The organism is Xanthomonas sp. NCPPB 1067, from assembly GCF_020783795.1.
In the GTDB taxonomy this organism is placed as follows: domain Bacteria; phylum Pseudomonadota; class Gammaproteobacteria; order Xanthomonadales; family Xanthomonadaceae; genus Xanthomonas; species Xanthomonas melonis.
Genome location: NZ_JAJGQG010000003.1, coordinates 115,343 through 230,685, shown reverse-complemented (window position 1 = coordinate 230,685; position 115,343 = coordinate 115,343). Strand labels below are relative to the sequence as shown.

The 115,343-nt window shown below is 66.8% G+C and carries 91 protein-coding genes, 1 other RNA gene and 1 pseudogene (2 of these 93 running past the window's edge); 38 read left to right on the top strand and 55 right to left on the bottom strand.

Annotation, left to right across the window (positions count from 1 at the left end; all coding sequences use genetic code 11):
• Together LL962_RS04200 and LL962_RS04195 are read right to left on the bottom strand one after the other, a co-directional pair.
• Positions 1–796 carry the 5' end (the start) of a TonB-dependent receptor gene (locus LL962_RS04200; RefSeq protein WP_228316016.1) on the bottom strand. It extends 2,141 nt beyond the left edge of the window, so only the first 796 of its 2,937 coding nucleotides appear in the window; its start codon is at positions 794–796; the stop codon falls past the left edge of the window.
• 138 nt (positions 797–934) lie between these two features.
• Positions 935–4,405 (bottom strand): glycosyl hydrolase 2 galactose-binding domain-containing protein, encoded by a 3,471-nt coding sequence (locus LL962_RS04195; RefSeq protein WP_228316015.1) that lies wholly within the window; start codon positions 4,403–4,405, stop codon positions 935–937.
• 217 nt (positions 4,406–4,622) lie between these two features.
• Here LL962_RS04195 and LL962_RS04190 point away from each other — a divergent pair, with 217 nt between their 5' ends.
• Together LL962_RS04190 and LL962_RS04185 are read left to right on the top strand one after the other, a co-directional pair.
• Positions 4,623–6,587 (top strand): glycoside hydrolase family 97 protein, encoded by a 1,965-nt coding sequence (locus LL962_RS04190; RefSeq protein ID WP_228316014.1) that lies wholly within the window; start codon positions 4,623–4,625, stop codon positions 6,585–6,587.
• A gap of 801 nt (positions 6,588–7,388) precedes the next feature.
• The gene (locus LL962_RS04185) at positions 7,389–8,810 is read left to right on the top strand and encodes a neprosin family prolyl endopeptidase (RefSeq protein WP_228316013.1); all 1,422 of its coding nucleotides are present in this window, start codon (positions 7,389–7,391) and stop codon (positions 8,808–8,810) included.
• Positions 8,811–9,087: 277 nt separating this feature from the next.
• Here the strand turns inward: LL962_RS04185 and LL962_RS04180 are convergent, their stop codons facing one another.
• From LL962_RS04180 to cysD, 7 genes are all read right to left on the bottom strand, one after another.
• A complete protein-coding gene (locus LL962_RS04180; protein WP_441004849.1) occupies positions 9,088–10,599 on the bottom strand; it encodes a carboxylesterase/lipase family protein in 1,512 nt (503 codons plus the stop codon).
• On the bottom strand, positions 10,599–11,507 hold the full coding sequence (locus LL962_RS04175; protein ID WP_228316012.1) for a TrmH family RNA methyltransferase: 909 nt from the start codon (positions 11,505–11,507) through the stop codon (positions 10,599–10,601). Before LL962_RS04175 ends, LL962_RS04180 begins: the two co-directional genes overlap by 1 nt.
• A gap of 319 nt (positions 11,508–11,826) precedes the next feature.
• Positions 11,827–14,502, bottom strand: coding sequence for a M1 family metallopeptidase (locus LL962_RS04170; protein ID WP_228316011.1), 2,676 nt, complete (start codon positions 14,500–14,502; stop codon positions 11,827–11,829).
• Between the two features lie 238 nt (positions 14,503–14,740).
• Positions 14,741–17,866, bottom strand: coding sequence for an efflux RND transporter permease subunit (locus LL962_RS04165; RefSeq protein WP_228316010.1), 3,126 nt, complete (start codon positions 17,864–17,866; stop codon positions 14,741–14,743).
• Entirely contained in the window at positions 17,863–18,930 is a 1,068-nt protein-coding gene (locus LL962_RS04160) for an efflux RND transporter periplasmic adaptor subunit (RefSeq protein ID WP_228316009.1), read from the bottom strand. The genes LL962_RS04165 and LL962_RS04160 overlap by 4 nt, the downstream gene beginning before the upstream one ends.
• 243 nt (positions 18,931–19,173) lie before the next feature.
• Complete coding sequence (gene cysN, locus LL962_RS04155) at positions 19,174–21,180, bottom strand: sulfate adenylyltransferase subunit CysN (protein ID WP_228316008.1); 2,007 nt, start codon at positions 21,178–21,180, stop codon at positions 19,174–19,176.
• Entirely contained in the window at positions 21,180–22,088 is a 909-nt protein-coding gene (gene cysD, locus LL962_RS04150) for a sulfate adenylyltransferase subunit CysD (protein WP_228316007.1), read from the bottom strand. The genes cysN and cysD overlap by 1 nt, the downstream gene beginning before the upstream one ends.
• Before the next feature lie 178 nt (positions 22,089–22,266).
• Between cysD and LL962_RS04145 the strand changes: the two genes are divergently transcribed.
• From LL962_RS04145 to LL962_RS04135, 3 genes are all read left to right on the top strand, one after another.
• Entirely contained in the window at positions 22,267–24,114 is a 1,848-nt protein-coding gene (locus tag LL962_RS04145) for an assimilatory sulfite reductase (NADPH) flavoprotein subunit (protein ID WP_228316006.1), read from the top strand.
• Between the two features lie 144 nt (positions 24,115–24,258).
• Positions 24,259–25,965 (top strand): assimilatory sulfite reductase (NADPH) hemoprotein subunit, encoded by a 1,707-nt coding sequence (gene cysI, locus LL962_RS04140; protein WP_228316005.1) that lies wholly within the window; start codon positions 24,259–24,261, stop codon positions 25,963–25,965.
• Positions 25,962–26,687: a phosphoadenylyl-sulfate reductase gene (locus LL962_RS04135; RefSeq protein WP_228316004.1), complete on the top strand. Its 726-nt coding sequence runs from the start codon at positions 25,962–25,964 to the stop codon at positions 26,685–26,687. The genes cysI and LL962_RS04135 overlap by 4 nt, the downstream gene beginning before the upstream one ends.
• A gap of 129 nt (positions 26,688–26,816) precedes the next feature.
• Here the strand turns inward: LL962_RS04135 and LL962_RS04130 are convergent, their stop codons facing one another.
• The 3 genes from LL962_RS04130 to LL962_RS04120 all read right to left on the bottom strand — a co-directional run bounded on the left by LL962_RS04130 (position 26,817) and on the right by LL962_RS04120 (position 31,039).
• Positions 26,817–28,391: a PepSY-associated TM helix domain-containing protein gene (locus LL962_RS04130; RefSeq protein WP_228316003.1), complete on the bottom strand. Its 1,575-nt coding sequence runs from the start codon at positions 28,389–28,391 to the stop codon at positions 26,817–26,819.
• Positions 28,391–30,394, bottom strand: coding sequence for a TonB-dependent receptor (locus LL962_RS04125; protein ID WP_228316033.1), 2,004 nt, complete (start codon positions 30,392–30,394; stop codon positions 28,391–28,393). Before LL962_RS04125 ends, LL962_RS04130 begins: the two co-directional genes overlap by 1 nt.
• Before the next feature lie 192 nt (positions 30,395–30,586).
• Positions 30,587–31,039, bottom strand: coding sequence for a DUF2946 family protein (locus LL962_RS04120; RefSeq protein ID WP_228316002.1), 453 nt, complete (start codon positions 31,037–31,039; stop codon positions 30,587–30,589).
• 576 nt (positions 31,040–31,615) lie between these two features.
• Between LL962_RS04120 and LL962_RS04115 the strand changes: the two genes are divergently transcribed.
• The gene (locus LL962_RS04115) at positions 31,616–32,812 is read left to right on the top strand and encodes a sensor histidine kinase (RefSeq protein WP_104586695.1); all 1,197 of its coding nucleotides are present in this window, start codon (positions 31,616–31,618) and stop codon (positions 32,810–32,812) included.
• A 606-nt stretch (positions 32,813–33,418) separates the two neighbouring features.
• Here LL962_RS04115 and LL962_RS04110 read toward each other — a convergent pair.
• The gene (locus LL962_RS04110) at positions 33,419–33,688 is read right to left on the bottom strand and encodes a hypothetical protein (RefSeq protein WP_228316001.1); all 270 of its coding nucleotides are present in this window, start codon (positions 33,686–33,688) and stop codon (positions 33,419–33,421) included.
• An 8-nt stretch (positions 33,689–33,696) separates the two neighbouring features.
• On the bottom strand, positions 33,697–34,680 hold the full coding sequence (locus LL962_RS04105) for a LysR family transcriptional regulator (protein ID WP_228316000.1): 984 nt from the start codon (positions 34,678–34,680) through the stop codon (positions 33,697–33,699).
• A 164-nt stretch (positions 34,681–34,844) separates the two neighbouring features.
• Here LL962_RS04105 and cobA point away from each other — a divergent pair, with 164 nt between their 5' ends.
• From cobA to LL962_RS04085, 4 genes are all read left to right on the top strand, one after another.
• Positions 34,845–36,050 carry a uroporphyrinogen-III C-methyltransferase gene (gene cobA, locus LL962_RS04100; RefSeq protein ID WP_228315999.1) on the top strand — a complete coding sequence of 402 codons (1,206 nt, stop codon included), beginning with the start codon at positions 34,845–34,847 and terminating at the stop codon, positions 36,048–36,050.
• Between the two features lie 17 nt (positions 36,051–36,067).
• Positions 36,068–37,027: a cysteine synthase A gene (gene cysK / locus LL962_RS04095; protein WP_228315998.1), complete on the top strand. Its 960-nt coding sequence runs from the start codon at positions 36,068–36,070 to the stop codon at positions 37,025–37,027.
• 311 nt (positions 37,028–37,338) lie between these two features.
• Positions 37,339–37,845 (top strand): methyltransferase family protein, encoded by a 507-nt coding sequence (locus LL962_RS04090; RefSeq protein WP_228315997.1) that lies wholly within the window; start codon positions 37,339–37,341, stop codon positions 37,843–37,845.
• Between the two features lie 183 nt (positions 37,846–38,028).
• Complete coding sequence (locus LL962_RS04085) at positions 38,029–38,568, top strand: O-acetyl-ADP-ribose deacetylase (RefSeq protein ID WP_228315996.1); 540 nt, start codon at positions 38,029–38,031, stop codon at positions 38,566–38,568.
• 285 nt (positions 38,569–38,853) lie between these two features.
• Here LL962_RS04085 and LL962_RS04080 read toward each other — a convergent pair whose 3' ends face one another.
• From LL962_RS04080 to gap, 6 genes are all read right to left on the bottom strand, one after another.
• Complete coding sequence (locus LL962_RS04080) at positions 38,854–39,858, bottom strand: class I fructose-bisphosphate aldolase (protein ID WP_104586702.1); 1,005 nt, start codon at positions 39,856–39,858, stop codon at positions 38,854–38,856.
• A 338-nt stretch (positions 39,859–40,196) separates the two neighbouring features.
• Entirely contained in the window at positions 40,197–41,663 is a 1,467-nt protein-coding gene (pyk, locus tag LL962_RS04075) for a pyruvate kinase (RefSeq protein WP_104586703.1), read from the bottom strand.
• A 250-nt stretch (positions 41,664–41,913) separates the two neighbouring features.
• The gene (locus LL962_RS04070) at positions 41,914–42,561 is read right to left on the bottom strand and encodes an HAD family hydrolase (protein ID WP_228315995.1); all 648 of its coding nucleotides are present in this window, start codon (positions 42,559–42,561) and stop codon (positions 41,914–41,916) included.
• The gene (locus LL962_RS04065) at positions 42,558–43,733 is read right to left on the bottom strand and encodes a phosphoglycerate kinase (RefSeq protein WP_228315994.1); all 1,176 of its coding nucleotides are present in this window, start codon (positions 43,731–43,733) and stop codon (positions 42,558–42,560) included. Before LL962_RS04065 ends, LL962_RS04070 begins: the two co-directional genes overlap by 4 nt.
• 338 nt (positions 43,734–44,071) lie before the next feature.
• Positions 44,072–44,500 (bottom strand): hypothetical protein, encoded by a 429-nt coding sequence (locus tag LL962_RS04060; RefSeq protein ID WP_228316032.1) that lies wholly within the window; start codon positions 44,498–44,500, stop codon positions 44,072–44,074.
• Positions 44,501–44,961: 461 nt separating this feature from the next.
• Positions 44,962–45,963, bottom strand: coding sequence for a type I glyceraldehyde-3-phosphate dehydrogenase (gap, locus tag LL962_RS04055; protein ID WP_228315993.1), 1,002 nt, complete (start codon positions 45,961–45,963; stop codon positions 44,962–44,964).
• A gap of 425 nt (positions 45,964–46,388) precedes the next feature.
• Here gap and LL962_RS04050 point away from each other — a divergent pair, with 425 nt between their 5' ends.
• From LL962_RS04050 to modC, 8 genes are all read left to right on the top strand, one after another.
• On the top strand, positions 46,389–46,901 hold the full coding sequence (locus LL962_RS04050; RefSeq protein ID WP_104586708.1) for an SgcJ/EcaC family oxidoreductase: 513 nt from the start codon (positions 46,389–46,391) through the stop codon (positions 46,899–46,901).
• A 301-nt stretch (positions 46,902–47,202) separates the two neighbouring features.
• Positions 47,203–47,826: an OmpW/AlkL family protein gene (locus tag LL962_RS04045; protein WP_104586709.1), complete on the top strand. Its 624-nt coding sequence runs from the start codon at positions 47,203–47,205 to the stop codon at positions 47,824–47,826.
• Between the two features lie 117 nt (positions 47,827–47,943).
• Entirely contained in the window at positions 47,944–48,558 is a 615-nt protein-coding gene (locus tag LL962_RS04040) for an OmpW/AlkL family protein (protein ID WP_104586710.1), read from the top strand.
• 82 nt (positions 48,559–48,640) lie between these two features.
• Complete coding sequence (locus LL962_RS04035; protein ID WP_228315992.1) at positions 48,641–49,456, top strand: S1/P1 nuclease; 816 nt, start codon at positions 48,641–48,643, stop codon at positions 49,454–49,456.
• Between the two features lie 13 nt (positions 49,457–49,469).
• Positions 49,470–50,294: an MBL fold metallo-hydrolase gene (locus LL962_RS04030; RefSeq protein WP_228315991.1), complete on the top strand. Its 825-nt coding sequence runs from the start codon at positions 49,470–49,472 to the stop codon at positions 50,292–50,294.
• A 75-nt stretch (positions 50,295–50,369) separates the two neighbouring features.
• Positions 50,370–51,146 carry a molybdate ABC transporter substrate-binding protein gene (modA, locus tag LL962_RS04025; protein ID WP_228315990.1) on the top strand — a complete coding sequence of 259 codons (777 nt, stop codon included), beginning with the start codon at positions 50,370–50,372 and terminating at the stop codon, positions 51,144–51,146.
• Between the two features lie 16 nt (positions 51,147–51,162).
• Entirely contained in the window at positions 51,163–51,849 is a 687-nt protein-coding gene (modB, locus tag LL962_RS04020; RefSeq protein WP_228316031.1) for a molybdate ABC transporter permease subunit, read from the top strand.
• The gene (gene modC, locus LL962_RS04015) at positions 51,849–52,463 is read left to right on the top strand and encodes a molybdenum ABC transporter ATP-binding protein (RefSeq protein ID WP_228315989.1); all 615 of its coding nucleotides are present in this window, start codon (positions 51,849–51,851) and stop codon (positions 52,461–52,463) included. The genes modB and modC overlap by 1 nt, the downstream gene beginning before the upstream one ends.
• A 255-nt stretch (positions 52,464–52,718) precedes the next feature.
• On the opposite strand, the gene LL962_RS04010 is transcribed toward modC, so the two are convergent.
• The 3 genes from LL962_RS04010 to LL962_RS04000 are packed head-to-tail and all read right to left on the bottom strand — an operon-like array spanning position 52,719 to position 54,941.
• Positions 52,719–53,306 (bottom strand): hypothetical protein, encoded by a 588-nt coding sequence (locus LL962_RS04010; RefSeq protein ID WP_228315988.1) that lies wholly within the window; start codon positions 53,304–53,306, stop codon positions 52,719–52,721.
• On the bottom strand, positions 53,306–54,586 hold the full coding sequence (locus LL962_RS04005; protein WP_228315987.1) for a TonB family protein: 1,281 nt from the start codon (positions 54,584–54,586) through the stop codon (positions 53,306–53,308). Before LL962_RS04005 ends, LL962_RS04010 begins: the two co-directional genes overlap by 1 nt.
• Positions 54,576–54,941: a BlaI/MecI/CopY family transcriptional regulator gene (locus LL962_RS04000; RefSeq protein ID WP_228315986.1), complete on the bottom strand. Its 366-nt coding sequence runs from the start codon at positions 54,939–54,941 to the stop codon at positions 54,576–54,578. Before LL962_RS04000 ends, LL962_RS04005 begins: the two co-directional genes overlap by 11 nt.
• A gap of 137 nt (positions 54,942–55,078) precedes the next feature.
• On the opposite strand from LL962_RS04000, the gene LL962_RS03995 reads away from it, so the two are divergent.
• The 4 genes from LL962_RS03995 to LL962_RS03980 all read left to right on the top strand — a co-directional run bounded on the left by LL962_RS03995 (position 55,079) and on the right by LL962_RS03980 (position 60,198).
• Complete coding sequence (locus tag LL962_RS03995) at positions 55,079–57,037, top strand: acetyl-CoA hydrolase/transferase C-terminal domain-containing protein (protein WP_228316030.1); 1,959 nt, start codon at positions 55,079–55,081, stop codon at positions 57,035–57,037.
• 323 nt (positions 57,038–57,360) lie between these two features.
• Positions 57,361–58,344: a L,D-transpeptidase family protein gene (locus LL962_RS03990; RefSeq protein ID WP_228315985.1), complete on the top strand. Its 984-nt coding sequence runs from the start codon at positions 57,361–57,363 to the stop codon at positions 58,342–58,344.
• Between the two features lie 2 nt (positions 58,345–58,346).
• On the top strand, positions 58,347–59,054 hold the full coding sequence (locus tag LL962_RS03985) for a M23 family metallopeptidase (protein ID WP_228315984.1): 708 nt from the start codon (positions 58,347–58,349) through the stop codon (positions 59,052–59,054).
• A gap of 232 nt (positions 59,055–59,286) precedes the next feature.
• Positions 59,287–60,198 carry a LysR family transcriptional regulator gene (locus LL962_RS03980; RefSeq protein ID WP_228315983.1) on the top strand — a complete coding sequence of 304 codons (912 nt, stop codon included), beginning with the start codon at positions 59,287–59,289 and terminating at the stop codon, positions 60,196–60,198.
• Between the two features lie 235 nt (positions 60,199–60,433).
• Here the strand turns inward: LL962_RS03980 and fhuE are convergent, their stop codons facing one another.
• The 14 genes from fhuE to LL962_RS03910 all read right to left on the bottom strand — a co-directional run bounded on the left by fhuE (position 60,434) and on the right by LL962_RS03910 (position 79,317).
• Complete coding sequence (gene fhuE, locus LL962_RS03975) at positions 60,434–62,620, bottom strand: ferric-rhodotorulic acid/ferric-coprogen receptor FhuE (protein ID WP_228315982.1); 2,187 nt, start codon at positions 62,618–62,620, stop codon at positions 60,434–60,436.
• Positions 62,621–62,968: 348 nt separating this feature from the next.
• Positions 62,969–64,969 (bottom strand): transketolase, encoded by a 2,001-nt coding sequence (gene tkt / locus LL962_RS03970; RefSeq protein WP_104586720.1) that lies wholly within the window; start codon positions 64,967–64,969, stop codon positions 62,969–62,971.
• 180 nt (positions 64,970–65,149) lie between these two features.
• Complete coding sequence (locus LL962_RS03965) at positions 65,150–66,478, bottom strand: dicarboxylate/amino acid:cation symporter (protein ID WP_228315981.1); 1,329 nt, start codon at positions 66,476–66,478, stop codon at positions 65,150–65,152.
• 568 nt (positions 66,479–67,046) lie between these two features.
• Complete coding sequence (locus LL962_RS03960; protein WP_228315980.1) at positions 67,047–68,795, bottom strand: BatD family protein; 1,749 nt, start codon at positions 68,793–68,795, stop codon at positions 67,047–67,049.
• Positions 68,792–70,606, bottom strand: coding sequence for a tetratricopeptide repeat protein (locus LL962_RS03955; RefSeq protein ID WP_228315979.1), 1,815 nt, complete (start codon positions 70,604–70,606; stop codon positions 68,792–68,794). The genes LL962_RS03960 and LL962_RS03955 overlap by 4 nt, the downstream gene beginning before the upstream one ends.
• The gene (locus LL962_RS03950; protein ID WP_228315978.1) at positions 70,603–71,610 is read right to left on the bottom strand and encodes a vWA domain-containing protein; all 1,008 of its coding nucleotides are present in this window, start codon (positions 71,608–71,610) and stop codon (positions 70,603–70,605) included. The genes LL962_RS03955 and LL962_RS03950 overlap by 4 nt, the downstream gene beginning before the upstream one ends.
• Positions 71,607–72,068 carry a DUF4381 domain-containing protein gene (locus LL962_RS03945; protein ID WP_228315977.1) on the bottom strand — a complete coding sequence of 154 codons (462 nt, stop codon included), beginning with the start codon at positions 72,066–72,068 and terminating at the stop codon, positions 71,607–71,609. The genes LL962_RS03950 and LL962_RS03945 overlap by 4 nt, the downstream gene beginning before the upstream one ends.
• 2 nt (positions 72,069–72,070) lie before the next feature.
• The gene (locus LL962_RS03940; protein ID WP_228315976.1) at positions 72,071–73,030 is read right to left on the bottom strand and encodes a DUF58 domain-containing protein; all 960 of its coding nucleotides are present in this window, start codon (positions 73,028–73,030) and stop codon (positions 72,071–72,073) included.
• A gap of 22 nt (positions 73,031–73,052) precedes the next feature.
• The gene (locus tag LL962_RS03935) at positions 73,053–74,072 is read right to left on the bottom strand and encodes an AAA family ATPase (RefSeq protein WP_228315975.1); all 1,020 of its coding nucleotides are present in this window, start codon (positions 74,070–74,072) and stop codon (positions 73,053–73,055) included.
• 270 nt (positions 74,073–74,342) lie between these two features.
• Positions 74,343–76,304, bottom strand: a complete 1,962-nt coding sequence (locus LL962_RS03930) for a type IV pilus secretin PilQ (RefSeq protein ID WP_228315974.1) — start codon at positions 76,302–76,304, stop codon at positions 74,343–74,345.
• 19 nt (positions 76,305–76,323) lie between these two features.
• The gene (locus LL962_RS03925; protein WP_104586728.1) at positions 76,324–76,857 is read right to left on the bottom strand and encodes a pilus assembly protein PilP; all 534 of its coding nucleotides are present in this window, start codon (positions 76,855–76,857) and stop codon (positions 76,324–76,326) included.
• On the bottom strand, positions 76,854–77,519 hold the full coding sequence (locus LL962_RS03920; RefSeq protein WP_029220527.1) for a type 4a pilus biogenesis protein PilO: 666 nt from the start codon (positions 77,517–77,519) through the stop codon (positions 76,854–76,856). The genes LL962_RS03925 and LL962_RS03920 overlap by 4 nt, the downstream gene beginning before the upstream one ends.
• Positions 77,516–78,259, bottom strand: coding sequence for a PilN domain-containing protein (locus tag LL962_RS03915; protein ID WP_228315973.1), 744 nt, complete (start codon positions 78,257–78,259; stop codon positions 77,516–77,518). The genes LL962_RS03920 and LL962_RS03915 overlap by 4 nt, the downstream gene beginning before the upstream one ends.
• Complete coding sequence (locus LL962_RS03910) at positions 78,259–79,317, bottom strand: pilus assembly protein PilM (RefSeq protein WP_104586730.1); 1,059 nt, start codon at positions 79,315–79,317, stop codon at positions 78,259–78,261. The genes LL962_RS03915 and LL962_RS03910 overlap by 1 nt, the downstream gene beginning before the upstream one ends.
• 212 nt (positions 79,318–79,529) lie before the next feature.
• On the opposite strand from LL962_RS03910, the gene LL962_RS03905 reads away from it, so the two are divergent.
• Both LL962_RS03905 and LL962_RS03900 read left to right on the top strand, forming a co-directional pair.
• Positions 79,530–81,956: a penicillin-binding protein 1A gene (locus tag LL962_RS03905; RefSeq protein ID WP_228315972.1), complete on the top strand. Its 2,427-nt coding sequence runs from the start codon at positions 79,530–79,532 to the stop codon at positions 81,954–81,956.
• Positions 81,957–82,255: 299 nt separating this feature from the next.
• Complete coding sequence (locus tag LL962_RS03900; RefSeq protein ID WP_228315971.1) at positions 82,256–82,906, top strand: hypothetical protein; 651 nt, start codon at positions 82,256–82,258, stop codon at positions 82,904–82,906.
• A gap of 116 nt (positions 82,907–83,022) precedes the next feature.
• On the opposite strand, the gene LL962_RS03895 is transcribed toward LL962_RS03900, so the two are convergent.
• The 12 genes and pseudogenes from LL962_RS03895 to kdgD form a co-directional block, all read right to left on the bottom strand.
• On the bottom strand, positions 83,023–84,312 hold the full coding sequence (locus LL962_RS03895) for a citrate synthase (protein WP_104586733.1): 1,290 nt from the start codon (positions 84,310–84,312) through the stop codon (positions 83,023–83,025).
• Between the two features lie 225 nt (positions 84,313–84,537).
• Positions 84,538–84,780 carry a type B 50S ribosomal protein L31 gene (locus LL962_RS03890; RefSeq protein WP_104586734.1) on the bottom strand — a complete coding sequence of 81 codons (243 nt, stop codon included), beginning with the start codon at positions 84,778–84,780 and terminating at the stop codon, positions 84,538–84,540.
• Positions 84,781–84,851: 71 nt separating this feature from the next.
• A complete protein-coding gene (locus LL962_RS03885; RefSeq protein ID WP_228315970.1) occupies positions 84,852–85,790 on the bottom strand; it encodes a nucleoside hydrolase in 939 nt (312 codons plus the stop codon).
• A gap of 129 nt (positions 85,791–85,919) precedes the next feature.
• Entirely contained in the window at positions 85,920–88,061 is a 2,142-nt protein-coding gene (recG, locus tag LL962_RS03880) for an ATP-dependent DNA helicase RecG (protein ID WP_228315969.1), read from the bottom strand.
• Between the two features lie 30 nt (positions 88,062–88,091).
• On the bottom strand, positions 88,092–88,472 hold the full coding sequence (locus LL962_RS03875) for a RidA family protein (protein WP_228315968.1): 381 nt from the start codon (positions 88,470–88,472) through the stop codon (positions 88,092–88,094).
• Between the two features lie 105 nt (positions 88,473–88,577).
• A pseudogene (locus LL962_RS03870) lies at positions 88,578–88,703 on the bottom strand (IS481 family transposase); the annotation flags it as partial.
• 215 nt (positions 88,704–88,918) lie between these two features.
• The gene (gene garD, locus LL962_RS03865) at positions 88,919–90,460 is read right to left on the bottom strand and encodes a galactarate dehydratase (protein ID WP_228315967.1); all 1,542 of its coding nucleotides are present in this window, start codon (positions 90,458–90,460) and stop codon (positions 88,919–88,921) included.
• Between the two features lie 36 nt (positions 90,461–90,496).
• A complete protein-coding gene (locus tag LL962_RS03860) occupies positions 90,497–91,768 on the bottom strand; it encodes an OprD family porin (RefSeq protein WP_104586738.1) in 1,272 nt (423 codons plus the stop codon).
• A gap of 76 nt (positions 91,769–91,844) precedes the next feature.
• Positions 91,845–93,200 (bottom strand): glucarate dehydratase, encoded by a 1,356-nt coding sequence (gudD, locus tag LL962_RS03855; protein WP_228315966.1) that lies wholly within the window; start codon positions 93,198–93,200, stop codon positions 91,845–91,847.
• A gap of 19 nt (positions 93,201–93,219) precedes the next feature.
• Positions 93,220–94,620, bottom strand: a complete 1,401-nt coding sequence (locus tag LL962_RS03850; RefSeq protein WP_304956880.1) for an MFS transporter — start codon at positions 94,618–94,620, stop codon at positions 93,220–93,222.
• Positions 94,621–94,735: 115 nt separating this feature from the next.
• Positions 94,736–96,316, bottom strand: a complete 1,581-nt coding sequence (locus tag LL962_RS03845; protein WP_228315965.1) for an aldehyde dehydrogenase (NADP(+)) — start codon at positions 96,314–96,316, stop codon at positions 94,736–94,738.
• Entirely contained in the window at positions 96,316–97,233 is a 918-nt protein-coding gene (kdgD, locus tag LL962_RS03840) for a 5-dehydro-4-deoxyglucarate dehydratase (protein WP_228315964.1), read from the bottom strand. Before kdgD ends, LL962_RS03845 begins: the two co-directional genes overlap by 1 nt.
• Before the next feature lie 294 nt (positions 97,234–97,527).
• Between kdgD and LL962_RS03835 the strand changes: the two genes are divergently transcribed.
• Entirely contained in the window at positions 97,528–98,397 is an 870-nt protein-coding gene (locus tag LL962_RS03835) for a LysR family transcriptional regulator (protein WP_228315963.1), read from the top strand.
• A gap of 204 nt (positions 98,398–98,601) precedes the next feature.
• Here LL962_RS03835 and LL962_RS03830 read toward each other — a convergent pair whose 3' ends face one another.
• The 4 genes from LL962_RS03830 to LL962_RS03815 all read right to left on the bottom strand — a co-directional run bounded on the left by LL962_RS03830 (position 98,602) and on the right by LL962_RS03815 (position 103,115).
• Positions 98,602–100,773, bottom strand: a complete 2,172-nt coding sequence (locus tag LL962_RS03830; RefSeq protein ID WP_104586742.1) for a RelA/SpoT family protein — start codon at positions 100,771–100,773, stop codon at positions 98,602–98,604.
• Between the two features lie 125 nt (positions 100,774–100,898).
• Positions 100,899–101,198 carry a DNA-directed RNA polymerase subunit omega gene (gene rpoZ, locus LL962_RS03825; RefSeq protein ID WP_002812428.1) on the bottom strand — a complete coding sequence of 100 codons (300 nt, stop codon included), beginning with the start codon at positions 101,196–101,198 and terminating at the stop codon, positions 100,899–100,901.
• A 286-nt stretch (positions 101,199–101,484) separates the two neighbouring features.
• Positions 101,485–102,096 carry a guanylate kinase gene (gmk, locus tag LL962_RS03820; protein ID WP_104586743.1) on the bottom strand — a complete coding sequence of 204 codons (612 nt, stop codon included), beginning with the start codon at positions 102,094–102,096 and terminating at the stop codon, positions 101,485–101,487.
• 158 nt (positions 102,097–102,254) lie between these two features.
• On the bottom strand, positions 102,255–103,115 hold the full coding sequence (locus LL962_RS03815; protein WP_104586744.1) for a YicC/YloC family endoribonuclease: 861 nt from the start codon (positions 103,113–103,115) through the stop codon (positions 102,255–102,257).
• Between the two features lie 106 nt (positions 103,116–103,221).
• On the opposite strand from LL962_RS03815, the gene rph reads away from it, so the two are divergent.
• The 8 genes from rph (at position 103,222) to LL962_RS03775 (ending at position 110,998) form a co-directional block, all read left to right on the top strand.
• Positions 103,222–103,947 (top strand): ribonuclease PH, encoded by a 726-nt coding sequence (gene rph, locus LL962_RS03810; protein WP_228315962.1) that lies wholly within the window; start codon positions 103,222–103,224, stop codon positions 103,945–103,947.
• A complete protein-coding gene (locus LL962_RS03805) occupies positions 103,944–104,336 on the top strand; it encodes a VOC family protein (RefSeq protein WP_104586746.1) in 393 nt (130 codons plus the stop codon). The genes rph and LL962_RS03805 overlap by 4 nt, the downstream gene beginning before the upstream one ends.
• Positions 104,333–104,932, top strand: coding sequence for an RdgB/HAM1 family non-canonical purine NTP pyrophosphatase (gene rdgB, locus LL962_RS03800; RefSeq protein WP_228315961.1), 600 nt, complete (start codon positions 104,333–104,335; stop codon positions 104,930–104,932). The genes LL962_RS03805 and rdgB overlap by 4 nt, the downstream gene beginning before the upstream one ends.
• A 15-nt stretch (positions 104,933–104,947) precedes the next feature.
• Positions 104,948–106,105, top strand: a complete 1,158-nt coding sequence (gene hemW / locus LL962_RS03795; protein WP_228315960.1) for a radical SAM family heme chaperone HemW — start codon at positions 104,948–104,950, stop codon at positions 106,103–106,105.
• Between the two features lie 326 nt (positions 106,106–106,431).
• On the top strand, positions 106,432–108,840 hold the full coding sequence (locus LL962_RS03790) for a DUF1631 domain-containing protein (protein ID WP_228315959.1): 2,409 nt from the start codon (positions 106,432–106,434) through the stop codon (positions 108,838–108,840).
• Complete coding sequence (locus LL962_RS03785; protein ID WP_104586750.1) at positions 108,837–109,184, top strand: PilZ domain-containing protein; 348 nt, start codon at positions 108,837–108,839, stop codon at positions 109,182–109,184. The genes LL962_RS03790 and LL962_RS03785 overlap by 4 nt, the downstream gene beginning before the upstream one ends.
• Before the next feature lie 61 nt (positions 109,185–109,245).
• Positions 109,246–110,571: a Xaa-Pro dipeptidase gene (gene pepQ, locus LL962_RS03780; RefSeq protein WP_228315958.1), complete on the top strand. Its 1,326-nt coding sequence runs from the start codon at positions 109,246–109,248 to the stop codon at positions 110,569–110,571.
• A 28-nt stretch (positions 110,572–110,599) separates the two neighbouring features.
• The gene (locus LL962_RS03775; protein ID WP_104586752.1) at positions 110,600–110,998 is read left to right on the top strand and encodes an XVIPCD domain-containing protein; all 399 of its coding nucleotides are present in this window, start codon (positions 110,600–110,602) and stop codon (positions 110,996–110,998) included.
• A 299-nt stretch (positions 110,999–111,297) separates the two neighbouring features.
• Here the strand turns inward: LL962_RS03775 and LL962_RS03770 are convergent, their stop codons facing one another.
• Both LL962_RS03770 and LL962_RS03765 read right to left on the bottom strand, forming a co-directional pair.
• Entirely contained in the window at positions 111,298–112,635 is a 1,338-nt protein-coding gene (locus LL962_RS03770) for an aminopeptidase P N-terminal domain-containing protein (protein WP_228315957.1), read from the bottom strand.
• A gap of 13 nt (positions 112,636–112,648) precedes the next feature.
• Positions 112,649–113,191, bottom strand: coding sequence for a YecA/YgfB family protein (locus LL962_RS03765; RefSeq protein WP_104586754.1), 543 nt, complete (start codon positions 113,189–113,191; stop codon positions 112,649–112,651).
• Between the two features lie 234 nt (positions 113,192–113,425).
• Between LL962_RS03765 and LL962_RS03760 the strand changes: the two genes are divergently transcribed.
• The 5 genes from LL962_RS03760 to LL962_RS03740 all read left to right on the top strand — a co-directional run.
• On the top strand, positions 113,426–113,647 hold the full coding sequence (locus LL962_RS03760; RefSeq protein WP_104586856.1) for a TIGR02449 family protein: 222 nt from the start codon (positions 113,426–113,428) through the stop codon (positions 113,645–113,647).
• Positions 113,644–113,943 (top strand): cell division protein ZapA, encoded by a 300-nt coding sequence (locus tag LL962_RS03755; protein WP_228315956.1) that lies wholly within the window; start codon positions 113,644–113,646, stop codon positions 113,941–113,943. Before LL962_RS03760 ends, LL962_RS03755 begins: the two co-directional genes overlap by 4 nt.
• Before the next feature lie 96 nt (positions 113,944–114,039).
• Positions 114,040–114,222, top strand: a non-coding RNA gene (gene ssrS / locus LL962_RS03750) — 6S RNA.
• A gap of 252 nt (positions 114,223–114,474) precedes the next feature.
• Positions 114,475–115,065, top strand: coding sequence for a 5-formyltetrahydrofolate cyclo-ligase (locus tag LL962_RS03745; protein ID WP_228315955.1), 591 nt, complete (start codon positions 114,475–114,477; stop codon positions 115,063–115,065).
• Positions 115,062–115,343: the 5' portion of an EVE domain-containing protein gene (locus tag LL962_RS03740; protein WP_228315954.1), read on the top strand. The gene runs 195 nt beyond the window's last position; 282 of the gene's 477 nt are visible here — the first part of the coding sequence; its start codon is at positions 115,062–115,064; its stop codon lies beyond the right edge, outside the window. Before LL962_RS03745 ends, LL962_RS03740 begins: the two co-directional genes overlap by 4 nt.

The following is a 115,343-nucleotide window of genomic DNA, read 5'->3' as shown; positions in this document are numbered from 1 at the left end:
TGCTGCCGATGCGCCCGTCGCCGTTGAAATCGAAACCCACGTTCTGTTCGGTAGATTTCTGCGCACCGTTGGAATACACGCTGGGATGCTTGTTCTCCAGCGTGGCATCGGAATAGGACACCGCCAGCAGCGCGCCCCAGCGTTCGGTGCGGAAGCTGGCCAGGCCCGAATAGAGCTCGTTGAGCTCCTGCACGCGATCGCCATAGGAGCCTTCGGCCTGGCCGCTGAAGGTCCAGCCTTCGGGCAACTCGAACGGGCGGCGGGTCTTCAACGACACGGTGCCGCTGATACCGCCGTCCAGATCGGCGGCGGTCGGCGACTTGATCACATCCACGCCACTGAACAGCGTCGGCGGGATGTCGACGAAGTCCGGCTGCGCGCGACCGATGTTGGGCTGGCCGTACTGATCGCCGCCGCCGGCGCTCAGATACATTTCGCCGTTCATGGTGGTCTGTACCTGCGGCATGCCGCGGATGTTGAGTTGCGAGCCCTCGCCGGCCGAGCGCCGGATCTGCACGCCGGGCACGCGTTGCAGCGAATCGGTGATGGTGACGTCGGGCAGCTTGCCGATGTCTTCGGCCGAGATCGAGTCGATGATCTGCGCGGCGGTGCGTTTGTTCTCGATGGCCTCGGCCTGGGCGCCGCGTACGCCCTTGACCAGAATCTTGTCCAGATCGGTGACGCCAGCGGCGTTGCCAGCGTCCTGCGCGGCGGCGTGCGCGGCCGCCAGGGTGAGTGCGGCCGCCAGCGCGGCGGCCAACGGAGTGTGACGCGTACTAAGATGCAGCTTGTTCATGGTCCCCTCCCAGGGATGACGACAATCCACGACCGTTTCGAATGGCAGCGCCAGAGCACTGCGGTATTGGCTGACACGCCGACCGGCGCGTCAGTGCGAACGCCGTGGATGCCACGGCGCGTCGGTTCGCAAACGCGGTTACGGAGGTCCGTTGCCCGCGTCTGTCGAAGATGCGATGTTCCAGCCACGCACCTGCAGCCTGGCACTGCGCAAGACTGCGGCCGCGGGGCCGCGGATCTCGATCTCGCGCTGTTCGCCGGACACCAGACTCAGATAGTTGTCGCTGTAGTAGGCCGGCAGGATGCGCTGACCTTGCGCATCGACCAGGGTCAACTTGGCATTGAGTGCCACCTGTTGCGACGGATTGCGCACGCTGGCACGCAGCACCGGTTCGGCGGCGTCTTCGAGCCGTGTGGCGATCTGCACCGGCACCGCGGCCAGCGCAGTCAGGCCGCGCATGGCCGCCGCATCGCGCGCCACCCAATAGAAGTTGCGTGACCGCACCAACCCGTCGCGATCGAGCAACTGCAGGCGCACGAAGCCCAGCCCGTCGGTGGCCTCCAGTGCCGGCGCCAGCTGCAGCAGCGGCGCCGAGACCGCCACCGCCGCTGCGTCCAGCCGCTGCTCGCGCCGTTGCAACAGCGCGCCCCCGATCGAATAGATCTCCGCCTGCACACGCAGCCCGCGCACCGGCGTGGTGGCATTGTTGACCACGACCACCTCGTGCCCCGGCAGGTTCATCTGCACATGCAGCATTTCGGCCGCGTTACGCACCCCGTAGTACGCCGCATGGGTGTCGTAATCGTGGCTGTAGATCTGCCACATGTTGCTGGGCCAGGCCGGGTGGCTCATCCACAACAGGCGCCCGCTGTTGCGGCTCCATAGCTGCGCATTGAATCCTTCGAAGATGGCGCGATGGGTCTCGTAGTTGAGCAGTTGCGCCTTGCGCTCGAAGTCGTCCAGGTCGGTCGGCGCACCCAGCTTGTCGGTCAGCGCACGCATGAAGCTGGCAGTGTCGCCGTTACCGGACTGGTGCCAGTCGTGGTAGGCCCAGGCATCGCCGATGGGCCACTGATCCTGCGCTGCCGGAACCGATGCCTTGAACGACTCCAGGGTGGAGAACGATGGCGTGCCCACCTCCACCGAAAAGCCTTGTGCCAGGGCATCGAAGTAGGCCACCGGCTCACGGTAGTTGTAAGGCCCGCTCCCCTGCAGGTTGACCTGATTGGAGCTGCCGGTATACCAACGCGTGCCATCGAGCTCGGCGACCAGCTTGTCCAGGCCTTCGTTGAGAATGGGTGCGGGAACGCCTTCGTTGCGTCCGAACCACAGCACGATGGACGGATGATTGCGGAAGCGTTTGATCACTTCGGCGGCGTTGTCCAGGAACAACGCCGCATCGGCGGGCTCCATGTTGTAGTTCTGGGTGGATTGCCAGAAGTCGTTGAACACCAGCATGCCGTATTCGTCGGCCAGCTCGTAGAAACTGGCTTGGGTGTTCTGTCCCACCCAGTTGCGCACCACGTTGAAATGCGCGTCGCGTTGCAGGCGAAAATAGGGCTCCAGCCGTTCGCGCGAGACGCGCTTGCGCCAATCGTCCATGCCCCAATTGCCACCCTTGACGGCAATGCGCACACCATTGATGCGGATGGCCAGGTAAGGCGTCAGCGCGTCGTCGCTCAGCGGCGTTACCGCTGGCGAGACCTGCGCACCCGGGTAGAACGACTGCGCATCGCCGCCGGGCACGGGGCGAATTGCGCTGTGACGCGCATCGACGATGCGTTCACCACGCAGCCGTGCCTTGTTGAAATCCACCAGCACGCGGCGCAGCGCGCCGTCCTGGTCGAACAACGACAGCTCGTAGCTGACTTCACGGATGCCAAAGCGCAGCTGCTGCGTGTCCGAGCGGGTGCCGGCCACATCCACGCCTACCTGCAAGGTGTAGAGCGCCGGTTCGCCATAGCCGTTGGGCCACCACAGACGGGGATTGGCGATGACCAGCTCCGGCGTATCGGCCGCGGTGAGCTTGAGCGTGGTGCCACCGGACGGCACGTCGACCTGGCGCTGGATGCGCACATCGCCCATGGTCAGTTGCAGGGTGCCCTGCACCGCCGTGGTGCTGTCGTTGCGCAGCGGCACATTGATTTCAAGCTCGGCACGCCGGTGATCCGCGGCCAGCCGGGTCGTGACGACCTGGGTGTCTCCAAGCGCCACCGGCCCTGTAGCGTGCAGCTGCACGTCCTGCCACAAGCCGGCGTTGCGATCGCGTACCGCCGGAATCCAGTCCCAGCCCTCGCTGGCGATGAAGGTTGGCCCATCCAGCGTCTGCACGCCGCCATTCTCGCCCACGCCTGCGGTCATCGATTGCTCGTGCGCAATGCCCGGATGCGGCGGCGGAGAAACGCGCACCGCAATGACATTGCGGCCGGCCTTGAGCTGCGTGCTGACATCGAAGCGCCCACGTGCGAAGGCACCGCGCGTACGCCCCACCTGCGTGCCATTGACCCAGACCTCACCGGCATAGTTGATGCCGTTGAACAGCAGTTCCAGCCGCTTGCCCTGCGCTGCCGCGGGCAGATCGAAACTGCTGCGGTACCACCAGTCCTGCCGGCTCAACGATTCGGGAATGGCCATGTTGTTGAGACCAATATCCGGATCCGGATACACGCCGCGATCGACCAGTGTGGTGAGCACCGTGCCCGGCACGGTGGCCACGCGCCAGGCTGTAGCATCGCCTGCAGCATCGCCGCGCGACAGGCTGGCGCCAGTGGCCTGTGCGAGATCCGGTGCGGCAGCCAGCTGCCACGCCCCCACCCGCCACGCCGCTGCATCCAGCGGCTGCAACGCGGGCGTCTGTGATACGGGCTTGGCCACGGGTGCAGAAAAGGCCGCCGCACTGCGCGGCAGCGTCGCCGGCGCCTGCGGTGCAATCTGGCCGGCCATCTGCTTGACCTGCACCTGCCAGGCCGGCGATGCGTCTTCGAAACGCTGCAAGGCCGCGTCAGGCGCTTTGGCCGCACGCTGCGCGACGGCTGCAGCATCCAGAGCGCCGGCCTGCGCGACGAAGCCGGAAATCTCACCGCCGAAGTGCTGCGTATATGCGGGAGGTTGTTCGCGTGGGCCGAACATCAGCACCGGCGCGACCACGCTCTGGCGTAGCGCGCCGCTGGCAACCCGACGCCCGTTGGCATACAGCGTCAACTGCCCGCCTTGCGCCACCGCCGCGACCTGCGTCCAGGTTCCGGCACGCAGTGGCTGCGTGCTGCGCAACACAGTGTCGGCGCCCTGCACGAAGCCGAGCCTGCCGTTGTCGATCGTGAAATAGCGGCCTGCAGCTTGCGGCTCGCCGATACCGGCAATCAATGCCGGGCCGGCAGTCACACGGGAGGGACGCACCCAGCCCGACACGCTCCAGTCTGCGTCGGCGGCCAACAACGGTGCATCGGCAGCAAGCTTCTTTGCCAACCCCATCCCACCCGCCAACACGCGGACATCGTACGGGCCGGGCGAAGGCACGTCGGCAGGCGCAGCCTCTACTGCAGCCCAGGCCATGCAACCACACAACCACCACAGCGCTCCACGGCGGAACGCCTTGCGAACCATCAGCATTAGAGGCCTCTCCCAAGCTCTACTGCCAAGCAACGGTGCACACCACCAACATGCAATCTGCAACCGTCGATAGACGTGTTTGCGCGTTGCGTTCGGTCGTGCCGCCCGTGGCTGCCGCCCCTGTTTCAGCGGCCATGGTGCGAGGTAACGTTACCCCAAGGCGATATCGACGACAACCGTTCTGCGTTAGGGTGGTCGCTCCCAGGAGGAGGGAACCATGCAGAACCTGATCCAGCCCGTACTATCCGTGACGTGCGCCTTGCTGTGTCTTGCCGCTCTACCCGCGTCGGCGCAGCGCTTGAGCGTGCAATCGCCAGATGCACGTACCCAGGTGGAATTCACTCTGGCCGAGGGCGGCGTGCCGAGCTATCGCGTGCTGTACCGCAACACGATCGTGCTCGACGACGCGCCACTCGGACTGGATCTTGGCAAGGCCGGCAAGCTCGGTCGCGGCATGATCGTGCAGGGCAGTACGACCGACACGCACGACAGTCACTTTGCATTGCCGGTCGGAAAGACCCGGCAGGCGCGCGACCATTACCGCGCGTTGCGCGTGCAGCTCTCCGACCCGCAACAGCGACGCCTGGACGTCGAGCTACGCGCCTACGACGAGGGCGTGGCGCTGCGTTACGTATTGCCGGATGCAGGCGATGTCCGCATTCGCGATGAGCTCACCAGCTTCGCCTTCCCGCGTGATTACGCGTGCTGGACATTGAACCTGGGCCGTTTCGGCACCAGCCACGAGGGCGAATACGACGCCATCGCCGCGTCGAAGTTGCGTCCGCACAATCTGCTCGAGTTGCCGCTGGTCTGCCAGACCGATGCCAAGGGCACCACACTGGCGATCGGCGAGGCGAACCTGCGCGATTACGCCGGCCTGTATCTCACCGGACGCGCCGAAGGCGGGCTGGGTGTGTCGGCAAGACTGTCGCCGCGCCTGGACGACCCCAGGCTGGCGGTCAGCTTCGATGCGAAGGGGCGCGATTTCGCTACACCCTGGCGCGTGATCATGCTGGGCGACACCCCGGCGAGCCTGATCGAATCCAATCTGATTTCCGCATTGAATCCGCCGCCGGCATTCGATACGCGCTGGGTGCGGCCAGGTAAATCGGCCTGGGATTGGTGGTCCGGCAGCCTGGCCAGCGGCGTGGCCGATCCGGGCATGAACACCGCCACCATCCGGCGTTACATCGACCACGCGCAGCAACTGAAACTGCAATACATGCTGATCGACGACGGCTGGTACTACGGCAGCACCGGTGATGGCCAATACAACGCCGATGCGGATATCCGCCGCCCGGTGGCGCAGCTGGATCTGCCGGGCCTGGTGGCGTACGCGCGCGAACGCAACGTCGGCCTGTGGCTCTGGGCGCACTGGCGCGCGCTCGATGCGCACATGGACGAGGCACTGGCGTGGTATCAACAACTCGGCATCAAGGGCATCAAGGTCGACTTCATGGACCGCGACGACCAGCAGATGGTGGACTTCTACCATCGCCTGCTGGGCAAGGCCGCCGAGCACAAACTGCTGGTGAATCTGCATGGGGCCTATCACCCCACCGGCCTGACCCGCACCTACCCCAACTATCTCACTCAGGAAGGCGTGCTGGGCGCCGAGTACAACAAGTGGACAGCGCGCATCACCGCCACGCACAACCTCACGCTACCGTTCACGCGCATGCTGCTCGGGCCGATGGATTACACGCCAGGCGGCTTCCGCAACGTGCGCCCGGCCGAGTTCAAGTGGCAGCACATCGCACCGCAGGTGATGACCACGCGGGCACAGCAATTGGCGATGTATGTGGTGTACGAAAGTCCGTTCGCGGTGGTGGCCGACAGCCCGGAGCAGTACGAGAACGTGCCGGCGGCGCAGTTCCTGCGCGATGTGCCGGCAAGCTGGGATGAGACGCGCGCGCTCGATGGCGCCATCGGCGAACACATCGCACTGGCGCGGCGTCGCGGCAAGGACTGGTACGTAGGCGCGATGACCAACGAGCAGGCCCGCACGCTCGACTTGCCGTTGTCGTTCCTCGGCAAGGGCCGCTGGACCGCCACGATCTATGCCGACGGACAGGCGCCGACCGAGGTGCGGATCGACACCCGCAAGCTCACCTGCGACGACAGCCTGCAACTGGTACTGGCCGCGAACGGCGGGGCAGCGGTGCGACTGCGGAGGGACTGAAGATGAGGTGCGAGTGGCCCGGTTGCGCGACTCGCACCTCCGATCGTCTGCGCGGGCGCTTACTCTATCCTCAGGCAGCACGGCCGCAGCATTGCCTTGCAGCTCGATTCCCGCCTGCCCCACCGATCGGCAGCCGGCTGCCTCGCTCCACCTGATGGACATCGCCATGCCTTGCCACTCGGCAAGCCATGAGCCAATCGCCGACGATCAGTTGCCTGATCGAAACAGACATCAACGCATCGACTGGTCGCACTCGGAAGGCCGGAGACCATTGGCGGAAAGTGGCTGCACGATGCAGCACTTTCGTGCAGCTCCAGTGCGATCGACCACAGGAGTCGCACGCATTCACTGTCGCAAGCATCAACGCGCTTGCAGTGGTCGGCGCTGGTCGCTGCGGACCGCCATCTGGCTGCGTCGGCGCTACACCGTGAATCCACAACCACCGCGTTGCGCGCCGCACGTGACCGCGCGCACCCTTGCGCAAGCAGACTCGCATCTGCCTTGCCAACGGCCAAGGGCGCAGCGGCATTCGCTTAGCCGATTGCGCTTGGCGTGTGTCTGATGTCACGCATTACGCTTTCAGTGAACATTTCAGATGAAGAGAACCTAGTATGCGCACGCCTTCATCGTAGAGACGTGCAATCGAGCGCATCTGCAGACGCCACTACGCGCTGACGGCACGGCCCTGCACGGTTGGCCGCGTGCCGGCCGCCTTGCTCCGGCCACAGGAAACGCTTCATGCCCCCTCGTTCGATTCGATCGCTGCCCTTGCGCAGCGGCATTGCCGCGCTCGTCCTTTGCATGGCGGCTGCCGCCCATGCGGCTCCCCTGCTGCAGATCTCCGTCTCCCCCGCCAGCGACCAGTACGTCGACCAGTTGATGCCGCCACTGCTGCAGGTGCCGGCCACCGCACGCACGACTGCAATACAAACGGCAGGCGCCGGTCTGGACAGCGCGGTATCGCGCGCGCATCCGCAGGTGACAGCGGACTTCCGGCGATTCCTGCAGGCAGAAGCGCAGGCCAGCTACGCCAACCGCGACGCCACGGCGAAGGTTGCCGGCCCTGCGGCGTTCGCGCAGATGCAGCGCTATCTGTTCAATCGCTACAACGGCCTGAGCGTACTGCGCAGCGTGCGACAGGGCAGCAAGGTGTTCGACTGCATTCCGCGTGCGCAGCAGCCGGCGTTACGCGATGGGAGCGCGCCCGCGCTGCCACCTCCCGTTGCGCCCGGTATCAGCACGGGTGCTGGCCTGGACGCGGCGCAACGCTGCGATGCCGGCAGTGTGCCGCTACAGCGCGTCGGCCTGGCCGAGCTGGCCCGCCACGCGACACTGCAGGCCTATCTGCGCGGCACCACGCCGCGTGTCACCGAGCCGACCCCGACACCCCGGCTCGGCGTCGCGCAGGATGCCGCATCGGTCGTGCATTACTACTCCACCATCTATCTGGACACCGCCGGCTCGCCGGTGACCGGCGCCGGTGCAGATCTCAACACCTGGGTGCCGGCCGTGCGTGCGAACGATGCGCAGTCGATCAGCCAGATCTGGCTGGGCGGCTACACGCCTCAAGGCCAGATCCAGACACTGGAAGCCGGCTGGCAGACCCAGCCCGGTGCAGGCTGGGGAACCACCCCCATCCTGTTCATCTACTCCACCCAGGACGGCTACATCACCACCGGCTGCCATAACCTGGATTGCGCCGACTTCGTGCAGACCAGTACCGCGAACGTGCTCGGCGCCGCACCGCCGGGCGGCTTCAGCACCGCTGGCGGCAAGCAGGCACTGCTGCATGTGGAATTCCAGCGCAACGCCGAGGGTTACTGGTGGTTCGGCTTGAACGGCGAATGGATCGGCTACTACAAGGCCGAGCTCTACGCAGGCGATATCGCGGAGGGAAGTACCGACATCTTCATTTCCGCCGGTGGCGAAATCTCGACGTGGGACGGTCGCCCCAGCGCACCAATGGGCAGCGGACGGTTCGCTTCGGCCGGCTATCGGCAGGCAGCGTTCCAGGCCAACCATTTCTACCGCGACGCGAACATGGCCACCCGGCCCGCACAGCGCCTGTCATCGATGAGCGTGGAGCGGCCCGCCTGCTACACACTGGCGATCGCCGGCTACGGGTATCCGTACGCCCTGGGCACCGGCGTTTCGCGCACCACGTTGTCGCCGGAGATGCGCAACGGCGGCATCTACTTCGGTGGCCCGGGCTGCGCACGCTGAGCCGCAGCACCTGCGCGCAGTGCTGCAGTGCGCGTTGCGGCACAGGTAACGGCAACGCCGCAGGCGAGTCGCGCAGGGAGTGCGGCTGGCGACAGCGTGCATGTCGCCGGTTGCACGCCATGGGAGACGTGCTGCATCGACAGTGCAGCGCGTGGTCGGGCGTGCCAGCGTGTCGCGTGCGACATGCTGGGAACAAGCACCACGCCCCGGCGGCACCATGCACGCGAACGCCTTGTCTATCGAACGGCATCCCATCGCTTCGGCAATGGGGTGCACCTTATGGCAGGTCCAGGCCCGCGCACACCGCCGGGCGGGCATCCTTGATCTGCTGCACGCCACCCGCATCGAACTGCAACGCCGCATGCCCCGGCGCAAACGCCGGCCACGCAGGCAGGCCCCTGGCATTGGGATTTCCGCGCTGCACGAACGCGGCCCAATAGCGCTGCAGGCTCACCGCTGGCTTGCCGATCGGCAGGTTCTTGAACAGGAACGGCAGCTCGGCGCTGTGGGTCACCTGCGCGCCCGGCGCGGCGGTGTCGAACACGTAATGCCACACCGGCACGCCTACTGCCGCCTGGCGCTGGGCGACCGTGACGGCAGGGCAGCGGAAGGTGAGATCGGTGGACAGCTGCATGGACGCATTGCCCTGGCGCGCCGCACGCTGCTCGGCATGTGCACGCTGTGCCTGCAGCACGCGATCGGCACGATCGGGATAGTCGCGGCGCAGACGCGCCTGCGCACCCTGCTCGCCGCCATAGGTGAGCTCCTGCACCACATAACCGATCAGCAGCGGCACCTTGGCTTGCGCACCGCTGGCCAACAGCTCGGCCGGCGCGCGCGGCAGCACGCGCCCATCCACGACCGCCTGCAACCAGATGTAGCCGTCGTCGTCCAGCGCCGGCACGTCAACGCCCTGCCCGGCCTTGAGCAGTTGCTCCACCGGCAGCGTACGCAACTGCGCCAGGCGCGTGGCTGGATCGTCGATGCCGGCGCGCTGGGCGATGCTCACGCCCACCGCGCGGTTCTCTTCCAGGCTGCGCGCCGGCAGCCCGAACCCGGCGGTGCCGCTCTGCTCGATCGCCGCCGAAAACAGGCCACGCGCCAACGGGCTGAGCATCAGCAGGCCCACGTCCTGGCCGCCGGCCGACTGCCCGGCGATGGTGACGCGCGCAGGGTCGCCACCGAACGTCGCGATGTTGTCGCGCACCCAGCGCAAGGCCGCGATCTGATCGAGCAGGGCGTAGTTGCCGGCCGCTTCGTTCTCGCCATCGCGCAGTTCCGGCAGCGACAGGAACCCCAGTGCGCCCAGCCGATACTGCAGCGTCACCACCAGCATGTTCTGCGCGACCAGGTTGGTGGGCAGATGCCCGTCCGCACCGCCGGCCACATTGGCGCCGCCATGGATCCACACGAATACCGGCAGGGGCTTGGCCGGATGCAACGTGGGCGTCTGCACTTCCACGTACAGGCAGTCTTCGCTACCGCGGCTGGCCATCGCGTTGTTCCAGCCCAGCGCAGGCTGCACGCACGGGGTGGCGGCCTGGGTGGCGTCGCGCACCTGCGTCCACGCGGCCACCGGTTGCGGCGGCCGCCAGCGCAGCGCGCCAAGCGGCGGCGCGGCGAACGGAATCTTGCGGAACACCGCGCTGCCGTCGTCCTGCCACTGCCCACGTACCGCACCGTGGTCGGTCATGACTTCCGGTGGCGCGGCGGGCGCGGATGGCGTGGCAGCAACGGCACTGCCGGTGAGAACACACAGGGCAGCAAGCGCCCAGGCAGATACACGCATCAGAGATCTCCGGTGATCACACGGGCTCGCCATGCGGCCTGGAAAACGGCGGTGGCCGAGGCCACATTGAGGCTTTCGACCTTGCCGCTGCCGCCGATGGACAGCTGCAGATCGCAGCTGCGCGCGAACTGCCGATCCATGCCTTCGCTTTCTGCACCCATGACATAGACCAGACGGTGCGGCAGCCGGGCAGCGAACACGTCCTGGCCGCCTTCCACCAACGTGGCGGCCACTGCAAACCCGGCCTGGCGCAAGTGCGCCAAAGCCTGCGCGGTGTCCGGCAGCTGCACCAGCGGCACCGCCTCGGCGCCGCCTTCGGCCACGCGAGCCGCGGCGCCGGACAGCCCCAGCGTGGAGCCAGCCGGCAGCAACAGCCCGGCCACATCGAAGTGCGCCGACGAGCGCAGGATCGCGCCGAAGTTATGCGGGTTGCCCACGCCATCCAGCCACAGCGCCAGCACCGGGCCTGGCGGCAGCGCAGCCAGCCATTCCTGTAACGGTTGCGGCGATACCCGCAGCACGTCGGCCACCACGCCCTCGTGATGCGCGCTGGCGGCGAGCTTGTTGAGATCGGCCTCTTCGACCACGCGGTAGCCGATGCGCTGAGCCACGCACCAGGCCAGCAGCGCCTTGAACTGCGGAATGCGCGCCTGGCTCAGATACAGCTTGCGCAGCGCCTGCGGGCGCGCCTGGAACACGGCCTGCACTGCTTTGATACCGTACAGGCGCAGTTCGCGCGCGTTGCCGGGCGGCGGCGCTGCGGAGGGGCCGGCGTCGGGCGCGCGGTGCGCAGGCGGGTTGTGCGCGGCGGTGCGCGGCGCAGCGCGGCCCCAGGGGTTGTGCTGGCTGCCTGATGGCCTGCCGCCATCGCGTGGCGGCCGTGGGCCGCGTCCATCGTGCTGTGTCATCGTTGTATCCAGAAGTTCGCGTGCAGTGCGGTGCAACCTGGGCCGTGGCGCCATTACGGGCGCTCCGCGTGCCCGCGTCGCAGCGCCGGCCGAAGCCGCCGCCGCGAGCGCAGTGGCCGATGGTAAGCCAGTGCGCTGCGCCGCGCGTTGCCGATCCCTGCATGCGAGTGCAACGTCGCAACGCGTCCGGGCGCTCGCCTCGCCTCGCCTCTCCGATAGCCAATAGCCGATGCGAGGCGACGGACTGCAGCTGACGCGGCGCGCCACCGTCCTGCTTGCCATGCACGTACCCGGGCCGGCCAGGCCGCGTCGGCCGCAATCAGCGCTTGGCGGTTTGTGCCTGCTTGAGCGCGGCGCACAGGCGGATGGCTTCGCCGGTCTGGGCCATTCCGCGATCGGCACCGCTGAGGCTGGCCAGACGCGGCTTGAAGAACGCCTCCATGCGGTCGGCCTCCGCGCTGCTGCAGCCGCCGCTCGCCCCCAGCGCCGGCAAGCCGCCGCCATCGAACGAACCGCTACGCTGCACGATGCGATCGAAGTTGGCGGTGAACCACGGCCACATCGAGTCGTGCGAAGCCGGCTCGGCGTGTCCCTGCCGCAGCAGGCTCTTCATCTCGCCGACCTTGATCGCATCGGTGAGGGCGAAGTCGCGCACACGCGTCAGCAGGGCAGGATCCTGCACCGATCCCAGCGCCGCGATCATCGCGTTGCGCTGCGCCGGGTCGGCATGCGTGCGCAGCGCCCCGATCAGCGCATCCACGGCGGGTGCGCCACGCTCCTGCGCGGTGACCGCCAGCGTGGTGTCGAGCAGATCGGGGTTGGCGGCGGAAAAATCCAGCGCACCCGCGCCGCCGGCCAGCACCGTATCGCCCTGGGCCAGCAGCGCCTTGCGCACCTCCGGGTGTTGCAGGCGCAGCGCGAACAGGCTGACCAGCGAGCTTCTTAGCGCGGTGTCGTCGATCGATTCGCCGCTGCGCCGTGCGTAGCCCAACTGGCGCAGACGCGGCAGATACGCCTGTTCGGCGACCTTGCGCAAGGCGTTGCGCTGCGCATCGGTGCCGGCCTGATGACGCCAGATCCAGCCAAACCGGCCGACCAACGCGGTCGAGACATCTGCCGATGCGGAGGGCGCCAGCTGCTTGATCGCCGCCAGCACCGCATCGTTGCCGGCATCGCCGCGCCGGTAGGCTGCATCGATGGCATCGGCATAGGCCAGTTGCTCGCTGTCGTCGAGCTGGGCAACCTGTTTGCCCAGGGCGGCCAATTGCTTGCTCGGCAAACTGAAACGGTAGTAACCGGCGCCCTGCGCGTTCGGGAACACCCAGGTGTTCTTGCCGCCCCCCTCCAGCACGATGCTGCCGCTGGCGCTGTCCAGGAGCTGGCAGGCCGTGCCGACCTGATTCTTGCCCTTGCCGTACTTCACGCACACCGGCACGCCCCACTGCTGCGCAGCAGAGCCGGTGGAGCCCAGTGGCAGGTAGCGTTGCTGCTGCAGCTTGACCACGGTCTTGCCGCCTTCGCGGGTGAGCTGGGTCTGCAGGTATGGCACGCCCGGCTGGTCGAGGAAGCTGCGGAAGGCCGCCTTGAACGCATCGTTCTTGCCGGCGGCGCTGGCGATCGCATCGACCAGATCGTCGGCGGTGGCGTTGGCGAACTTGTGCTCGGCGATGTAGGCGCGCATGCCCTGGCGGAACACCTCTTCGCCGACGAACGCCTCGAACATGCCCAGCACCGCCGCACCCTTCTGGTAGGTGATGCCGTCGAACGCGGTTTCGATGTCGCCATTGCCGGTGATCGGCTGGCGGATCTTGCGTGCGCTCACCAGGCTGTCGTTGTCCATCGCGCGTTGCGCACCGCCGATGCGGTCCAGATTGGCGCGGTATTCCGGATGCAGCTGCATGGTGATCTTCTGCTGCATCCAGGTGGCGAACGCCTCGTTCAACCACAGGTCGTCCCACCATTCCATGGTCACGGTGTCGCCGGTCCACTGGTGCGCCAGTTCATGCGCGTTGACGTTGAAGGAGCGCTGCAGGTTCTCGGCTGGCGAATTCTTGTCCAGCAGCAACAGCCAGTCGCGGAAGGTGACGAAGCCGGGGTTTTCCATCGCGCCGGCGCTGAAATCCGGCGCCGCCACCAGATCGAGCTTGTCGAAGGGATAGCCGAAGGCGTAATAGTCCTCCAGCGCGGCGATGATGGCCGGGGTCTGGTCCAGCGCGGGCGTGATGCGCGGGCCCTGCCCCTTGGCCGCGATGCCGCGCAACGGGGTGGCCGTGGGCCGCTGGGGCGTGGCCGGCATCGCCGGCACGTCCACCACGTCCCACGGACCGGCCGCGTAGGCGACCAGATACGTGGGCAACGGCACAGTCGGGGCGAAGGTCACCGTCTTCCAGCCCTTGCCGGCCGGCTTGGTCGAGGTGGCGATGGTATTGGCCAGCGCCTGGTCGTCCTTGGGCACGGTCAGGCTGATGTCGAACGGCGTCTTGAACGCCGGCTCATCGAAGCCGGGAAACGCGTAGCGCGCGCTGATCGGCTCCATCTGCGTCATCGCGTACGCATTGCCCTGGAACTTCACCTGATACAGGCCCTGCAGTTGCTGGTTGAGCGGCGCGCTGTAGCTGATGTCCACGCTCAGCGTCTGCGGCTTGAGCGTGCGGCCGAATTCCAGCCGCACCACACCGGCCTGCGCATCGGCCTGCACGTAACGTGCAGTGAGCGGCTTGCCCTTGGCCGGCTTCACGGTGGCCTTGCTCACCTTCAGCTCCTTGCCGTGCAGCCACAGGTGATCGGAGGCCTGCTTGAGCTGCACCCGGATGGTGGTGCGGCCGCTGAATTGCGCCTGCTCGGGGTCGATCTTCAGCGCCAGGCTGTAGCGCTCGGGCACCGCCCAGGTCGGCAGCCTGCCATTGGGCACCGGCTCGCCGGCGGATTGGGCCAGCGCGGTGCCGCAGCACAGTGCGAGGACGGAAGGAGCGAGCAAGCAGGCAAGACGACGCATTCGAGACTCCGGTCAGGGCAACCGCGCAAGTCGACCACAGACCGGCACGGCTGTCATGTGGCCTGGCTTTTCGCAGGCCGCGCCGGCGGATGGGCAGCGCCTTGCCGGGGCCCTCGTTCGGCGTGCGCAGCGCACGCCACCGCGCGCTGATCATCGCCTCCCGGCACCTCAGCAATCATCACGCGGCCTTCTCCGCAGGCAGGCGACCGCCACGACCGCGGCCGTGCACGCTACCGGCTTACGCATGCCCGCCCACCGAAGGGGTCTGCGCCTCCAGCGTTTCCAGCTCGCGCGCCAGCGCCTCGGGCGACTTGGTGTAGGGCGCGATCAGGCTGTAGAACGCCGGCACCACGTACAGCGATAGCAAGGTGGACAGCGAGACGCCGAAGATCACCACCACGCCGATGGTGGCGCGGCTGGCCGAGCCAGGCCCACCGGCCACCACCAGCGGGATCGCACCGACCACCGTCGCAATCGACGTCATCAGGATCGGGCGCAAACGCACCGATGCCGATTCGACGATGGCCGCATGCACGCTGCGGCCTTCGTCGCGCAACTGATTGGCGAATTCCACGATCAGGATGCCGTTCTTGGCCGCCAGGCCCACCAGCATCACGATGCCGATCTGGCTGAAGAGGTTGAGCGTGCCGCCGGTGAGCCACAGGCCGACCAGTGCACCCAGCACCGCCAAAGGCACGGTAAGCATGATCACCAGCGGATGGGCGAAGCTTTCGAACTGCGCTGCCAGTACCAGGTACACCACCAGCAGGGCCATGCCGAAGGTCAGCAAGACAGCGCTGCCGGATTGCTGGTATTCGCGCGATTCGCCCTTCCAGTCCACCTGCGCGTAGTCGGGCAGCTCTTCGCGCGCGGTCTGCTGGGCCCAGGCAATGGCCTCGCCCAGCGGGTAGCCCGGTGCCAGGCCCGCCGTGATCGTGATCGCGCGCAGGCGATTGAAGCGGTTCAAGGTACCGGCTTCGGCCACTTCGCTGAGCGTGACCAGATTGGAGAGCGGGATCAGCTCGCCGCGGGTGGAGCGCACACGGATGGCGGTGAGGTCTTCCGGCGCCATGCGGCCTTCGCGCCCGGCCTGCAGCATCACGTCGTACTCCTCGCCGTTGTCGACGAAGGTGGTGACGCGGCGCGAGCCCATCATCGCTTCCAGCGCGCCACCGATCGCGGTCACCGGCACGCCCAGGTCGGCCGCGCGCAAACGGTCGATGTTGACGCGCATCTGCGGGCGGGTTTCCTTGTAATCCGAGTCCGGGCCGACCAGGCCGGGATTGGCTTCCATGCGCTGCAGGATGCGATCGCGCCACTGCGCGATCTCGGCGTAGTCCGGCCCGCCCAGCACCAGCTGGAACGGCTGGCCGCGACTACGCACCAGGCCGCCGCTGACCTGCGTACGTGCGCGCACGCCACTGAGCGCGTTGAGCTTCTGCTGCAGTTCGTCGGCCACTTCGGTGGTGGGGCGGGTGCGCTTTTCCCAATCCTGCAGGAACACGCTGACGCGGCCGGTGTGCATCTCCTCGCTGCTGCCGAAGCCGCCGGGCACGCGCGGATTGGCGCGCACGATGGGTTTGTCCGGGCCCACGTAGGGGCGCAGGATGTCTTCGACCTGGTGCATCTGCCCCACGGTGTAATCGAAGCCCGCACCTTCCGGGCCGTCGATCATGATCTGGAAATTGCCACGGTCCTCGGCCGGCGCCAGCTCGGAAGGGATACGGCCCATCAGCCAGGCGCTGGCGCCCAGCGCCAGCAGCATCAGCAGCGCGAAGATCCAGGTGCGCTGCACATGGCGCTCCAGCGAGCGGCCGTACGCAGCGGACACCGCCTGCATGCGTCCGTCGAACCACTGGTGGAAACGATTGGGCTTGGCCTGCCCGTGCGAGCGCAGCAACTTTGACGACATCATCGGCGTCAGCGTCAGCGCCACGAAGGCCGAGATCGCCACCGCCGCCGCCAGCGCCACTGCCAGCTCACGGAACAGCCGCCCGGTGTTGCCTTCCAGAAAGCCCACCGGCAGGAACACCGCCACCAGCACCGCCGTGGTGGCGATCACCGCGAAGGCGACCTGACCGGTACCGCGCTTGGCGGCCACCAACGGCGGCTCGCCCAGATCGATGCGGCGCTGGATGTTCTCCACCACCACGATGGCGTCGTCCACCACCAGGCCGATGCACAACACCAGTGCCAGCAAGGTGAGCAGGTTGATCGAGAAATCGAAGGCATACAGTGCGATGAACGCAGCGATCAGGCACACCGGCACCGTTACCGCCGGAATCAACGCGGCGCGTGCGCTGCCCAGAAACACCCAGATCACCACCAGCACCAGCACCACCGCTTCGACCAGCGTGTGGTAGACGCGCTCCACCGCCGCATCGATGAAGGTGGTGGTATCGAAGGCGACGAAGATGTCGGTGCCCTTGGGCAAGGTCTTCTGGATCTCTTCGGCACGCGCCCGCGCCTCGCGCGCCACATCCAGCGCATTGGCGGTGGAATTGCGCACGATGCCCAGGCCCACGTTGGGCACGCCATTGCTCTGGAAATACGCGCGTCGCTCGGCCGAGGTGAGTTCCACCTTGGCCACGTCGCCCAGCCGCACCACGTAGCCGTCCTCGCCCTTGCTCAGCGGCAGCTTGGCGAAGTCCTCCGGCTTGAGATAGCTGCGCTCCACGCGCAGGGTGAAGTCGCGCTGCGCCGATTCGATGCTACCGGCCGGCAGTTCCACGTTCTCGTTCTGCAGCGCCGCTTCCACATCGGCCACGGTGAGCGCGCGTGCGGCCAGTTGGTCGCGATCCAGCCAGATGCGCATGGCGTAGCGCTGGCGCCCGCCGATGCGCACCTGCGCCACGCCGTCCAGGCTGGAGAAACGGTCCACCACGTAGCGTTCGGCGTAGTCGGACAGCTGCAGCGTGTCCATCGTGCTGGAGCTCATGTTGAGCCACAGGATGGGGTCGGCATCGGCTTCGACCTTGGAGATTTCCGGCGGCCGCGCCTGGTCGGGCATGCGGTCGGACACCCGGCTGACCGCATCGCGCACGTCGTTGGCGGCCGCTTCCACATCGCGCGATTGCACGAACTCGATGCTGATGTCCGAGGACCCGTTGCGGCTGCGCGCTTCGATGGTCTCGATGCCCTCGATGCCGGCCAGCGCGTCTTCCAGTACCTGGGTGATGCGGCTTTCCACCACCGCCGCCGAAGCGCCGGTGTATTCCACGTCCACCGAGACGATGGGCGGGTCGATCGCCGGCAATTCGCGCAGGGTGAGCCGGGTGAACGACATCACCCCCAGCACGATCAGCAACAGGCTCATCACCACCGCCATCACCGGGCGGGTAATGGACAGGTCGGAGAGTTTCATCGCGCGGCCTGCGCAGGGGCTGGCGCAGGCGCGGGCTGGTCGGCGACCTTCAGGCCGGGCCGCAGCTTGCCGGTACCATCCACGACGATGCGCTCACCGGCCTCGAGGCCGTCGAGGATTTCCACCTTGCCATCGCGCCGCTCGCCCAGGCGCACATCGGCGCGCTCGACGCTGGAATCGGGTTTGACCCGGAACACGTAGGACTCGCGCCCCACCTGCACCACCGCAATTTCAGGAATCACCACCGCCTGCCGGGCCGGCTGGAACAACCGCACATCCAGCAACATGCCCGGGCGCAACCGACGATCGTCATTGGGGAAGTCTGCACGCACCGTCACCGAGCGCGTGGTCTCGTCGATCCGCGAATCGATCGCCGCCACCTCGCCTTCGAACCGTGCCCCCGGATACGCTGCCGCAGTGCCGTTGACCGCGTTGCCCAGCTGCACCAGGCCGAACTGCGATTCGGGCACCTGAAAATCCACGTACATGCGTGCCACATCGTCCAGGGTGGCGATCACCGTGCTGGAGGTGATCAACGAACCGGGACTGATCTGGCGGATGCCCAACACGCCGGCAAACGGCGCACGCACCTCGCGATCGATGATCTCCGCCCGCATCTGCTGCACGCGCGCCTGCGCGGCATCGCGCAGCGCACGCTGGGTGTCGACCGTGGACTTGGCCACCAGCTGCTGGCCGACCAGGCTCAACTGGCGACGGTACAGCTGATCGGTTTCCTCGAAGGTGGCCTGCGCCGCAGTCAGCGCCGCCTGCTGGGAGTTGCCGCGCAGACGCAACAACAACTGCCCGGCCTTGACCTCGTCGCCGCTGTCGAAATAGACCTGTTCGACCACATCGCTGACCGCGGCAGTGAGCGCCACCGACTCGCGCGCCCGCACCGTGGCGATCGACTGCACGGTGGAGTTCCACGGCTGCACCGCCACCGGCTGCACCACCACCGGGATGGGTTTGGCGGCCGCGGGCGCACTGGCCTGGCGGGCACAAGCGCACAGCCACACGGCCAACAGGAGCGCGACGCAGACGCGCGCGCTGGGCAGAACAAGCATCAGAACATCCTGGCGGGGTACATCGAAAGTGTAGAGCCTTGCCGCCCTGCAAAAGGCAGAAAGGGCGCGCTTTTCACCATGACCAACGACCCTTGCCGGGACCGCCACGATGCGATGCAAAGATTGACGCCCGTCGCGTGACGCGCGCAGGAAAACGGACCCGACCGGCCCGCCCGGGCCTCTCCTGGCGGGCGCGCGACGGCTGCAGCCTTCAGATCGGAACGGCCAGCGGGCGTTTCCCGCTCAGCGCTCCAGCCCGAGGTATCCCAGCACCTGGCGTGCCAGCGCCTCCACATTCTCGCCATCGGCACGAAGATGGATCTCCGGCGCCTGCGGCGCCTCGTACGGCGAGTCGATGCCGGTGAAGTTGGGAATCTGCCCGGCGCGCGCCTTGCGGTACAGCCCCTTCACATCGCGCGCCTCGGCCACCGCCAGCGGCACATCGACGAAGACCTCGACGAACTCGCCTGCCTCGAAGCGTTCGCGCGCCAGTTGCCGCTCGGCGCGGAATGGCGAGATGAAGCTGACCAGCACGATCAGCCCGGCATCGGCCATCAACCGCGCCACCTCGGCCACCCGGCGAATGTTTTCCACGCGATCCTCGTCGGTGAAGCCCAGATCGCGATTGAGCCCGTGGCGCACGTTGTCGCCGTCCAGGATGAAGGTGTGATAGCCCAGCGCGTGCAGGCGCTTGTCCACCAGATTGGCCACGGTGGACTTGCCTGCGCCGGACAGACCGGTGAACCACAGCACGCGCGGCGCCTGCCCCTTGATGCGCGCGCGCGCGCTGCGGTCCACATCCAGGTGCTGCCAGTGCACGTTGCCGGCGCGGCGCAGCGCGAACTCCAGCGTGCCGGCCGCCACCGTGGCGTTGGTCTGCCGGTCGATCAGGATGAAGCCGCCGAGCACGCGGTTGCGCGCATACGGCGCGAACGCAATCGGCTCGTCCAGCGACAGGTTGCAGTAGCCCACCTCGTTGAGCTCCAGCCGCTTGGCGGCCAGCCGCTCCTGGGTGTTCACCTCGACCTTGTGCTTGATCTCGCTGATGCTCGCGGTGACCGAGCGCGCACCGATCTTCAGCCAGTACGGGCGACCGGGCAGCAACGCCGCATCGTCCATCCACAGCAGATGCGCAGCGAACTGGTCGGCCACCTCGGGCGGGTCGTCGATACCGGCGATGATGTCGCCACGACTGATGTCGATTTCGTCACGCAGGGTCAGCGTCACCGCCTGACCGGCCCGTGCGCTGTCCACCTCGCCATTGGCATCGAGCACGCTGGCCACCTGGGTACGGCGCCCGGAGGGCACCACCACCACCGCATCGCCCACACGCACCTGGCCGGCGGCAATGGTTCCCGCATAGCCACGGAACTGCGCATTCGGCCGGTTGACCCATTGCACCGGCAGGCGCAGGCCGCTGCCGGACTCCGGCGCCGTCACCTGCACGGTTTCCAGATGTTCCAGCAGCGACGGCCCCTGGTACCACGGCATGCGGGTGGACGGGCTGGACAGGTTCTCGCCCGCCAGCGCCGACAGCGGAATGCACTGCACGGCGGCGATGCCCAGCTGCGCGGCAAGCGCCCGGTAGCCTTCGGCGATCGCGGCGAACACCTGCGCGTCGTAGTCCACCAGATCCATCTTGTTGACCGCCAGCACCACGTGGCCGATACCCAGCAGCGACACGATGTAGCTGTGCCGGCGTGTCTGGGTCAGCAGCCCCTTGCGCGCATCCACCAGCACCACCGCCACATCGGCGGTGGACGCGCCGGTGGCCATGTTGCGGGTGTACTGCTCGTGCCCGGGGCAATCGGCCACGATAAACTTGCGCCGGTCGGTATCGAAGTAGCGGTAGGCGACATCGATGGTGATGCCCTGCTCGCGCTCGGCTGCCAACCCATCCATCAGCAGGGCGTAATCGATCCCCTCGCCCTGCGTGCCATGCCGGCGGCTATCGCTTTCCAGTGCCGCCAGCTGGTCGTCGAACAGGCGCTTGCTGTCGTACAGCAACCGCCCGATCAGGGTGCTCTTGCCGTCGTCCACGCTGCCGCAGGTGATCAGGCGCAGCAACGGCTTGGATTCGTGCTGTTGGAGGTAGGCAGCGATGGTGCCGCTTTGTCGGGACCGGGGACCCGGGACCCGGGACCCGGAAAAATCAACAGCAGAAGCGTTACCGCTGTCAGCATCGCGCTTTTCCCCGGTCCCCGGTCCCCGGTCCCCGGTCCCGGCCTGCTCCCACGCCTCACTGCCCATCAGAAATACCCCTCCAGCTTCTTCTGTTCCATCGATGCGCCGGGGGCGTGGTCGATCATCCGGCCCTGACGTTCGGAGCTGGTGCTGACCAGCATTTCGGCGATCACCGCTTCCAGGGTGTCGGCCGTGGAGTCGATCGCGCCGGTGAGCGGATAGCAACCCAGCGTGCGGAAGCGCACCGAGCGCAGCTGCGGGGTTTCGCCCGGATGCAGGGGCAGGCGCGCGTCATCGACCATGATCAGGGCACCATCGCGTTCGACCACCGGGCGCGGGGCGGCGAAATACAGCGGCACCACCGGAATCTGCTCGCGATAGATGTACAGCCAGATGTCCAGTTCGGTCCAGTTGGACAGCGGGAACACGCGCACGCTTTCGCCAGGGCTGGTGCGTGCGTTGTACAGATTCCACAGCTCCGGTCGCTGGTTCTTCGGGTCCCAGCGATGGCGCGCATTGCGGAAGGAAAACACGCGCTCCTTGGCGCGCGATTTCTCTTCGTCACGGCGTGCACCGCCGATCGCCGCATCGAACCGGCCATGCTCCAGCGCCTGCTTCAGACCCTGGGTCTTCATGATGTCGGTATGCACGGCAGCGCCGTGGCTGATCGGGCCGACGTTCTGCGCGATGCCGTCGGGATTGATGTGCACGCGCAGGTCCACGCCGGTTTCGGCCGCGCGGCGATCGCGGAAGGCGATCATCTCGCGGAACTTCCAGCGCGTGTCCACGTGCAGCAGCGGAATCGGCGGTGGCGACGGCGCGAACGCCTTGAGCAACAGGTGCAGCAGCACCGAACTGTCCTTGCCGACCGAATACAGCATCACCGGCGCGCGGAATTCTGCGGCGACCTCGCGCAGGATGTGGATGCTTTCGGCTTCGAGCCGGTCGAGATGGGATAGCGGGAGTTGGGTCATCGGACTGTGATCGGCCTCGGCAGGCGGCCAACCGATGGTAGGGCAAGGCGCAGCAGTGTGTCCTGCCGCGAAGCCGGCCCGAAATAAGCGGCCGGCATAACGCGATAACGGCTGTTCCTTTCTGCTGGCGGCAACGGCTCCCTAACATCCTCGGTCTCATCCACGCCCCTGGAACCGAATGACTGCCGCCAGCTCCACGCTACCGCCCAGCCCCTTGCCCGACGAGCGCAAGGCGCTGCTGGAGCGGCTGGTCGAGGGCCTGGATACCGCTTCGCTGTGGTGGCTGTCCGGCTACACCGCCGGGCTGGCCCAAGGCCAGCCGCCGCGTTCGCTGGCGGTGCTGCCGGGTGGGCAAGCGCAGGCGGCAGCGCAGGACAGCCAGCGCCTGACCGTGCTCTACGGCAGCCAGACCGGCAACGCCCGTCGGCAGGCCGAGCAACTGGCCGCCGACGCCGAAGCGGCGGGCCTGAGCGTGCGGCTGCTGCGCGCCGATGCCTACCCCACCCGCGAGCTGGCCAGCGAACGCCTGCTGTACGTAGTGATCAGCACCCAGGGCGAAGGCGACCCGCCGGACGATGCGATCGGCCTGGTGGAGTTCCTCGCCGGCCGCCGCGCGCCCAGGCTGCCCGAGCTCAAGTACGCGGTACTGGGCCTGGGCGATTCGAGTTATGCGGACTTCTGCGGCATCGCACGGCGTATCGACGAGCGGCTGGCCGAGCTCGGTGCCAGCCGCGTGCAACCACGCGGCGAGGCCGACCTGGACATCGACGGTGTCGCCATTCCGTGGCGCACGCAGGCGCTCAAGCACGCGCGCGAGCAGCTGCGGAGCGTCCCGCACTCGGCCACCGTCACTCCCCTGCGTAGCTCCCCTGCCGCGCCCGCCTGGTCGCACCAGCACCCGTTCGGTGCAGAGCTGCTGGCCAACCAGATCATCAGCGGGCGCGACTTCAAGGGCCCGGGATTCCGGGTCTACGCGCAACCGGGCAAGCGCGTACGGCACCTGGAATTCTCGCTGGAAGGCAGCGGCCTGAGCTACGAACCGGGCGATGCGCTGGGCATCGTGCATCGCAATCCACCGGCCCTGGTGGAGCCGCTGCTGCAGGCCGTGCGGCTGGATGGCGATGCCGCGGTCACTGTCGGCGAGGACACCCTGGCGCTGCGCGAGTGGCTGAGCACCCGGCGCGAACTGACCAAACTCTCGCGCCCGTTCCTCACCGCCCATGCCGAGCGTGCCGGCGCAGACGAACTGCAGGCGCTGCTCGCCCCGACCCAGACCGCCGGCCTGGCGGCGCTGCTCGCCGATCATCAGGTGATCGACGTGCTGCGCCGCTGGCCGGCGGATTGGGACCATGCCGGCCTGCTGGCCAGCCTGCGTCCGCTCACCCCACGGCTGTACTCGATCGCCTCCAGCCGCAAGCGCGTGGGCGAGGAAGTGCACCTGGCGGTGGACGAGCTCCATTACCAGGCACACGGGCATACACACCTGGGCTCGGCAAGCGGCTTTCTGGCCGGGCTCGCCGAAGGCGACACCGCGCCGGTCTACATCGAGCCCAACCAACGTTTCCGCGTGCCCGCCGATGCCGACCGCGACATCCTGATGATCGGCCCCGGCACCGGCGTGGCGCCGTTCCGCGGCTTCGTGCAGGAGCGCGCCGAAACCGGCGCCCGTGGACGCAACTGGCTGTTCTTCGGCGCCCAGCATTTCAACACCGACTTCCTGTACCAGGCCGAATGGCAGCAGGCCCTGCAACGCGGCGAGCTGCACGCCCTGGAGCTGGCGTTCTCGCGCGATCACAGCGAAAAGATCTATGTGCAGCACCGCCTGCGCGAACGCGGTGCCGAGGTCTACGCCTGGCTGCAGGGCGGCGCGCATGTGTATGTGTGCGGCGCCATCGGCATGGGCAAGGACGTGCACGCCGCATTGCTGGACATCGTCGCCACCCACGGCGCACGCAGCCCGGAGGACGCCGCCGCCTACCTCACGCAACTGCAGGTGGAGGGGCGGTATGCGCGTGATGTCTATTGAGATGCCGGGACTCGGGACCGGGGACCCGGGACCCGGGAGCAGCAAGAAACACAGCAACTGCAGTGCACGCTCTTGCTATCCCGGGTCCCGGGTCCCGGGTCCCCGGTCCCGCTCCCACAACCCGCCCCTCCCCAGCAGCCACCAATGAGCCACTCCGTCGAAGACATCAAATCCCACAGCCGTCGCCTGCGTGGGTCGCTCGAGCAGAGCCTGGCCGATGCGGTGACCGGGGCGTTGCGCGAAGACGATCAGACCCTGATCAAATACCACGGCAGCTACCAGCAGGACGACCGCGATATCCGCGACGAGCGGCGCCGGCAGAAGCTCGAACCGGCGTATCAGTTCATGATCCGCACGCGCACACCGGGCGGAGTGATTTCGCCCAGCCAGTGGCTGGCACTGGACGGCATCGCCACCCGCTATGCCAATCATTCGCTGCGCATCACCACCCGCCAGGCGTTCCAGTTCCATGGCGTGATCAAGCGCGAGCTCAAGGCCACCATGCAGGCGATCAATGCGACCCTGATCGATACGCTGGCGGCCTGCGGCGACGTCAATCGCAACGTCCAGGTGGCGGCCAACCCGCTACTGTCGCAGGCGCACGCCGCGCTGTATGCGGATGCGGCGCGCGTGTCCGAACATCTGCTGCCCAACACCCGTGCGTACTACGAAATCTGGCTGGACGAGCAACGCGTCTCCGGTTCCGGTAGCGAGGACGAGCCGATCTATGGCGAGCGCTATCTGCCACGCAAGTTCAAGATCGGATTCGCCGCCCCGCCGCTCAACGACGTGGACGTGTTTGCCAACGATCTTGGTTTTATCGCGATCCTGCGCAACGGCGAGCTGCTCGGTTACAACGTCAGTATCGGCGGCGGCATGGGTGCCACCCACGGCGACACCGAGACCTGGCCGCGCGTGGCCAATGTGATCGGCTTCGTCAGCCGTGAGCAGTTGCTGGACATCGCCACCGCGGTGGTCACCACCCAGCGCGACCTGGGCAACCGCGCGGTGCGCAAGCGCGCGCGCTTCAAGTACACCATCGACGATCACGGCCTGGATACCATCGTGGCCGAGATCGAACGTCGTGCCGGCTTCGCCCTGCAACCGGCACGGCACTTCGCGTTCGAGCACAACGGCGACCGCTATGGATGGGTGGAGGGCGAAGACGGCCTGTGGCACCTGACCCTGTCGCTGCCGGCTGGCCGCATCGCCGATACCGACACCGCCGCGCATCTGAGCGGCCTGCGTGCGATCGCACAGCTGCAGGTGGGCGAATTTCGCATGACGCCCAACCAGAACCTGGTCATCGCCGGCGTACCCGCTGGCGAACGGGCACGTATCGATGCCCTGGTGGCGCAGTACGCGCTGGATGCCGGCAATCGCGCCACCACCGCGCTGGCGCGGGGCGCGATGGCCTGCGTAGCGCTGCCCACCTGCGGCCTGGCCATGGCCGAAGCCGAACGCTATCTGCCGGACTTCAGCGCCGCCCTGCAACCGCTGCTGGCGCGCCATGGCCTGACCGACACCCCCATCGTGCTGCGCCTGTCCGGCTGTCCGAATGGCTGCTCGCGGCCGTACCTGGCCGAGATCGCCCTGGTCGGCAAGGCGCCCGGCCGTTACAACCTGATGCTGGGCGGCGACCGCCGAGGTCAGCGGCTCAACACCCTGTACCGCGAGAACATCGCCGAGGCGGACATCCTCGCTGCACTGGATCCGCTGCTGGCCCGCTATGCGGCCGAACGCGACCGGGACGGCGATGAAGGCTTCGGCGACTTCCTGCACCGCAGCGGCCTGATCGCGCTGCCGCCCTACCCCACGCACCGTCACCTCGACCTGGAACTGCTCGCATGACCGCGCTGCCCGCTGCATCGAACACCGCTTCGGCACTGGATGACCTGGACGCGCTCAACGCGCAGCTGGAAAACCTGCGCGCCGACGAGCGCGTGGCCTGGGCCTTGCAGCACGGGCCGCAGGAAGCGGCGCTGTCGTCCAGCTTCGGTGCGCAGTCGGCCGTCACGCTGCATCTGTTGTCCCAGCAACGCCCGGACATTCCGGTGATCCTGATCGACACCGGCTATCTGTTCCCGGAGACCTACAGATTCGCCGACGCGTTGACCGACCGGCTCAAGCTCAACCTCAAGGTCTACCGCCCGCTGGTCAGCCGTGCCTGGATGGAGGCCCGGCACGGCCGCCTGTGGGAACAGGGCATGGTGGGCATCGATCAGTACAACAACCTGCGCAAGGTCGAGCCGATGCGGCGCGCACTGGACGAGCTCAACGTGGGTACCTGGTTCACCGGCCTGCGCCGCAGCCAGTCCGGCGGCCGCGCGCAGACGCCGATCGTGCAGAAGCGCGGCGACCGCTACAAGGTCAGCCCCATCGCCGACTGGACAGACCGCGACGTCTGGCAATATCTGCAGGCCCACGACCTGCCGTATCACCCGCTGTGGGAACAGGGCTATGTCTCGATCGGCGATTTCCACACCACCCGCCGTTGGGAGCCGGGCATGCGCGAGGAAGACACGCGTTTCTTCGGGCTCAAGCGCGAGTGCGGCATCCACGAAGACATCTGAGCGCGGCGCAGTACGCGCTTGTTACCAAGCCTGCATGCACCACGACGCGTCGAATTTGCCGGTGGGCACACCGCCGAGCGCACTCCTGACTCGGCAGGTCTGCAGCGCATCGAGGTGACGCGCTCGTGCTCATGGCATGAGAACGCGTGCCTGACTGCGCAGCATCCAGTAGCGGTCGAACAGCCACATCAGCAATAGCGACACCCCGACCAGCGGGAAGATCAGCCCGCAGATCACCAACAGCACCAGCACACCGCGCAGCGTGCGCGGATCGGCCGGCAACGGCGGCACGCCCAGGTCGCCGACCGGACGACGTTTCCACCACATCACCGCCGCGCTCACGCAAAGCAGTCCGATCGCCGCGCACGCCAGCAACAGGATCAGCTGGTTCGCCGTTCCGTATTGCTGACCCAGGTGCACGTTGATGCCCCATTCCAGCGCACGCGCCACTGGCCCGTAATCGTGATAGCGCATGTCCAGCAGCACCGCACCGCTGTACTGATCCAGATGGATCACGCGTTGGCCGTGCAGGTCGGCCGGATAGACCGAGGCGGTATACACCCCGGTGGCGCCACGCGGTGGCGAGACGCTGTAGCCCGGCACGATGCCGAGCGCATCGAACCGCGCCATCGCCGAATCCAGACCGATTGCGCCGTGACCTGGCGCAGCGACACCGCCGGTGCCGCCGTGGGCGGCATGTTGAGACTGGACCGCATGTTCTGACGGGCTTGGCTGTTCCGAGTGTTCCGAGTGTTCCGAGTGTTCCGAGTGTTCCGAGTGTTCCGAGTGTTCCGAGTGTTCCGCATCCGCCAGCGTCACACTTACCCGCCCGTCACGCAGACCCTCGTCCACCACCGCGGCCCCACGCCCAGGCAGCACAGACTCCGGCACACGCGCCTGCCGCAACGACCACGCCGGATCGGTCGTCTCGGACAAACGCTGCTGCGACATCGGCTGCTGCACGCGCAGCCCCGCGGGATAGCCGAAATCATGCCCATTGGCCCAGCGGTTGACCTGTGCGCCCCACAGCCAGGACCACGGCATGCCGGTCAGCGCCAGGAACAGCAGCACCGCGCCCACGCCGGCACCGGTCACCGCATGCAGGTCGCGCCAGAACAGCCGCTGCGCCGGCTTGCCGCGCACCTTGATCACGCCGCCGCGGCGCCCGCGCGGCCACCACAGGTAGAAGCCGGTGAGCACCAGCACGATTGCCCAACCCGCTGCCATTTCGATCAGCCCCTGCGCGAATGGCCCGAGCAGCTCCAGACTGTGCAGCCGCCGGATGGTCCAGGCCAGGGTGCCATGCTCGGGCAGGCTGCCCAACACGCGCGCGCGATACGGGTCCACATACACCACCCGCCGCGCGCCCTGCGCATCCACCAGACCGATCTCGGCGCTGGCATCGGCCTGTTTCGGCGTGGTGTAGCGGAACATACGACCGACGTGATGCCGCCTGGCCGCATCCACCAGCTGCTGCGCAGACGCGCGCGACGTTCCCACCGGCACCACCTTCAGCGCGTGATGCGCGCTGCGGTCGATCGCTTCCTGATACAGGAACGCCGCACCGGTCAACGCCAGCCACACAATGAACGGCAGCACCAGCAGGCCGGCGTAGAAATGCCAGCGCCATACCGCGCGGTAGAACCGCCAGCGGCCATCCTGCGACGCTGCACTGGCTCGGCCATCGTTGAAGAGTGCGTGCATCAGAAGCTCCAGTCCCACGACAGCGACAGCGCGCGGCCATCGCCCGGCGAATAGCCGGAACTGCCGCTGTCGTACCATGCATAGACATAGGCGCGATCGGTCGCATTGCGCAGCTGCAGGCTCAGTGCAGTGCGTGCACTCACGCTCCAGCGCGCCCCCAGGTTGAGCAGCGCATAGCCGCCCGTGCGGCCCAGCGTGTTGCTGCGCTCCAGGAAGTAGTCGCCCTGCGCATTGCCCCAGGCGCTGAGCTGCAAGGCCGTGGTGAGCTGCCACTCCAGCCCGGCGGTTGCCAACCAGCGCGGCACGTTTTCGATCTCCTTGCCGCGCGTAGCCGGTGCGCTCGGGTCCGGTGTGGCGATGCTGGCCTTCTGCCGCGAATATGCGATCCACGCGCGCCAGTGTTCGGCCGGCTGCAGATTCACCTGCGCATCCCAGCCACGCCGCAGCGTGCGCCCCACATTGGCCACCTCGCCGACGCCGGGAACGCCGTTGACGCCAAGCACGGTCGCCACCTCGCCGGACGCGCGTTGCTCCCAGTACGCCAGGCGCCCGTCCAGCAGCACCGACGGCGCGAATTTGAAACCGGCTTCCCAGCCATCGTTGATCGATGGCCCCAGATCTGCGGACTGCCGACGATAGGCTCCGTCACCGCTACCGATCTGAAAGCTGCGCCCCCAGTTGGCGTACACGCTGTCGTGCTCGCCCACCCGATAGCTGGCGCTGAACTTGGGTTGCCTGATGGCGCCGTAGCGGTAGATGGGGGCGTACACGCCAGCCAACACATCGTGCAATTGGCCATCGACACGATCGACCCGGTAACCCGGCACCAGCTGCAGACGCCCGGTAGGTTCGAGCACCGCCTGCACATAGGCGCCGTGCGTGCGCAGGCCGTAGTCCCACGCGCGCAGTCGCGCCGTGCGCACACGCGCCACGGTGCGGTAGCGCCGCGACTGGTTGGACTGCCATTGCGCATCCACGCCGGCGTCCAGGCTGAGATCCATCGCCTCCCAGTCCGGCCGCCAGCTGCCGCGCAACAACATGCCGCGATGGGTTTCGTCGGTATCGCGCTCCTGTTGCAGGCCTGCGGCCGAAAAACGCACCCAACGCTGGTTGCGGTAATCGTTCTGATAGGCCTTGGCGCTCCACTGCGCATTCGCCCCCAACGCACCGTCGGCATGCACTGCGGTCTGCCGCACGCGGCGTTGGCTGCGATCGTCCTGCGCATACGCCGGTGAACTGCGCGGCGCCGCACGGGCGGTGGCCGCATCCAGATAGCCCGCCTCCAGTGCATGGTTGTCGTAATGGCGCGTGGTCAGCCCGGCGCGGAAGGCGCCATCCGGATCGGTGTAGAACCATTTGCCGGCCGCGCTGCGTTTGCGGGCGTCGGCATGTTCGCGATAGCCATCGGAGTCGCGCCAGGCCAGCACGTAGTTCTGGCTCCACGCACCGCGTTCGACACCCTTGCCCAGTTGCAGCTCGCGTGCACCGAAACTGCCCCCGGTCACGCTCAGCCGGCCATCGTTGCCGCCGCTGCGGGTCAGCACATCCACGCTGCCGGCGATGGCGTTCAACCCATAGCGCGCATCGTTGGTGCCGCGCACGATCTCGATGGCGCTGATGTCCTGCGGGAACACCGCGTCCAGGTACGGCATGCCGCCAGCGTTGTCGTTGCTGGGAATGCCGTCGATCAGCAGCTTCACCGCATTGATCCGCCCCTCGCCATTGAAACCGCGGAACGAGAACCGCCCTGCATCGGTGCCCATGCGGAACGGGGTGACCTGCACGCCGGGCGCGCGCATCAGCAGTTCCCAGCTGTAATCCACATGTTGATCGTGCAGCAGTTCGCCGCCGATCACATCCACCGAGCTGAGGACCTGCGCAGCACCTGGAAAGCGCGGGGCCTGTGCACCGACCTCCACCTTGCCCAGCATCAATGCCACCTCCTGCGCCTGCAGGGTACCGGCGGCCCCATACACCAGCGCCAACGACGGCGCGTACCACAACGCTTGCAACAACCCCCAACGCATTGACCAATCCCTTGCCGTCACAAGACGGCACGACAGCCGCGCACCACCCAGACGGCGGGCGCCAGCGTGATTCAAGGAAACGGGCGGTTCATCCAGCCATGCGCGCACCGGCCGACGCACTGGCGGCGGCGCAGCTGCGATGCAACGAACGCCCGCGACGGGCGAGGTTCACGCCTGCCGTGGCGGCCCGCGCGCGCCGAGCGCTGCCCAGCGCAGTGCCGCCCGGTGCGGTGCGGCAGAAGCTGCGGATATCGGCGATGGCCGCAACTGCAGTAGACATAGCACGGCCACGATCAGCCACGGCAACAGCCGCGCCGCCAATACGCAGTAATCGCAGGCTTCGCCATGCGATGCGGCGGCGTGGTCACCGGCGTGTGGTGTGGTCGCGGCCGCGTGCCCGGCGTGATGCGATGCGTGCTGGTGGGATGCATGCTGGTGCGATGCGAACTGACCGCGCGCCAGCAAGGCGGTGTCGATGCTCGCCGACACCCCACTGGTGCACATCGGCTCCTGCGCCGGCATCTGGCTCCAGCGACTGATCAACGGCGCCACCAGCATCAGCAGGACGGCCAGGCAGGCAAGCCGATGCAGCAGGCGGTGGTGGCGGAACGAACCCAGCATCCGGGCAGTGTAAGCGGCACGGCGCTGCCGCCGCGATGCCCGCAGTCCCTGCGCGACCGGATGTCGCACCCTGCGGCTTGGGTTCGGCGTCGCGTTGGCTGACCTGTCCGTCGATCCTGCCGAACAGCTTGCGTTCGCCCCTGCACCAGCTGAGCACCTGCCAAGGTCACCTCGAGCGAGCCAGCGGTCAGCCCCTGCAGCATCCTGCGCCGTCGACAACGGGGCGTGGCCAGGCGTCGGCAGAGACGGCTTGCCGCGGTCGACGCCAGGCGCTGCGAGCTGGCAAAGCGCTGCCAGGACACCACCGCGCCCCGCCGCAGTCAGGCCAGGCCAGCACCTGCACCCGTAGCGCGCAACGCCTCCCGGTGACGGCTCGGCGACCAGCCTCTCCGCAACCCACTGTCGCCCAACGCCGGCAGGCATCGGCCTCTGGAGCGGGCGGATGCCCACCACAACGACGCCAGTGCGAAGCTGTCCAGGCCGGCAGTCACAGTTCCCGGCCGGCACCCGGCGCCGCATACCTGCTGCGCACGGCCATGCCCTATGCTTGCGGCTCATCCCATTCATACCGCGCGCATGAGCACCGTCCTGTCCGATCCAGCGGCCGAGCCACTTCCCTGCGCCCCCAAACCGCCTAGCGAAGCCTTGCGCCTGCAAGCCCTGCGTGGCTACGGCATTCTCGATACCCCGCGCGAGGCGGCGTTCGAAGACATCACCCGGCTCGCGTCGATCATCTGCCAGACCCCGATCGCATTGATCAGCCTGGTCGATGCCGACCGCCAGTGGTTCAAGAGCGAACTCGGCATGGGCGAGCGGGAAACCCCGTTGTTCAAGTCGATGTGCGCGCACGCGCTGCTCGACAACGACGTACTGGTGGTACCGGACACCCGCGAAGACGTGCGCTTCTCGCGCAATCCGCTGGTCACCGGCGAGGCGCCGCTGTACTTCTATGCCGGCGCTCTGCTGAAGACCCCAGACGGCCTGCCCCTGGGCACGGTCTGCGTGCTGGACAGGAAACCGCGCCAGCTCACCGACGAGCAGGTCGAAGCGCTGCGCGCGCTCGCACGCCAGACCATGGCGCAGCTGGAACTGCGCCGTGCACTGCTGATCGCAGAAGAGTCCGATCGCTACCGCAGCCGGCTGATGGCCATCGCCGGTCACGATCTCAAGACGCCACTACGCACGGCCGCCTACGCCATCGACAAGATGCGCAGGCATGCCAACGTCGATTCGATTCCCACCCTGGTGACCGCACGCGATGCGATCGGCCAGGTCGCGCGCGAGCTGGACGAACTGGCGACGCTGGCCGCGGCGGGCAAGTCCGCGATGCCCGACCTGCAGCCGCTGCAGCTGGAGGACGTGCTGCACGCGGTGCTGGGCGTCTGGCGCCAGCCGGCCATCGACAAGTGCCTGGCGCTGCGCCATGTGCCGACCTCGCTGCGCGTCCGCAGCCACCCCACCTTGTTGACCACGCTGATCGGCAACCTGGTCGGCAATGCGGTCAAGTACACCGAGCGCGGACGCGTGCTGGTCGGTGCGCGTCGCCGCCCCGGCCATGCCGTGGTGGAAATCATCGACAGCGGCATCGGTCTGAATCTGGAACAACCCGAACAGGTCTTCCAGGCCTTCCGCCAGGCCGACCCACGCAGCGACGGCCTGGGTATCGGCCTGTGGATCGTGCACCGCACTGCCGAGACGCTGGGCTGCGAGGTCAGCGTGCGCTCCCGCCCGGAAGGCGGCACCTGCTTCTCCGTACGGATTCCGCTTGCCTGAGGCTTGTTGATCGATTCGCCTGGCAGTGGGCTCGCGTGGACGGCCGGCGTCTGGCGAGTTGCCCGCGGGCGGCGCTGCGCGCGGCATCCGGCTCGCCCCTGTACAGCTGCGTGGCCTTGCATAAAAAAGGCGGACCCGGGCTCCCGACCCGGGTCCGCCGCCAAGCACGCCAGGCCTCTCCCCAGGGACCCGGGTGCGCCAGCCGCTCGGTGCGCAGCCTCGCGCAGCAGTGATGCGACAGCGCTAGCAACCCTCCACGACACCCCACTGACCAGACCGGCAAGGCGATAGCGGCATCGCCGGTCCTGCGTCGTCCACCCCTAGACGTCCGAAGGTAGTCGTCTCATGGCTGCTATAAGGATTTACGACAGGGCGCAGCGCAACTTGAAGGACGCTGGCGACACCGGCACAGGCGGCCCTGACAGAGGTAGGGGGAATCACCGACAGCGCGCGTTCGCGTACGCCACAAGGGCCAACTAAATCATTGGTTTGAAACTACTTTTTCGTGCATGGCCGACTGTGCAATGCAGCATGCAGCGGAAGGCGGAAGGCCTGTCCCGACCACATCGCCGGGAGATCGCAGCGCTCCGCCACTGACGACTCCCGCTAGTCCGACGCCTGCCGCGCGAACCAGTTCGCCGAATGCACCTCTTCACTGGCGACCTCGAGCAGCTGCCGCAGCGTTGCCAGTGGAACCTGCACCGCTGCATCGCCGGACGGCAGGGTGACCCATAAGGTGTCGTCCTGCGGGTCGGCGGACACGGTCACCAGCGCCTGCTCGCTTCCGTCGACGCAGGCCGACAGCTGCAGCGACAGCCCGCCGTCCGGTTCGGACAACCACAACCGGCTCAATGCGGGACGCATGGGCGCGCTCATCGCATCGCTCAGCTGGTAATGGTCTGGGTGAGCGATTCCCAGGTCGGCGGCAGCGGCCAGTCCGGTGCCTGGTTGCCGTCCAGGACGCGGCGCAGGTCGCGTTTGTCGATCTGCGGGGCCAGCACATGCACCAGATCCAGCGCATAGTCGCGCAGCACACGGTCGCGCGGCAGCACCGCCCAGGCGATGCACTCGGCGATGGGAGCCGGGGCCGGCCAGGCCCGCAGGTCTTCGTCGTACGCGCTGATCGCCATCTCCGCCACCAACCCCACGCCGAGCCCGGCGCGGACGTAGGTCTTGATCAGATCGGCATCCAGCGCGGTCAGCGCGATGCTCGGCACCAGCCCCACCTGTGCAAACGCCCGCTGCAGCGAGGAGCCCGGCCGGGTGGACGATTCGTAGCTGATCAAGGGGTGCTCGGACAGCGCCTGCATGTCCGGCGTCACCCTCGGAGTGTCCAGCGCATGACCGCGTGGCACCACCACCAGCCGCCGCCAGCGGTACAGCGGCACCGCGATCCCGGCACCAGGCTCGCCGCCGGCGGTACTCACCACGGCGATATCGGCATCGCCCTGGCTGAGCAGATCCAGCGCTGCACTTTCGGCGGCCTGCTGCAGGTGCACGCTCACCTGCGGGTAGGAATGCTTGATCTGCGCCACCGCCGGCGGCAGCACGAAACGCGCCTGGGTATGGGTGGTGGTCAGGGTCAGCTGCCCCTGACTCTCGCGGCGCTGATTGGCCGCGTAGGTACGGATGTTGTTGGCCTCGGCCAGCACCGCGCGGGCGCGCTCGATCACCTCCACCCCGGCCGGCGTCACCGTGTCCAGGCTGCGCCCCTTGCGCACGAACAACAGAAAGCCCAGCTCGTCCTCCAGTTGCTTGAGCTGCTTGGACAGGCCGGGCTGGGTGGCGTGCACCCGCGCGGCGGCCAGCGTAATGTTCAGCTCGGCATCGGCGATGGCCACCAGATAACGAAGTTGGGTCAGCGTCATGGGCTTATGTCCAAAAAAGCGCGAGGCGCCACAAGGCCTTCGACTGTAGTGGAGTTCCGGGGGCCAGCTTATAACCGAACGCTATTTTTAGGGTGTATGAAGTCATTTCCGACCGCTATATGCCGGCGGTACGGTCTGGCCCTTCCTTTCGATACCCCCGGACCGTGACCGCTGCGTTCCCGCTCCTTGCCGACCTGTGTGGCCGCGCCGTCCTGGTGGTCGGCGGCGGCGTCGCCGCCGAACGTGCAACGGCCAGCCTGCTGCAGGCTGGCGCGCAGCCATTGGTCGGCGCCCCGGCACTGACCGGGCAACTCCAGCAGTGGGTGCAGGCCGGCCAGGTGCGTTGGCTGGCCGGACACTTCCACCCCGACTGGCTCGCCTTGCCTGACGCTCCGCTCTGGCTCACCGTCGCCGCCAGCGAAGACCACGACCTCAACCAGGCCTTGCGCACTGCCGCCGGCCGCCAGCGCCTGCTCACCCATACCGCCGCGCCGGTCAGCGCGCCTGCCGCCACGCCCTCCCCCCCGCAGCGCAGCGGTATCGCTGCGCCGAGCCCCGGCAGCGTCACCCTGGTCGGCGCCGGTCCTGGCGACCCCGGGCTGCTCACCCGGCATGCGCTGCGCGCGCTGCGGCAGGCCGAGGTGGTCCTGCACGACCGGCTGGTCAGCCCGCAGATCCTGCACCTGGCCCGCCGCAGCGCCGTGCTGGTGGAAGTCGGCAAGGCCGCGCAAGGGCATAGCACGCGCCAGGAACAGATCCACGCACTGATGCTCGAATACGCCCGCGCCGGGCGCCGCGTGGTCCGCCTGAAGGGCGGGGACGCGTTCGTCTTCGGCCGCGGCGGCGAAGAACTGGAGTTCCTGCAGGCGCACGGCATCGGCTTCCAGGTGATTCCCGGCATCACCGCCGCGCTCGCCTGCGCCGCCTATGCCGGCATTCCACTCACCCATCGCGACCACGCGCAGTCGCTGCGGCTGGTCACCGCCCATTGCAAGGATTCGCTGGACACCCTGGACTGGCAGGCGCTGGGTCAGGAGCGGCAGACCCTGGCCTTCTACATGGGCGTGGCCGGGCTGGACGCCATCCAGCACCGCCTGCTGCAGGCCGGCCGCGCAGCCGGCACTCCGTTCGCGCTGGTAGAGAACGGCTCCCGCCCGCAGCAGCGCGTGATCACCGGTACGCTGGCCACGCTGGCAACCACCGCCCAACGGCATGCCGTGCGCGCCCCCGCGTTGTTGATCCTGGGCGAGGTCGCGGCCCTGGCACGGTCGCTGCACTGGTTCGGCGCCGCCCCCCTGACTGCCGAGCCGCCAGCGCTGCCCTCACCCGACGCAACGCCCCACCCGCACACACTCGCCCACGCAGCCTGATTCCGACGGAGACCCCCATGGCCCTGTACGACACCATCCTCGACACCATCGGCCGCACCCCGGTGGTCAGACTCAACCGCCTGGCACCGGACCACGTGTCGCTGTACGTCAAGGTCGAATCGTTCAACCCCGGCGGCTCGGTCAAGGACCGCCTGGCACTGGCGATCATCCTCGACGCCGAACAACGCGGCCTGCTCAAGCCCGGTGACACCATCGTGGAGGCCACCTCCGGCAACACCGGCGTGGCGCTGGCCATGGTGGCTGCCGCACGTGGCTACAAGTTTGTCGCCACCATGGTGGAAACCTTCTCCATCGAGCGCCGCAAGCTGATGCGCGCCTACGGCGCCAAGGTGATCCTGACCCCGGCCGCCGAGCGCGGCAGCGGCATGGTGCGCAAGGCCAAGGAACTGGCCGAGCAGCATGGCTGGTTCCTGGCCAGCCAGTTCGCCAACCCGGCCAACCCGGCCTATCACCGCAACACCACCGCCGCCGAGATCCTGCGCGACTTCGCCGGGCAGCGGCTGGACCATTTCGTCACCGGCTGGGGCACCGGCGGCACCCTCACCGGAGTGGGCGAAGTGCTGCGCGTGGCCCGCCCGGAAGTGCGCATCACCGCCACCGAGCCGGCCGGCGCCGCGCTGCTGCAAGGCCAGGACTGGAAGCCGCACAAGATCCAGGGCTGGACGCCTGACTTCGTGCCGGACGTCCTCAACCGCGAGGTCGCGCACGAAGTGTTGAGCGTGGAAGACACCGACGCCATCAGCGTGGCGCGCCGCCTGGCCGCAGAGGAAGGCATCTTCACCGGCATCTCCGGCGGCGGCACGGTCGCCACCGCGCTGCGCGTGGCCGAGGCCGCCGCGCCGGGCGCGGTGATCCTGGCCATGCTGCCCGACACCGGCGAGCGCTATTTCTCCACCCCGCTGTTCGCCGACATCAACGAAGGCTCCGACGACGACTGGCTGGCAGGTCTGCCCTGAGTGGAGCCGGTAGGGCGAGCGGTGGCGGGGATGGTGTAGGGGCTGCGGGTTTGGTTCGGGACCCGGGACCCGGGACCCGGAAAAGCGTAGTCCTGCTGCAATCTGCTGTTGTGGACGGTTGGCCATCTCTCGGTGGATGAACTCACCTGACTGGCGGCGGCTCTCAGGTCGCACGCACTGGCATCTTCTCTGCCCGGCTCTTACGGGACCCGGGTCCCGGGTCCCGAGTCCCGGCTCTTCCCGGCTCTCCCCACCTCCCACCCCCGTCAAGGAACCGTTAGGATGGCGGCCCTGACGCAGGGAGAAACGTGGTGAGCAACCGGCCGTATGGACACAGCGAGACCCGCGCCACGCGGGCGCCATGGCTGGTGAAGATGACCTCGCCGGTGCATTTCGCGCTGTCGCTCGGCCTGGGCGCATGGCTGCAAGGCGTGCTGGACCTGCCGCTCCCTGCCCCGTCGCTGCTGGCCTGGATCCAGCTGGCCGGCGGCCTGGTCGCCTGCCTGGGACTGGTGCTGGCGGTGAGCTGCTTCGTCCTGTTCGCACGCCGACGTACCACCATCCTGCCCAGCGGCCATCCCTCCCGACTGGTGCTCGACGGCCCGTACCGGGTCACCCGCAACCCGATGTACCTGGCACTGGTGCTGAGCCATGTCGGGCTATGCCTGCAGCTGGGTCAGCTATGGGCGGTGCCTCTGGTTGCACTGCCCTGGCTGGCGCTGCAGCGCTACGTCATTCCGTTCGAAGAAGCGCGGCTGCGTGCCGAATTCGGACGCACCTACGCCGATTACTGCGCGCGCGTCCGTCGCTGGCTGTAGCGCCAGGACGAAGAACCGATCGATCCGATCGATGGATCCAGCCTCTCCGCAAGGCGTGGCATGGGCCCCGATCGCGCATGCCCGAACCGTCGCAGGCGATGAGATGAATGGACGTTAGCGTGCCTCCGTCGCAACGCCTAACCCATCACGCTTTCATCATTCAAATCCCATAACTATCGCTGCATGAAAATCGAAGTCTGGCAAGGCGACATCACCGAGCTCGACGTTGACGTCATCGTCAACGCGGCCAACGAATCACTGCTTGGCGGTGGTGGCGTGGACGGCGCCATCCACCGTGCTGCCGGCCCCCGCCTGCTGCAGGCCTGCGAGGCATTGCCGCAGGTGCGGCCCGGCGTGCGTTGTCCCACCGGCGAGATCCGCGTCACCGATGGTTTCGACCTCAAGGCCCGCCACGTGTTTCACACGGTCGGCCCGATATGGCGCGACGGCAAGCACAACGAGCCCGAGCAACTGGCCAATTGCTACTGGCAGTCGCTGAAGCTGGCCGAGCAGATGCTGCTGCATTCCATCGCATTCCCGGCCATCAGTTGCGGCATCTACGGCTACCCGCTGTACCAAGCCGCCCGCATTGCCGTGACCGAAACACGCGACTGGCAGCGCTCGCACAAGGTGCCCAAACACATCGTGCTGGTGGCCTATAACGAAGCGACCTACAAGGCCTATCAGCAGGCCCTGGCAATGCAGGAAACCGCGGCCGCCTGACCGCACTGCACGGCTCGATGCGGCATGCAACGACGAGCGCCGCAAGGCGCTCGTTACGCTTTGGCAGCCCGGATGGACACTTGCCCATCTCCGATACATCATTCAGGCGTTTCCCGAAGGTCTGCAACAACGTGCGCAGTTGGAGGTCGGACGCTGCGGCTGGAAACCCGCGCGATCGAACGCTGGGGCCTTGGTCGCGATGTTCGAGGTCAATAAAAAACGCCGGCATCGCTGCCGGCGTTTTTGCACTCAGGCTGAGCCGGCCTTGCAGCCGCGCTCACACGATCAACCCTTCCACTTGCCCAGCGCGGCCAGGCCGTTCTCCTTGGCGCGCTCGTAGATGATCTGCTGCGCCTTGGCGTAGTTGCCGGTCATATCCTGCGACCACAGCTTCAGTGCGGCCTGCTGCATCGCGCGGCCGTACGAGAAGCTCAGCGGCCACGGCAGGTTGCCGAGCTGGTGCATTTCGTTGAGGTGCGCGGTGGACTGCTCGTCGGTCTGGCCGCCGGACAGGAATACGATGCCAGGCAGGATCGCCGGCACGGTGGATTTCAGGCACATCACGGTGGATTCGGCCACTTCCTCGACGCTGGCCTGCTCCTCGCAGCTCTTGCCGGAGATGACCATCGACGCCTTCAGGATGGTGCCTTCGAGCACGACATTCTGCTCGTACAGCGCACCGAACAGCGAGCGCAGGGTGGCTTCGGTGACTTCGTAGCAGGTCTCGATGTCATGGGTGCCGTCCATGATCACTTCCGGTTCCACCATCGGCACCAGGCCCTGCTCCTGGCACAGCGCTGCATAGCGGGCCAGCGCATGCGCATTGGCCTCGATGCAGGTGCCGGACGGGATGTCCTCGCCGATGTTGATGACCGCACGCCACTTGGCGAAGCGCGCGCCCAGCGTGTAGTACTCCTCCAGACGCGCCCGCAGGCCGTCCAGGCCTTCGGTCACCAGTTCGCCCGGCATGCCGGCCAGCGGCTGCGCGCCCTTGTCGACCTTGATGCCCGGGATGATGCCGTGGTCGGCCATGTACTTGGCGAACGGCACGCCGTCCTTGGTCTTCTGACGGATGGTCTCGTCGAACAGGATGGCGCCAGAGATGTAATCGCTCAGCTTGGGCGTGGTCAGCAGCAGTTCGCGGTAGGCGCGGCGGTTTTCCTCGATGTTCTCGATGCCGACGCTGGCAAACCGCTTGGCGATCGTGCTGGTCGATTCGTCGATGGCGATGATGCCCTTGCCCGGGGCCACCATGGCCTGGGCGGTTTCGGCAAGCTGTTCGATGCTCATGTAGTTCCTGTGGCAGCAGCGGGGGAGAACGAAAGTATAGCGACGAAAGTCGTATACATTCCTTCACGGAATGCCTGCAACCGATTACACCCTTATCGCGTGACAGGATGTGTGGCGTTGCTCGCATCGCGTTACGGATTCGGGATTCGGGATTCGGGATTCGGGATTCGGGATTCGGGATTCGTCAACGCTGAGCATGACGTGCAGCCTGTTGCTTGCTTTGCTGTGATGCATGGCGCCGACTGCGGCTGCGCAACACAGCACAACGGCGGCCCTGGGGCCGCCGTTGCGTGTCGCATCTTCCGGCCCGGCGCATGCGCCGGGTGCCGTCGACGGGATTAAAGCTCGCCCAGACCCGTCGCGCGGCCGTCGTCGCCCACTTCCAGCAGACGCAGCGTGTTGGTGGCGCCGTGCATTTCCATGTGCTCGCCGCTGGTGAACACCACGCGGTCGCCGGGCCCCATGCGCTCGTTTTCCACCAGCAGGCGGATCGCCGCACGTGCGGCTTCGCGCGGAGTCAGGCCGCGGCTATCGAAGCTGATCGGGAACACGCCGCGCATCATCGCCATCTGGCGACGCGCGCCATCGTGACGGGTGAAGGCATAGATCGGCATGTTCGAACGGAATCGCGACAGGAAACGCGGGGTGCCACCGGACTCGGTCAAGGCCACCACGCCACCCAGACCGATGTGCTCGGACAGGAACATGGTCGCCATCGCGATGGCCTGGTCGGCGCGCTGCAGGTTGCGCTGCGCTGCCTCGAAATCGGTGTCGAATTCGAACTGGTGTTCGGCACCCAGGCAGATGCGCGCCATCGCTTCCACCGCACGCACCGGATAGGCGCCGGCAGCGGTTTCGGCCGACAGCATCACCGCATCGGTGCCGTCGATCACGGCGTTGGCCACGTCCAGCACTTCGGCGCGGGTCGGGATCGGGCTTTCGACCATCGACTGCAGCATCTGCGTGGCGGTGATCACCACCTTGTTCTGCGCAAGCGACTCCTTGATGATCTTCTTCTGCAGGCCAGGAAGTTCGGCATCGCCGATCTCCACGCCCAGATCGCCGCGCGCCACCATCACCACATCGGACGCTTCGACGATCTCGACCAGATTTTCGATCGCTTCGGTACGTTCGATCTTGGACACCAGCTGCGCATCGCAACCGTGCTGCTGGGCGATCTGGCGGGCGTCGTGCATGTCCTGCGCGTTCCGGCAGAACGACACCGCAATGAAATCCACGCCGATCTTGGCAACGATCCCGATCAGCTCCTTGTCACGCTCGGTCAGCGCACCCAGCGACAGGCCGCCGCCCTGCTTGTTCAGGCCCTTGCGGTCGGACAGCACACCATCGTTCAACACCTTGGTGACGATACGCGCACCCTGCACGTCGGTGACCTGCAATTGCATCAGGCCGTCGTCGAGCAGCAGCACATCGCCGGCGGTCACGTCCTGTGGCAGGCCGAGATAGCTCACGCCGACCTGCTGCTGGTCGCCAGCCGGCGCGTTGGCATCGGCCACCAGGTCGAAACGATCGCCCATGGCCAGAGTGATCTTGCCCTCGGCGAAGCGCTCGATGCGGATCTTCGGGCCCGGCAGGTCGGCCAGGATGCCGACTTCCGCACCGACCCGCGCAGCGGCGGCACGTACCTCTGCAGCGCGTTTGGCCTGGCCGGACGGATCGCCGTGGCTGAAGTTGAGGCGCACCACGTTGACGCCCGCCTTGAACAAGGCGTCCAGCACACCGGGCGGATCCGTTGCCGGCCCGAGGGTGGCGAGGATCTTGGTGCGGCGTTGACGTTCTTTCATGATGGCCTCCCTGTAAAAGCCGCGAAACTTAACACACACATCACGCGCCCAGGATGGCATTGCGGCATAGCCACCCTTCGATTCCGGCATGTCCTAAAGACAGTGCGGGACAGTATGTATGCCAGCACTCGCGCCGCCGTTGGCGGCACGCACAATGCCACCCTAACCCGGCGGCGGTGAAGACGTTCTGCGTGATGCGAACCGCCTGCAGCAGGCGTGTCGACCAAGCGGACGCAACGGCCGCTGCGCATCACCCCTGAAGCAGGGTCGCCAGTTCGGCGGGCGTGCGTGCCAGCGCACCGGCACCGGCAGCCTGCAGTTCGGCCTCGTCGCCGAAGCCCCACAACACGCCGATGCTATGGATGCCGTGGTGATTGGCGCCATCGATATCCATCCGGCGGTCGCCGATCATCACGCAGCCAGTCGTGTCGATCTGCAGGCGGCGCAGGGTTTCGGCAATGAGGTCGGGCTTGAAACGGCGTTCGCCATCCTCGCTGGCACCGATCACATCCTCGAAGCAGGCTCCGAATGGCAGATGCTCGACGATGCGCCGCGCATAACGTTCGTTCTTCGAGGTGACCACGGCCAGGCGATGACCGGCGCGCTGCAGGCCGGTGACCACCTCGCCGATACCGTCGAACACGCGCAGCTCGGTCCAGCCCACTGCGTCGTAGCGCTCGCGGTACACGCCGAGCGCACGCTGGACCAGCGCCGGGTCGTCTGGAAAACAGGCAGTGAAGCTGTCGCGCAACGGCGGGCCGATCCACGCACGCAGGGTCTGCGCCGATGGACGCGGCCGCCCGATCTGGTCGAAGGCATGCACGATGCTGGCGACGATGCCCGCTTCCGAATCGACCAGCGTGCCGTCCAGATCGAAGAACAGCGTGGCTGCCCTCACTTGCCGCGGGCCTCGAGCGCGGCCACGGCCGGCAGGGTCTTGCCTTCCAGGAATTCCAGAAACGCACCGCCGCCGGTGGAGATGTAGGTGACGTCCTGGGCGATGTCGTACTTGTCCACCGCCGCCAGGGTGTCGCCACCGCCGGCGATCGAAAACGCCCTGGAGCCGGCGATCGCACGCGCCAGGGTCTCGGTGCCATGGCTGAAGGGCTCGAACTCGAACACGCCCACCGGCCCGTTCCACACCACCGTGCCGGCATTGGCGATCAGCTCGGCGTAGCGCTGTGCAGTCTGCGGGCCGATGTCCAGAATCAGATCGTCTGCGTCGACCGCATCGAGCGACTTCACACTGGCTTGCGCATCGGGCAGGAATTGCTTGGCGACCACCACGTCGGTGGGCAGCGGAATCTCGGCACCACGCGTCCTGGCATCGGCCACGATCTGGTTGGCGGTGGGAATCAGGTCCGGCTCGTTCAACGACTTGCCCACGTCGTGCCCGGCTGCGGCGATGAAGGTGTTGGCGATGCCACCGCCGACGATCAGCTGATCCACCTTGTTGACCAGGTTGGACAGCAGCTCCAGCTTGGTGGAAACCTTGCTACCGGCCACGATCGCCAGCAACGGCTTGGCCGGGTTGTCCAGCGCCTTGGCCAACGCATCCAGTTCGGCCATCAACAACGGGCCGCCGGCCGCCACCGGTGCGTAGCGGATCACGCCATGCGTGGAGGCCTGTGCGCGGTGCGCAGTACCGAAGGCATCCATCACGAACACATCGCATAGCGCGGCGTACTTGCGCGCCAGGGTCTCGTCGTCCTTGCCTTCGCCGACATTCATGCGGCAATTTTCCAGCAGCACCACCTGGCCCGGCGCGACCTCCACGCCATCGACCCAATCGCGCACCAGTGGCACGTCCACACCCAGCAAGCTGGTCAGGCGCGCGGCCACCGGTGCCAGTGAATCTTCTTCGGTCCAGCTGCCTTCCTTGGGACGGCCCAGGTGCGAGGTGACCATCACCGCCGCGCCTTTTTCCAGCGCCAGTCTGATGGTGGGCACCGAGGCGGTGATGCGCTGTTCGGAGGTGATCTGGCCGTTGTCGATCGGCACGTTGAGATCCTGGCGGATCAGCACGCGCTTGCCGGAAAGATCGAGGTCGGTCATACGGACAATGGACATGGGCTTGGCTCGCTGGGTCGGGAAAGGGGAATGGGAAATCGAAAGAGCCGCGATGCGCAGCGTGCCGCAGACGCGCGCGCGGATCTTGCCCGCACTGCACCGCCACCGCTGGCGCGGTGGAGGGACGTTGGTCGGTCGGACACGACGGGCAAGCAACTGTCTTGGTGGCAGGGGATGCCCATTGTCGGACCTTCGCGCCGCAGCAGCAAACCACCTGCCAGAGCTGGGCTGCTCGCGCGTGGCGGTTTGTCGGCGTAACGCCCCCGCAGACTCGCGCGCGCCACCGGCAATTTGCAGCGCCCCCTAAAAGAAACGCCCGGAAAACCGGGCGTCTGGAGTTACTCGCGGTAGCCGCTGTCGTTCTTGTTGTGGATGATCCAGATCAGATTGCCACCGGTATCCATCGACTTTCCGGCAAACACCAGGCGGCCCTGGCCCTTGTACGCCATCTCGTAGCGGTAGCGGTCACCGCCGAAGAAGAATGGGATGAACGCCTTGCCGGTCACATACGCGCCCTGATCGGTCGGCTGGCCGATCAGATCGGTCACCTGCTTCATCGGCATGCCGATCTTGAGCTGGGTGAACTTGCTGTCGGGCGCCGGTTTACCGGTGATCTCGCCCTCGTAGTCGTTGATCCCCTTGACCGTCTCGCCGTAGCCGGCCTCGACGTCGGAGGACTTGATCACTTCGCCGTCGGCATTCATCCACGCCGGCGTACCGGTCTGCTTCTTGGCGATGGCCTGTGGAGCCAGCCCGGCCAGCACCAGTGTCAGCACCATGGCTCCGATCCGCATACGACTGCTCTGCATGTTTGTCTCTCCTTGAGTTGGTTGGATGCTCCTGTACGTCCACTGCCATTCCAGCGCAGGAACCACCGCTGGGCAGCTGGTGATTAGCGCATGCCTTCGGGCCGATGTCTACGCCGAGCCGGCGTATGGGCACCCGCGCCAGGCCACTTGTCGAAATGTGCCGGCACCAGGTGGGCGACATTGTCGCCGGCAACACCCTCCCAGCGCGCGCATGCTGAAAATTCTTTTCGCCCCCACATCGCAGGAGGTCGTGACAACGCCGCGAGGGCAAGTCGCAGGTCTTGCCATCGAAAGCCCGCTGCGGTCGCGGGCAAGGGCGAAGACATGCGTATCGTGGCGGAATAAGCGCCTGCCAGACCGTGTAGCTTCAACTAAAAAAGCGCCCGAAGGCGCTTTTTTAGTCGATCCATGAAGAGCGATTACTTGGCGACAACGCGCACCATTTCCAGGCACTTGTTGGAATAGCCCCACTCGTTGTCGTACCAGGACACCAGCTTGACGAAGGTGGAATCCAGCGCGATGCCGGCATCGGCGTCGAACACCGAGGTGCAGGTCTCTCCGCGGAAATCGGTGGCCACCACCTTGTCTTCGGTATAGCCCAGCACGCCCTTCAGCGCGCCTTCGCTCTGCGCCTTCACTTCGGCACAGATTTCGGCGTAGGTAGCCGGCTTTTCCAGCTCGACCGTCAGGTCCACCACCGATACATCCGAGGTCGGCACGCGGAAGCTCATGCCGGTGAGCTTCTTGTTGAGCTCGGGAATCACCACGCCCACGGCCTTGGCCGCACCGGTGGAGGACGGAATGATGTTCTCCAGAATGCCGCGGCCGCCGCGCCAGTCCTTGTTCGATGGACCATCGACGGTCTTCTGGGTGGCGGTCGCCGCGTGCACGGTGGTCATCAGGCCGCGCTTGATGCCCCACTTGTCGTTGATCACCTTCGCCAGCGGCGCCAGGCAGTTGGTGGTGCACGAGGCGTTGGAAACGATGGCTTCGCCGTTGTAGGTCTTGTCGTTGACGCCGTAGACGAACATCGGGGTGTCGTCCTTGGACGGGGCCGACAGGATCACCTTCTTGGCACCGGCATCGATGTGCTTCTGCGCGGTTTCCTTGGTCAGGAACAGGCCGGTGGACTCGATCACCACATCGGCGCCCACCGCGTCCCACTTGAGGTTGGCCGGGTCGCGCTCCTGGGTCAGGCGGATCTTCTTGCCGTTGACGATCAGGGTGTTGCCATCGACCGACACCTCGGCCTTGAAGCGGCCGTGCACCGAGTCGTACTGCAACATGTAAGCCAGGTAATCGGGCTCGAGCAGGTCATTGATGGCCACGATCTCGATGTCATTGGCGAAGTTCTGCACCGCAGAGCGCAGCACATTGCGTCCGATGCGACCGAATCCGTTGATGCCAACCTTGATTGCCATGTTCACAAGCTCCTGCGACCGCGACAGCGCGGCGGATGGAAAGGGGCCGCCATTCTAGCAGTGTCGCCAATGCGCAGCCGCGCGGCCGATGGGATGTGTCGGTATGCAGCCTTGCCTGTGCAGGGGCGGATGTTCCGCCCGATCCCGTCCATCCATCGCCGTGCCTGGCCGGCGCACTCGCGGCGGCGCGCGCAGATGCGCCATGGCGACTTCCATCATCAGGACTGTCGCGAGCGCGCCCCCGATGCCCTGCGCACTCCGGGCACCACCCGGAAATTTTCAATATTTTTCAATCGTGTAACGTCAGAGAAATATGCCGAATAGCGTATTCGCACCTATGCCGACCGGCGGCATATCGGCACTCCGTGGATTTCGATACTGGCCCTGCCCACCGAGGCACCACTCATCCACACGGAGACTCCCCCATGCATCGCACCCTGCTCTCTCTGGCCCTGACGCTTGCCGCTACTCCGGCACTTGCCGCCGGTGTGATGCACTACACCGAACACGCATCGTTGCCGGCCAGTGGGGAAGCACGCGAAGTGGCCGCGCTGTTCGATACCTGGAATGCGGCCCTGGCCACCGGCAACCCGCACAAGGTGGCCGACCTGTATGCGCCCGATGGCGTGCTGTTGCCGACGGTCTCCAACGAAGTGCGCGCCTCGCGCGAGCAGATCGAGAAGTATTTCGAGATGTTCCTGACCAAGAAGCCCAAGGGCGTGGTCAATTACCGCACCGTGCGCGTGCTGGACGACGACAGCGCGGTGGATGCCGGCGTCTACACCTTCACCCTGACCGACAAGGACGGCAAGAAGACCGACGTGCAGGCGCGCTACACCTTCGTCTACGAAAAGCGCGAGGGCAAGTGGCTGATCATCAATCACCACAGCTCGGCGATGCCGGAAAAGGACGCCTCCCCGCTCGCCCAGGCCAGGTAATGCCGGCTGATCGCCGTCCCATGCCGGCCTCCTGCGACCTGTCGCTCTCCTACCCTGGCCTGCTTCCCCCACCGTCGCCTGCCTCCTCCGCCAACCCGGACAGCTCGGACGTCAGCGGCTCCTGCACACCTCGCAATGGTGTGCAGCGGTGCCGCCACTGCGCCGCCCTGCTGCACGCGGCGCACCACGGCGGCCTTGCGCAGGATCGCCCGCATGCCGATGCCGCGGGATTGATCAGGATCAAGGCGGCACCGCATCCAACACCGAAGACTGCCCCCCTTCCTACCCGACGAGAATCCTCATGCACATGCGCTCTGCCCTGCTGTTCACCGGCCTGGTGGCCGGCTTCGCCAGCTTCACCGCATCAGCTCAATCCAAAGGCGACTGGGCCATTGCCGTCGGCGCCCACCAGGTCGCCCCCAAGTCCGACAACGGCCGTCTGGTCGGCGGCACGCTTGAAGCGGACGTGGGCAAGGACATCAGGCCGACCTTCAGCGCCGAGTACTTCATCGCCGACAACCTCGGCATCGAAGTCCTGGCTGCGCTGCCTTTCGAACACGACATCGCGCTGCGCGGCGTGGGCCGGGTCGGCAGCACCAAGCATCTGCCGCCGGTGATCTCGCTGCAGTATCACTTCAACAGCCAGGGCAAGCTGTCTCCCTTCCTCGGGGCCGGGGTCAACTACACCCGCTTCTTCAGTACCGATACCCGTGGCGCGCTGGCCGGTAGCGAACTGGAGCTGGACGATTCCTGGGGCCTGGCCCTGCACGCGGGCGTCGACTTCAAGCTCAGCGATCGCGGCGCCCTGCGGGTCAACCTGCGCTGGATCGATATCGACACCGACGCCCGCTTGAACGGCAACCGCATCGGCACGGTCAACATCGACCCACTGGTCTACGGCGCTGCCTACGTCTACCGCTTCTAGGCGGTAGCGGCAAGCGCGGGGCATCTCTGGCACACTTGGCCTCCAGGGACGTGCATCCACCGCCGGAGTTGCGGACAGGTCGGTCACGTCGCGCCTGTCCGACCTACCGGGGATCCCATGAGCACGTTCATTCGCACTGCACTCGCCATCGCACTGGCCGCTTCGACCAGCCCCGTCCTTGCCCAATCTGCCGGGCACTGGACCACCGGCTACGGTGCGGGCTACGTCTCGCCGAAATCCGATAGCGGCGCCTTCGGCGCCGCACGCGCCGAGATCAAGGGCGCCCCGACACTCTCGTTCACCTACGAATACTTCCTGCGCAACAATCTCGGGATCGAAGTGCACGCCGCTGTCGCCGGCAGGCACGACCTGGAACTGCAAGGCGTCGGCAAGGTCGGCAGTTACTGGTCGGTGCCGCCTAGCGTGTTGCTGCAGTACCACATCAACGGCTACGGCGTGGTGTCGCCATTCGTAGGCGTCGGCATCAACTACACCGCCTTCGTGGGCGAGGACACCGAGCCGGCGATCGGCAATGGCGAACTGCGGTTCGGTGACTCGGTGGGCGCGACCGCGCATGTCGGCGTGGATTTCATCTTCAGCGATCGCAGCGGCCTGCGTGTGGATGCACGCTGGACCGACTCGCGCAGCAAGGTGGATTTCAACGGTACGCGGCTGGGCGAGGCGCGGGTCGATCCGTTGACCTACGGCGTGTCGTATCTGGTCTACTTCTGAGCGGACCGCCGCTTCGCCCCAGGGCGGCGCATGCCGGCAACGGCCATCAATCCGCCTGGGGCGGTTGCGTACAATCGGGCGGATGAAGACCTTCTCTCGCTCCCTTTGTGTTCTGGCCGCAGCCATCGCCGCGGCGATCCAACCTCTCACTGCCTGCGCCTGGGGCGCACAGGGCCACCGCCTGGTGGCCCGTGTTGCCGAGACCGAACTGAGCCCGCAGGCGCGTACACAGGTCGCGCAATTGCTTGCCGGCGAACCCGACCCGACCCTGCACGGGATCGCAACCTGGGCCGACGATCTGCGCGAGCACGACCCGGACCTGGGCAAGCGTTCCGCGCGCTGGCACTACGTCAATCTCGGCGAACACGACTGCAACTACATGCCGGCGCGCGATTGCCCGGACGGAAGCTGCGTGGTCGCCGCGCTGGAACGCCAGACCGCCGTGCTGGCCGATCGCAGCCAGCCGCTGGAAGCGCGCCGGCGAGCACTGAAGTTCGTGGTGCATTTCGTCGGCGACATCCATCAGCCGATGCATGCCGGCTATGCGCACGACAAGGGCGGCAACGATTTCCAGCTGCAGATCGACGGCAAGGGCAGCAACCTGCACGCCTTGTGGGACAGCGGCATGCTCAACGCGCGCCATCTCGGCGACGCTGCCTATCTGCAACGGCTGCTGGCATTGCCCGCCGCCACTGCGGCGTCGCCGGTGCTGCCGCCGCCAGCGGCAAACTGGGCGCAGGCGTCCTGCAAGATCGCCATCACGCCTGGCGTTTACCCGAAGGCACACGTCTTGCCGGAGGACTATCTGGCCACTTATCGTCCGATTGCCGAAGCGCAGTTGCGCATGGCTGGTGACCGGCTGGCCGACATCCTCAACGCGACGCTGGCCGGCCCCTGACACGGAGACGCCGATGCAGCCCGAGGTTCTTGCGTTCTTCCACGCCGACAGCAACACCTTCACCTACGTGGTCGCCGATGCGGACTCGGGCGCAGCGGCGGTGATCGACCCAGCATTGGATTACGCAGCAGACACCGGAGCCATCGGCAGCCGCATGGCGCAGGCCATCGTCGATGCCGTCGGGCAGCGTCGATGGGAGGTGCAGTGGCTGCTGGAGACCCATGCCCACGCCGATCACCTGTCTGCTGCACAGTGGCTCAAGCAGCGATGGCCGCAGGCGCGCATGGGCATCGGCGCCGGAATCGTCCAGGTGCAGCGGACGCTCGCACCGCAGTATGCATTGCCGCAGGACTTTCGCGCCGACGGCTCGCAATTCGATCATCTGTTCGGCGACGACGAACGCTTCATGCTCGGCGGCATCCGGGCCCGGGTCATCGCTGTCCCCGGGCACACCAGCGACAGCATCGCGTACCTGATCGGCGATGCGCTGTTCCCCGGCGATTCCTTGTTCATGCCCGATGCGGGCACCGCGCGTTGCGACTTCCCCGGCGGCGATGCGCGACAGCTCTACGCGTCGATCCAACGTCTGTACGCGCTTGCCGACGACACCCGCGTGTTCGTCTGCCATGACTACGGTCCAGGCGGCCGGGCGGTGGCGCACCAGACCAGCATCGGCGAACAGCGGCGCAGCAACATCCATGTGCGCGACGGTGTGGACATCGAGACCTTCGTGGCGCAGCGGCAGGCACGCGACGCGACCTTGCCCGAGCCGAAACTGATCCGTCCCGCGCTACAGGCCAACCTGCAGGCCGGCCGCTGCGGGGGTGCGAAGCCCTAGCGCGTTGCCGGCATACGCCACGCGGCTCACGGCACAGCCGTTATGATCGGTGCCCACCACCTGCTGGAGCTTTCCATGCGCACGATCGGTTTCTGGCAGCGCGCGCTGTGCGTGCTGATGCTCGCCCTGCCCGCCTTGGCCTGCGCGCAGGCGGCGCCGGTAACCGTCTTTGCGGCCGCCAGCCTGAAGGAATCCATGGACGATGCCGCAGCCGCGTACGAGAAGGCCACCGGCACGCCGGTCCGTGTGTCGTATGCGGCAAGCTCGGCGCTGGCGCGCCAGATCGAGCAGGGCGCGCCGGCGGACGTGTTCTTCTCGGCCGATCTGGAATGGATGGACTACCTGCAGCAACGCGGCCTGGTTGCGCCCGCACAACGCCACGATCTGCTCGGCAACACCCTGGTGCTGATCGCGCCCGCCGCCAGCAAGGTGCAGGTGGATCCGCGCGCCCCCGGCAGCATCGCCAGGGCGCTGGGCGCTGGCGGCCGCCTGGCGCTCGGGCAGACCGGCAGTGTTCCGGCCGGCAAGTACGCGGCCGCAGCACTGCGCAAGCTCGGCCAGTGGGACAGCGTGCACGGACGCCTCGCCGAATCGGAGAGCGTGCGTGCGGCACTGATGCTGGTCTCGCGCGGCGAGGCACCGCTGGGCATCGTGTATGGCTCCGATGCACGCGCCGACCCCAAGGTGCGCGTGGTGGCGACATTTCCCGCCGACAGTCATGCGCCGATCGTGTACCCGATCGCTGCCTTGAAGAACAGCCGCAACCCGGCCACGGCGGCCTTCGTGACATGGGTGCGCAGCGCGCCGGCCAGGGCGATCTTCGCGCGCCGTGGCTTCCCGCTGCAGGATTGAGGCATCGCGTTTGTCGATCTTTACCCCGCAGGAGCTGACTGCCATTGGCCTGAGCCTGAAGGTCGCGCTGGTGGCGGCGCTGGCCAGCCTGCCGCCGGGCATCGCCTGCGGCTGGCTGCTGGCGCGGCGGCGCTTTCCCGGCAAGGCCCTGTTCGACGCGCTGCTGCACCTTCCCCTGGTGATGCCGCCGGTCGTGACCGGCTATGTCTTGCTGATGACGCTGGGGACGCAGGGACCGATCGGCGGTTGGTTGCTGGAACACTTCGGCGTGCAGTTCGCGTTTCGCTGGACCGGCGCGGCGCTGGCCTGCGCGATCATGGGATTTCCGCTGATGGTGCGCGCGATCCGGCTGTCGATCGAAGCCACCGACCGCCGTCTCGAGGCGGCCGCCGCCACACTGGGCGCCACGCCATGGCGGGTGTTCTTCAGCATCACCCTGCCTCTGGCGTGGCCCGGTCTGGTCGCCGGCATGGTGCTGGCATTCGCCAAGGCCCTGGGCGAGTTCGGCGCCACCATCACCTTCGTCTCGAATATTCCAGGCGAAACGCAGACCCTGTCCTCGGCGATCTACGGCCTGATGCAGGTGCCAGGCATGGAATCGGGCATCTGGCGGCTGGCGGCGGTGGCACTGGCGATCTCGCTGGCGGCGTTGCTGCTTTCCGAATGGCTGGTGCGCCGACCGCATCCGCGCGAGGACGACTGATGCTGGATCTGGATCTGCAATTGCAATGCGGCAGCTTCCGGCGGCATGTCGGCATCCAGGACCACGCGCGCGTGGTGGCGCTGGTCGGCCCCTCCGGTGCCGGCAAGACCACCGTCCTCAACGCCATCGCCGGCCTGGTGCAGCCGCATGCCGGACACATCCGCATCGACGGGCGCTGCCTGTACGACGACCGGCAGCAGGTGAACCTGCCCACGCACAAGCGCCGGATCGGCTACGTTTTCCAGGATGCGCGGCTGTTCCCGCATCTGGATGTGCGCGGCAACCTGCGCTACGGCCGACATGCGCGTGGAGCTGTGCACTTCGGATTCGACGATGTGGTGGCCTTGCTCGGCATCGCGCCGCTGCTGCAGCGCCGGCCGCGCAACCTGTCCGGCGGCGAAGCGCAGCGCGTGGCGATCGGCCGCGCGCTGCTCTCGCAACCGGCACTGCTGCTGTTCGACGAACCCTTGTCTGCCCTGGACCAGGCACGCCGCGAAGAACTGATCCCCTACCTGCAGCGCGTACGCGACGAAATCCGCCTGCCGATGCTCTACGTCAGCCACAACCCGGACGAAGTACGGCGCATTGCCGATAGCGTGCATGTGCTGGAGTGATTCGACCGCCGTCGAGCGGGCGCGGGGATTGCTATCGCAATGCGGCTTTGGCCGAACCGAAGGATCTCGGCCATACGCTTTCCCGATACATCCCGACGCAAGCTGCAAGACGCCCGTAGCACGAGCTGTATCCGAGTCGTTCAACAGCCGCTCGATACCGGAACTGTCACGGCAGTGCTGATCCAGCGCGTGATCCAGCCTTCAGCCAGGCAGCTCCGGGGCGCTCACGCCTGTCCCCGCGTCGACCTGCAGTACTCAGCGTGCAACCTTGCCTGCGTGCACGCTTGCCTTGCCCTGTCGTACCTCGAAGGTGAAGGCAAACGGTAGCGTCACAGGTACCGGTTGAACTCCCTCTGCGCCGGTGCAATCGGCAAGGCCCGCCGGAGGCGTTGCGCCAGGCGCGTAAGTACACATCGCCGCTGGTACGAACTGCCATTGCATCACCGCGGTGCTCACGGCTTGCAGCAGGTCGGCATACTCGGGCAGCCGCCCGGCGCTGCACTCATCCCGATCCGACAGAGGGTCCACGCGCTGCACTGCGCCGTCTGCGGTGAGTATTACCTGCACGCACACCGTGGTAGGCGCCAGGGTCTGCCTTGGCGAATCCGATGGCAGCACCGGCGTATCGCTGCGCAAGGCCCGCGGCATGCGAAAGCGCTGTGTGGACGACAGCGTGTAGGCCTGCCTTGCGGCCGTGCCACCAGCGCCCGACTGCAGCGGCAACATACGTTGATCGACCGAATCCTCGCGTTGACTGTGCTCCTGCTCCACCACAGGCTGGGTCACGCAACCACTCAGATTCAGCGCCACGAGCAAACTGCCCAGTAAAGACGCGCGTTGCATCACAGCGTCTCCTGCGCGGTACAACCCAACGCCGGGCAGCCAGCACCTCGCCCCGGCTGCGCAGTGCCACGCGGACTATCGATGGCATGGACAACGCGAGCGGAATCTTCCAGCGGATCCAGTTCGAAGCGTACCGGTACGCGCACCTTGGAAGTCACCGCCCTGCCCTCGACATATAAAGGCGTGAATCGCCAACTGCGCGCTGCCTCAAGCACGGATTGGTCGAATACTCCGGAAGGCTGGCTGTAGAGGATGACGATGTGGCCTGGCACTCCGTTCGGACTTACCTCGATCTGTAGTTCGACAACACCTGCGATATTGGCAGCGACTGCCGCGGCTGGATATCTGGGAGGCTGCATCTTGCTGAAATCGACCGCGGTGCCAGCGGCAGGCGTCGCTTGCAGGCGCGCCGGCTGGGTCACCCAGCACGCGAGACTGACGATGGCAATCAGCGCCACCACCAAGCGACTGTTCCTGCGTGCCCGCTGTCGCGCTACTGCTGGTGTGCGCAGGGCGGCCAGACGCTGAGTCAACGGATGCGCCGTTGTCCAACGGCATGTCAGTGGCATCCACCTGCTGCCGAGCTGGCATTTGAGCATCGCGCCGGCATAACTACGGCGTTTCTCCGGATAGCGAGCCATGACCGCAGCATCGCAGGCCAACTCCTGATCCAGGCGAAATGCGCGCCATGCCAGATGCAGGAGCGGATTGAACCAGCCGAGACACAGCAAGACGATCGCGAGCGCGTTTGCGTGCAGATCATGGCGCTGCAAATGCTGGCGCTCATGCGCCAAGATCAGGGCACGTTCGTCCTCGCTGTAACGGGTGGTGAAGTCCAGCGGTAGCACGATACGTGGACGTCGCAAACCCAGCGACACCGGCAGTCCGGCATCATGCGCTGCCACCCACAGCGTCTTGTTCAGTGCGACCAGCGGCCCGAGACTGCGCACGAAACGGCGCTGGCCACGCCACACACCGATCGCCATCAACATCGCTCCGGCCAGCCACACCGCTGCAAGCAGTCCGCGCCCACCAGCGCCGCCGGCGCTGGTGCCGGTAGCAGATGGCAGGACAACCAGCGGCGGCACGTAGGGCAGTGCCGGGTGCATCGTCAGGTCTGGGAATATGGCCGCCACTACGGCCAGCGGCACGCTCGCCCAGATCGCATAGGCAGCAACCGCACCCATCCAGTGTCGCAGCGGACGCCGCAAGACAAAGCTGATCAGTACCGCGGCACTGGTGTAGAGGGTTGCACGGAGGAGTACGGCATCAGGGCTCATCGTCCAGTTCCTTGAGCAAACGCTTCAGTTCGGCCAGATCGGAAGCACTGAGCTTTCCACGCTCGCTGAAGTGCGCCACCAGTGGCGCGACCCGGCCGCCAAACAGACGCTGTAGCAAGCCTTCGCTCTGCTGGAGCACCCATTGATCCCGTTGCAACACGGGTGTGTACCGGTATCTGCGCCCATCCTTCTGCGCTGTGATCGCCCCCTTGGTGAGCAGGCGATTGAGCAATGTCTTGATGGTCGGCTCGGCCCAGTCGGTGTGCACCAGCGCCGCGATCACTTCGTCTGCCGTGCGGGGCGCACTATCCCAGAGCACTTGCATCACAACAGCCTCTGCGTCGCTGATCGTCATGCGTTTCCACCTCGTTTTTAAGATTACATGCGTAAACGAAACCAATGTCAACTGGTCAGATGGCGACTCCCGCAAACACCAGCCACGTGCACGCCGCCCTGCACGCGATGCCACGGCGGCTCGGCTACCCTGCACGGATGACCGATCACCTCACCGACCTTGACTCCGCGCTGGAGTGGATCCTGCAGCGTATCGACGGCCCCTTGCGCGTAGGCGCACCGCTGGGCATCGGCAAACCGCATCGGCTCTTGAATGCGCTGTATGGGCGGATCAAGGACACTCCGTCGCGGCCGCTGGCGGTGTATACCGCGCTGTCGCTCAATCCGCCCAAGCCGGGTGCGGGGCTGCAGGCACGCTTTGCCGCGCCGTTCATTGCACGCCACTTCGGCACGGACTTTCCGCGCCTGGATTACGTCGATGCCATGTTGCGCGATGCCTTGCCGGCGCATGTGCAGGTGGAAGAGTTCTACATGCAATCCGGCGGTTTGCTGCACTCCACCCAAGCGCAGGCCGATTACACCAGCTTGAACTATACGCATGCCGCGGCCGCGGTAGCGCAGCGCGCACCGAACCTGATCGTGCAGAAGGTGGCGCGCGAGCCCGGCGGCACGCGGCTGTCGTTGTCGTGCAACAACGACATCACCCAGGACACGCTGGATGCCGTGCAGGCATTGCGGTTGCCGCGCCCGCTGCTGGTGGCCGAGGTGGATCCGCACCTGCCGTGGATCGGCGGTACCGCCGCCGTGGACGCCACGTTCTTCGATCTGATCATCGACCTGCCCGGCCCGTCGCCTCGCCTGTTCGGCCTGCCGCGACAACCGGTGAGCAGCGTCGACTACGCCATCGGCCTGTATGCCAGCGCGCTGATACGCGATGGCGGCACCCTGCAGATCGGCATCGGAACGCTGGCCGATGCCTTGAGTCATGCATTGGTGCTGCGCCACACCGACAACACGACCTACCGGCGCGTATTGCAGGCACTGGATCCGGAACTGGCCACACACCCGGCCGTGCAGGCCAGTGGCGGTCTGGAGCCGTTCGCGATCGGGCTATATGGCTGCAGCGAGATGCTCAACGAGGGCTTCAAGCAGTTGGTGGACAGCGGCGTGATCCGCCGCAAGGTGCACGACGACCTACCGCTGATGCAGCGCATGGCCGACGGCAACGCCGATGCCGCCGACCACGCGCGCGTGGAGGACGAAGGCCAGTTCCTGCATGGCGCGTTCTATCTCGGCTCACCGGATTTCTACCGCTGGCTGCATGCGTTGGACGATCGCACCCGCAGGGCCATCGGCATGCGCCGCATCAGCGAGATCAATCAACTGTATGGTGGCAATGAACCGCTGCAACGCCTGCAGCGGCGCGATGCGCGGTTCTTCAACTCCTGCATGATGGCCACTGCGCTGGGCGCGGCGGTCTCCGACGGACTGGACGACGGCCGCGTGGTGTCCGGCGTCGGCGGGCAGTACAACTTCGTGGCGATGGCGCATGCCCTGCCGCAGGCGCGTAGCGTGCTGATGCTGCGTGCCACCCGCGATACCGGCGCACACCCAGCCAGCAATGTACGCTGGAACTACGGCCACACCACGATTCCACGTCACCTGCGCGATCTGTACATCACCGAATACGGAATCGCCGACCTGCGCCACAAGACCGATCAGCAGTGCGTGCTGGAGATGGCCGGCATCTGCGATGCCCGCTTCCAGGACGCGCTGCTGGAGCAGGCAAGGCGATCGCGCAAGCTGCGTGCACAGCCGGCGTTGCCTGCACGCGCGCAGCGCAATACGCCCGAGGCGCTGGGCCGCGCGCTGGCCCCCTTCCGGCGTGATGGCAGCCTGCCGGACTACCCGCTCGGCAGCGATTTCAGCGAGGTCGAACAGCATCTGCTGCGCGCATTGACCTGGCTCAAGAGTGCGACGGCCGGTCCGGTCGGCAAGGCGACGACCGTGGCCCGTGCACTGCTCGGGTCCCCGCGCGTGCAGCCCCTGGAAATGGCTTGCCTGCAACGCATGGCGCTGGATGCACCGCGCGGTCTCGGCGAGCGCGTGCAGGCGCGGCTACTTCTCTACGGCCTGAGACAGCAGCATCCTGGCTGACAGCGCTGCGCCGCCGCGGCCATCAGCGTCTGCCCTTGGGAATCGCCGCCAGGAGAAGCGGTGGCGCGTATCGATGCTCAACGGGCGAACGGTACCCAGGCACGGCAGCCATTGCCCGAGGTTGACGCGATTCGGCCCGCCGAGATGCGCCTTCTCGTTGTGCCGGTCGCCAACCCGATGTACTGGCGCTTTGAGCGCGTGCCGGGAAGCCAGTCGACAACGCCGGCCCCTCGCAGAAGCCGACCACGTGGCGATGCCGTCATTTCACGTGGATACGCAGGCAGCTGCGGCAAGGTGCGGGCATGCCTCTTTCGGACCTGCCCATGCCCTTACGCTCCAATGCTCGTGTTTGCTTGATCGCCCTGGCGCTGGGCGCGGCGCTACCTGCGCTGGCACAGGCGCCGCAATCTGCATCCACACCTGCAACACCTGCTGCGACGCCGGCCGAGAAGGACGTTGCGACCGGCCAACGTTCGGATCTGCATGCGCAGGTGCTGCTCGATCGCGCGCATTTTTCGCCAGGTCAGATCGACGGCGAACGCGGCTCCAACCAGAAGCGCGCGATCTCGGGCTTTCAGGCCGCGCATGGCATCAAGGTGACCGGCGAGATGGACGATGCGACCTGGCAGGCGCTGCAGGCAGAGAGCACGCCGGCGTTGGTGCAGTACACGCTGACCGATGCCGATGTCGCCGGCCCGTTCCAGCCGATTCCCAAGGGTCCTGCCGAGCAGGCCAAGCTGTCCGCGCTGGGTTATGCCTCGGTCGACGAGGCGCTTGGTGAACGTTTCCATGCGGATCCGGCGCTGCTGCGCCAACTCAATCCAGGCGTGGACCTGAGCAAGGCCGGCAGCGCGATCCAGGTCCCCAATATCGATGGCGTGGCGCCGCTCGCCAAACCGGCCAGGCTGGTGGTCGACAAGTCCGATTCGACGCTGCGACTGTTCGATGCGGACGGCAAGGTGTATGCACAGTTCCCGGTGTCTTCGGGCAGCAAGCACGATCCCCTGCCGATCGGACGCTGGAAGATCCTGGGCATCTCGCGCGACCCGGTGTTCAAGTACAACCCCAAACTGTTCTGGGATGCCAAGAAGGGCGACAAGAAGGCCACGTTGCCGGCGGGACCCAACAATCCGGTCGGCCGTGTCTGGATCGATCTGTCCAAGCCGCATTACGGCCTGCATGGCACGCCTGAGCCAGGCCATGTCGGCAAGACCGAATCGCACGGTTGCGTGCGCCTGACCAACTGGGATGTGGGCGCACTGGCCGGCGTGGTCGGACCGTCGGTCCCGGTGGTGATGCAGGAGTAAGCATGAAACTGCTGATGATGTTGATCGTGGGGCTGGCGATCGGCGCGGGCGGCTACTGGTGGCTGGAGCGCGACGTTCCTGAAGCGACGGTGACGCCCCCGGCCAATGCAGCACCCACACCCACGACCGTGGCCCGTCCTGGGAGTGAGCCGGTCGCGCACCCGGCAACGACGGCCTCATCGCCTGACCTGGCGAGTACTGCGCCAGCGCCAGCCGCGCAGGATCTTCCAGCACGACCTGCCGCTGCCATTCCCGATGCATCGCCTGTCGCCACCGACCTTCTGATCCCCGTGCAGGGTATCGGCCGCAACCAGCTGCAGGACACCTTCACCGACGCGCGTAGCGAAGGCCGCGTGCACGATGCCATCGACATCCTGGCGCCCGCCGGCACTCCGGTGCTTGCGGTCGCCGATGGCACGGTCGAAAAGCTGTTCGACAGCGAACGCGGTGGCCTGACCGTGTACCAGTTCGAGCCGAGCGGCACGCACTGCTACTACTATGCGCATCTGCAACGCTACGCCGATGGACTGACCGAAAAACAGGCCGTCACGCGCGGGCAGGTCATCGGTTATGTCGGCAGTACCGGCAACGCGAATCCTGCAGCGCCGCACCTGCACTTCGAAATCCATCGACTCGGGCCGGAAAGGCAGTGGTGGAAGGGCGAGGCGGTGAACCCCTATCCCATCCTGCATGGCGATCAACGCTTGTAGTAGCCGGCGGCAGCCATGCCACCTGCGGATCGCGCGCCAGCTACGCCCAAAATGGCGTCATGCATGACCCGACCCGCGGCCGCCTTGCAGCGAACGCGTGCAGCGCTTCGGGGCTCAGGCTGCGACGGAAGCTGACGATACGAATCGGACACGCCTGGCAGACAGGAAGCGCTTGCCGACGCATCGACATCCACTCACGCTGGGCGCACCGTTCAAGATACCGAATCGATCGATGGACACGCTGGAATCCTTGCGCATCTTTCTACGCGTTGCCGAGCTCGGCAGCTTCACCCAGGCGGCCGAAACCCTGGGCCTGCCCAAGGCGAGCGTGTCGACTGCCGTGCAACGTCTGGAAGCATCGCTGGGAACACGGCTCCTGCATCGCACCACGCGACGCGTGCAACTGACCGGCGATGGCACGGCCTACTATCAACGCAGTCGCGATCTGCTCGACGACATGGACGAGCTGCAAGGCATGTTTCAGCGCGAGCGGGGCCAGTTGCGCGGCCGCCTGCGCGTGGACATGTCGACGGGCATCGCACGCAACTTCGTGATTCCGGCGTTGCCGGCCTTCCTCGCGCAGCATCGACAGCTGGAAGTGGAAATCAGCGGTACCGACCGCCGCGTGGATGTGGTGCGCGAAGGCTTCGATTGCGTGTTGCGCGTCGGGGCACTGGAAGACACCAGTCTGGTTGCGCGCCCATTGGGCGCTTTCCGGATCATCAGTTGTGCGAGTGCCGAGTATCTGGCTCGCCGAGGCACCCCTGGGTGCGTGGAGGATTTGTCCCGACACGATCTGGTGCATTACGCGCCCACATTGGGGCAGCGCGCGCCGGGCTTCGAGTATCACGATGGACAGGCGTACCAACTCTTGCCGATGCGCGGGCCGGTCACCGTCAACAACGGCGATGGATATCTCGCTGCCGCTCTGGCCGGACTCGGCATCATCCAGGCGCCGGTCAGCACCTTGCGCCCGCATCTGCAGAGCGGCGCCCTGGTCGAAGTACTGCCAGATCTGCTGCCCGAACCGATGCCCGCCACCCTGCTCTACGCACATCGCCGACATCTGCCGCAACGCGTGCGGGCCTTCATGGAGTGGGTGAGCGACGTGATGGCACCGCATCTGCTGCCTCCGGTGCGCTGAGCTGCCGGGGGACTGCAGCGATGCGTGTCGCCTCTGCGATCGACCAACGCATCGATGCCCTGCAACCGTCGAGAGCGCAGCGCTGCAATGACGCATGCGGCAATGCGCGATGGTCGACGCATCGGTGCTTGCTCCACAAGTCGTACGCTGCAAACAGGGACAGGCATCTTTCGCAAGATGCCTGTGCCAGGTGTCAGCGAGACCGCTCCCTAGGGAAGCTTGAGCGTGCGCCTACTCAGAACGAATAGTTGAAGGTCAGCATGCCGTTACGCGATGCGCCCCACGCGCCGTAGCCGCCGTTGAACTGCGCGTAGTAGCGCTTGTCGAGCAGGTTATCGACATTGAGCTGCACCGAGAACTGCGGCGCCAGACGGTAGCGTGCGAATGCGCTGACCAGCGCATAGCCACTCTGCTCGAAGATGCCGTACACCGGGTCCACGTAGTACGAGCGGTTCTGCCAGTTGACGCCACCGCCCACGGTCAGATCGCTCCATGCGCCCTGCGGGGTGTAGCTGCTGAACAGCTTGATGGTGGTGCGCGGCAGATGCTTGTTGATCGACGTACCGCTATCGTCGCGCGCGGTGTAGTGCGACGCACCGAAGGTGGCATTCCAGCCCTGGGTCAACCGCCCGGACACCTCGAAATCGAAGCCTTCGCTGACCACGCCATTGGCGGCCTCGAACGCCGATTCGCTGCTGCCCGGAACAAAGCCGCCGGTTGCCACGCCGAGATTGTCCTGCTCGATGCGGAACAGTGCCAGCGAGGCATTGAGCTGGTCGTCGAACCACGCCGCCTTGACGCCGGCTTCGTACGCCTTGCCTGTCAAAGGATCAAGGAAACCGCCGCTTTTGTTACGCCGAGTCTGCGGATTGAATATCTCGGTGTAGCTAACATAAGCAGACCATACTTCATTGAGGTCGTACACCAGACCGGCATACGGTGTAACCTCTTTCTGGCGGTCCGAGAACGGCAACAACTGATTTAGAGCAAAGTCGAAGTTTCTTCCATCGATCTGCCAGCGGGTGTAACGCGCACCGACAAGCAACTTCAACGGATCGGCCAACGAGAAGCGTGCCGCCACATAGCCGGCCTTCTGCTCGATGGTGCCTTCGCTCTGCACCAATAATGGGTTCCAGCTGGGTTCCGGATAGGCGCCGTTCCAGCCGAAGTAGCTGTTCAGTGGTGCCGGAAAATCAAAGGTACCGTTATTAACGTATTCACGGCGGTTGTAGCTAGCACCGACTACCAAGTGATGCTCTCGCCCGAAAAGCTGGAACGGCCCCTCGGCATACATCTCGGCACCATCAGCCTTGCGCTCTGTCATGTAATTGCCGGAATAAGGCACTAACCCGCCGCCATTGGCAGGATCAAAACCATCGGAAGTGTATGCTGGGTAGAACAGGTGGTTGGCCGCTTCGGTCTTTTCGTGGCTCACATTGGCCTTGAGCATCCAGCCGCTGTCGAAGCTCTGCTGCAGACTGGCGAAGGTGCGCTGCAGGCGCGTGTCCCAGAACGTCCAGTCGGCCGCCGGATTGAACGAACGGTCGTAGTTGGTGCGCGTGCCATCGCTGTAGAATAGCGGGAAGCCGCCCCAGGTGACATCGTCCGACTCCTTCTTCTGGTACTCGTAACCCACGCTCAGCAGGGTGCTGTCGGTGAGGTCGGCATCGATGATGGCCGAGCCGATCTTCTTGCGCAGGTTGTAGCGATCCATGTCCGATTCGCCGTCCTGATAGACGCCGACCACGCGCGCACGCACGGTGCCTTCAGGGCTCAGCGGCACGGTGACATCGGCCACGCTGCGGGTCTTGTTGAAATCGCCGCCACCCACCGACACGGTGCCGGTGAAGTCGCGGCTGACCGCATGCTTACGCACCAGGTTGATCGAGGCCGAGGGATTACCCGAGCCGGTCAGCAGCCCGGTGGCGCCGCGCACCACTTCCACGCGGTCGTACAGCGCCACGTCCAGTGCAGAATCGCCGTAGCTCCAGGCCTGTTCCATGTAGGCCGGAATGCCATCGAACTGGTAGTTGTCGATGTAGAAACCGCGCGCATAGAACTCCAGCCGTTCGCTGTCGCTTTGCGCAACCGAGATACCGGAGACATTGTTGAGCACGTCGGTGATGCTCTGCAGGTTCTGGTCGTCCATGCGCTCACGGGTGACCACGGTGACCGACTGCGGAATCTCGCGCAGCGCCAGGTTCATGCGGGTGCCGGCGGTGGTCTTCTCCACCGTATAGCCCTTGACCTGCTCGCCCTGCACGTTGAGGCGGTCCAGGGTGGTGACCTCCACGTCGCCAGCCGGCGTTTCGGCCAGCGCCGGGCCGGCGGACAGGGTGCACAGCGCGGCGAACACCGCATGCGACAGCGCGCGCGAGCGCAGCGCAATGGGAAGGAGACGCATTACGGCAGGACGATTCATCACAACTCCGGTACAGGCATTCGAGGACGACCCGTCGCGGCGGTATGCGAGGGTCCATAGGGGGAGGACATGCCGCGAGCCGCGGCAATACGCCATTTTAATGGGAATGATTCACATTTTAAACAGCCCCATGGCAGCGCCGGCTTTCAGGAATGCCTTATCAGCGAGCGCGACAATCCCCATCGAAGGCTGAGCTTGCTTTGTTCGTGCAGCGCGTGGGAGCGCAGCGCGCCGGTCGATCACTCGGGCGCATGGACATGCCGGGATACCCGCAGCGCCGCTGACTTGCCGCCCGCGCGCAAAAAAAACGCCGGCATTGCCGGCGCTCTTTTCAACACAGGACCGGCCTTACAACGCCTTGGCTGCTTCCACCACGTGTTCGGCGGTGATCTTGAAGTACGCGTAGAGCTGATCGGCCGGCGCCGACGCGCCGAAGCTGTCCATGCCGACCACCGCACCATCCAGACCCACGTACTTGCGCCAGAAGCCGGTCACGCCCGCCTCCACCGCCACGCGCTTGCGGACGGCATTCGGCAGTACCTGTTCGCGATACGCCGCGTCCTGGCGATCGAACACATCGGTGGACGGCATCGACACCACACGCGTCTTGATGCCAGCCGCATCCAGCGTCTTCTTCGCTTCCATCGCCAGGCCGACTTCCGAACCGGTACCGATCAGGATGACGTCCGGCGTACCGCCTTCGGCCTCGGCCAGCACGTAGCCACCGCGCTCGATCAGCTTGAGCTGCTCGGCACTGCGCGGCTGGTGCTGCAGGTTCTGGCGGCTGAAGACCAGGCAGCTGGGACCGTCCTTGCGGGTGATGGCGGCCTTCCAGCTCACCGCCGACTCCACCGCATCGCCCGGGCGCCAGACATCGTTGTTGGGGATGTAGCGCAGCGACGCCAGGTGTTCCACCGGCTGATGGGTCGGGCCGTCTTCGCCCAGGCCGATCGAGTCATGGGTGTACACGTGGATGGCATGCGCCGGATTCAACGCGCTCATGCGCACGCCATTGCGCGCGTAATCGCTGAACACCAGGAAGGTGGCGTCGAACGGAATGAAGCCGCCATGCAGCGCCAGGCCATTGGCAATCGCCGTCATGCCGAACTCGCGCACGCCGTAATACACGTAGTTGGCGTCCGGATCGTCGGTGGCCACCGACTTGCTGGCCTTCCACAGGGTCAGGTTGGAATGGGCCAGATCGGCCGAGCCGCCGATCAGCTCGGGCAGCAACGGCGCGAAGGCTTCGATGGTCAGCTGCGACGCCTTGCGCGAGGCGATGGTCTGGCCCTCTTCCTGCGCCTTGGCGATGTAGGCATCGGCCTTGGCGATGAAGTCGGCCGGCAGCTCGCCGTGCGAGCGGCGGGTCAGCTCATCGGCTTCGTTGGCATACTGCTTGGCGTACTTGTCGAACAGCTGTTCCCATTCGGCCTGACGCAAGGTACCAGTGCCGCCGGCGCGCCAGCCGGCGTAGATCTCTTCGGGAATCTCGAACGGGCCGTACGGCCAGTCCAGCGCCTTGCGCGCGCCTTCCAGCTCGTCCTTGCCCAGCGGTGCGCCATGCGAGGATTCCTTGCCGGCCTTGGTCGGCGCACCGAAGCCGATCTTGGTGCGGCAGCAGATCAGGGTGGGCTTGTCGCCGTTGTCCAGCGCCGCCTCGATCGCCGCCTTGATCTTGTCGGCGTCATGCCCGTCCACGTCGCGGATCACGTGCCAGCCATAGGCTTCAAAGCGCGCCGGGGTGTCGTCGCTGAACCAGCCGGCCGTGTTGCCGTCGATGGAGATCTGGTTGTTGTCCCAGAACGCGACCAGCTTGCCCAGGCCCCAGGTGCCGGCCAGCGAGGCGGCTTCGTGCGAGATGCCCTCCATCAGGCAGCCATCGCCCATGAACACCCAGGTGCGGTGATCGACGATTTCCAGCTCCGGCCGGTTGTAGCGCTGTGCCAGCAGTTTCTCGGCCAGCGCGAAACCGACGGCGTTGGCGAAGCCCTGGCCGAGTGGGCCGGTGGTGGTTTCCACGCCCGGGGTTTCGCTGCGCTCCGGGTGACCGGCGGTCTTGCTGTGCAACTGACGGAACTGCTTGAGCTGCTCGATCGGCAGGTCGTAGCCGGACAGGTGCAGCAGCGCGTACTGCAGCATCGAGCCATGGCCGTTGGACAGCACGAAACGGTCGCGATTGAACCAGTGCGGGTTGTTCGGGTTGTGCCGGTAGAAGTCGTTCCACAGCACTTCGGCGATATCGGCCATGCCCATCGGCATGCCGGGATGACCGGACTTGGCGGCTTCGACCGCATCTGCGGCAAGAAAACGGATGGCGTTGGCCAGCTGGCGGCGGGTGGGCTGGGTCATGGGCGTCTATGGAAGCGGAGGGGAACACCGCTGGAAGCGGAGATCCCTATTCTCCCACAGAGCATGTGACTGAGGCCGGGACCCGGGACCCGGGACCAAAGATCGCATGCATTGCCCGGAGGTCAGCCGACTTGCGGACTCGTGCGGTCGAACCCGGCAGAAAAATGTCCCGTTCGCGTACTACTGCGCAGCCTGCGCTTCTTCGGGTCCCGGGTCCCGGGTCCCGGATCCCGGCTCCCCTTTCGCCACCAAGGTCGTCAGCGCCAGATCTCCGGTCACATTCAACGCCGTCCGGCACATGTCCAGGAAGTGATTGACCCCGAGGATCATGCCGATGCCCACCGGATTGACCCCGACCATGGCGCAGATCAGCGCCACCACCGGCAGCGAGCCGGACGGCACGCCGGCGGTACCGATGCCCCCCAGGATGCAGACCAGCATCACCATGAACTGCTGGCCGATGCTCAGGTCCACATTGAAGAACTGCGCCAGGAAGATCACCGTCACCCCTTCGAACAGCGCCGTGCCGTTCTGGTTGGCGGTCGCCCCGACGGTCAGCACGAAGCGCGACACCCGCGGCGGCAACCCCATCTCGTCGGCGACACGCAAGGCGGTGGGCAGGGTCGCGTTACTGGACGCGGTGGAGAACGCCATCATCGTGGCCTGCTGGGTCTGCCTGAAGAACCCGAGCGGCGAACGCCCGGCGAACTTCACCGCCAATCCGTAGCTGACCACCATGTGCAGCCCCAGGGCCAGCACCACCACGCCCACGTAGGCGCCCAGGCGGATCAACAGATCGAAGCCGAACAACGCGGCCAGGTTGAACATGAAGCAGGCCACCGCATACGGCGCCAGCCGGATCACCAGGCCGATCAGGGTCATCGAAATTTCGAAGATGCCCTCGATCCCACGCCGCAGCGTGGCGACCTTTTCATCGGCAGTCAGCACCATGCCCACGCCGAACATCACCGCGAAGAACATCAACGACAGGATGGCGCCATTGCTGGACGCAGCGGCGATCACGTTGTTGGGCACGATCGACAGCAGCATGTCCATGCCCTGCGGCTGGCTGCCCGAGCTGGAAATGATCTCGCGGGTGCGCTCGGCGTTTTCCTGGATCAGCTGGTTGGCCAGCTGCGGGTCCACCCCCGCGCCGGGCTTGAGCACATTGACCAGCACCAACCCGAGCAGCACCGCAACACCGGACAGCACCACGGTAAAGCCCAGAGTGCGCCAGCCCACCCGGCCCAGCGCACGGATGTCGCCCATTTCCGAAATGCCCATGACCAATGCCGAGAACAGCAGCGGCACGATCAGCATGAAGATCAGGTTGAGGAAGACCTGCGAGAAGGGCGTGGTGACGTACTTGGTGGCCAGGCGCACCCAGTCGGCATCGCTGCCGGCCAGATAATAGACGGCCAGACCCAGCGCCAGACCCACGGCAAAGCCAATGCCCATCTTCCAATGCAGGGGCAGGCCGGGGCGGCGTGCGGCTGGGGATGCAGTCATCGGGTCGGCCTTGGTCTGGACACAAAGGGCGGAGCTTAACAAACGCCATCGATGCGGCCACCTCCCGGCCTGCCGCCGGGCGCCCGCCCAGGGTAGGCGCCCTTCCCACGTCAGCTGAGAAGCCTGATGAGTCGAGTGCGTGGTGCCCTCACCGCTTGCGGGACACGCCGTGAATCCATCCCTGGAGGCGCCTTGGCGGCATCCATGCTGCCAAGGGTCCCGCAAGCGGCAAGGACACCGCGCCAGAGAGTTGGCCGGTTGCCTTATTGAAGGCATGTCGCTCAACTTGCGCCAGGCAGATGAGAAGTTTGCAGGTTCCGTATTGAAAGCCTGTCTGCTATTCCGCTTGCGATGGGAAGGCGATAAGAAGCTGGTGGGACCCAGTGTGCGCCCAGCGCACCTCATGCTCTGCTTGCGACCATGCGCACTGACCATCTCAACAGGTCCTTGCCCGCCCACAGTCGCGGGACCTTACGCGGCATGGATGCCGCGTAAGAGCCTACAGGGACGTACTTGCGGCGTGTCCTGCGATGGTGGGCGGGCAAGGGCCTTGCAGCGATGCCACAGATCAAGGCGCCGGCGGATACAGCGGCGCCAATACTTCCGGCTCCGCAGCCGTGGCATGCCGCCAGCGCGGCCCCTTGGCAAAGGCCTCGCGCAAGGCCGAACGTGCACTGGTCACGTCGCCGTCGCCGCCCCAGCGGGCACGCTGCATCCGTGCTACCGCTGCCCGCTGTGCCGGGTCGCTCAACGCTGCCAGCACGCTGTCGATATCGGCAACGCCGGCCATGCCGCACAGCACCGCGGCCACGTCGTCCATGCCGCCGGTATCGAGCGCGCGTCGCAGCTCGGCGACACCATGCGTCACACGCCGGCCGGGCGCAGCTGCATCGCTGGCGCTGATCACCGACGTGCCATGCGAACCGCCGCCACGCCGTAACAAGGCCCACACCAGGGTAGCAATCCACAACAGCGCAAAGCCGGTCGCCGCAGCGATCCAGCCCCACGGCCGTTGTGTGGCCGCGGGTTGCTGCAGGCTCAGCGTGCCGGCCGCTGCAGTTGTCGCAGCGCTCTCCGGCGATGGATTGACTGCAGGCGTTGGCGCAGGCGCAGGCGCCGCAAACGCGCCGCTGCCTGCCGCCACGTCCAGCGTCAGGTCCGGCAGCGTGGCGGTCTTCGCCGCCGCCGCACCGACGTCCCACCACGCCACCTGCAGGCCCGGCACGACCAGCGGGCCTGCGCGATTTGGCACCACCGAGTAGCGACGGGTCAGCCGCAGTTGCGGCGAGCCGTCCACGAAGCGCTCTTCGTACTGCGGCGGCTCGGCGAAGACCTGCGCGTCGGGCACGCTCGGCGTGGGCAGCTCGGGAAACTGCGCCTGGGTGACGCCGCGCGCACTGGCTTCCACCACGAACTGCGCCGCCTCGCCGGCGGTGGCGCGTTGCGGCGTGGCCGTGTAGCGCAACTGCAGATTGCGCAGCGGCAGCCACGGTTGCGGCGCATTGGCCGGTTGCGCACGCACCTGCAGCGCGATGCCGGCGCTGCGCGCGCTCAGCTCGCCGTTGCCGCGGCCGAAATAATCGTCGAAGAAGCCACCCACCGACCGCCCGTTGAACCGCGCGGGAGGAAGCTGCAGGCGACCGCTGCGCTCGGGCACCAGCAGATAGCGCCGCTCCACCACGTTGTACTGGCGTCCGTTGACCAGTTTCACCGAGGTGACGTCGTCGCCGATGCGCTGCAGCGATGCACCGTCCGGGGCCGGCAGGTCCAGTTCGCCGGAGGCCAGCTGATTGGCGAAATACAGCCGCACCACCACACCCACGCTCTGCTGTACGTAGGGCTGCGGATCGTCCACCCGGCTTTCGACGAATGCCTCTTCGGTGCCTTGCGCCGCACTTGCTGCGCCTGCCGCCGCGCTCCCGCTGTCGGCGGCAGCGTTGGCCCCGGCCACCACCTGCAGTCGCAGCGGTTCGGTCCGTTCGCCGCCGACCCGGATCGCCGGCACGATCAGCTCGCCGCTGCTGCGTGGAGTCAACACCACGCCGAACAACGCACGCATCGTCACCGCGCCGTTGCTGACCTGCATCTGCTGGTTGGCGCTCTTGGCACCCAATGCAAACTGGTTGCGCAGTGGCGTGTAATCCGGATCCACCCCACGTTGGTCGGTTTCGATGTTCAACGTGACCACCTCTCCGGCATCGACGCTGTCGCGATCCAGCCAGGCACGCGTGACCGCACCCAACGGTGCGCAGACCAGCAGCATCGCACTGGTCAGCATGCCGATCGCCACGCGGCGCAAATGGTGTGTGCCGATCATCGTCCGTCCCGTTGCCTGCGTTCGTATTCCAGCCTGAACTTGGTGCGCAGCAGACTACCTGGATCGTCCGGCACCCGCCGCAACCACGCATCCACGGCCTGGCGCTGCTCGCGTTGTTCCGGCGTCTCGTCCGCAACGGCCGCCTCCGCTTTACCCTGCGTGCCGGGAGCCTTGTCGCCAGCCTGCGCCATGGCCTGCTGCATCTTGCGACGCTGCGCCTCATCGGCCTGCTGCTGCGCCTTGGCGTCGGCCGACTGCGGTGGCGCGTCCTGCTTGTTCGGCTCGCCCTTGCCGTCCCTGGACTGCGGGTCCTGCGTCTTTCCATCCTGCGACTCGGGCGTGGCAGACGGTGGATCCTTGCCATCCTGCTTGCCTTGCGCGTCCTGCGGCTGCTGTCCATTCCGGCCCGCGCCCTGATCGTTCTGCTGGTTCTGCCCAGCCTTGTTCTGCCCTGACTGATCCTGATCCCTGGACGTGCCCTGCCCGCCCTTGTTGCCCTGCTGCTGCCGCTTGCGTGCGGCATCGACCGCAGCGCGGTTGGCGATGGCATCGGGCTGGTTCGGACGTTGCTTGAGCGCACGATCGTAGGCCGCGATCGCCTCGTCGTAGCGGCCCTGCCGCGCCAGTGCATTACCCAGGTTGTACAGGCCTTCGTCGGTCGGCACGTGTTCGAAGGCTTTTTGCGCAGCGGCGAAATCACCGCGCCGGTATGCCTGCACGCCGGCATCCATGCGCTGCTGCTGCACCTGATCGGCGCGTTGCCACAGCGTGCCGTCGGCGGCTTGCGCGGGCTGGGCCAGCGGCAGCACGCAGGCAAGTACCAGCGACGCCACCACCGCGCGCCGCCGGAACGCCAGCAGCGCCAAGGCCATCACCGGCAACAGCAGCCAATAGCCCTCGTCCAGCCAGGTCTTGCCGCCGTTGGCTTCGGACGTTTCGTCGGCACGCGCTTGCTGCGCCGGGTTCAGGACTCCCAGCGCCTGCAGATCGGCATCGCCTGCAGTCAGGCGCGCGTAACGCCCGCCACCCTGTCCCGCCAGATCGCGCAGGCTGTCCTCGTCCAGTCGTGCCTGCGCGATCTCGCCGCCGGCGGTGCGGTAGGCCGCTCCCCGTGCACTGCCCACGCCGAGCGCGGACACCGCGAAGCCGCGCGCGCGCGCCACCCGCGCGGCGCTATCGGCCGAGCCGTCCGCGCCATCGCCGACCAGCAGGATATCGCCCTGCTTGAAACCGGCCTGCAGCAACAACTGACGGGCCGCAGCGATGCCCCGGTCCGCGCGTTTGCCGTCCACCGGCATCACCGACGGCGATAGCGCATCCAGAAACAGCGCGACATTCGCCGCATCTTCGGTCAACGGAGCCACCGTGAAACTTTCGCCGGCGTAGACCAGCAGTGCGACCTCGCCACCGGCGCGCTGACGCAGCAGCGTGGCCAGTTTCGCGCGCACCTGCAGCAGCCGCGACGGTGGTAGATCGGTCGCATTGATGCTGGAAGACAGATCGAGCACCACCACCAACGGCATGCTGGACTGGAACACCGGGCGCTCTGTCTGCCGCCAGCTCGGCCCGCTCATCGCCACCACCGCCAGCGCATAGGTCAACGCGGCCAGCACGAAGCCCAGCCATCCACGCCTCCCCCCGGTGACCAGCAGGGCCGGCAACAGATGCGCATCCACGCTGTGACGCCATGCATCGGCGCTGCGTCGACGCAGCAGCCACAGCGCCGCCGCCGGCACGATCGCCAGCAGTGCCCATAGCCAATCCGGACGCAGCAGATGCAAGGGCCCGAGCAGTTCGGTCAGCGCGTTCATCGCCATCTCCGCGGCAATGCGAAGGCCAGCAGCGCTACCGCCAGCGCAGCGCCGAGCGGCCAGTGATAGCGCTCCACGCGCGGCTGCACCGAGGGACCGAGCGCCTTCACCGGTTCCAGGCGATCCAGCTCGGCGTAAATGCCGGCGAGCTGCTCGGTGTCCCGCGCGCGGAAGAAGCGCCCACCGGTCTGCTCGGCGATCCTGCGCAGCCCCTCTTCGTCGATATCGTCGCCTCCGCCAGCGGGGATCGGCACACCGAACAGCGAATAGCCACCATTGCCTCCGAACGCGATCGTGTGCACGCGTACCCCTTCGGCCTTGGCCAGTTCGGCGGCCTTGGCAGGATCGAGCACGCCGGCGGTGTTGACGCCGTCGGTCAGCAGCACCACCACGCGCTGCCCTTGCTTCTGCTCGCGCAGCCGTTTGACCGACAGGGCGATCGCATCGCCGATCGCGGTTTCACGACCGGCCAGTCCGACCACGCTGTCGGCCAACTGATCGCGCACGGAGATCAGGTCCGCGGTCAGTGGGGTCAACGCATATGCGCGCTGGCCGAATACCAGCAGGCCGACGCGATCGCCCTCACGCCGATCCAGGAAATCCGACAGCACCGCCTTGGCGGCAGTCAGTCGATCCACCACGTTGCCGCCCAGCACCATGTCCGGTTCGCTCATGCTGCCGGACAGGTCCACTGCCAGCATCATCTGCCGCGCCTGGCGCGGCGGCTGGATCACTTCGCCCAGCTGCTGCGGGCGCGCCAGCGCCGCGCACAGCAGAAACCAGCCCAGCCAGGCCAGCCAGCGCGGCATGCGCAGGGCAGGCACGCGCGGCGCCTGGGCGATGGCGTGCAATTGATCGGCATACGGCACCCGCAGCGCAGCCGCATCGGCGCGGCGGCGCGGCCAGAACCACATCAGCAGCGGCAGCGGCATCAGCCACCACGCCCACGGCCAGGCACAATGCGCGAAGGCGTCCTGCCACTGCGCCCACTGCAGCCAGTTCACCGTTGCCCCCGCATCAAGGCCAGAAACCGCCGCCGCGCCAGCGCCTGCACCGCGTCGAGATCGGCCACCGCCGGCGCGCGCTGAAAACCGCCCTCGAGCAGCGCGCGTCCCGGGCCGTCCGAGAACGGCCGCCGCTTGTCCTTGCGGCCGTCCAGAAACTGCAACCACGCCTCGCCCTGCAGGCGGTCGGCGTTCGCATCCACCGTGCGCGCCGCACGCCGCAACAGCCCCGACAACCTCGCCAGGCGTTGGGCTGGCGTCAGTGCCTGCTGCAGCTCGGCATCGAACGCCGCCATCCAGCGTCGCTGCCGCCGATGCCGGCGCCACCACCAGAAGCAGACGCCTGCCACTCCCAGCACCAGGGCCGTCATCACCAGCCACCAGCCGGGCGCCAGCGGCCACCACGGTGGCGATGCTGGCAGGTGCACATCGCGTAGCGGAAGCGATTGCGGTGCCATGGTCATCCGCTCCGTACGCCGGCACCGCCCAACCAGGCGTCGCTGGCCTCGTCGGTGGAGAGCCGGCGCAGCCGCACGCCGCGCGATTGCAGCGTCGCAGCCAGTTGTTCCAGCGGCGTCACGAACTCGGCCTGCCAACGCGCACGCGCCGCCTGGGTGCCAAGATCGACCGCAATGCGCTCGCCGCGCACGTCGAAGGTCAACGCATGCGCCGGCGGTGCCAGTTCCAGCGGGTCGACCAGCACGATCACCACCACCTCGTGATGCAGGGCCAGGCCCGACCATCGCGTGGCCGGGATCGCGTGGGCACTGCGCGGGTCGGCCAACACGGTCAGCCGCGCACCGGGACGCAACAGCCGTGCCGCATGGTCGAGCGCGACCGCCAGCCCGGCGTCGCCGCCGGGCGGTTGCGCATACCAGCGCGTCAACGCGTCCAGGACCGGCAATACGCCACGCTGGCCGGAGCGAGGCGCGATCGGCGCCTCGCTGGCGGTGCCGCGCAGGGCGGCGATCCGGTCGCCCTGCCGCTGCGCCAGCCACGCCGCCACCGCGCCGGCCCGCGCCGCCTGCACCGACTTGTAGCGCACCCGCGTTCCGAAGAAGAGCGCCGGCGCAGTGTCGGCCACGATCAGGCTCAAGCGTTCGCGCTCGGCCTGGAACAGCTTGGTGTGCGCCCGCCCGGTGCGCGCGGTCACGCGCCAATCGATGTGCCGCGCATCGTCGCCAGGGACGTACTCGCGCGATTCGGCGTACTCCATCCCACGGCCACGCGTGGCTGCCGGGACCGGACCCACCAGACCGTGACGACCGCGCCCCGGCTGCCCCCGATGCAGCGCGGTGCCGCGCAACGCGATCAGCTCGGCAAGGTGTGGACGCAGACCATCGCCGACAACCGATGGCGCAGCACCTGCGATGAACGTGGACGGCGTGGCGGACATTGGACTCTGATCGGAGGAAGGCATACCTGCGCGGCGCACTGCCCGATCAGGGCAGCGGAATCTTGTCCAGCAGGGCTGCCACCAGACGCTCGCCGTCCCAGCCTTCGGCAGTGGCCTCATAGCTTGGCAAGACGCGATGACGTAACACGTCCGGCGCGATCGCGCGGATATCGTCCGGCGTGACGTAGTCGCGCCCCGCCAGCCAGGCGCGCGCACGCGCGCAGCGCTCCAGCGCGATCGAGCCGCGCGGGCTCGCGCCCCAGGCGATCCGCCGCGCCAGCGCGGGGTCGTAGCGCTGCGCATCGCGCGAAGCGAGCACGATCTCGATCAGGTAACGCTCCAGCTGCGGCGCCAGATGGACATCCAGCACCACACGTCGCGCGGCGAAGACGTCTTCCAGCGGAATCCGCTCGGGAACGGTCTCGTGTTTCTCCAGCGTATCGCGCGCCGCCTCGCGGGCCAGGCGCAGGATCTCCGCTTCCGCATCGGCCTGGGGATAACCGATGCGCACATGCATCAGGAAACGGTCCAGCTGCGCTTCGGGCAAGGGGAACGTGCCTTCCTGTTCGATCGGATTCTGCGTTGCCATCACCAGGAACAGCTGCGGCAGCGCATAGGTGTGCCGGCCGACCGTCACCTGCCGTTCTCCCATCGCTTCGAGCAAGGCCGACTGCACCTTTGCCGGCGCGCGGTTGATTTCGTCGGCCAGCAGGATCGGATGGAAGATCGGCCCCGGCATGAATTCGAACCGGCTGTCCTGCGGGCGCCAGATCTCTGTACCGGTCAGATCGGCCGGCAGTAGGTCGGGGGTGAACTGCACCCGCGCGAAATCCGCTTCCAACCGCGCGGCCAGCGCACGGATCGCGGTGGTCTTGGCCAGCCCGGGCGCCCCCTCGACCAGCAGGTGCCCATCGGCCAGCAAGGCGACCAGCAGCCGCTCGACCAGTGCCGACTGACCAACGATGCGTTGCGTCAACGACTCGCGCAGGCTGGTGAACTGACGGTGCAACCGGTCCTCGGCGGGCGCGGCAGCGGCTTCAGGGGGAAGGAGCGGCGGTGCGTTCATAGGCCCAGTGTGACCGATCCGGAAGCGATTGGTTCACCTGGCGATGGTTGGAGGTTCAGCGAGTGACGGAGGTCATGCTCTTAAACATCACAACGCTCAGCTTTGCCGCAGTCGATCCTTTGGAAGAAAGCGCACGGCCCGGACGATTGGGCTCCGATGCGCAAGAGGCTTCGACCTGCAACGGACATCGTTCAGCACGCGCCGGCGGCGTCCCTGAGCGCCACAGACAGGAAAGGCCGCTTGCGCGGCCTTTCCTGTCACTCAACGCCTTCAGCGCGCTGCGCTTGCAACCCGCAAGACCTTGGGAGTTACGAAAACCAGCAGCTCGGCCTTTTCCTTGCTGCGGCCACGCTTCTTGAACAGATTTCCCAGGAAGGGGATGTCGCCCAGGAAAGGCACCTTGGAGACGCTCTCGCGGTCGGTGAACTCGTACACACCACCGATTACGACGGTTTCGCCATCGCCCACCAAGACCGCGGTATTGACTTCTCGGCGATTAATTTCAGGCACGGTGCCGTACTGCGGCAAATCGATGAAACGTGCAACCTCGTCCTTCTTGACATTCATATTCAAGAAAACGCGATTATCGTTGGTGATTGTCGGCGTTACCTTCAGCTCGAGCAGAACTTCCTTGAACTGGACATTCGCCTGAGATCCTCCGCCTGCCACGCCTGCTCCGCTGATGGTGACGTAGCCGATCTCACGGCCCTGTTTAATCACGCCTTCACGTTGATTGGCGGTCACGATACGCGGATTGGACACAACCTCGCCCCGGCCTTCTTCCTGCATCGCAGACAGTTCGATATCCAAGTTGAAGTTCGAACCCAGCAGCGTGTACGCCAGACCAGCAGCCCGGTTGGTTGTGAACCCACCGGCTCCCAGATCGATGTTCAACCCTGAGGGGAATAGGAAAGCAGGAATGGTGTTGCTGGTTCCCGGCGTGGTCGGGGTTGCGCTGTTGGCGAGTTCGTTGGCGCGCTGCGCAGACGTGTTCCTGTAGTTCACGTTGCTTTCGAGCGAACCACTCAAAATGCCGCGGCCCGTGGCGCCGGAGATACCGAAGCGCGCACCCAGATCACGCGCGAACGTATCGGTGGCGATGACGATACGGCTCTCGATCAACACCTGATCCACCGGGCGGTCGATATGCGAGATCAGTTCGCGCATCTGCGCGACCTTCTTCGGGATATCGCTGATCATCAGCGTATTGGTGCGCTCGTCGGCCACCAGGCGACCGCGCGGCGACAGGAAACCGTTGTCCTGCTGTCCTGCGCCACCTTGACCACCGCCCTGACCACCACCGCCGCCACCGATTCCCTTGGCTTCGGTCAACGCTTTGAAGATCACTGCAGCATTGTGGTAATTGATCTGCACGTAATCGGTGATCAGATCCTCGCGATTCTCGATCGCGATGCGGGCGTCTTCCTTGTCCTGTTCGAACTTGGCCAGCTCCGGCTGCGGGGCGACCCACACCACGCCGCCGTCGCGGCGCTTGTCCAGGCCCTTGGCGCGCAGCACGATGTCCAGCGCCTGGTCCCACGGCACGTTCATCAGGCGCAGGGTCACGTTGCCCTGCACGGTGTCGGAAGCCACGATGTTGAGGTTGGATTCCTCGGCGATCAGCTGCAGTACGGTCCGCACCGGCACGTCCTGGAAGTTGAACGTCACCGGACGGCCGCTGTAACCGCGCGCGGCGATCTGCGCCGCGGCCTGGGTGACCGACGCGGCAGTGACGCCGCCCACGGCCGGCTGGCCCTTGCGCGGAGTGATTTCCACCACGTATTCGTTGCCGGTCTGATACGCCAGCGAATCGAACGCGCCCTTGGTCGACAGCACCAGCTGCGAGCCGGAGCCGGACGGCTTGACCTCCACGCGCTGCACCGGCGTGGCGAAGTCGGTGACATTGAGCGGGCGCTGCAGTTCCGCGGGCAACCTGGCGTTGCTGATGTCCACCAGCACGTTGTCGCCCTGGGTGCGCAGGTCGGGGCTGGCGCCCTGGCCGTCGAACTGCAGGATCAACCGGCCGGCGCCATCGTCGCCGCGTTTGAAGTCGATCTTGGACACCGCCAGACTCGCTGGAGCGGTCCTGGCCGGATCCTGTGCAGGCGAAGTCAGCGCTGCGGCCGCGAACGCGCTGCCACTGGCCAGCGCCAGCGCGAACCCCAACGCGCAGGCCTGGAGCATCGCGTGGCGCCGAACCGGACGCAGCCGCTGGGCATTGGAAAACGTCATCGTGCTATCCCCTATCACTTTATTGATCATCCAGTGCGAGCGCGGCCGGCCGTTCAAGCCATCCACCCGCACCGTCCGGCACAAGTTCAATCAGCTCGATGCGGTCTTCGTAGACCCCGGTCACCCGGCCATCGCTCTGCCCCAGATACACGCCCGGCCGCACCCGGTAGGTCACCTTGTCCGGCGCCATCACCAATGCGATCAGGCCCGACCCACCCCCGATGGTCCCCACCATGTCGAGGGCGTCGAGCGGAAAGGCTTCCAACGGCTCCTTGCGCCGGTTCGGATCCGGTCGCGTGCCGTTGCCGCCTTCCGCGCTGACCCAGGCATCGCTGAACGGGTCGCGCATCGACTGCGCCGCGTATTCGAACGTCTCGAACTGCTGCATCACCGGCAGCGGCTCCAGTGGCGGCGCAGGGCGTGCGCGCACCTCGGCCACCCAGGCTTCCAGATTCGGTGCATCGCCAGGGGTGCTGGTGATGCCACGGCTGCAGGCCGGCAATACAGCAATTAGCGCCACGCAGGACAGGATCTTGAGCAATTTCATGGTCATTGGCCGCCCTTCTTCGCAGCATCGGCCGCTGCCTTCTCCTGCTCGGCCATTTCCTCATCGTCCAGATAGCGATAGGTCTTGACCGTACCGGACAGCTCCAGTGCGCCGCGCGGCGTGATGCCGGCCTTGGCGTCCTTGGGCTTGAGGTTGATGTCGTGCATGGTCAGGATCACCACGCGCGGAAGCGAGGCCACGCCGCTGACGAATGCGCCGAACTGGTGGTAGCTGCCCACCATGCGCAAGGCGATCGGCTTCTCGGCGTAGAACTCCTTCGGCGATTCCGGACCCGGCTGGAACAGCTCGTTGGACAGGCCGCTGGACAACGCGGTCTGCGAAATGTCGATGATCAGGTCGGGCATTTCGGTCTTGCTGGGCAGCTGGCGCAGCATCTGCTGCAACACCTGTTCCATCTGCGCGAGCTGCTGCTTGAGCGGCTCTAGGTTGACCGCACGACCCTGCTGGGTTTCGAACTCGGTGCGCAGCTGCGACTCGGTGCCTTCCAGCCCTTCCAGTTCGTCGCGCTTGCCGCTGATCAGCAGGAACCAGGCCAGCACCATGATGAACAGGCCCACCACCACGCAGAACACGATGCGCGCCTGTTGCGGCCAGCCGCCGATGTTGTTGAAGTCCAGATCGCTGAGCTTGAATGATTTCTTACTCATGACGCCGCCCCCTCCTGCGGCCGAGTCGCTTGCGCAGGTGCCGGCGTGGCTGGCGCCGCGGCGGGCGCCGGTGCGCCGGCAGGTGCCGGTGTGGCGCCAGCCGGCGTCGCGCCAGGTGCCTGGCCGTCGACCGGAGCGGCCCCGTTCTTGTCGGTCTCGTTCGGGTTGGCGAGTTTGACCTTCAACGTGAAGACATACGGCAGCGTCTTGGTATCCATCGCCGAGGCGACCGGCTGGCCGGCTGCCTTGTCCTGGCTCTTGGCCTCGATGATCGACAGGTCCGGATTGGTCATCCAGCCCGAGCCTTCCAGGTTGCGCATGTAGGTACTGACGCGCGCGTTGGATTGCGAACGCCCTTCCAGCGTCAGGATGTCACCGTCCTGCTTGATGTTGGTCAGCGCCACGCCATCGGGAATGGTGCGGACCAGCGAATCGAACAGGTGCACCATCTGCGAGCGATTGGCCTGCAGTTCCTCGATGACCTTCTTGCGGGCCAGCAGGCGGTCCTTCTTCTTGTCGAGTTCCTTGATCTCTTCGTTCTGCGCCTTGACCTTCTCGATCTCGGTGGTCAGGAACGCATTGCGTTCGGTCTGGCCGCTGATCTGCGCGTCGTAATAGAACCAGATCAAGGCCGACAACAGCACCCCGCCCAACGCGGCGAAGCCCAGCATCGAATAGAACTCGCGCTCGCGCGCCTTCCGGCGCTCGGCGCGCCAGGGCAATAGGTTGATTCTTGCCATCAGTCGAAGCTCCTCAGGGCCAGGCCGGTGGCGATCATCAATGCAGGCGCATCCAGCGCCAGCGCATGGGCCTGAACCTTCGGCCCCAGCGTCATCTGAGCAAGCGGATTGGCGACCACGGTGGTCACGCCCAGCTGTTCTTCGACCATTTCCGGCAGGCGCGACAGCGCCGCACAGCCGCCGGCCAGCACGATGCAGTCCACGCGATTGAATTCGCTGCCCGCGTAGAAGAACTGCAGCAAGCGGCTGATCTGCTGCACCGTCGCTTCCTTGAACGGTTCCAGCACTTCGACCTCATAGCTTTCCGGCAAACCACCCTGACGCTTGGCCAGGCCGGCCTCTTCGTAGGACAGGCCGTAACGGCGCATCACTTCGTCGGTCAGCTGCTTGCCGCCGAACACCTGCTCGCGGCTATACAGACTACGGCCGGAGCGCAGCACGCTCAGCGTGGTCATGGTGGCACCGATGTCGACCAGCGCGACCACCGCATCGGCGGCCACCGGCAGCTCGCTGGCCACCAGGGCGAACGCGTTCTCGACCGCGAAGGCCTCGACATCCATCACCTTGGCGGTCAGTCCGCCCAGCTCCAGTGCCGATTGGCGCAGCTCCACGTTCTCCGAGCGCGACGCCGCCAGCAGCACCTGCACCATGTCCGGGCTGTTGGGCATCGGGCCGATCACCTCGAAATCGAGGTTCACTTCCTCGATCGGGTACGGGATGTAGTTGGTGGCCTCCAGTTCGACCTGGGCCTCCATGTCGCTGTCGTCCAGATCGGCCGGCATCGGGATCAGCTTGGTGATCACCGCCGACCCGGCCACTGCCGCAGCCGCGTTCTTGGCCTTGCTGCCGGAGCGGTTGATGGCCCGGCGGATCGCCTCGCCCACCGCTTCGACTTCGACGATGTTCTTTTCCACCACCGCATTCGGCGGCAGAGGTTCCACCGCGTAGTGTTCCACGCGAAAACGATTCCCGCTGCGCGACAGCTGCAAGAGCTTGACCGCAGTGGAACTGATATCGACACCAATTAGTGGCGACTGACTCTTGGGTAGAAGCCCCACGGAAACTCCCCTGCCGATGGGCACTTGGACGCATTGCGCCCGCGTATTAATAATCAAATTTTAACAGTTGACAAGCCCCTCACGCGCAAGGCAATGACCCCGCGATCGTGACCCCAGTGCTGTCGTCTGCGATCCCCAGAGCTCGGCCCCAGCCAAACTCGGCGTCATCTATACTCTGTGACCAAGAAATCTGCAATCGGAATCTCTCGTACATGCCCCGTATTCGCCGTTGGCTGGGCTGGATCCTGGCCACGCTCGTCGTCCTCGCACTGCTTGGCGCCATTGCCGCCGGCGGCCTGTATTACGCCATTTCCTCGAAGTTGCCCGACGTACAGTCGCTCAAGCAGGTCGAACTGCAGGAGCCCATGTACGTCTATGCCAGCGACGGGCGCCTGATGGCGGTCTACGGCGAGACCCGGCGTTATCCGATCCAGATGAAGGAAGTCCCGCTGCGCCTTAAGCAGGCCTTCCTGGCGACCGAGGACGCGCGGTTCTACGAGCACGGCGGCGTGGACTACAAGGGCATCGGCCGCGCGATCTGGCTGCTGGCCACCACCGACGCCAAGCGCGTGCCCGGCGGCTCGACCATCACCCAGCAGGTGGCCCGGCAGTTCTTTCTGAGTTCCGAATACAGCTATACCCGCAAGTTGGCCGAGATCCTGCTGGCCCGCAAGATCGAAAGCGAGCTGAGCAAGGACGAGATCTTCGAGCTGTACCTCAACAAGAGCTTCTTCGGTAACCGCGCCTATGGCGTGGGCGCAGCGGCCGAGTATTACTTCGGCAAGAAGCTGGGTGAGCTGAGCCTGGACGAGATGGCCTCGCTGGCCGGCATCCCCAAGTTCCCCTCCAGCGGCAATCCGATCAGCAACCCCGAGCGCGCACGCGAACGCCGCGATTATTACGTCCTGCAACGCATGGCCGATCTGGGCTTCGTCAGCCAGGCCGAGGCCGATGCGGCCAAGGCGGTCCCGATGCACGCCAAGCCGCACGAGCCGCCGGTCGAGGTGTACGCGCCCTACGTGACCGAGCTGGTACGCCAGGAAATGATCGCCAGGTATGGCGGGGACGTGCTCAACAAGGGCTACCACGTCACCACCACCATCGATGCCACCCTGCAGACCGGCGCGGACGTGGCGATCAACGACGGTTTGCGGCTGTACGACCACCGCCACGGCTGGCATGGCGTGGAACAGCATTTCGACGTCGCCGACGCGGCCGACGCGGCCGCGCTGGCCAAGCATCTGCAAGGCGCCTATACGCAGGGCGGGCTGCGCCCGGTGATCGTGGCGCGGACCAATGCCGATGGCGGCGTGACGGTCGTGCAGCACGACAAGACCGAACTCACCCTGCCCGCCTCGGCCAGCCGCTGGACCGGCAAGACCCCGGCCAAGCTGCTCACCCGCGGCGACCTGACCCGCATCCGTGCGGGAGACAAGGAGGGCGAGTGGAGCATCGACCAGCTGCCGCGCGGCCAGGCCGCGCTGGTGTCGCTGGATGCCGACAGCGGGGCGCTGCGTGCGCTGGTCGGCGGCTTCAGCTTTGCCGGCAACAAGTTCAACCGCGCCACCCAGGCACGCCGCCAGCCGGGCTCGAGCTTCAAGCCGTTCGTGTATGCCGCGGCCTTCGAAAAGGGCTTCAACCCGGCATCGATCGTGCTGGATGCGCCGGTGGTGTTCCGCGATCGCCGGGGCAAGACCTGGTCGCCGCAGAACGACGGCGGCGGCTTCCGCGGCCCGATGCGCCTGCGCGAAGCGCTGGTGCAGTCGCGCAATCTGGTGTCGGTCCGTCTGCTGGACGCGATCGGCGTGGATTTCGCGCGCAAGTACATCAGCCAGTTCGGTTTCCAGGAGGCCGAACTGCCGCCCAACCTGTCGATGTCGCTGGGTACCGCGTCGTTGACGCCACTCTCGGTGGCGCGCGGCTATGCGGTGTTCGCCAATGGCGGATCGCGCGTGGACACCTGGATCGTCGACGAGGTCAAGGACCGCGACGGCAACGTCATCTTCAAGGAAGTGCCGGCCGTCGCCTGCCGCACCTGCGCCCTGCAAGGCGGCAATGTGGCGCCGGTCAGCCAGGTGGTGGACGGCTTCAATTTCGGCGCGCAGGCACCGCCGACGCCACCGGCCCCGGCCGCTGGCGCCGCACCGGCTCCGGCGCAGACCGCACCTGCGGCCACGGCACAGACCAAGATCGCACCGCGTGCCATCGACGAGCGCACCGCCTACCAGCTGGTCTCGATGATGCGCGACGTGGTCCAGCGCGGCACCGGCACCGCTGCCAAGGTCTTGGGGCGCGAGGACGTGGGCGGCAAGACCGGCTCGACCAACGATCACCGCGACGCCTGGTTCTCCGGTTTCGGCGGCCCGTATGCCACCACCGTGTGGGTCGGCCGCGACGATTTCCGCTCGCTCGGCTATCGCGAGTACGGCGGCAAGGCGGCGCTGCCGATCTGGATCGACTACATGCGCGTGGCGCTGAAGGACAAGCCGATCGCGGCCAACGACCCGCCCGATGGCATGACCCAGTCCACCATCAATGGCGCGGTCGAATGGGTCAAGAACGAAGATCTGGACCGCCTGCAGGATTACGACTACGGCCTGCAGGAGCAGCAGGACGAGAAGGCGTTCGATATCTTTTGAGGGCGGGGATTCGGGATTGGGGATTCGGAACAGCATGGCTGCGCCGATTCCCTTCTTGCTCGGGAGGCGTTCGAGGCGGGCGACCGCGCGCGCCTACGAAGTGTCTGGAGTCCTCCAGGCGCATCGGACGCAGCACATGCCGATCCGGTTGCTGGCTGCCCAGCCGATCGGCATGTCGTCGACAGCGCCATCCAAGCGCCGACAGCACGACCTTCCCCCAACTCGATGCCCGACGCATTCGCCACGTCTTCATGTGGCTGTTGTAGAGTCGAGTGCAGGTTCATCAGGGGAGCCCGGTCATGCACCACGCGCGCCAACACGCCGATACGCGCACCCGAGAACGCCGTCATCGGCTTGCCCACGAGGCCGCCAGGCTGATGGCCGAAGGCGGCATCCGCGATTTCCACCAGGCCAAACTCAAGGCCGCCAATCGGCTCGGCATCCATGACGATGCGTCGCTGCCGCGCAATCGCGAGATCGAGGATGCCCTGCGCGAGTATCAGCGCCTGTTCGCCGGACCCGACCACGCAACCCGGTTACGCCAGCGTCGCGAGGCCGCATTGCGGGCACTGGATTTCCTGGGCTCGTTCCAGCCACGCCTGGCCGGCCCGGTCCTGGAAGGCACTGCCGACGCGAATGCCCCGGTGCAATTGCAGCTGCACAGCGACGATGCCGATGCGGTGCAGCGGTTCCTGGAAGAACACCGTATTCCAGCCGAAGCACGCAGCCGCCGCCTGCGCCTGGATCGCGAACGCAACGGCGACTTCCCGGTATGGGTGTTCAGTGCCGAGGAGCTGACCTTCGACCTGACCGTGCTGCCCTACGACGCGCTCCGCCAGGCGCCACTCTCGCAACTGGACGAGAAGCCGATGCCGCGCGCCTCGGCCGCGCAGTTGCGGCAACTGCTGGCCGACGAAGAGATCCAGGGCTACGTGCAGCAACCGTACTGAACGCCAGAGACGGCACTGTCTTTGCGTTGCCGCCGGATCGCCTCGCCTGCCGCCGCTGCAGAGACAAGAACGCCCCGCAGTGCGGGGCGTTCGTCGACGCAGACGCGCCTTGCGCCTTAGCGCTTGGCGGCGTCGGTGTAGTCGCGCTTGTCGTAGCCGGTGTAGATCTGGCGCGGACGGCCGATCTTCATTTCCGGGTCGACCTGCTGCTCCAGCCAATGCGACACCCAGCCGGCAGTGCGCGCGATGGCAAACATCACGGTGAACATTTCCACCGGGATATTGAGCGCCTTGTAGATGATGCCGGAATAGAAGTCGACATTCGGGTACAGCTTGCGCTGCACGAAGTAGTCGTCCTTCAACGCGGCCTCTTCCAGCTTCAGCGCCACTTCCAGCAGCGGATCGTTCACGCCCAGCTCGCCCAGCACCTTATGGGTCATCTCGCGGATGATCTTGGCACGCGGGTCGAAGTTCTTGTAGACGCGGTGGCCGAAGCCCATCAGGCGGAACGAGGAGTTCTTGTCCTTGGCCTTGGCCACGGCGGACTCGACGTTGTCGGCGGTGCCGATCTCTTCGAGCATCTTCAGCACCGCTTCGTTGGCGCCGCCGTGTGCCGGGCCCCACAGCGCGGTGATGCCGGCAGCCACCGACGCATACGGGTTGGCACCGGTCGAGCCGACCAGACGCACGGTCGAGGTCGAGGCGTTCTGCTCGTGATCGGCGTGCAGGATGAACAGCAGATCTAGCGCCTTGGCCACAACCGGGTTGATCTCCAGCGGCTCGCTCGGCACTTCGAACATCATGTGCAGGAAGCGGTCCACGTAGTTCAGGTTGTTACGCGGGTAGCGGATCGGCCAGCCGATCGAATAGCGGTACGCAGCGGCGGCCAGGGTCGGCACCTTGGCGATCAGACGGATGGCCGCCTGACGGCGCTGCTCCGGATCGTTGAGGTCCAGGGTGTCGTGGTAGAACGCCGACAGCGAGGCGACCGAGCCGGCCAGCATGGCCATCGGGTGCGCGTCGTGACGGAAGCCGCCAAGGAAGTTCTTCAGCGACTCGTGCATCATCGTGTGATGCGTCACTTCGTGATCGAACTTCTTGAATTCGTCCGCGGTCGGCAGCTCGCCGTTCATCAGCAGGTACGAGACTTCCAGGAAGCTCGACTTCTCGGCCAACTGTTCGATCGGGTAACCGCGGTACAGCAACACGCCGTTGTCACCATCGATATAGGTGATGGCCGACTTGCAGCTGGCGGTGGCGGTGAAGCCCGAGTCGTAGGTGAACAGACCGGTTTCTTTGGTCAGCTTGGAGATGTCGACGCAGTCGTTGCCCAGGGTGGGCTTGAGAACCGGCAGAACGACCGACTTATCGCCGGCGTTGAGCGTGACCTGATCAAGATCGGACACTGTGTACGCTCCTTCAGTGGAAGGCGCCTGATCCCACATGGGCAGGCACGTGATGGAAGTCCAAGGCAGCGCCTCGGATCCCGCCATTATCGCACAGCAGCATTTTGGCCGTCGCTTGGACTGAAGTCGTAGACGCGCAGCCCGAGGTGAGCGGGCGAAGCGGCGGCCCAAAAGACAACGGCCGCGCAATGCGCGGCCGTTGCCGATACAGCCCGTCCTGCAGGCTCAGCGCCCGTAGCGCTTCTGGAACTTGTCGATCCGGCCGCCGGTGTCGATCACCTTGTGCTTGCCGGTATAGAACGGGTGCGATGCCGAGGAGATTTCCACCTTGATCAGCGGGTATTCCTGGCCATCTTCCCACTTCACGGTCTCTTTCGAGCTCATCGTGGAACGGGTCAGGATCTTGAAATCGGAGGTCACGTCGTGAAAGACGACGTCTTTGTAGTTGGGATGCACGTTATCTTTCATGGACTTGGCGCCGGGCTGCCTGGATAAGCCGGGCATTATAGCGGCCTGCAGGCAGCCGACGCAAGATTGCCCTAGCCGGCCGACAAGGCCGCCCCGACCAGGCCGTAGAACCGCTGGCGGTCGTATTCCAGCAACAGGTTGGCGTTGTCGGGGGCTCCGCCCTGCCGGTTCCAGTCCACCAGGGTCATGCCGCGGGTGTGGGTGCCGGACAGTTCGATGTGCACCGGGCGCTGTTCCAGACGCTGGGCACCCTCCGGCTGCAGGGCGAACGCCATGGCCAGCGCGTCGGCCGCATACCAGTACTCGCCCCGGCTGTCCTCCGACCACAGACGGGTCTTGCGCGAGATTTCCTCGTAGAACCGGGCGCGGGCCGAATCGGCGGCCAGCCACTGCTCCACGTCCCGGTGCAGCAGGCCGTGCGCGATGGTGGCTTCCCAGTCGGCGACGTCGAAGTGCGGAAAACCGCGGAACACGATGTGCGCCGCCTCCGGGTCGAAACCGATGTTGAACTCGGCAGCCGGGGTGATGTTGCCGTGCCCGGTCAACGCGCCGCCCATCACCACCAGCCGTGCCACGCGCTGCGGCAGGGTCGGGTCCAGGGTGAGCGCCAGGGCCAGATTGGTCAGTGGCCCGAGCGCCACCAGCAGCAGCTCGCCGGCATGTTCGTGCGACAGGCGCAGGATGGCGAGCGCGGCGTGCTCGGCCTCCACGGTGCGAGCGGCGGCGGGCAGACCGACATCGCCGAAGCCATCCAGACCATGCACGTGGGCCGCATCGACCGAGGGATGCAGCAGCGGCTGCGGGCAACCGGCATACACCGGCACATCGGCGCGGCCGGCGATCTCGCAGACCTTCAGCGCGTTACGCACCGTATGTTCCAGTCCCACGTTGCCGGCCGCAATGGTCAGCCCGACCACGTCGTGGCGGTCGTCGTTGAAGGCCATCAACAACGCCAGCGCATCGTCCACGCCGGGGTCGGTATCGATCAGCAGCGGTATTCTTTTCGTCATGGGATCAGGGAGTGAGCATTCGGGATTCATTGCCGCATCTTCGCAAGGATCGGCCGATCACGCGAACCTGCAGGCTGCAGCAGCCCCGCTCCGACGAATCCCCAATCCCGAATGCCCAATCCCCGCCGCTCACGCGGCGGCATACCGCACCGCGCCGCCGATCCAGCGCGCCACCACGCGGTCGGCGATCTGCGGGGCGTCGATCAGCAGCCGTTCGGCCAGCACCTGCACGCGCGGCAGCAGCGCGGCATCGCGGGCAAGGTCGGCGATGCGGAAACTGGCCAGGCCGGTCTGGCGCGTGCCCAGCAATTCGCCGGGGCCGCGCAGCTCCAGATCCTTTTCGGCGATCACGAAGCCATCGTTGGTCTGGCGCATGGTTTCCAGGCGCTGGCGCGCCATCAACGACAGCGGGCCCTGGTACAGCAGCACGCAACTGGACGCGGCCGCGCCGCGCCCGACCCGGCCGCGTAGCTGGTGCAACTGGGCCAGCCCCAGGCGCTCGGCGTTTTCGATGATCATCAGCGAGGCGTTGGGGACGTCCACGCCGACTTCGATCACGGTGGTGGCCACCAGCAGATCGCTGTGGCCCTGTTTGAAATCGAGCATGGCCCGCTGCTTCTCGGCAGGCTTCATGCGCCCGTGCACCAACGCGACGCGAACGCCGGGCAGCTGCGCCGACAAGGTCTCGTAGGTGACTTGCGCGGCCTGCGCGTCGATGCGCGGCGGCCCGTTCGGCGCGCCCTTCTCCGGCTCTTCGCTTTCTTCGATCAGTGTGCACACCCAGTAGGCCTGGCGGCCTTCGGCGCAGGCGGCGCGAATGCGTTCGACCAGCTCAGGGCGACGCTCGGCGCTCAACACGATCGTCTGCACCGGCGTGCGGCCGGGCGGCAGCTCGTCGATGGCCGACACGTCCAGGTCCGCGTAGGTGGACATCGCCAGCGTGCGCGGGATCGGGGTGGCGGTCATCACCAGTTGGTGCGGCACGCTGCCGGCGGCCGCCCCCTTGTCGCGCAGCGCCAGGCGCTGATGCACGCCGAAGCGGTGCTGCTCGTCGATGATGGCCAGGGCCAGGTCGTGGAAGACCACCGCCTCCTGCATCAAGGCGTGCGTGCCCACCACCAGCTGCGCCTGGCCGGAGGCGACCTCGGCCATGGCCGCGGCGCGCGCCTTGCCGGTGACCTTGCCGGCCAGCCAGACGATGCGGATGCCCAACGGCTCCAGCCAGCCGCGCAGGTTGCTCAGGTGCTGCTCGGCCAGCAGCTCGGTGGGCGCGGCCAGGGCGACCTGCTTGCCCTGCTCCACTGCCAGCATCGCCGCCAGCGCGGCGACCACCGTCTTGCCGCTGCCGACATCGCCCTGCACCAGCCGCAGCATCGGCGAGGGTTGTGCGAGATCGTGCGCGATCTGTTCGAACACGCGCTGCTGCGCGCCGGTGAGCTGGAACGGCAGTGCCTTGCGCAGCTGCTGCACCAGGCGGCCGCCGCGCAACTGCGGGGCACGGAAACGCTGCAACGCAATGCGTTGGCGGCGCAGGCTGAGCTGGTGCGCCAGCAGCTCTTCCAGCGCAAGGCGTTGCTGGGCCGGATGCCCGCCGGCGAGCAGCTGTTGCGGGTCGGTGCCGACCGGGGGGCGGTGCATGGTCAGCAAGGCCGCGCGCAGCGAGGGCAGCCGTTCGTCCTGCAGCCAATGCGGCGGCAGCAGTTCCAGCGCACCCTCCGCGGGCAGCCGCTCCAGTGCCTGGCCGATGAGCTTGCGCAACGTGGCCGGGCCAACGCCTTCGAGCACCGGATAGACCGGGTCCAGGCTGTCGCCCAATCCTGCGTCCTCGCCGGGCGCGAGCACCCGGTAGCTGGGGTGCACGATCTCCCAGCCATGCTGGCCGGGCTTGGGCGTGCCGAACACCCGCACGCGCGTGCCGACCGCGAACTGCGCCACCTGGGCGGCGCGGAAGTGGAAGAAGCGCAGCACCACGCTGCGGTGCGAGTCGTCCGAGACCGCCACACGCAACACCGGGCGGAAGCGGAAGCCGCGTTCCACCGCGTCCACCCTTCCTTCGATCTGCGCCGGCACGCCGCTCTGCAGCTGCGCGATGGTGGTCAGCCGGGTGCGGTCTTCGTAACGCAGCGGCAGGTGCAGCCACAGATCCTGCACGCTCACGATACCGCGCGCGGCGAATTTCTCGGCCACCCTGGGGCCGACGCCGGGCAGGCTGGACAGCGACGCCTCGCCGGCGACGGCTAGGCTGGGCGTTGCGATGCGCGCGCGCGGCATGACGGATCGGCGCCGATCAGTCGAACCGGATCAGTCGAGCACCATCACCGCATCGACTTCGAAGCCGGCGCCCTTGGGCAGGCCCGAGACTTCGATGGTGGAGCGGGCCGGGAACGGTGCCTGGAAATACTCCTGCATCACCGCGTTGACGGCGGCGAACTGGCCCAGGTCGGTCAGGTACAGGCCCAGCCGCACGATCTTGTCGAGCGAGCCGCCGGCCGCTTCGGCCACCGCCTTGAGGTTATCGAAGGCCCGACGCGCCTGTGCGCCGATGTCGCCCGACACGATCTCGCCGGTGGCCGGGTCCAGCGGGATCTGGCCGGAGAAATACACGGTGTTGCCGGCGCGCACGGCCTGGGAATACGGACCGATGGCGGCAGGCGCCTGATCGGTATGGATGATCTGGGACATGGGAACTCCGTCAACACTGAAAACGAGCGCGCATTGTATCGGCGCATGCGGTGGACGGGCGAATGGGGAACGGGGGACGACTGCGCGCGGGTGGTGGCTGGTGGACTAGCTGTATAAACCCACCACGTTGTTCATCAGGATCCCGGAGATGGGAGGTCGGCGTCCAAGGCTGGCATGGGGCCGATGCCAGTTGTCGTGATGAGGCCAGTGCGGCAGGTGCGCGGCGCGCTGCTCGGTGGGGGCATGTTTCGGCGATGCTGGTTGCTGCGCGCTTTCGCCTACGTGCGCGATTGGTTTTGCAGGGTAGCCAGTGTGTGCTGTCGGGCACTGTGTGAGGTCACTCATGAGGCTGCGCACGTATCCTCATCGGCCCCGTCGGGCACCTTCTCCCGACGGGCGAAGGAACCAGCGCCGCGCTGCCGGCCGAAAACGCTGACCCCGCAGAACTAGGTGATCGGCGCAGGGTTGAACAAGGCCAGGTCGTTGTGCAGGCGATGCTGCTCGGTCCAGGTGCGTTGGCCGCTGGCCACGTCCAGATAGCGCTGGAACAACTCCCAGCCCAGTTCCTCCAGCGTCTTGGCTCCCGTGGCCACGCCGCCGGCATCGATGTCCATCAGGTCGGACCAGCGCTGCGCCAGCTCGCTGCGGGTGGCGACCTTGATCACCGGCACCATGCCCAGGCCGTACGGGGTACCACGCCCGGTGGTGAACACATGCAGGTTCATGCCGGCGGCCACCTGCAGCGTGCCGCAGACGAAATCGCTGGCCGGGGTCGCGCAATACTGCAGGCCGCGCCCCTTGACCCGCTCGCCGGGTGGCACCACGCCGTTGATCGCCGACGAGCCGGATTTGGCGATCGATCCCATCGCCTTCTCGACGATATTGGCCAGCCCGCCCTTCTTGTTGCCCGGGGTGGTGTTGGCGCTGCGATCGGCCTGCCCGCGCGCCAGATAGGCGTCGTACCAGGCCATTTCGCGTACCAGCGCCCTGGCCACATCGGCATTGGCCGCGCGTGGCACCAGCAGATGGATACCGTCGCGCACTTCGGTGTTCTCCGAAAACATCACCGTGGCGCCTGCACGCACCAGCAGATCGGCTGCCACGCCCAGCCCCGGGTTGGCGGTGACGCCGGAAAACGCGTCGCTGCCGCCGCATTGCATGCCCACCACCAGTTCGCTGGCCGGCACGGTTTCGCGGCGACGCCGGTCCAGATGGCGCAGGCGTTCCTCGGCCATGGCCATGATCGAGCCGACCATGTCGGCAAAGCCCAGGCTGGCTTCCTGCAGGCGGTAGACGTCGCTGTCGTCATCGGTGGCGTCGTCGGGCAGCAGCCGCTCGGGAGCGAGTTTTTCGCAGCCCAGCCCGACGATCAACGCCTGCCCGCCGAAGTTGGGGCTGCGCGCGATGTTGCGCAGCGTGCGGATGGGAATGATGGCCTCCGGCGCGGTGATCGCCACGCCGCATCCGTAGACATGATTGACCGCCACCACATCGTCGACGTTGGGATATTTGGGCAGCAGCTCGGTGCGAATGCGCTCCACCGCGTGACCGAGCACGCCGACCACGCACTGCACACTGGTCATGATGCCCAGGATGTTGCGCGTGCCCACGCTGCCATCGCGGTTGCGGTAGCCCTGGAAGGTGTAGCCATCCAAGGGCTCGGGTGCGGGCGTCGGCTGCAGCGACAGATCCAGCGCGGCCAGCTCGGGCGCTTCGGGCATCGCCAGCAATTGCTCGCTCACCCAGGCCCCGCGTGCGATGTCGGCATTGGCGGTGCCGATCATCGCACCCAGGCGTACCACCGGCGCGCCCGCGGGCAGGTCCTCCAGCGCCATCTTGTGGCCCTGCGGAATGTGCTCGATGGCAGTCACCCCATCAGGAAAACCGGCGCCGGCGGGCGCACCGCCGTCGTTGACGACGATGGCGACATTGTCGCGCGCATGGGCGCGGATGCTGAGCCAGGGCATGGCGTGCGGGGTTGCGGACATCACAGGGCTACCTTGCAGAACATGGGGTGGAATGCGTTAGCGGTCGGGGCTGTCGAACTGGCGCCGGTACTGCAGGATCAGGCGGTTCTCATCGACATTGCGCTGGTAATTGGAGCGAAAGGTGCCGTTGAACCAGATCAGGCTCAGATGCTTGAAGCGTTCGCCCTGGAATTGATAGGTGGTCAGGATGTCGCGTGCCCACTCGCGGCCTTCGCCGGCATAGGTGGCCGGCCGTGCATTGTCACCACTGATGTAGCGCGCCATGACGCTGAGACCGGGAATGCCGATGCTGTCGCCATCGATGTTGTAGCGCAGCTGCCAGCTGCGCTCGCCGCGTTCGAGGAAATCGTTGATGAAGGTCCAGTTGAAGACATTGCCGTCGGTGCCGCCCGGCCACGGCATGGCGCTGGGCCCGGACAGCCTCTGGTAGCCCACGCCGAACTCATGGCCGCCGGTGCGCCAGGACACCATGCTGCTGAACATGCGGTTGTCGATCGGGCCGGCACGCGACTGGCCGACGTCGTCGGTGCGGAAGTAACGCAGATCCACCCGCAGCCGGTCCTTGCCGAACATGTGGGTCTGGATCAGGTTGTAGAGCTGTTGGCGATAGATGTCCTGCATCAAGGCGCCCTGATAGCGCAGCTGGGTGCCCGGGGCCAGCGCGTAGGTCGCAGAGAACAGATTGAACGCATCCGAATCCGGCGTACCCGGAAAGCGCCGGTTCTTGTTGGCCAGGGTGATCGGCACGCGCGAATCGCCGTCGCGATACCAGGCGCTGGTGAAGCGGGCCAGCAGCAGATCGAGCTTGGGCACGTCCTTGGATTCCAGCGTCACGCCCTGGAAGGTCTCCGGCATGATGCGGGTGATGCTGGCGCGCACCAGCGGTTCGTTGGGAATGAAGCTGCCCCATTTCAGCTCGGTCTGCGAGGCGCGCAGTTTGAGCGTGGGCGCCACACGCACCAATGCATGCTGCGCGGTCCCGTCGTCGTTGTTGGGAAGCAGGCCGGTGCCGCCTTCCGCACGCACGCCATCCAGCTTGAAATCGCCGATCCCCAGCAGATCCAGACCCGCACCGACCGGGCCGCGGGTGTAGCCGCTCCTGGCGTCGATCACGAAGCCCTGCGCCCACTCGGCGCGCTTGCCCTGCCCTTCGCCGCTGCGGAAGTCGCGGTTGTAGTAGAAATTGAGCGCAGTGACTTCGGCGGTGGCGCCATTCCAGAACCCCTCATCCGGCTGTTGCGCACGCGCACGCCCGGCCGCACCGACCACCAGCAGCGCCGCGCCACTGATTGCCATCATGCTTTTCATTGCTCGGTTCTCCACCTGCGGTGAACTCATGGCCATGCGCTGCTGCCGACGATCCGGCAGCAGGCATCGGTGCGCCTCAACGCACCAGGCACGGCCGCTTGTTGTCGAAGACCCAGTCGGGGATCAGCGCCTGCATGGCCGCCGCATCGTCGCGCGCGCCAAGGCTCAGGCGTTGATAGGTGCGATGCGCCGCTTCCAATGCATCCATGTCCAGTTCCACGCCCAGGCCGGGCCTGGTCGGCACCTGGATCTGGCCGCCTGCAATCTGCAGGGGATTGCGTGTGAGCCGCTGGCCGTCCTGCCAGATCCAGTGCGTATCGATGGCCGTCACCTTGCCCGGTGCTGCCGCCGCCACGTGGGTGAACATCGCCAGCGAGATATCGAAATGGTTGTTGGAGTGCGAGCCCCAGGTCAGGCCCCAGTCACGACATAGCTGCGCTACCCGCACCGAGCCCTGCAAGGTCCAGAAATGCGGGTCGGCCAACGGGATGTCCACCGACTGCAGTTGGATCGCATGCCCCATCTGGCGCCAGTCGGTGGCGATCATGTTGGTGGCGGTCGGCAGACCGGTGGCGCGACGGAACTCAGCCATGATCTCGCGCCCGGAATAGCCCTGTTCTGCCCCGCATGGATCCTCGGCATAGGCCAGCACGCCATGCATGTCGCGGCACAGCGCAATGGCTTGCTGCAACGACCATGCGCCGTTGGGATCCAGGGTGATGCGTGCCTGCGGAAAGCGTGCATGCAGCGCGCGGATCGCCTCGATTTCGTCTTCGCCGCGCAGTACGCCGCCCTTGAGCTTGAAATCGCGGAAGCCGTATTTTTCGTAGGCTGCTTCGGCCAGCCGCACCACGGCGGCAGGCGTCAATGCTTCCTGGTCGCGCACGGCTTCCCAGGCATCGGTGGCAGCGCTGCCGTCGCGATAATCGAGCCCGGTCTTGCGGCGGTCGCCGATGAAGAACAGATAGCCCAGCACATCCACCGCATCGCGCTGCTGGCCTTCGCCGAGCAGTGCGGCGACCGGCTGATCCAGGAATTGCCCGAGCAGGTCCAGCAGTGCGGATTCGATCGCGGTCACCGCATGGATGGTGATGCGCAGGTCGAAGGTCTGCAGACCGCGCCCGGCGCTGTCTCGGTCGGCGAAGGCGGTGCGCACCTGATTGAGGATGCACTGGTAATCGGCGATGGACCGGTCGCGGATCAGCGCGGCCGCTTCGTTCAATAGGCCGGCGATGGCGTCGCCGCCCGGCACCTCGCCCACGCCGATGCGCCCGGACGAGTCACGCAGCACCAGCACGTTGCGGGTGAAATACGGCGCATGCGCGCCACTGAGGTTCAGCAGCATGCTGTCCTGGCCGGCAACTGGCACCACGCGGATCTCGGTGATGCGCGGCGTGGTACCGATGTTTGCAGGTGACGTATGGATATTCATCAGGATTCTCCGAAGACGATCAACGCGGTGCGGGCATGGAGACAGGCGCGGCCGGGCCACCCGGGGGGGCCTTCAGTTCCACGCGCTTGATCTCGCCCACCACGACCAGATAGGACACCACCGCCAGGAGGGCATTGAGCCCGACGAAGACCAGCGCCCATTCGAAGGTGCCGGTGCTGGAGACGATGTAGCCGATGACAATTGGCGTGGTGATGCCGGCGATATTGCCGAAGGTATTGAACAGGCCACCGGACAGGCCGGCGATTTCCTTGGGCGAGGTGTCGGCCACCACTGCCCAGCCCAGCGCCCCGATGCCCTTGCCGAAGAAGGCCAGCGCCATCAGCCCGACCACCATCCATTCGGCCTGCACGTAATTGCAGCCGATCATCGTCACCGACATCAGCATGCCGATCACGATGGGTGTCTTGCGCGCGACAGTGAGCGAATAGCCGCGCCGGACCATGCGGTCGGAAACGAACCCGCCCAGGACGCCGCCGACGAAGCCGCAGACCGCCGGCAGCGAGGCGACGAAACCCGCCTCCAGGATCGACATGCCGCGCTCCTTGACCAGGTACACCGGGAACCAGGTCAGGAAGAAGTAGGTCAGCGTGGTAATGCAGTACTGGCCGATGTACACGCCCAGCAGCATGCGGTTGCATAGCAACTGTTTGGCGTAATGCCATTGCGTGCCCTTGGGCTGGCTGCCGGGCGTGGGGCGCTGTTCCATGTCCACCAGCGCACCGTTGGCCTGGATGTAGTGCAACTCCTGCGCGGACAGGCGGGGATGCTCGCGCGGCGCGTAGATGGTCTTGCGCCACAGCAGGGCCAGCAGCACGCCCACCCCGCCCATCACCAGGAACACATGCTCCCAGCCCCAGGCATGCACCAGCCAGCCCATCAGCGGCGCGAACGCCACCGTGGCGAAGTACTGCGCGGAATTGAAGATGGATGCAGCCAGACCGCGTTCAGCGGTGGGGAACCACGCCGCCACGATGCGGCTGTTGCCGGGAAACGACGGCGCTTCGGCGATGCCGACCAGAAAGCGCAGCACGAACAGCGTGGTCACCGCCCAGGTCACCGGCACCCAGCCGATGAAGCCCTGCAAGACGGTGAACAACGACCAGATCAGCAGCGACAGCCCGTACACGCGGCGCGAGCCGAAGCGATCGAGCAACCAGCCGCCGGGAATCTGCCCGGCCACATAGGCCCAGCCGAATGCGGAGAAGATGAAGCCCATCTGCAGCGCATCGATGCCCAGGGCGTCCTGGACCGCGGAACCGGCGATGGACAAGGTGGCGCGATCGGCATAGTTGATCGTGGTCACCACGAACAACATCAGCAGGATCAGATAACGCCTGCGCGGAACTGTCGGTGCGCCGACCGGCGTCGAACCGACCGCTTTTGAATCGATAGCCATCATCGTTCCTCACCTATGACGATGGAAGCGCGTCGCGCTTCGGTACTCCAAGTGGGCCTGTGACTGGCGTGCCGGACCCTCCTCCGGCACGCCTCAGGCAAGGTTGCAGGCGGCTCGGTCAGTCGTGCCCCAATGCGCCGTCCACGCGCCGCCACAGACCCAGCGGATTGTCGTGCGCCACCGCCGCCGGCAGCAGCGCCGCCGGCAGGTCCTGGTAGCAGACCGGGCGCAGGAAGCGATCGATCGCCAGCGTGCCCACCGAGGTGCTGCGGCTGTCGGAGGTGGCCGGGAACGGGCCGCCATGCACCATGGCGTGGCAGACCTCCACGCCGGTGGGCCAGTCGTTGACCAGGATGCGCCCGGCCTTGCGCTCCAGCACCGGCAACAGCGCGCTCGCCAGCTCGGTATCGCCATCGTCCATGTGCAAGGTGGCAGTGAGCTGGCCCTCCAGCCGTTCGCTCAATGCACGCAACTGGGCGATGTCCTTGCAGCGCACCAGCAGCGAAGACGCTCCGAACACTTCGGCCTGCAGTGCTTCGTCGGCCAGGAAGGCATCGGCATCGGTGCCGAACAACGCCGCCGGGCAACGCCCGGTATCTGCCGCCGCGCCACGCGCCAGCGTGGCGACCTGCGGATGCGCGCTCAGACGCTGCACCCCTTGCGCATAGGCCTGGCCGATGCCGGCAGTGAGCATCGCCGCCGGCGCTACCTCCTGCAGCGTTTGGGTGACGGAAGCGACAAACGCATCCAGCGCTGGCGAATCGATCGCCAGCAGCAGGCCGGGATTGGTGCAGAACTGTCCCGCGCCCAGGGTGAGCGAGCCGACGAAGGCCTTGCCCAGGGCCGGCGCGCGCGCCTGCAGCGCCTGCGGCAACAGATACACCGGGTTGATCGCGCTCATTTCCGCATACACCGGAATCGGCTCGCGTCGCGCTGCGGCGATCTTGACCAGGGCCATCCCGCCGGCACGCGAGCCGGTGAATCCCACCGCCTTGATGCGTGAGTCGGCCACCAGCTGCGCGCCGATCTCGATCCCGGCATCGAACAGCAGCGAGAACACGCCTTCCGGCAAGCCGCACTGCGCTACCGCGGCCTGGATCGCGCGGCCCACCAGCTCGGAGGTGCCCGGATGCGCGCCATGCGCCTTGACCACCACCGGGCAACCGGCTGCCAGGGCGGAGGCGGTATCGCCGCCGGCCACCGAGAACGCCAGCGGAAAGTTGCTGGCACCGAACACCGCCACCGGCCCCAGCGCGATATGGCGCTGGCGCAGATCCGCACGTGGCAGCGGCGTGCGCTGCGGCATGGCCGGATCGATGCGGGCCTGCAGCCAGCTGCCTTCGCGCACCACGTTGGCGAACAGCCGCAGCTGCCCCACGGTGCGCCCGCGCTCGCCTTCCAGCCGTGCGCGTGGCAGCCCGCTTTCGCGCATGGCACGTTCGATCAATGCATCGCCCAAGGCCAGGATCTGCTCGGCGATGCTCTCCAGAAAGCCGGCACGCACCTCCAGCGCGGTTTCGCGGTAGGCATCGAATGCCGCATGCGCCAGCGCACAGGCCTGCTCGAGATCCTGCGCGCTGGCCGAGGCGAACACCGGCTGCAGTGCGTCGCCGCTGGCGGCATCCAGCCCCTGGAATGTCGCACCGGCGCCGGGCACGCTGCGCTGGCCGATCAACGATTCACCCTGGATGGCATGCATCAGCGGCGTCCTCCGATCAGTTGCTTGAGCTGCGCCGATTCGGCCTCGGTCAGATCCGCCAGCGGCGTACGCACCGGCCCGGCCGGGCGGCCGACCGCGCGCATGCCGGCCTTGACGATGGACACCGCATAACCGGCGCGACGGTTGCGCAGCACCGTGTACGGCAGCACGAAATCGTTGAGCTCGCGGTAGATGGTGGCGTGGTCGCGCGCGCGCACCGCGGCATAGAACGCCAGCGCCCACTCGGGCAGGAAATTGAAGATGGCCGACGAATAGGTGGTGACGCCCATTTCCAGATACGGCAACGCGAAGGTTTCGGCGGTGGGCAGGCCGCCTACGTACAGCAGCCGGTCGCCCAGCCGCGCATAGATACGGGTCATGCGATCCACGTCGCCGATACCGTCCTTGTAGCCCACCAGGTTGGGGCAGCGTTCGGCCGCCCGTGCCAGCGTTACATCGTCGAGCTTGGCGTTGGCGCGGCCGTAGACGATCACGCCCAGCGCGGTCGCCTTGCAGACGCGTTCGACATGGTCGGCCACGCCATCGGCATCGCACTCGGTCAGGTACGGCGGAAACAGCAGGATGCCGTCGGCGCCGTTGCGCTCGGCGGCCTGCGCCATCTCGATCGCGATCGCGGTGCCGTAGCCGGCCGGCGCGATCACCGGCATGCGCCCGGCGGTCTGGTCCACCGCGGCACGCACGGCGCGGTCGACCTCGCCCAGGCTCAGCGAAAACAGCTCGCCGGTGCCGCCGGCGGCGAACAGCCCGGCCGCCGGATGCGAGGACAGCCAGTCCAGGTTGCTGCGATAGGCCGGCTCGTCGAAGGCCAGCCCGGCATCGAAATGGGTCACCGGAAACGACAGCAATCCGGCGCCAAGCGCCTGGGCCATCTCGGACGGGGTGTATCTGCTGCTCATCGGACAAACGCTCCTGGATGGGGTGCGCTGATCCTAGGAACGCAGATCGTTGCCAGTCCAAACCAAAGGACGCATCGTTTGATACATTGATTGAATCAAATGCGCCAGGAATCGCACGAAAACAGTGCAAATGGCTGCTTTGCAACGCTTTTTTGTGGTCAGCGTAATTATCGATGCTCGCGCTCGTTATCGCCTTGCGGAGCGCGCCTGGCGTATTCATCCGAGCCGCATGCGCGCAGATGTTGCATGTGCAGCATCGAATTCATCCACATCGTCACATTGGAGAACACTGCCATGTTCGATCTGCCCCAGTTGCGCTGCTTCGTCGCCGTTGCCGACGAGCTGCACTTCCGGCGTGCAGCCGAGCGTCTGAACATGACCCAGCCGCCGCTCAGCCGACAGATCCAATTGCTGGAGCACAGCGTGGGTACCGCCTTGCTGGAGCGCAACAGTCGCCACGTGCGGCTGACCCAGGCCGGGCGCAGCCTGCTGGCCGAGGCGCGCGCGATCCTGCGCATGGCCGAGAACGCCGGCCTGCGCGCGCGCCGGATCGGCACCGGCGATGCCGGCAGCGTGTCGGTGGGGTTCACCGCCGGCGCCAGCTATCGCTTCCTGCCCGAGGCCATCGCGCGCTGGCGCAGCGACGCGCCGGATGTGGACCTGCAACTCAAGGAGATGGTCAGCCTGGCCCAGCTGGATGCGCTGGATGCCGGGCGGCTGGACATCGGCCTGCTGCGCCCGCCGATCCAGCGCCAGGGCCTGCACAGCCGCTGCGTCGCACGCGAACCCCTGATCGCCGCCCTGCCCGAAGACGCTCCCCTGGCGCAGCGCGACAGCCTGCGCCTGCAGGATTTCGACGGGCAGCCGCTGGTCAACTACGCCCCGGACGAGGCGCGCTACTTCTACGATCTGCTGGCGCAACTGTTCGGTGCACACGGCATCGCACCGCGCTCGGTGCAGTACGTCAGCCAGATCCACTCGGTGCTGGCCCTGGTGCGCGGCGGCATGGGCATGGCACTGGTACCCGAAGGCGCGAGCGGCCTGCGTTACGCCGGCATCGTCTACCTGCCGCTGCGCGGCGAGGCACCGGCCACACCGGTGGAATTGCATCTGGTGTGGAAGCAGGACAACGACAATCCGGCGTTGCGCCGATTGATCGCCTGAGCGCATCGGCACGACCGTTGCGCCGACGGCAAAGGCCAGCGTTCGCCAGCCTTACGCGGGAGCGCCCGACCTCTTTCTCCTGTTTGCCCTGCAGACGCGACCAAGGACACAGCGGGCGTGTTTCTGCGGGCGCTACGGACGCTGCGGGCGCTACGCACTACCGCATCATCGATCCGCAGGGGACGATCAGGACGAGCGGATCCGCTACTGCCGCCCCACGCTCTGCACCACATGCAGACGCCGCAGCCGGCGCATCACTTCGGCCAGGTGGCGGCGGTCGCGCACCTGGATGTTGAAGCGCAGCACGGCGGCATTGAAGTCGCGGTCCAGGTAGTCCACCCGTTCGATGTTGGACTGGCTCTGCGCGATCGCCGCGGCCAGCTGCGCCAGCACGCCGGTGCGGTTTTCCACTTCGACGATCAGCGCGGTGTCGTAGTCGCCGCTGACGTTGGAGTCCCAGTCGATCGGTACCCAACGCTCGGGCGATTTGCGCAGCTCGGCCAGGTTCGGGCAATCCAGCCGGTGCACCACGATGCCCTTGCCGGCGGTGTGGTAGCCCATGATTTCGTCGCCGGGGATCGGTTGGCAGCAATTGGCGAAGCTGATCACGCCACGCTCGCTGCCGTCGATCAGGATCTTTTCGTGCGAATGCTTGGAATGCCCGCCACCGCGCAGTTCGGCGTAGGCCATCAGCGCCTGCGCGGCCTGGGTCGGCATCCAGTTGCCCAGCGCCACGTCGGCCAGCAGCGCTTCCAGCCGCGGGTAGCGATGTTCGGTGAGGAAGGCGTCCAGGCGTCCCTTGGGCAGCCGCTCCAGCGAGGAGTCCATCGCTTCCAGCGCGCGGTCGAGCATGCGGTGGCCCAGCTGCACCGCATCTTCGTGTTCGAGCTGCTTGAGCTGATGGCGGATCGCGGTACGCGCCTTGCTGCTGACCACGAACTCCAGCCATTGCGGCTTGGGCGTGGCCGAGCGCGCAGTGATGATCTCCACCGCCTGCCCGCTGACCAGCTTGGTGCGCAGCGGCACCAGCTTCTTGTCCACCCGCGAGGCCACCGCGCGGTTGCCCACGTCGGTGTGCACCGCATAGGCGAAATCCAGCGCGGTGGAATTGCGGGGCAATGCCAGGATCTTGCCCTTGGGCGTGAACAGATAGACCTCGTCCGGGAACAGGTCGACCTTGACATTGTCCAGGAACTCCAGCGACGAGCCGGCCGCACGCTGCGAATCGATCAGCTCCACGATCCAGTCGTGCGCGCGGCTCTGCGCGCTGTTGGGTGCGGCCGAACCGACCTTGTAGGTCCAGTGCGCCGCCACGCCGCGTTCGGCGATCAGATCCATCTCCTCGGTGCGGATCTGCACTTCGATCGGCGAGCCGTACGGCCCGAACAACACCGTGTGCAGCGACTGGTAACCGTTGGCCTTCGGGATCGCGATGAAATCGCGGAAGCGCCCGTCCAGCGGCTTGAAGGTGGCATGCACCGCGCCCAGCGCGTGGTAGCAATCGGCCACCGTGCGCACCACCAGCCGGAAGCCGAACACGTCCATCACCTGGTCGAAGGACTTGTTCTCGTCGTGCATCTTCGAATAAATGCTCCACGGCGTCTTGATACGGCTGACCAGGCGGTGCTCCAGCCCTTCCTTGGCCAGCCGCTGGCTCAACTGCACTTCCACCTGCGCCATCGATTCGCGCCGCACCACCGGCTGGCTGCGGATGTGCTTTTCGATGATGGCGTGGCGCCACGGATACAGCGCGCGAAAGCCCAGGTTCTGCAGCTCGGACTTGATCAGGCTCATGCCCAGGCGCTGGGCGATGGGCGCGTAGATCTCCAGCGTCTCGCGCGCGATGCGGCCGCGCGCCTCGGTGCTCTGCGCGCCCAGGGTCCGCATGTTGTGCAGGCGGTCGGCCAGCTTGATCATGATCACGCGCAGGTCGCGCGACATCGCCAGCAGCATCTTGCGGAAGCTTTCGGCCGCCGCTTCCTGGCGGTCGCGGAACTTGAGCTTGTCCAGCTTGGTGACGCCATCGACCAGCTCGGCCACCGCTTCGCCGAATTCGGAGGCCAGCTCTTCGCGCGTCAGCGGGGTGTCTTCGATGGTGTCGTGCAGGATCGCGGCGATCAGCGATTCCATGTCCAGGCCCAGCTCGGCCAGCACGCCGGCCACGGCCACCGGGTGGGTGATGTAGGGCTCGCCGGATTTGCGGGTCTGGCCGGCATGTGCCGTGGCACCGACTTCCCAGGCACGGCGCAGGATCGGCAGCTGCTCCTTGGGCAGGTAGCTGGCAGCGCGCTCGAAGTGCAGGACGTAGTCGGGAATCGCCGGGTCGGAGGACGGGGACATCGCCGCGCTCGCCTGGGCAGTAGGGCCTGGGTTCATGGCGGAAGACTATGCCAGCGGCGCAATGACGGCAAACGTTTGCACAGCCCGGCGCAGTGCAACGGTCCCAAACGAAAACAGCCCGCGGCGAGGCGGGCTGTCCGGACCTAACGCGCTGCGATGGATCAGTCGTCGTTCTTGGACATGTCTTCGTCGGCGACCACTTCGGCGGCGGCCCATTCCAGCGCTTCGCGCTCGGCGCGCTCGCGTTCGGCCTTCTCGACTTCATCGATCAGCGCGTTGTCGATCCGGCGGGCGGCGATCTCGCGCAGCGCCATCACGGTGGGCTTGTCGCTGGCGTCGGCGTTCTCGATCAGCGGCTGCACGCCGTTGGCGAGCTGACGGGCGCGCTTGGAGGCCATCATGACCAGCTCGAAACGGTTGTTCACGACTTCCAGGCAATCTTCTACGGTAATGCGGGCCATGCGGGCTCCCGGCGACCGGTAGCGGCCGCGCATCGAATGAGGGAAAGGGGGCGGAGTGTACGCCCGCCCTGCGGACCGGGCAACCGGCGGCCGTTCAGTTTCCTTTGGAATCAGCGACTTGAACCAGCGTCGCCGCCCCGAATCACGGTCCTGCTGCGCAGAACGCGGCCCCAGCGTCGCGCCTGGCGGCCTTCCGATCCCACTCGACGCAGGGCGCATGCCGCTCGCCGCGGTGGCCGATACACCGGTCCGTGAAGGACGATCTGCGCGCCGGAGGCCGCGCTGGTTACTCCAGCAGCGCCTGGATCAGCCCCGCATGCCGCTGCTGCTGCGCCTGCCGGCGCAAGCGGCTGGCGGTGAAGATGGCGCACATCTCCGCCACCGCGATGTCGAAGGTCTCGTTGATGATGACGTAGTCGAACTCTTCGAAGTGCAGCATTTCCTCGCGCGCGGCGGCCAGGCGCTGCGCCATCACGTCCTCGCTGTCCTGCCCGCGCTTGCGCATGCGCTCGTCCAGCGCCTGGCGCGACGGCGGCAGGATGAACACGCTCACCGCATCGGGCACCTTCTGACGCACCTGGCGCGCACCCTGCCAGTCGATCTCCAGCAGCACGTCGTGGCCGGCGGCCAGTTGCGGCTCCACCGACTGCCGCGCGGTGCCCTTCCAGTCGCCGTGCACCAGAGCGTATTCGAAGAAGTCGCCCGCCTCGATCATGCCCTGGAACTCGCCGGCAGAGACGAAATGGTAGTGCTCGGCATGCCGCTCGCCCGGCCGCGGCGCGCGCGAAGTGAACGAGATCGACAGGGCGATCTTCGGGTCGCGTGCCAGGGTGGCGTTGACGATGCTGCTCTTGCCGGCGCCCGAGGGGGCCGCAACGATATAGAGAGTGCCGCGCATAGGGTCAGGGATTCGGAATTGGGGAGTCGGGATTCGCAAACGGACTGCGGACCGGTACCACCGGGGTCGACATGCTACCGGGATTGGCTGCAGTCCGCAGACATCCGGGCGTGCAGTTGCCCCTGCCCGAATCCCGAATCCCGAATCCCCAATCCCGGCTACTCGATGTTCTGCACCTGCTCGCGGATCTGGTCGATCAGCACCTTCAGGTCCACCGCGGCGTTGGAGGTGCGGCTGTCCACCGACTTGGAGCCGAGCGTGTTGGCCTCGCGGTTGAATTCCTGCAGCAGGAAATCCAGGCGCCGACCCACCGGTTCGCGCTGCCTGAGCACGCGGCGGATCTCGCCGATGTGGCTGGACAGCCGGTCCAGTTCCTCGTCCACATCGAGTTTCTGCAGCCACAACACCAGTTCCTGCTCGGCGCGGCCCGGGTCCACCGGATGCGGCAGATCGGCCAGGCGGGCGGCCAGCTTGGCACGCTGACCTTCGCGGATGACCGGAATCAGCGTGCGCACCTGCGCGGCGATGCGTTCGATCGCGTCCACCCGCTCGCCGATCGCCTCGGCCAGCTTGGCGCCCTCGCGCTCGCGTGCGTCCACGAAGCTGTCCACCACCTCGTCCAGCAACGCCAGCGCCTGCGCCTGCAGGGCCGGCCCATCCACGTCCTGCACCTGCAGCACGCCGGGCAGTTGCAGCAGCTCGGTGAAGCCTACCTGCAACCTGGGAAAGCTCGCATCCAGCCGCGTGGCGAGCGCACCGAGCTCCTGCAGCAGCGCTTCGTTCACCGCCAGGCTCTGCGCATGCTCCGGCGCGCGCAGGCGCAGCGTCAGGTCCAGCTTGCCGCGGCTGTTCTTCGCCGCCACGCGTTCGCGCAGCAACGGCTCCAGCGCACGCAACTCCTCCGGCAGGCGGGTGCCGACCTCCAGAAACCGGTGGTTGACCGAGCGCAGCTCGCAGCCCAGCGTCCCCCAGGGCGTGATGCGTTCGCCGCCGGCGAATGCGGTCATGCTTCGGATCATCGTCAGTCCCGTTCCATCAAAGCGCGAATGGTACTCTAGCGGGCCGCGCTGGCTGACCGCCCGCCACGCGCCGACAGACCCACCTCCCGACTTCCGGATCCATCGCATGACCTTTTCCCGTCCCAGCGGCCGCATGGCCGATCAGCTGCGCCCGGTGCGCATCGAACGCGCTTTCACCCGCCATGCCGAAGGCTCGGTGCTGGTGAGCTTCGGCGACACCCGCGTGCTGTGCACCGCCAGCGTGGAGAACCGCGTGCCGAACTTCCTGCGCGGCAAGGGCGAAGGCTGGATCACCGCCGAATACGGCATGCTGCCGCGCTCCACCCATACCCGCTCCGACCGCGAAGCCGCGCGCGGCAAGCAGGGCGGCCGCACCCTGGAAATCCAGCGTCTGATCGGCCGTGCGCTGCGCGCCTGCGTGGACCGCAATGCCCTGGGCGAGCGCACCATCACCCTGGACTGCGACGTGCTGCAGGCCGACGGCGGCACCCGCACCGCTGCCATCACCGGCGCGTACGTGGCGCTGGCGGACGCGGTGAACCTGCTGCTCAAGCGCGGCGACATCAAGAAACACCCGGTGATCGGTGCGGTGGCGGCGGTATCGGTCGGCATCTACCGCGGCGAGCCGGTGCTGGATCTGGATTACCCCGAAGACAGCGACTGCGATACCGACATGAACGTGGTGATGAACGATGGCGGTGGCTTCATCGAGCTGCAGGGCACCGCCGAAGGCCACGCCTTCCGCCGCGAGGAACTCGATGCGCTGCTGTCGCTGGCCGAAAAAGGCGTGAGCGAGCTGCTGGCGCTGCAACGCGCCGCACTGGCCGCATGAAGCGGCGCATCGCCATGACCACGCTGCTGGTCGCCGATTACGACGCGGCCATCGCCTGGTATGGCGGCGCGCTGGGTTTTCGCGTGCTCGAGGATCGAGCGCTGGGCGATGGCAAGCGTTGGGTGGTGATCGGCCCGGGCAGCGCGGACGATGCCGCCCTGCTGCTCGCGCAGCCATCCGATGCCGCGCAACAGGCGCGTATCGGCGACCAGACCGGCGGGCGGGTGGATCACTTCCTCTACACCGACGACTTCTGGCGCGACCATGCGGCGATGCAGGCGTACGGTGTGCAATTCCTGGAAACCCCACGCCAGGAGCCGTACGGAACGGTCGCCGTGTTCGCCGATCTGTACGGCACCCGGTGGGATCTGCTGGAGCCCAAACGATGAAACAACTGGTATTGGCCAGCGGCAACGCCGGCAAGCTGGAAGAACTGCGCGCCATGCTCGCCGACCTGCCGCTGCAGATCGTGGCGCAGGGCGAGCTGGGCGTGGACGAGGTGCCCGAGACCGGCCTGACCTTCGTCGAGAACGCCCTGATCAAGGCCCGCCACGCCAGCGCGGTGACCGGCCTGCCGGCACTGGCCGACGACTCGGGCCTGATCGTCGATGCGCTGGGCGGTGCGCCCGGCCTGTACAGCGCGCGCTATGCCGGCATCCCCACCAACGCGCAGGCCAACAACGCAAAATTGCTCGATGCCATGCGCGGGATCCCCGCCGAGCGCCGCAGCGCGCGCTTCTATGCGGTGATCGTGCTGCTGCGCCACCCGGAAGATCCGCAACCGCTGATCGCCGAAGGCAGCTGGGAAGGCGTGATCACCACCGAACCGCGCGGCGACGGTGGCTTCGGCTACAACCCGGTGTTCCTGGATCCGGCGCATGGCCTGACTGCCGCACAGATGGACAGCGAGCTGAAGAACCGCTTGAGCCATCGCGCAGTGGCGCTGGCCACGCTGCAGCACAAGCTGCGTGCGCTGGCGCTTTGAACGACGCGTCATGCAATGCCCGACCTGATCCCGCCCCCGCTTTCGCTCTACGTGCACCTGCCCTGGTGCGTGCGCAAATGCCCGTACTGCGACTTCAATTCGCACGCGGCCAAGGGCGCGTTGCCGTTCGACGATTACGTGGATGCATTGATCCGCGACCTGGATGCGGATCTGCCGCTGGTATGGGGCCGGGTGGTGCATTCGGTGTTCTTCGGCGGCGGCACGCCCAGTCTGTTTCCGCCTGCAGCGATCGACCGCTTCCTGCAGGCGGCCGCGGCGCGGCTGCGCTTTGCGCCGAATCTCGAGATCACCCTGGAAACCAACCCGGGGACCGCCGAGCACGGCCGCTTCGAGCATTACCGTGCGGCCGGCGTGAACCGGCTGAGCTTTGGCGTGCAGAGCTTCGACGATGTGGCGCTGCAACGGCTCGGCCGCATCCACGACAGCGCCGAGGCCGAACGCGCGATCAAGCTGGCGCAGGATGCCGGCTATGACAATGTCAATATCGACCTGATGTATGCGCTGCCCGAGCAGACCCTGCAGCAGGCCGAGCACGATCTGGAACGCGCCTTCGCGCTGCAGCCCGCGCACCTGTCGCACTACCAGCTGACGCTGGAACCGAACACGGTGTTCTTCGCGCGGCCGCCCCAGGGCATCCCCGACGACGATACGGCCTGGGATATCCAGGAGCATTGCCAGCGCCTGCTCGCCGACGCCGGTTATGCGCAGTACGAAGTCAGCGCCTATGCCAGGCCGGGCCGGCAGTGCGCGCACAACCTCAATTACTGGCGCTTCGGCGATTACCTGGGCATCGGCGCCGGTGCGCACGGCAAGATCAGCGCCGGCGCGCAGCAGCAGGTCATGCGGCGCTGGAAGCACAAGCATCCGCAAAGCTATCTGGCCAGTGCCGGCACGGCGGCGTCGATCGGCGGCGACGACGTCATCACGCGCGAACGGCTGCCGTTCGAATACATGCTCAACCTGTTGCGGCTGCACGAGGGCTTTCGGCTGGGCGACTTCGAAGCCTGCACCGGGCTGCCGGCCTCGGCCATCGCCGCGCCGCTGGCACGCGCGTTCGCGCAAGGCTGGCTGATCGAACAGGACGGCCGCCTGATGCCCACCGAGTTGGGCCGCCGCTTCACCAACGATGTGGTGGAACTGTTCCTGGACTGAGCGGCGCAGCGGATCAGCCAGCCGCCCATGCCCACCGCCATCTTCAAGCCTGCGTGCGATCGGTCACCGGCCAGATGCCTCCCGCATGCACGGCGCGGCCGACGCGTACTCCACGTCCATCACCAGCCCGGGGCGCCCCTGCCGCGCGCGCCTGATCGCCGTGCGACAGGTTGGGGAACCGCCCAGCCCGCGGGCCGGGACATGCGCATGCGCGAAGAATCGCCGGCCCGCCGAAGCCGGCATGCAGCCATGCGCACACCGGTTCGCTGGGCAGCGGAAAAACATGCTACATAGCTCACGCTTCGAACCGAGTCCGCCGCTCCCGGATGCCCACGCCCGCCTCTTCCCTGCCGCCCACACTCCCCGGCCCGATCGCCGAAGCGCCGGTGTCCGCGCGCGGCCGGCGCCTGCTCGGCATGCTGCACGCGCACTGCGTGCAGGCGCTCGCTGGTCCGCTGCGGCTGACCATCGTCGAGCTGGAACGCGATCTGCTGCATCAGGCCGAGCATGCGCGCAACAGCCAGATCCAGGCCGACACCTATGCGCAGACGCGCGGGCTGCGCGATCAGATCGATGGCTTTCCGCAGCGCTTTCTGCAGGCGCTGGCGCAGGACCTGGCCAACCTGCACACCCGCCCTGCGCTGATGCCGCCGCCGGAGGCATCGGCGCACCCGCAAATGCTCACGCTGGTGGAAGACACCGATATCGATCGCGACATCGTGCTCAGCGAGATCGCCAGACGCGAAACCTCGCGCCGCGCCGCTGCGCTGCAATTGCTGTCGCAGCGGCTGGCCGTGATCGGCGCGGTACCCGAATTCGAACTGGAAGCCTTGCCGCTCGGCCCCTACACGCTGTGTCGGATCCTGCGCGAATGCGGACAGACGCTTGGGCTCAACCAGGACGGGCAGCTCACACTGTACAAGGTGTTCGAGCGTCAGGTGATGGACCGGCTGGGCGATCTGTTCGAACGCGCCAATGGCACGTTGGAACAGGAAGGCATTCTGCCGGGGTTGGTCTATCACCCATATCTGGTGAAACCCACCCAGGTGCAGACGCGACGTGCGGCGCCAGCGGTTGCAGGCGCGCCCAAGGACGCCGGCGCAGGCGATGTTCGCGGCGGAGCGCAGCGCGCGGCGCGGCCAGCCACCGGCTGGAGCGGATCGGCCGCCCCGACCGCCTGGCAAAGCGCCTTGCTCGATCCGCTGAACGCGCCCGCGGCATCGCTTGGCGCTGCGGCAGGCATGCAGACCGACCCGGCCCTCGGCCAGGCCAAGCACGCGCTGGCTGGCCTGATGGCGTCGGCCCGCCAGGCGCAGGCATCCAGCGGCGCGCATGCCTCGCAAGACGGCATGCCGGGCAGCCTGCGACAGGCCGCCGCGGCGAAACCTGCCAGCGCCCCCACGGCAACAGCGGTCGCCGTGCCCAGGGCCGCGCTCGCCGAGGCGCTGGCCAGCCTGCAAGTCAACCTCCGCGCACAGCCGGATGCGGCCGCGCACACCAACGGCATCGACGCGCTGCAACACCAGGTGCTGCAAGTGCTGCGCGCCCAGCACGGCCCGGGCGCGGCACTGTCGCCGCAGGACAACGACACCTTCGACCTGCTCGGATTGCTCTACGCGCAGATGCAGCGCGAAGTGCGCACACACACGCCTGCGCAGGCACTGCTCGCCAAACTGCAGGTGCCGGCCGTGCGCGCAGCGCTGGCCGACCCGCATTTTTTCGTACGCGACCAGCATCCGCTGCGCGAACTGCTCAACACCGTCGCCGAGTCCGGCGCGGTATGGCTGGGCGAAGACGAGATCGACCCGCAGTTGCTGCACAAGCTGGGCAGCGCAGTCGACAGCGTGGTCGACAACTACCAGGGCGATGAGGCGGTATTTGCCGCGGCGAACGACGATATCCAGGCGCACTTGCGTGCGCTCAGCCGCAAGGCCGAGGTCGCCGAGCGCCGGCATGTGGATGCCGCACGCGGCAAGGAACGGCTGGAAGCGGCCAAGCAGCAGGCCCAGGCGCGCATCGAGGACGTGTGCGAACACAGCGCGCCACCGCGGTTCGTGCAGTCGCTGCTGCGCCAGGCCTGGTCCGACGTGCTCACGCTCACCCTACTGCGCCAGGGCGAGCAGTCGCCGGAATGGGACGAGCGCCAGGCCTTGACTGCGCGCATGGCCGAAGTCACCTGCCGCAGCAAGGGCGCCCCCCCGGACACCGCGCTCGGCACCGAAGTGGAGAACGCGCTGCTGCAGGTGGGCTACCACCCCGAAGAAGCGGCTGCGATCGCGCGCCGCCTGGCCACGCCAGGCGGCGAAGACGAACTCACCTCGCGCACCGAGCTCACCGCCAGGCTCAAGGCGCGTGCGCGACTGGGCGACCAGGGCGAGGGCGAAGCGCGCAAGCCGGCAACGGCCCCGCGTACCCCGGCCGAAGAGGCCTGCTACGCGCAGCTACGCAGCCTGCCCTTCGGTACCTGGTTCGAATTCACCATCAACCAGCAGGGCGATCTGCGACGGCAGCGGCTATCCTGGTATAGCCCGATGACCGGCCACGCCTTGTTCGTCAACCAGCGCGGGCAGAAGGTGGGCGAGCACTCGCTCGACGGCCTGGCACGGCTGATGGCCAACGGCCAGGCGCGGCTGCTGGTGGAAGACAAGGCACGACTGATCGATCGCGCCTGGCATGCCACCGTGCGCACACTGCGCAGCCTGGCCGGCCAATCCCCCGCAGAGACCAGCCCATGATCCACGACACCCGCCGCGCTCCGCGCCGCCAGCCCAGCGATCTGGTGCCGGTCATCGACATGCTCAGCGAAGCGCAGATCGGCCGCGTCGGCAATGTGTCCGAAACCGGCATGCTGCTGTTGGCCTCGGTTCCGCTGCACGACGACGCTTTGTACCAGGTGCGCTTCAGCCTGCCCGAACGCCTGGGTCGCGCCACCGAGATCGATGCGGGCGTGCACCTGCTGTGGTCCGACGCGGCACATGCGCCCGGGCAGACCTGGGCCGGCTTCCGCTTCCTGAGCATGTCCGAGCCGCATCGCCTGCGCCTGCGCGCCTGGATCGCCGAAGAACACATGGTCGGCTGACCGCTTCACCGGGTTTGCGGCAAAATCGTGTCTTGCCTTCGCATCGCCGATCGAGCCCCGCATGCCCCAGCCGTCCCTGAGCCACCTGTATTCCGACCATTTGCGCACGCTCGCCGCGCGCGCCGACCAGGCGCTGCAACGCGGCGGCTTCGACCATCTGGTGGTGCCCAGCGGCAGCCTGCATTACCAGGCGTTCGACGACCGCGATTACCCGTACGCGGTGAACCCGCAATTCAAGGCCTGGGTGCCGCTGACGCGCGTGCCCGACAGCTGGCTGGTCTACACGCCGGGCCAGCGCCCGACGGTGATCTTCCATCAACCGTTCGATTACTGGCACGTGGTGCCCGATGCGCCGAGCGGCTGGTGGGTGGAACACTGCGACATCCACATCGTCCGCACGCCCGACGAGGCGCTGAAGCTGCTGCCCGCGCGCAGCGAACGCTGCGCCATCCTGGGCGAAGCGCACAGTGCGCTGGGCGCGTACGTGCCGAACAACCCGCCGCCGGTACTCGACTACCTGGAGTATCAGCGCGCCTTCAAGACGCCGTACGAACTGGCGCTGATGCGCATTGCCCAGCAACTGGCCGTCCGCGGCCATCGGGCTGCCGAAGCCGCGTTTCGCGCCGGCCAGAGCGAATTCGGCATCCACATGGCGTACTGCGCCGCGGTAGGCCAGGACGCCAACGACCTGCCCTACGGCAACATCGTCGCGCTCAACGAGCACGGCGCGGTGCTGCACTACACCGAGCTGAGCCAGCAACCGCCGCAGCCGCTGCGCAGCTTCCTCATCGATGCCGGCGCCTCCGCCTATGGCTATGCCAGCGACATCACCCGCACCTACGCCGCCGACACCGGCAGCGAGTTCCAGGCGCTGATCCAGGCGGTGGATGCCGCGCAGGTCCGCATGGGCCAGGGCGTGCGTGCCGGCGTGGACTACAAACAGCTGCATGTGGATGCGCACCTGGCGCTGATGGGCATCCTCAAGGACTTCGGCATCCTCACCGCCTCGCCCGAGGCCGCACTGGCCACCGGCGTCAGCGCCGCCTTCTTCCCGCACGGTCTGGGGCATCTGATCGGCCTGCAGGTGCACGATGTGGCGGGCTTTGCCGCCAGCGACCGCGGCGGCCGCATCGAGCGTCCGGATGGTCACCCGTATCTGCGCCTGACCCGCGTCCTGGAGCCGGGCATGGTGGTGACCATCGAGCCGGGCGTGTACTTCATCGACATGCTGCTGGAGCAGGTGAAGAAGAACGGCCATGCCGCCAGCATCGACTGGCAGCGCATGGAACACTTCAAACCCTATGGCGGCATCCGTATCGAAGACGAAGTGGTGTGTACCGACGACGCACCGGAAAACCTGACGCGCCCGGTGTTTGCGGCCGCATGACCGCCCCTGCGCAGCACGGAGGATTCCCATGAACGACCCACGCCAGGCCTCGCACCCGGACCATCCGATGTACCAACAGATCGAACGCGGTGTCCACGCAATCGACGCCACGCACGGGCGCACCCCCGACCAGACCAGCGCGCGGCTCACCGCGGCACTGCTGCCGTTGGCCAAGGAGAACGGCCTGTCGCGCGTGGATCACGTGCTGATGAGCGAGGCCAACGGCACCGGCGTGCACAGCGGCGAGAACGTATTCGTGGTGCAGGGCGACCCGGCCAACCCGGCGCATCTACGCGCGCACATGAAGACCGCGCAAGCGCTGGGTACGCCGGAAGAGCAATCGTTCGAGCGTGCGCGGCAGATCGCTGCGCCAGGCGAGCAGGTGCAGCAGCCCGAGCGTACCCAGACACCGCAGCTGGGACAGTAAAACAGCCGGGACGACGTACGATCAGGCACGCTCCTGACGCGCGCCGCCGGCGCGCACCCGTCTTCAGTGGTGGCCGCCGGACCCAGCTGTGAACCGGCAGCATGCCCGCGAACCGCAGCGTCGGGCGCAGGATGCGCCGTCAGGACGCGCACCGGAGCGCTCCGGTCCGGCATGCCTCGCACGGGATTTTCCAAAAGCGCTTGCCACGCATCCATCACCACTGCGCGCGCCACGGCCGCGCCAGGCTTGCAGCGTTCTCGGCGTAGCGCTTTGACGCGAGGGCGCTGGCGATGGACCGGTCACAGCGACACGGTGGAACCCGCCATCTCTGCCTCGATCTCGTCGGCGCTGCGTGCCAGCGCATCGGTCAGTACGCGATGACCCTCGGCGGTGATCAGCACGTTGTCTTCAGTGCGGATGCCGATGCCGCGCCACCTGGCATCCACCGAGGTGTCGTCGGCAGACACGTAAAGCCCCGGCTCGATGGTGAACACCATGCCAGGTTCGAGCAGGCGCGACTCGCCGGCCAGTTTGTAATCGCCGACATCGTGCACGTCCAGCCCAAGCCAATGGCCAGTCTTGTGCCGATAGAACCGCTTGTAATGGCCTTCGGCGATATTGCGTTCCAGCTTGCCCTTGAGCAGCCCCAGCCGCAGCAGTCCCTCGGTCAGGGTCTGCACTGCAGCCAAATGCCCGGCTTCGTACGCCAGACCGGGGCGCGCCTGGGCCAGCGCGGCCGCCTGCGCGGCGCCGACCAGATCGTGCAGCGCGCGCTGCGCGGGGGTGAAACGGCCGTTGACCGGAAACGTGCGGGTGATGTCGGCTGCGTAGCCGCGGTATTCGGCGCCGGCGTCGATCAGCACCAGCTCGCCGTCGCGGCTGCGCGCGTTGTTGGCGCGGTAATGCAACACACAGGCATTGCTGCCGGTACCGACGATGCTGCCGTATGCCGGCCATGCGTCGGCAGCGCGGAACTCGCGTTCGACCTCCGCCTGCAGTTCGTACTCGTGCACGCCCGGGCGCGCCAGACGCATCGCTGCGCGGTGCGCACGCACGCTGATATCGGCGGCCTGTTGCATCAGCGCGATCTCGTCGCGCGACTTGAAAAGGCGCTGCTCGTGCAGCAAATGGCCAAGCTCGAGGAATTCGTGCGGCGGCTGCGCGCCGTGGCGTACCTGCTCCCGCACGCGTTTGAGCCAACCGATCAGCTTGAGGTCGAAATCGACGTCACGACCGAAGTGGTAGTACACGCGGCTGCGGCCTTCGAGCAGACCCGGCAGGATGTCGTCCACATCGTCGATGGGATAGGCATCGTCCATGCCATAACGTGCCACCGCGCCTTCCTGGCCCTCGCGCGGGCCGTCCCAGGCTTCGCGCTCGGCATCGCGCTCGCGGCAGAACAGGATCGCCTCGCCATGCTTGCGGCCCGGCACCAGTACCAGCACCGCTTCCGGCTCAGGAAACCCGCTCAGATACCAAAAGTCCGAATCCTGACGGTAGGGGTAGTGCGTGTCGTGACTCCGCACGCGCTCGGGCGCGGCGGGCAGGATCAGGATGGCGTGCTCGCCGGCCATCTGCATCAGCTGCCTGCGCCGGCGCGCGTATTCGGCCGCGCCGATCCCGGTAAGCTTTTTCATGTCGGTGCGCAGATCAGTTCAGGCGTTGACGGAAACGCGGCCCCATCACGCAGTCGCCATGCAGCAACAGCACCGCCACGCGCACGAACTCCTCGATCTCGGCCAGCGCGGTATCGTCTTCCTCGCCGGCATCGAAGTCCTCGCTGGACGCCTGTGCCAGCCGTGCCAGATCCTGCAGCGCTTCTTCGCCTTCTTCGCTCAGCGCCGGCCGCTGCTGTGCGGCCAGGCCGAACCCGCCCAGGAACGCACGGCACCAATCGAACAAGGCATCGGTGCGCGCCGACAGCGGGGCGCCGTCCTCGACCAGCAGCAGTTCGAAGGCGAAGTCGCGATCCTCCAGCTGCATCACCGTAGCCTGCCGCAACCGATCCAGCGCGCCGCCCTGCGCGGGCGCTCCCTGTGCCGAATCGGCCAGGATGCGCGCCAGCCAGTCGGCGCTGTCGGCGCCACCGCCAGACAGCCAGCCGCACAATCCACCATGCAACTCCGCCGCTGAGGACGCCAGCGCAAGCTGCCGGCTTTCGGTTTGCACAGCGGTCACGTCAGGCAGATCCATCGGGTCATCCAGGCTAAGAGCGGCAGGTGCCCGCGCATGGCGGGCGATCGGACTCGCCAGTGTACCAAGGCAGCCTGCGCCGCCCGCCACCTCGGCGTTCCATGCAGCGTTCCACGCAACCCGTGCGCCCTGCAGGATACGGCTCCAGGCCTTGGCCTGGCTGGCCCGGCAGGAGGCAGAAGATGCCCAGGCCGCCGCTTGACCGCTCTGCGCGCGCGCGCCTATCGTGCGCGCATGGACAACGCCGCCGCCCTCGCCCAGATTCGCGCACTTGCCGCCCGCGTGGAGGCGCTGGTCGAGCGTACTCAACGGTTGACCGACGAGAACCGCAGCCTGCGCCATCAGCAGGAACAGCTGATCGGCGAGCGTTCGCAATTGCTGAGCAAGAACGAGCAGGCGCGCTCGCGCGTGGAAGCGATGATCGTGCGCCTGAAGTCGCTGGAGCAGCACACGTGAGCAGCAACGAACCGGTGAGCGTGCGTATTCTGGATCGTGAATACACGGTGGGCGTGACCGCGGAAGAGCGCGAGAGCCTCACTGCCGCGGCCCGCCTGCTGGATCTGCGCATGCGCGAGATCCGCGGCAGCAACCGCATGGCCGCCGTCGATCGGGTCGCCGTACTGGCCGCGCTCAATCTGGCGCACGAACTGCAGCAGCTGCGCGAGCAGCAGGCACTTTACGATCGGGAGCTGGCCGAAACGCTGAGCTCCTTGAATCGCCGCCTGGATGGCCTGGCCGACACACCGCGTTGAGGCCTGCGTCGCATTGCCGTCGCAAAGATGAACTTTCGAGCGTGTGCGCCGACGAATGGGCTAGCCATCGCGCCACAGAGGTCTATACTTCACCTGCGTTCTCTGCTGTAAACGACAGCGTGCAAAACATTCGCCTTGTCCCTTAATGACGACCACGGGGGCGCGACGAAGCCGGGTGTGCAAGTCCGCCTTGTAGCGGGAAGCCCGATGGCCTCACAACGTCCCCACTTGAACCCCGGGTTCAAGGTCGTTTCGCCGCATCGTCACGGCGGAGAATGCAAATCTGAAACGACGCCTCCGGGCGTCGTTTCTTTTTGCGCCGTTGTCGGCGAACCCGCCGCATCGGTGCTGGCCGATGATGCAGGCAAGGCCGGCGACTGCAACCCGACGCGCGCGCGTGCGCGCATATGCCGGCGCCACCGCATGCCATCGCGCACAGCGCCACGACGCATCGCACTGCGGTCGACACGATGCTAGGCACGCGTCCACGCGGCGACGACAATGCCCACACCCCGTCGCCCCGAGAGCACGATGACCGAGGACAGAAATGCGTTGCGTCAACGGCTGCGCGCCGAGCGCCGCGCGCTGCCGGCAGCGCAACGCCTGGCAGCGGCCGACTCCCTGGCAACGCGCCTGCTGACACTGCCGTTCGCACCGCAGACCGGCGCGGTGGCAGGGTATTGGGCGATGGATGGCGAAATCGCGCTGCACCGCTGGCAACTCGGTTTGCCGGCCGGGGTGCGCTATTGCCTGCCCGTGCTGGACGGGCGCGTGTTGCGCTTTGCGCCATGGCGGCCCGGCCAGGCACTGATCAGCAATCGTTACGGCATTCCCGAACCGGACGTGGAGCGCGCCGCCACCCTGGCGCCGGAGGAGATGGCCCTGGTGGTCGCCCCGCTCACCGGCTTCGACGCAGCCTGCCGCCGGCTGGGCATGGGAGGCGGCTGGTATGATCGCAGCTTCGCGTTCCGGCATCGCCAGGCGCCGCCGCCCTGGCTGGTGGGTGCCGGCTTCGCCGCGCAACAGGTGCCCGCCCTGCCGACCGAACCCTGGGACGTGGCGGTGGACGCCATCTGTACCGAACACGCCACCTTCCTGAAAGACGACGCCGTTTCCGTATGACTGCACGCAAGCGCTACTGGTTGATGAAGTCCGAGCCGGACACCTTTTCCATCGACGATCTGGCACGCGTCGGCACCGAACCCTGGAACGGGGTGCGCAACTACCAGGCGCGCAATTTCATGCGCGATGGCATGCGGGTCGGCGACGGGGTGCTGTTCTATCACTCCAACTGCAAGGTGCCCGGTATCGTCGGCATCGCCAAGGTGGCCAGCACGGCGTACCCGGACGACACCCAGTTCGATCCGGCATCCGACTATCACGACCCGAAATCCACGCGC

Bases quoted from the DNA above. Each gene is read 5' to 3' on its own strand.
- LL962_RS04165 (WP_228316010.1), bottom strand. From the start codon at position 17,866: ATGAAACTCTCCGACCTGTCCATTACCCGCCCGGTGATGGCGGTGGTG.
- LL962_RS03805 (WP_104586746.1), top strand. From the start codon at position 103,944: ATGAAGCGGCGCATCGCCATGACCACGCTGCTGGTCGCCGATTACGAC.
- recG (WP_228315969.1), bottom strand. From the start codon at position 88,061: ATGCCGCGCGCGCGCATCGCAACGCCCAGCCTAGCCGTCGCCGGCGAG.
- LL962_RS04045 (WP_104586709.1), top strand. From the start codon at position 47,203: ATGCACATGCGCTCTGCCCTGCTGTTCACCGGCCTGGTGGCCGGCTTC.
- kdgD (WP_228315964.1), bottom strand. From the start codon at position 97,233: ATGAGCAGCAGATACACCCCGTCCGAGATGGCCCAGGCGCTTGGCGCC.
- pyk (WP_104586703.1), bottom strand. From the start codon at position 41,663: ATGAAAGAACGTCAACGCCGCACCAAGATCCTCGCCACCCTCGGGCCG.
- rdgB (WP_228315961.1), top strand. From the start codon at position 104,333: ATGAAACAACTGGTATTGGCCAGCGGCAACGCCGGCAAGCTGGAAGAA.
- LL962_RS03790 (WP_228315959.1), top strand. From the start codon at position 106,432: ATGCCCACGCCCGCCTCTTCCCTGCCGCCCACACTCCCCGGCCCGATC.
- LL962_RS04065 (WP_228315994.1), bottom strand. From the start codon at position 43,733: ATGTCCATTGTCCGTATGACCGACCTCGATCTTTCCGGCAAGCGCGTG.
- LL962_RS04010 (WP_228315988.1), bottom strand. From the start codon at position 53,306: ATGCAACGCGCGTCTTTACTGGGCAGTTTGCTCGTGGCGCTGAATCTG.
- LL962_RS03775 (WP_104586752.1), top strand. From the start codon at position 110,600: ATGAACGACCCACGCCAGGCCTCGCACCCGGACCATCCGATGTACCAA.
- LL962_RS03985 (WP_228315984.1), top strand. From the start codon at position 58,347: ATGAAACTGCTGATGATGTTGATCGTGGGGCTGGCGATCGGCGCGGGC.
- LL962_RS04030 (WP_228315991.1), top strand. From the start codon at position 49,470: ATGCAGCCCGAGGTTCTTGCGTTCTTCCACGCCGACAGCAACACCTTC.
- LL962_RS03860 (WP_104586738.1), bottom strand. From the start codon at position 91,768: ATGAAAAGCATGATGGCAATCAGTGGCGCGGCGCTGCTGGTGGTCGGT.
- LL962_RS04110 (WP_228316001.1), bottom strand. From the start codon at position 33,688: ATGAGCGCGCCCATGCGTCCCGCATTGAGCCGGTTGTGGTTGTCCGAA.
- LL962_RS04115 (WP_104586695.1), top strand. From the start codon at position 31,616: ATGAGCACCGTCCTGTCCGATCCAGCGGCCGAGCCACTTCCCTGCGCC.
- LL962_RS04000 (WP_228315986.1), bottom strand. From the start codon at position 54,941: ATGACGATCAGCGACGCAGAGGCTGTTGTGATGCAAGTGCTCTGGGAT.
- LL962_RS03980 (WP_228315983.1), top strand. From the start codon at position 59,287: ATGGACACGCTGGAATCCTTGCGCATCTTTCTACGCGTTGCCGAGCTC.
- LL962_RS04170 (WP_228316011.1), bottom strand. From the start codon at position 14,502: ATGCGTCGTCTTGCCTGCTTGCTCGCTCCTTCCGTCCTCGCACTGTGC.
- LL962_RS03915 (WP_228315973.1), bottom strand. From the start codon at position 78,259: ATGGCAAGAATCAACCTATTGCCCTGGCGCGCCGAGCGCCGGAAGGCG.
- LL962_RS03900 (WP_228315971.1), top strand. From the start codon at position 82,256: ATGCACCACGCGCGCCAACACGCCGATACGCGCACCCGAGAACGCCGT.
- LL962_RS03830 (WP_104586742.1), bottom strand. From the start codon at position 100,773: ATGAACCCAGGCCCTACTGCCCAGGCGAGCGCGGCGATGTCCCCGTCC.
- modA (WP_228315990.1), top strand. From the start codon at position 50,370: ATGCGCACGATCGGTTTCTGGCAGCGCGCGCTGTGCGTGCTGATGCTC.
- LL962_RS03905 (WP_228315972.1), top strand. From the start codon at position 79,530: ATGCCCCGTATTCGCCGTTGGCTGGGCTGGATCCTGGCCACGCTCGTC.
- LL962_RS03850 (WP_304956880.1), bottom strand. From the start codon at position 94,620: ATGATGGCTATCGATTCAAAAGCGGTCGGTTCGACGCCGGTCGGCGCA.
- tkt (WP_104586720.1), bottom strand. From the start codon at position 64,969: ATGACCCAGCCCACCCGCCGCCAGCTGGCCAACGCCATCCGTTTTCTT.
- LL962_RS03965 (WP_228315981.1), bottom strand. From the start codon at position 66,478: ATGACTGCATCCCCAGCCGCACGCCGCCCCGGCCTGCCCCTGCATTGG.
- LL962_RS04135 (WP_228316004.1), top strand. From the start codon at position 25,962: ATGACCGCGCTGCCCGCTGCATCGAACACCGCTTCGGCACTGGATGAC.
- cysI (WP_228316005.1), top strand. From the start codon at position 24,259: ATGAGCCACTCCGTCGAAGACATCAAATCCCACAGCCGTCGCCTGCGT.
- LL962_RS03925 (WP_104586728.1), bottom strand. From the start codon at position 76,857: ATGACCATGAAATTGCTCAAGATCCTGTCCTGCGTGGCGCTAATTGCT.
- cysK (WP_228315998.1), top strand. From the start codon at position 36,068: ATGGCCCTGTACGACACCATCCTCGACACCATCGGCCGCACCCCGGTG.
- LL962_RS03885 (WP_228315970.1), bottom strand. From the start codon at position 85,790: ATGACGAAAAGAATACCGCTGCTGATCGATACCGACCCCGGCGTGGAC.
- LL962_RS04035 (WP_228315992.1), top strand. From the start codon at position 48,641: ATGAAGACCTTCTCTCGCTCCCTTTGTGTTCTGGCCGCAGCCATCGCC.
- gmk (WP_104586743.1), bottom strand. From the start codon at position 102,096: ATGCGCGGCACTCTCTATATCGTTGCGGCCCCCTCGGGCGCCGGCAAG.
- LL962_RS03995 (WP_228316030.1), top strand. From the start codon at position 55,079: ATGACCGATCACCTCACCGACCTTGACTCCGCGCTGGAGTGGATCCTG.
- LL962_RS03930 (WP_228315974.1), bottom strand. From the start codon at position 76,304: ATGACGTTTTCCAATGCCCAGCGGCTGCGTCCGGTTCGGCGCCACGCG.
- LL962_RS04130 (WP_228316003.1), bottom strand. From the start codon at position 28,391: ATGCACGCACTCTTCAACGATGGCCGAGCCAGTGCAGCGTCGCAGGAT.
- rph (WP_228315962.1), top strand. From the start codon at position 103,222: ATGACCTTTTCCCGTCCCAGCGGCCGCATGGCCGATCAGCTGCGCCCG.
- LL962_RS04180 (WP_441004849.1), bottom strand. From the start codon at position 10,599: ATGCGTGTATCTGCCTGGGCGCTTGCTGCCCTGTGTGTTCTCACCGGC.
- cysN (WP_228316008.1), bottom strand. From the start codon at position 21,180: ATGGGCAGTGAGGCGTGGGAGCAGGCCGGGACCGGGGACCGGGGACCG.
- modC (WP_228315989.1), top strand. From the start codon at position 51,849: ATGCTGGATCTGGATCTGCAATTGCAATGCGGCAGCTTCCGGCGGCAT.
- LL962_RS03835 (WP_228315963.1), top strand. From the start codon at position 97,528: ATGTTCGATCTGCCCCAGTTGCGCTGCTTCGTCGCCGTTGCCGACGAG.
- cysD (WP_228316007.1), bottom strand. From the start codon at position 22,088: ATGACCCAACTCCCGCTATCCCATCTCGACCGGCTCGAAGCCGAAAGC.
- LL962_RS04195 (WP_228316015.1), bottom strand. From the start codon at position 4,405: ATGCTGATGGTTCGCAAGGCGTTCCGCCGTGGAGCGCTGTGGTGGTTG.
- LL962_RS04185 (WP_228316013.1), top strand. From the start codon at position 7,389: ATGGCGGCTGCCGCCCATGCGGCTCCCCTGCTGCAGATCTCCGTCTCC.
- LL962_RS04190 (WP_228316014.1), top strand. From the start codon at position 4,623: ATGCAGAACCTGATCCAGCCCGTACTATCCGTGACGTGCGCCTTGCTG.
- LL962_RS03815 (WP_104586744.1), bottom strand. From the start codon at position 103,115: ATGATCCGAAGCATGACCGCATTCGCCGGCGGCGAACGCATCACGCCC.
- hemW (WP_228315960.1), top strand. From the start codon at position 104,948: ATGCCCGACCTGATCCCGCCCCCGCTTTCGCTCTACGTGCACCTGCCC.
- LL962_RS04105 (WP_228316000.1), bottom strand. From the start codon at position 34,680: ATGACGCTGACCCAACTTCGTTATCTGGTGGCCATCGCCGATGCCGAG.
- garD (WP_228315967.1), bottom strand. From the start codon at position 90,460: ATGTCCGCAACCCCGCACGCCATGCCCTGGCTCAGCATCCGCGCCCAT.
- pepQ (WP_228315958.1), top strand. From the start codon at position 109,246: ATGCCCCAGCCGTCCCTGAGCCACCTGTATTCCGACCATTTGCGCACG.
- fhuE (WP_228315982.1), bottom strand. From the start codon at position 62,620: ATGAATCGTCCTGCCGTAATGCGTCTCCTTCCCATTGCGCTGCGCTCG.
- gap (WP_228315993.1), bottom strand. From the start codon at position 45,963: ATGGCAATCAAGGTTGGCATCAACGGATTCGGTCGCATCGGACGCAAT.
- LL962_RS04080 (WP_104586702.1), bottom strand. From the start codon at position 39,858: ATGAGCATCGAACAGCTTGCCGAAACCGCCCAGGCCATGGTGGCCCCG.
- LL962_RS03875 (WP_228315968.1), bottom strand. From the start codon at position 88,472: ATGTCCCAGATCATCCATACCGATCAGGCGCCTGCCGCCATCGGTCCG.
- LL962_RS04085 (WP_228315996.1), top strand. From the start codon at position 38,029: ATGAAAATCGAAGTCTGGCAAGGCGACATCACCGAGCTCGACGTTGAC.
- LL962_RS03955 (WP_228315979.1), bottom strand. From the start codon at position 70,606: ATGAACGCGCTGACCGAACTGCTCGGGCCCTTGCATCTGCTGCGTCCG.
- LL962_RS03745 (WP_228315955.1), top strand. From the start codon at position 114,475: ATGACCGAGGACAGAAATGCGTTGCGTCAACGGCTGCGCGCCGAGCGC.
- LL962_RS03785 (WP_104586750.1), top strand. From the start codon at position 108,837: ATGATCCACGACACCCGCCGCGCTCCGCGCCGCCAGCCCAGCGATCTG.
- LL962_RS04050 (WP_104586708.1), top strand. From the start codon at position 46,389: ATGCATCGCACCCTGCTCTCTCTGGCCCTGACGCTTGCCGCTACTCCG.
- LL962_RS03990 (WP_228315985.1), top strand. From the start codon at position 57,361: ATGCCCTTACGCTCCAATGCTCGTGTTTGCTTGATCGCCCTGGCGCTG.
- LL962_RS04175 (WP_228316012.1), bottom strand. From the start codon at position 11,507: ATGACACAGCACGATGGACGCGGCCCACGGCCGCCACGCGATGGCGGC.
- LL962_RS03760 (WP_104586856.1), top strand. From the start codon at position 113,426: ATGGACAACGCCGCCGCCCTCGCCCAGATTCGCGCACTTGCCGCCCGC.
- LL962_RS04040 (WP_104586710.1), top strand. From the start codon at position 47,944: ATGAGCACGTTCATTCGCACTGCACTCGCCATCGCACTGGCCGCTTCG.
- LL962_RS04160 (WP_228316009.1), bottom strand. From the start codon at position 18,930: ATGCTTGTTCTGCCCAGCGCGCGCGTCTGCGTCGCGCTCCTGTTGGCC.
- LL962_RS03960 (WP_228315980.1), bottom strand. From the start codon at position 68,795: ATGATCGGCACACACCATTTGCGCCGCGTGGCGATCGGCATGCTGACC.
- LL962_RS04005 (WP_228315987.1), bottom strand. From the start codon at position 54,586: ATGAGCCCTGATGCCGTACTCCTCCGTGCAACCCTCTACACCAGTGCC.
- LL962_RS03765 (WP_104586754.1), bottom strand. From the start codon at position 113,191: ATGGATCTGCCTGACGTGACCGCTGTGCAAACCGAAAGCCGGCAGCTT.
- LL962_RS04145 (WP_228316006.1), top strand. From the start codon at position 22,267: ATGACTGCCGCCAGCTCCACGCTACCGCCCAGCCCCTTGCCCGACGAG.
- LL962_RS03890 (WP_104586734.1), bottom strand. From the start codon at position 84,780: ATGAAAGATAACGTGCATCCCAACTACAAAGACGTCGTCTTTCACGAC.
- LL962_RS03920 (WP_029220527.1), bottom strand. From the start codon at position 77,519: ATGAGTAAGAAATCATTCAAGCTCAGCGATCTGGACTTCAACAACATC.
- LL962_RS04120 (WP_228316002.1), bottom strand. From the start codon at position 31,039: ATGCTGGGTTCGTTCCGCCACCACCGCCTGCTGCATCGGCTTGCCTGC.
- LL962_RS03845 (WP_228315965.1), bottom strand. From the start codon at position 96,316: ATGCATGCCATCCAGGGTGAATCGTTGATCGGCCAGCGCAGCGTGCCC.
- LL962_RS03935 (WP_228315975.1), bottom strand. From the start codon at position 74,072: ATGAACGCACCGCCGCTCCTTCCCCCTGAAGCCGCTGCCGCGCCCGCC.
- LL962_RS03770 (WP_228315957.1), bottom strand. From the start codon at position 112,635: ATGAAAAAGCTTACCGGGATCGGCGCGGCCGAATACGCGCGCCGGCGC.
- LL962_RS03940 (WP_228315976.1), bottom strand. From the start codon at position 73,030: ATGCCTTCCTCCGATCAGAGTCCAATGTCCGCCACGCCGTCCACGTTC.
- rpoZ (WP_002812428.1), bottom strand. From the start codon at position 101,198: ATGGCCCGCATTACCGTAGAAGATTGCCTGGAAGTCGTGAACAACCGT.
- LL962_RS03945 (WP_228315977.1), bottom strand. From the start codon at position 72,068: ATGGCACCGCAATCGCTTCCGCTACGCGATGTGCACCTGCCAGCATCG.
- gudD (WP_228315966.1), bottom strand. From the start codon at position 93,200: ATGAATATCCATACGTCACCTGCAAACATCGGTACCACGCCGCGCATC.